The sequence below is a fragment of the Roseicella frigidaeris genome, assembly GCF_003258945.1.
In the GTDB taxonomy this organism is placed as follows: Bacteria; Pseudomonadota; Alphaproteobacteria; order Acetobacterales; family Acetobacteraceae; genus Paracraurococcus; species Paracraurococcus frigidaeris.
In genome coordinates, this window is the sequence record NZ_QLIX01000001.1 from 443,802 (window position 1) to 554,272 (window position 110,471).

Consider the following 110,471-nt stretch of genomic DNA (forward strand, 5'->3'; position numbering starts at 1 on the left):
CGCCCACCGTCGCCACCTGCTGCTGGGTGGCGCCGCCCTCCTTGCCGCGCCCCTGGCCGCGTCGCGCCGCGTCTTCGCCCAGGCCGCCGCGCCGGCGGCGCCGACCGGGCCCTTTTCCCTGCCGCCGCTGCCCTATGCGCTGGAGGCGAACGAGGCGGCGATCGACGCGCGGACCATGCAGATCCATCACGACCTGCACCATGCGGCCTATGTGAACAACCTCAACGCCGCGGTGAAGGACCACAGCGCGCTGCACGCCATGCCGATCGAGGCGCTGCTGGCGAAGCTGCCGGAGCTGCCCGAGGGCATCCGCACCGCCGTGCGCAACAACGGCGGCGGCCATGCCAACCACACCATGTTCTGGGGCATCATGGGCGGGAAGGGCGGCCAGCCGACCGGCGAGCTGCTGCAGGCCATCACCCGCGACCTCGGCGGCTGGGATGCCTTCCGCGGCGCCTTCGAGCGGGCGGCGAACACGCAATTCGGCTCGGGCTGGGCCTTCGTCACCGTGACGCGGGAGGGCAAGCTCGCCCTGGTGCAGAAGCCGAACCAGGACACGCCGCTGATGGAGGGCGGCCGCGTGCTGCTCGGCAACGATGTCTGGGAGCACGCCTACTATCTCCGCTACCAGAACCGCCGGCCGGAATACACGCGGGCCTGGTGGAACGTGGTGAACTGGGATGCGGTGGCGCAGCGCTACGCCGCGGCGAAGGACGGGACGCTGAAGGTGTAGCGGCAGGCGGTCCGGCTCGCCGGGGAACCGGCCCGCCGGGGAACCGGCCTGGGGGGCGGCGGGTTGAGGCCGCTTCCCCCTTCCTGGAGACGATGTTCCCCCATGCCGCAGATCCGGCTGAAGCCGCTGTCGCAGCAGACCATCGTCATCACCGGCGCCAGCTCCGGCATCGGCCTGGCCACGGCCAGGCGGGCCGCCCGGGCCGGCGCCCGCGTCTTCCTCGTCTCCCGCAACGAGGAAGCCTTGCGGCGGATCGTCGAGGCGTTGCGCGGCCATGGCGCGCAGGCGGATTTCGCCGTGGCCGATGTCGGCGACCGCGCGGCGCTGGAGGCGGCGGCGGAGAAGGCCCGGCAGGTCTTCGGCGGCTTCGATTCCTGGGTGAACGACGCCGGGACCTCGATCTATGGCGAGATCGAGAAGACGCCGCTCGAGGACCAGCGCCGGTTGTTCGACACGAATTACTGGGGCGTGGTGCATGGCTCGCTCATCGCGGCGAAGGCGCTGCGCCGGCACGGGGGCGCGCTGGTGAATGTCGGCAGCGTGCTGTCCGACCGCGCCGTGCTGCTGCAGGGCACCTACAGCGCCAGCAAGCATGCGGTGCGGGCCTTCACCGAGGCGCTGCGCATGGAGCTGGAGCGCGACGGCGCGCCGATCAGCGTGACCCTGATCAAGCCCTCGGGCATCGAGACGGCCTTCCAGGAGCATGCGCGCAACCTGCTGCCCACGCCCGGCATCCGCGTGCCGCCGCCGGCCTATGCGCCGGAGCTGGTGGCCCGCGCCATCCTGCATGCCTGCGAGCACCGCAAGCGGGAGATCGTGGTCGGCTTCGGCGGCCACGCCATCGCGCTGATGGGCAGCCTGTTCCCGCGCGCGACCGATCTGGTGATGGAGGCGGTGGGCTATCCCGCGCAGGTCAGCGGCAAGGCGCCGCGGCCGGCGCGGGCCGACAACCTGTATGCGCCGCGCGAGGACGGGACCGAGAGGAGCCTGACGCGGCCCGTCGCGCCGGTGCGCGAGACCAGCCTGTTTCTGGAGGCGCAGCTCAACCCGGGGCTGACCGCGGCGGTGCTGGCCGGCCTCGGCGCCCTGGCGATCAGCGTGGGCCTGGCCCGCCGCGCCGGGCCGCGGCGGCTGCCGCGTCCCCACCCGCGGCGCCCCGGCCGCGTCTGACCGGCGGCTTGCGGCGGGTGGTGGCTGCGGGCAGGGTCGGGCGGCCGGCCCATCCCGGCCACCATGCGGAGGACTCCATGCCAGCCACGCCGGGCTTCGCCCATCCCGAGGCCATCGTCTCGACCGAATGGCTCGCCGCGCATCTGCGCGATCCCGCGCTCCGCATCTTCGATTGCACCACCTACCTGCACTACGAGACCGGCACCGGCCGGCCCTATCGGGTGGAGGCGGGCCGTGCGGATTACGAGGCGGCGCATATCCCCGGCTCGGCCTTCCTCGACCTGCAGGGCGAGCTCTCCGACACGGCGAGCCCCTTCAACTTCACCATGCCGGCGCCCGAGGACCTCGCCGCCCGCTTCGCCGCCCGCGGCATCGGCGAGGGCCGGCGCGTCATCCTCTACGCCCGCAAGAGCCCGCAATGGGCGACGCGGGTCTGGTGGATGCTGCGCGCCATCGGCTTCGACGACGCGGCGATCCTCGATGGCGGCTTCGATGCCTGGAGCGCTGAGGGGCGGCCGACCGAGGCCGGCGAGAGCCGCTACGAGCCGGCCCGCCTGACGGCGCGGCCACGGCCGGGCCTCTTCGTCGGCAAGGAGGCGGTGAAGGCGGCGATCGGCGATGCCGGCGCCTGCACCATCAACGCCCTCGCCCCCGACCTGCATCGTGGCGAGAATGACCGCTACGGCCGGCCGGGCCGCATCCCGGGCAGCGTCAACGTGCCGGTCAGCGCGCTGCTCAAGCCGGGGCGGCTGACCCTGAAGCCGCCGGCCGAGGTCGCCGAGCGCTTCGCCGCGGTGGGCGCCGATCCGGGGAAGCGCATCCTGCTCTATTGCGGCGGCGGCATCGCGGCGACGCTCGATGCCTTCCTGCTGCACCAGCTCGGCTACCGCGACATCGCGGTCTACGACGCCTCGATGAGCGAATGGGCGAAGGATCCCTCCCTGCCGATCGAGCAGGGCTGACCGCGCATCGCCGGCCGGCGATGCGCTCACGTAGGCAACCCTCGTACCGGCCTGCAAGATCCTGACGTGCAGCCGGCCGAGCGCCCGAACGGGCGCCGGCGCATTCGCGGCAACGGACCGGTCACGGAGACCGGTCCGTTGCCGTCAGAACAGCAGCCCCTTCTTCAGCAGGCCGTGCACGCCCTTCTCGCCGTTCACCGTCTGCGTCACGTGGAAATCGACGGCGAGGCTGCAAAGCTGGTAGGCATCGGCCGCCGAGAGATTGGCGCGGGCGGTGATGAAGGCGATCATCTCGCGCAGCGCCTGCTTCATGGCGAGGTCGAGATCCTCGTGCATGCCCATGCTGATGTAATGCGTCGCGGTCTCGGCGCGCGGGTATTTCAGCAACGGGTCGCGGGCGCCGCCGCCCTTCTCCAGGCCGAGGCGGAAATGCCCGGTCAGGCACATCTCGAGCGCGTTGATGCAGACCTCGCCATCGCCCTGCACGCCATGCCCGTCGCCGGCCGAGAAATTCGCCCCCGGCACGAAGACTGGCAGGAACAGCGTGGCGCCGGCGCCGATCTCCTTGTTGTCGAGGTTGCCGCCATGCGCCCGCGGCTCCTTGGTGCTGATCGTGCCCCATTCCGGCGGCGGCGCCACGCCCATGACCCCGAAGAAAGGCGAGAGCGGCAGGGTGATGCCGGGGCCGACCGGCACCTTGCAGGTCATCGCCTCCCGGTCGACCGGGATGTGCAGCACCCGGGCATAGGGGAAATCCTCGGGCAGCGTGCCGACCAGAGGCCGGAAGCCGCAGAAGCCCCAATCGGCGCCGAGGTCGATCCGCTCGATATCGACGCGCAGCGCGTCGCCCGGCTCGGCGCCCTTCACCGCCACCGGCCCGGTGAGGATATGCGGCCCGAGCCGCGGCACGCCGCCGGCATGGATGGCGGCCAGCCGCTCCGGCACCGCCAGGCCGCTGCCGGGCGGCGGCATCACCTCCTTCGCGCCGGAGACGCATTCCAGGATGACGAGATCGCCCGGATCGACCTCCTGCACCGGGGCGAAGGCGGCGTCGAAGGCGCCCCAGCGGACATTGGCGATGGTCGGCTCGATGCGATGCGTCGCGGGCATGCGGCTCCCCCGGTTCGGAAGCCTGCATGGAGGCAAGATGCCGGCGGGATGGCAAGGGGGCCGAGGGCGCGCCGGATGATAGCTTGCAAATCATTAGATGGCATGCCATCTAATTGGCATGCACCGCGCCACCGTGGATGAATGGTCCGAACTCGGGCCGAGGCTGATGGCCGTCGCCCAGTCCTGGCGGCGCGTCATCGCCCAGGCGTTGTCGGAGGAAGGCCTGTCGGATGCCTCGGCCCTGCCGCTCGCCCTCCTGCTGCGGCAGGGGGATGGCATCCGCCAGGGCGAGCTCGCCGAAGGCCTCGGGGTGGACGGCACCTCGGTGGTGCGCATCCTCGACAATCTGGAGCGCGAGGGGCTGGTCCGCCGGCAGGAGGACAGCCGCGACCGCCGCGCCAAGCTGGTCTTCCTCACCGAGGACGGGCGCCGGCTGGCCCGCCGCACCCTGGCGATGTTCGCGCATCTGCGGCGCGAGCTGCTGGCCGAGGCGCGGCCCGCCGATCTCGAGGCGACGATGCGGGTGCTGGAGGTCCTGACCCGCGCCCTGGCGGCGCGGCCCGAGCGGCGGCGGGGCGGATGAGCGCCGCGCCCGGCCCCAGCCTCGCCGATGTCGTCTTCTCGCTGAAGACCTTCGCGGCGGCGATGCTCGCCTATTGGATCGCGCTGTATTTCGACCTGTCGCGGCCCTTCTGGGCGGTCGGCACGGTCTACATCATCGCCCATCCGCTGGCGGGGGCGATCACCTCGAAGGCCGTCTACCGGCTGCTCGGCACCCTGATCGGCGGCGTCATGACCGTCCTTCTGGTGCCGAACCTGGTGAACGCGCCGGAATGGCTGACGCTCGCCATCGCCCTCTGGGTCGGGCTCTGCGTCTTCGTCAGCCTGCTCGACCGGACGCCGCGCGGCTATGTCTTCCTGCTCGGCGGCTACACCGTGCTGCTCGCCGGCCTGCCGCTGGTCAACAGCCCCGAGGCCGCCTTCGACACCGCGGTGGCGCGGGTGGAGGAGATCGGGCTCGGCATCCTCTGCGGCGCCCTGGTCAGCCGCACCATCCTGCCGCGGCATGCCGGGCCGGTGCTGCTCGCCCGCGTCGATGCCTGGCTCGGCCATGCCGCGCGGCTGGCCGGGGATGCGCTGCTCGGCGAGGCCCGGCCCGGGGATGCGCAGCGGGAGCGGCGGCGCCTGGCGGCGGATGCGGTCGATATGCGCGCCTTCACCACCCATGTCGGCTACGACACCTCCCGCCACCAGGCGCGGACGGACCTGCTGCACGGGCTGCAGGAGCGCATGATCCTGCTGCTGCCGCTGGTCTCGGCGATCGAGGACCATGTCGCCGGCCTGCGCCGGGCGGGCGCCCTGGCGGCGCCGGCGGCCGCCGCGCTGCGGGAGGTCGCGGCCTGGATGGCGGCCGATGGCGCGACCGCGGCGGCGCGGGTGCGGCTGCTGGAGCGGATCGCGGCGCTGGAGGCGACGGCGCCGCCGGGCTGGGAGGGGCTGCTGCTGCGCAACCTGGCGCTGCGGCTGCGCGAGCTGGTCGCCCTGTGGCGGGACTGCCGGGCCCTGCGCGCCGATCTGGCGACGGGCGCGGCGCGGCGGGCGCGCACGCGGCGGCTGCTGGCCGCGGGCGGCGGCGCCGACCGGCATCTCGACTACGGCATGGCGGCGCTCTCCGGCCTCGGGGCGACGCTGGCGATCCTGCTCGGCAGCGTCTTCTGGATCGCCACCGGCTGGGCGGACGGGGTGACGGTGCCGCAGATCGCCGGCGTCTTCTGCTGCCTGCTGGCGGCGATGGACGACCCGGTGCCGGCGATGCGCCAGTTCATGCTCTTCGTCCTGGCGGCGGCGGCCATCGCCTTCGCCTACCAGTTCGCGGTCTTCCCGATGCTCGACGGCTTCCTGCCGCTGGCCGCCGCCCTCGGGCTGACGCTGATCCCGGCCGGCATCCTGCTGGCCACGCCCGCCCGCTACCTCATCGGCATGGGCCTCTGCGTCAACATCCCCTTCATGCTGACCCTGCAATCGCGGCTCAGCCTCGATGCGGCGGGCTTCCTGAACGCCAACATCGCCCTGGTGCTGGCCATCGCGCTGGCGATGCTCACCTCCGCCCTGGTGCGCTCGGTGGGCGCCGAGGCGAGCGCGCGCCGGCTGCTGCATCGCGGCTGGGCGCGCATCGCCGCGGCGGCGGCGCGGCCGCGGCCGGGCGATCCGGGCCGGATCCAGCGCCAGCTCATCGACACGCTCGGCCTGCTGGCGCCGCGGCTCGCGGCCCTCGGCGCGGGCTCGCAGGCGATGGCCGGCGACCTGCTGCGCGATCTCCGGGTCGGGCTCGACATCGCGGCGCTGAAGGCGGTGCAGCCGGCGCTCCCCGGCCCGGCCGCGGCGCGGCTGGCGGCGCTGCTGGCCCGGCTCGGCGCCTATTACCGCGACGGCAAGGCGACGGCCGACGCCGGCCTGGCCGAGCTGGTGGCCGGCATTGATGCCTGCCTCGCCCTCACCGCCGCCCTGCCCGGCCCGGCCGCGCTCGGCGCCGGCATCGCCCTGGCCGGACTGCGGCAGGCACTCGATCCCGGCGCGCCGGCGCCCCGCCCCGTCGCAGCCCTCGCGGAGAAACACGCGGCATGATGCAGGACATCAACATCTACGGCGTCTTCGTGCCCGCCTTCGGCCTGCTGGCGCTGGCGGCCTGCCTGGTGCAGGCCGCGCTGCGGCGGCTGCTGACCGCCATCGGCTTCTACCGCTTCGTCTGGCATCCGCCGCTGTTCAACCTGGCGCTCTACACCTGCCTGCTCGGCACCGCGGTGGCGCTGATTCCGGTGATGCCGCGATGACGAAGCCATTGGCCGCCCATGCCGGCCGCATCCTGCTGACCGTCGCCATGCTCGCCTGCGCGCTGCTGCTCGGCCACCATATGTGGGACTACTACATGAACGCGCCCTGGACCCGGGACGGGCGGGTGCGGGCCGAGATCGTGCGCATCGCCCCCGATGTCTCCGGCCTGGTCAGCGAGGTGCTGGTCGAGGACAACCAGCGGGTCCGGCCCGGGGAGGTGCTGTTCCGGATCGACCCCCGGCGCTTCGAGCTGGCGCTGCGCCAGGCCGAGGCCGATGTCGCAGACGGCGCCGCCGCGCTGGAGATGGCGGTGCGCGACCGCGAGCGCGCCCGCCAGCTCATCAACGTCGCGGTCAGCCAGCAGGCGCGGGAACGGGCGGAGACCGCGGTGACGCGGGCGGAGGCGGCGCATGACCGCGCCCGCACCGCGCTCGATGTGGCGCGGCTCAACCTGGAACGCGCCGCGGTGCGGGCGCCGGTCGGCGGCAAGATCACCAATTTCCACCTGCGCCGCGGCGACTACGTCGCGGCCGGGGCGGCGGTGACGGCGCTGGTCGACGAGGCCAGCTTCTACGTCCTCGGCTATTTCGAGGAGAACAAGCTCGACCGCATCCATCCCGGCGATCCGGCGCGCGTCCGGATCATGGGCGATGCCGGCACGCTGGACGGCCATGTCGCCGGCATCGCCGGCGGCATCGAGGATCGGGAGCGCTCGGACAGCACGAGCCTGCTCGCCAATGTCACGCCGACCTTCAGCTGGGTGCGCCTGGCGCAGCGCGTGCCGGTGCGCATCGCGCTGGCCGGCGGCGAGGCCGACGGGCGGCTGATCGCCGGGCGGACCGCGAGCGTCGAGATCCTCGCCCCCGCCCGGCGGCAGGAGGCGGCCAACCGGCAGCCCTGACGCCGCCGGGCCCGGCGATGCCCTACAGCCAGCCCTTGCGCTTGAAGTAGACGATCGGCAGCACGGCGGAGCCGATCATCAGCAGGACCACCAGCGGATAGCCGAACTCCCAGTGCAGCTCCGGCATGGCATCGAAATTCATGCCGTAGATGCTGGCGATCAGCGTCGGCGGCATCAGCGCGACGCTCGCCACGGTGAAGGTCTTGATGATCGCGTTCTGCTCGACATTGATGATGCCGAGCACCGCATCCAGCAGGAAATTGGCCTTGCTGTTCAGGAAATTCGCATGCTCGACCAGGGAGCGCACGTCGCGCACCAGGGTCTTGATCAGGCCCTGGTTCTCCTTGCGCACCGTGGTCGCCTTCTCGGCCGTCAGGAAGGTCAGGATGCGCGAGAGGCCGAGCAGCGTCTCGCTGGCGCGGGTGGTGACCTCGCCGACCTGGCCGAGCGTGATCAGCGCGTCCTTCAGGTCCGCATCCTTCATCGACGCCTTCACCGTCGCCCGGGCGGAGCGGAAGGCGGCCTGGCTGGCGCGGTCCATATCGGCGGCGATGCGCTCCAGGATATCGGCCAGCCGGTCGACGATCTGCTCGAAGAGATGCAGCATCACCCCGTCCGGCGAGTTCAGCAGCGCCACCGGGGTGCGGTGGCAGCGGGCAGCGAAGACCGCGACCGCCCGCGGCGTGGCGTAGCGCACCGTGATCAGGGCGCTGTTGGCCAGCACGAAGGTGATGGCGGTCGAGCCCATCTCCCCGCCCTCGATGCCATAGAGGAAGGGGGCGGTCAGGAAGAGGGCATCGTCCTCCCGGTAGAGACGGGAGGAGCTCTCGATCTCCTGCATCTCCTCGCGGGTCGGGATCTCGAGGCGCAGCGCCTCCTGGACCTGCCGCTCCTCCTCGGGTGTCGGGGTCAGCAGGTCGATCCAGACCGCCCGGCGGAGCGCCTCCGGTTCCTGCGGACCTTCGCGCACCAGGAGATGGCCGTTCTCGACGGTATAGGTGGTCAGCATCCGGCGGTCCCCCGGGTCGGAACGGTGGCCCGCTTCTAGCCGCAGCGGCTGGGCAAGTCACCCCTGGCCCGGGGCTTGCTGACCCTCGGCCGACAGGCCCCCGGTCGAGAGGTGCAACCCATGCTGCGACGTCTCCTGCCGCTTTTGGGGGCAGTCCTTTGCCTTGCGCTCGCCCATCCCGGACGCGCCGGCGCGGAGGCTTGGCCGGCCCGGCCGATCCGCATCGTCGTGGTCTTCCCGCCCGGCGGTGCCTCCGACATCGCCGCCCGGATCCTGGCCGAGGCGATGGGCCCCAAGCTCGGCCAGCGCCTGGTCGTCGACAACCGGCCCGGAGCCGGTGGCACGCTGGCGGCGCTGCATGTCGCGCAGCAGCCCGCCGATGGCTACACGCTCCTGCTGAGCAACACGGCGCCGATCGTCACCTCGCCGCCGCTCTACAGCAAGCCGGGCTACGACCCGCAGGCCTCCTTCACGCATATCGCCTATATCGGCGCGACGCCGATGGTGGTAGTCAGCACCCTCTCGGTCCCGGCGCAGGATCTCAGGGGGCTGATGGCCTGGCTGCGGGCGCAGCCCGCGCCGGTGACCTACGGCACCTCGGGCGCCGGCTCGGTGGGGCATGTGGTGGGCACGATGTTTGCCCAGCAGACCGGAATTCCGCTGAACCACGCCCCCTATCGCGGCTCGCAGCCGATGCAGGCGGATCTGCTGGGCGGGTCGATCCTGCTGTCCTTCGACACCCTGCCGGAGAATGTCGAGAATATCCGCGCCGGGCGGCTGCGGGCCTATGCCGTGACCGCGCCGATGCGGGCCCCGAGCGTGCCGGAGGTGCCGACGGTGGGCGAGGCGGGGCTGCCCGGCCTGCTGGCGCAGAACTGGCTCGGCCTCTCCGCGCCGGCGCATCTGCCGGCGCCGGTCGCGGAGCGCCTGCATGCCGAGCTGGCGGCGGCGCTGCAGCAGCCGGGCGTGCGCGACCGGCTGGCGGGCGTGGGCATCATCCCGGGCGAGATGAGCCAGGCCGCCTTCACCCGCTTCGTCGGCGAGCAAATCGACACCGTGGGCGGCATGGTCAAGGCCATGGGCATCCGCAACGATTGAGTCGCAACGATGGAGCCGCGGCGCATCCCGGCGCCGCCGGACAGAGGGGGATCCATGGAGGAGGACGGCTTCCTGCGCCGCGCCATCGCCCTGTCGGCCGAGGCGGCGGCGAGGCCGGGCAGCGAACCCTTCGGCGCCGTGGTGGTGCGGGACGGGCAGGTGGTGGGGGAGGGGTTCAACCGCTCGCGCGATCGGCTCGACCCCACCTCGCATGGCGAGACCGAGGCGATCCGCGACGCCTGCCGCCGGCTCGGCACGCTCGACCTCTCCGGTTGCGTGCTCTTCTCCTCCTGCGAGCCCTGCGCGCTCTGCGTCGCCGCCATGGAGATCGCGGGCATCGCGCGCGTCGTCTACGCCGCCTCGCTGGCCGACAGCGCCCGGGTCCTGGCCCGGGTGCCGGCCGGGCTGCGGCGCGGCGGCGATGTCGCGGCGCTGCGGCGCGAGGCCGGGGCCCCGATCGGCCAGGGCCGCATGCCGGCGCGGCGGGCGCTGGTCGCCGAGGCGGTCGCGGTGCTGGAGGCCTGGGCCGCCGCGCCGGCTTGATCCTGGCTTGATCCTGGCCGGGGCGGGTGCTGTCCTGCCGCGCAGGGAGGGCCAGCGAATGCAGACGCGCCAGGTGCAGACGGGGCCCGGCCTCGTCTTCGATGTCTCGGTCGCCGGCGATCCGGCCGCGCCCCTGGTGCTGCTGCTGCACGGCTTCGCCGTCTCCCGCCACCTCTACGATGCGCAGCTTCCGGCGCTGGCCGCGGCCGGGTATTTCGCTGCCGCCCCCAACCAGCGCGGCTATTCCCCGGACGCGCGGCCCGATCCGGCGGATGTGGCACGGTACGATATCGAGCTGCTGATCCAGGACGCGCTCGACCTCGCCTCCGCCCTGGGCGGGGAGGGGCGGCGCTTCCATCTCGTCGGGCATGACTGGGGCGGCAGCCTCGCCTGGGAGATCGCGGCGCATTGGCCGGAGCGGCTGGCCTCGCTCACCATGCTCTCCCGCCCGCATCCCGGCGCCTTCGCCCGGGCGCTGGCCGAGGATCCGGAGCAGCCGCAGCGCTCCCGCCACCACAAGGCCTTCCTCGAGCCGGATGCGGTGCCGAAGCTGCTGGCCGAGGACTGCGCCTGGCTGCGGCGGCGGCATGCCGCCCAGGGCATCCCGCCGGCGCAGACGGCGAAGCATCTCTCGGTGCTGGGCAGCGAGCCGGCGATGGCGGCGGCCCTCGCCTGGTACCGGGCGCGCGGCACGGTGCACCGGCCGATCCCGAAGATCCGGGTGCCGACCCTCTTCCTCTGGGGCGATGCCGACGACACGGTGGGCCGCATGGCGGCCGCGGGCACGGGCGATTTCATCGAGGCGCCCTACCGCTTCGAGATCCTGCCGGGCGTCGGCCACTATGCGCCGGACCAGGTGCCGGAGCGGGTGAACGCGCTGCTGCTCGAGCATCTGCGGGCGCATCCGGCCTGAGCGGCCGGCCGAGGGGCGCCGCCGGGATCAGGCCGTCCCGAACCGGTCCCGCAGCCGCAGCAGCAGGATCAGGCCGATCTGCCGCACCGCCTCGGCCCGCTCGGCGGCGGCATCCTGGCCGAGCCGGCGCTCGAAGGCCGCCAGGATCTCCGCCGCGCCGCACCCGCGCACCGCCATGATGAAGGGAAAGCCGAAGCGCGCCCGATAGGCGGCGTTCAGCGCCAGGAAGCGCGCCTGGGCCGCGGCGTCCAGGGCATCGAGCCCGGCCGAGCCCTGCTCCCGCGCGCTGTCCTCCGTCACCGCGCCGCGCGCGAGCAGGGCGCCGGCGAGGTCGGGATGGCCATTGAGGAAGCCGGTCAGCGCCTCGCCCCGCAGCGCCCGCAGCACCGCGAGGAAATCGGCATGCAGCGTCTCGGCCGAGCGGCAATCCGGGCCGCGCGCCCAGATCGCCTCGGCGAGATCGGGGCGGTTCTCGAAGACGCTGGCGAAGCGGCCGAGGAAATCCGCCCGCGTCACGCCGCGGGCAGCCCAAAGCGTCGGGCGACGCCGGGGAAGTCGCTCTCCGCCGGATGCCGGCCGGAGGCGACGGTCCCATCCGCCGCGCGCACGAGCTGGCAGACCTGCATCCCCGCCGCCGCGGCGGCATCGAGCTCCTCGGCGACATCGGAGAGGAAGAGGATCGCCGCCGGCGCCAGGCCGAGCGCCGCGGCGATCGCGGCATAGCTTGTGGCCTCCCGCTTGCCGCCCATGGCGGTATCGAAGAAGCCGGCGAAGAGCGGCAGCAGGTCGCCCGCCTCGCTATGGCCGAAGAGGTCGCGCTGCGCCTCCACCGAGCCGGAGGAATAGACCGCGAGCCGCAGCCCCGCCGCCCAGGCCCGCAGGCAGGGCGCGACATCGGGCCAGAGATGGCCCCGCAGCCGGCCATCGGCATAGCCCTGGTGCCAGATCAGCCCCTGGAGCGCCTTCAGCGGCGTCACCTTGGCATCCGCCGCCATCCAGCCGCGCAGCGCCGCCACCGGGTCCTGGCCCGGCGCGGCGGCGCGGACCGCCGCCAGGATCTCCCGCACCGCCGGCGTCTCGCCCTCCGCGGCGAGGAACTCCTCCAGCGCCGCCGCCGCGAAGGGGAAAAGCCGGTCCTTCACGAAGGCGATGCTGGTGGTCGTCCCCTCGATATCGGTGAGGATGGCGGCAGGCCGCGGCATCTCAGGCGGCGACCGGGAAGCGCCCGGCGATGTCGCTGCCGGTGAAATGCGCCACCCAGCCCGACTGGTCGGTGAAGACGCGCAGCGCGGTGAAGCGCGGCGCCTCGCCGGCATCGAACCAGTGGCGGGTGTTGGCGGGCACGCTGATCAGGTCGCCCTGCACGCAATGCGCGTCCCAGACCTTGCCGTCGACATGCATGACGAAGTCGCCGCTGCCGCGGACGAAGAAGCGCACCTCATCCTCGGTATGGATGTGCTCGGAGAGGAATTTCTGCCGCATCGCCGCCGCTTGCGGATGGTCCGGCGTCAGGCTGACGACATCGGTGCTGCCCGCGCCCGTCTCGCCCATGAGCTTGTCGAGATAGGGGCGGTAGGCCTCCAGCACCTGCTCGTTGCTGGCCTCCTCGGGCACCGCCACGCCCTCCCACCGCTCGAAGCGCACGCCGATGGCGCCGAGCGCCCGGGCGATCTCGGCGGCGTCCTCGGTCCGCAGCAGCTCGCGGCCGGTCCCGGCCTCCCATACCGTCAATCGGCTCATCTCAGCGTCTCCTTGTCTCCATCTCGCAGGCGAGCATGAACTCCAGCGCCTCCAGCCGCATCAGCGCGGCCGGCATATCGGCGCCCCATACATAGATCCCGTGGCCGCGGATCAGGTAGCCAGGCGGGATCTCCGCCATGGCGGCCCAACGGTCTTCGACCACGGATTGCAAATGCGGGATGTCCTGCGCGTTGTCGAAGATCGGCAGCGTCACCGCCGCCGCATGCGTCGGCAGGCCGGGAAAGGCCTTCAGCAGCTCATAGCCCTCGAGCCGGATGGCCTCCGTCCCGGCCCGGGAAAGGACGGTGACGGGCACCGAATGCCCGTGCAGCACCGCTCCGGCATCGGGGAAGCGGCGATAGATGCCGCAATGCAACCCGGTTTCCGCGGAAGGCCGGTCGCCCGGGCGCAGCGGGCGCCCGGCAAGATCCACCCGGATCACCCCCTCGGGCTGGAGGAAACCCTTGTGGCCCCCCGATCGGGTGATGGCGAGCGTGCCGTCCGGCAATCGCACGGAGATGTTGCCGGCCGTGGCAGGGACCCATCCGAAATGGTCCAGGCGCCGACCGGCCGCAATGATGGCGGCGGTCGCCGTGGCGAAGGCATCGTCCGACATCGGCTTTCCGGAGAGGAATAGGGGCGCCGCGCCGCGCAGGCAGGCGCCCTGGGGGCCGGCCGTCCCCGCGTTGCTGGCCGTCCGGGGGACGCCGGCAACCCGGGGCAGCCGGCCGCGGCCGCCTCAGGCGGCGGGACGGCTCGTCGTGGTCGTGGTGTGGGTGGCGTCGGCCGACTGCGCCGGGCCGCCGATGCTGCCTGCCGGCTTGCCCGCCGGCGGCGCGCTCTCGGCCAGCGAGGCGTCGGGCTCGTCCTCCTTCATGTTCTTCTTGAAGGACTTGATGCCCGTGGCGAGGTCGCCCATCAGCGTGCTGATCTTGCCGCTGCCGAAGAGCAGCAGGACGACCAGCAGCACGATGAGCCAGTGCCAGATGCTGAAGGAACCCATGTGACGCCCCGATGACCCTGTCTGTTGTCGCACCCCGCGCCGCCCGGTCCGGCAACGAGGGGCGGCCCTGCCTGGCCCATGCCCATGGGACGCGGCCTTTCCGCGACCCGTCCCGGCATTGCCGCGGACACTAGTGCGCCGCCCCTGGCGGCGCAAACACGCAGATGGTTCGGGGCGCCCCGCCAGACAACCGGGGATGGCCCTTCGGGCGGGGAAGGGCCAGGAACGTGCAGGGGAATGGTTATCCGCCGGCTTTCGCCCGCTGATGCCGATGCCCGAGGCCGGCCGCCGCGCCGGCGCCGAGGCTGAGGGTCAGGCCTCCGCCTTGATGCCGAGGCGCTGGATCAGCCCGCTCCAGCGGGCGGTCTCCGCCGCGACGAAGCGGCCTGCCTCCTCCGGGCCGCTGGCCACCACCTCGAAGCCGCCCGCCTCCAGCACCTGCCGGGCCTGCGGCGCGGCGAGCGCCGTCCCGGCCTCGCGGGCCAGCCGGGCCACGCGCCCGGCCGGGGTCGAGGTGGGGGCGATGAGCGCGTTCCAGGCATAGCTCGCGGCATCCGCCATGCCGCTCTCGGCCAGGGTCGGGATCTCCGGCGCCTGCGGGATGCGCCGCTCGGCGGTGACGGCGAGGGCGCGCACCCGGCCCTCCCGGATCTGCGGCAGGATGCCGGCTGAGACCAGGATCATCGCCTCGATCCGTCCCGCCACCAGATCGAGGGTTGCCTGCGGGAAGCCGCGATACGGGACATGCACCATGTCGAGTCCGGCGCGCGCCATCAGGTCGGCCATGGCGAGGTGGCCGCCGGAGCCCGCCCCGACCGAGCCGAAGGACAGCCGGCCGGGATGGGCCCGGACATGGGCGATGAAGCCGGCGAGGTCGGTGGCCGGGACGGCGGGGTGCACGACCAGCAATTGCGCCGCGCGGACCAGCAGGGAGACGATGGCGAGGTCGCGGGCCGGATCATAGGGCAGGTCCGGATAGAGCGCCTTCGCAGTGCTGAGCGGGCCGTTGATGGAGAGGCCGATGACATGCCCGTCGGTCGCCTTGGCAACGAGGTCGGTGCCGATATTGCCGCCCGCCCCAACCCGGTTCTCCACCACGAAGGGTTGGCCGAAGGCCTGCGCGTAATGGGTGGCGACCGCCCGGCCGGTGATGTCCGGCGTCGAGCCAGCCGGGAAGGGCAGGATGAAGCGCACCGGCCGCTCCGGCCAGTCGGGCTCGGCCGCGGACGGCCCGGCCAGCAGCAGGGCCGGGGCGGCGAGGAGGTGGCGGCGGGCAGGGATCATGGCAGCATCCTCGGGCGGCCCCGGCGGCCGCCTGCGCGGCCTCTCATCGCCGGAGCCGGCCGCCGCGGCAAGCCGTCGCCGTGCCGTCCGGCGCACCGGGCATCAGGGCTTCGCGGCGGGCGGCTCGGCGCCGGCGGGCGGCGCGTCGGCGGGCGGCGCATCGGCGGGCGGGGCGCTCGCCGGCGGCGGCGCCGGCTCGGGCGGCGGCTTCGGCAACGCCTCGCCGGCCGGCCTGGCGGGCGGCTCCGGCGCATGGGCCGGAGCCTCGGGCCGGGCCTCCGGCGCGAGGCCCGGGGTCGCCGGCAGCAGCACCACCGTCACGCTGCGCTCCTCGGGCACCGCGCCGCGGGCGAAGGCGGCGCGGCGGGCCTCGGCGCGGATGCGGTCCGGGGCGATCCCGAGCTTGGCGAGCGCCGCCGCCACCTGGCCGGCGCGCCTGGCGGCGAGCTGGATGCCGCTCTGGGCGCCGCCCTCCTGCGGGCCGGCATGGCCGAGGACGCAGATGGCCCGCTCCGGCTCGCGCTTCGCCCGGTCGGCGGCGGCGGCGAGGTTGGTGCGGGCCGTCTCGCCGGGCGCGGCCGCGCCACGGGCGAAGGGGATGGCGAAGACATCGTCCTCGAGCTGGTCGGCACCGACGCAGTTGAAGGAGCGTGACTGGGCGAGGGCCGTGCCGGGAAGCAGGGCCGCCAGCAGGAGGAGGGCCGGGAGCATCAGGCGGCGGCCAGCAGGCCGGCCTCGCGCATCCGTGCCAGCAGGGAGGGGGCGTCCACCTGGGGATGGGCGGCGCGCAGCTCCGGCTCGGCGATGTCCGGCCGCGCCAGGATCCAGCCCGCGGCCTCCGCCTCGGGCGGCGCCAGGGGCAGGGTGCCCTGCGAGGTCTTCAGCACCCAGTCCGCGCCGCGCCGCACCGGCTTCGCCCCGGGCGCCAGCACCTTCCAGGCCGGCGCCTCCGCCTCCGCCTCCGGCGCCGGCGTCCCGGCTTCCGCCAGGCCGCGCGCCGCCAGCAGGTCGTTGCCGCCGCGCTGGAAGTGATAGCCGGCGACGAAGCGTTCCAGCGCCGCCAGCACCTTCGGGTCGCGCGCCAGCTCCGTCAGCCGCTGGGCGAGCTGGCCGGCGCGCGTGGTGAGCGCGAAGCGCGCGGCGGCCGAGCCGTCCTGCCGCGGCAGCGGCTTGCGGAACTCGGCGTCGTAGAGGGCGCGCTCGTGCAGGATGTTCAGCAGGTCCATCCCGAGCGGCGCATGCACGCCGAAGGCGACGTGCACCGAGGCCGGCGCCTCGGCCAGCGCGTCGTGGTACCAGCCGCGCGGCAGATAGAGCAGGTCGCCCGTCTTCAGCAGCACCTTCTCCCGCAGCCGGCCCTTCTGCTGCTCGTGCTGCGCCTGGGTCTCGGTGCGGAAGGCGGGGTGCGCGATCGGCCAGTCGGCACGGCCCTCCCAGACATTCCAGGTCTTCTCGCCCTCGACCTGCACCGCCCAGACGTCATGGGTGTCGTAATGCGCCGGGAAGGCTTTGTGGCTCTGCCAGGAGATGTAGACATTGGCCTGCGCCTTGCCGAGCCCGGCCCCCTCCAGCGCGCCGCTGACCGCGGCGAGGCCGGGGGTGAGGCTGTCCACGTCGTTCAGCACCACGCTGGCGCCGCGCCCCACCCAGTCCCGCACCCGTTCGGCGACCGGCTGCTGCACCGGGTCGTTGTCCCGGCTGGTGGCGCGGCTGCAATACTGCTCCGCGGGCACGGGGGTGCCGTCCATGACCAGCTTGAGCGACTGGCCGGACCAGATATGCGTCATGTCGAGCAGCCGGTTGATCTGCCGCCAGGACAGGACGTGGGCGAATTTCATCGCCGCGCCGCGAATGTGCAGTGGCTTGCGGTCGTAATACTCGGCAAAGAACTGCTCGGGCGTCATGGGCGCGAGCAGCGCGGCGAAGGTCATGCTCATGGCGCCCGACACTAGCCGATTCGCGGCCCGCAGGTCATTCCTCATCCGTCAGAGGTCGCCGCCGCCGGGCGGCCCCTGGCCTGGGGGTGCCAGGCAGGAGGCCGGTCTCGCCCGTCAGCAGGGAGGAATGCCGCCATGACGGACCTTGCCCCAGCCGGTGACCCCGCGCGCCAGGAGCTGCTGCGCACCGCCGCGGAGGCGTTGGCGCGGCTGGCGCCCGACCTGCCGCCGCCGGCCCGGCAATTGCTGCACCACCTCTATGCCGGCGTGCCGACGGCCGAGCTGGCCGGCCTGCCGGCCGAGGCGATGGCCGCCGCCGCGGCCAGCCTCTTCGCCCTGGCGCTGGAGCGCACGGCCGGGGCGGCGCGGGTCCGGGTATTGCCGCCCGGGCCCGGCCGCGGGCCGCATGCGGTGGCCGAGATCGTCACCGACGACATGCCCTTCCTGGTCGACAGCGCCCTCGGTGCCCTGGCCCGCAACGGGCGCGTCGTGCGGCAATTGCTGCATCCCGTGCTGAGCGTCCGCCGCGATGCCGCCGGCCGGCTGCTGGCGCTCGACCCGCCGGAGGGCGGCACGGCCGAGAGCATGATGCGCATCGCCCTCGGCGCCATGCCGGCGGCCATGCTGCCGGGCCAGTCGCGCGGTGCCGCGGATGACTGGCCGACGCTCGAGGCGGCGCTGGCGCGGGCCATGGCCGATGTGCGCCAGGCAGTGACGGATTTCCCGGGCATGGCCGCGGCGCTGCAGCAGGCCGAAGGCGAGGTCGCGGCCGCCCCGGCGGGCGCGGAGCCAGGCGGCGTCGCCTTCCTGCGCTGGCTGGCCGAGGACAATTTCGTCCTGCTCGGCCATTGTCGCTACGCCCTCTCGCCCGAGGGCGGGCTCGCGGTCGTCGCCGCCGAGAATCTCGGCCTGCTGCGCGATCCGCGGCTGCCGGTCTTCGACGTGCTGCGCGACCCCGCGCACCTGCCGCCCGTGGTGCTGGCGGCGCTGGCCGAGCCGAACCCGGTCACCGTCGCCAAAGCGAACATGCGCAGCACCGTGCACCGGCCGCAGCATGCCGATGTGGTGGCGACGCGGATCTTCGGCCCGGATGGCCGCGTCACCGGCGGCCGCCTCTTCCTCGGCCTCTTCGCCGCCGCGGCCTACAACCGCAACCCGCGCAGCATCCCGATGCTGGCCGAGAAGGTCGGCCGCATCCTCGCCGCCGCCGGACTCGACCCGGAGGGGCATGACGGCCGGGCGCTGCGCAACATCCTCGACACCTGGCCGCGCGACGAGCTGTTCCAGGCGCCGGAGGCGGCGATCCTGGCGGCCGCGCGGCGTGCCCTCGACCTGCAGGTGCGGCCGCGCCCGGCGCTGGTGCTGCGGCCCGATCCCTTCGGCCGCTTCGTCTCGGCCATCGTCTGGCTGCCGCGCGACACCTTCGACACGCGGCTGCGCGAGCGGGTCGGGGCCATGCTGGCGCGCGCCTTCGACGGGCATCTCAGCGCCTTCTACATCGCGATGGGGGATTCGCCGCTCGCCCGCATCCACTACATCATCGGCACCGAGCCCGGGCGCGCCCCCGCCGTCGATCCCGGGGTGCTCGAGGCGGCGATCGCCGAGGCGGCGCGCAGCTTCCCCGACCGCCTGGCCGAGGCCCTGATCGCCGAGCGCGGCGAGGGCGGCGCCGCCGCGGCGCTGGCGCGCTGGCGGGATGCCTTCCCGGCCGCCTACCGCGAGAGCGCGACCGGCGCCCAGGGCGTCGCCGACCTCGCCCTGGCCGAACGGGCCCTGGCCGAGGCCCGGCCGGCCGCCCAGCTCGGCCGCCCGCCGGGCGCCGAGGGGCTGGTGCTGCGCCTGGCCAATCCGGGCGGTCCGCTGCCGCTCGCCGATGCGCTGCCGCTCTTCGAGAGCCTCGACCTCCGCGCCGTCGAGGAGGTGCCGCACCGCCTCGTCGCGGCGGATGGCGCGACAGTGGTGCTGCATGTCTTCGGCCTGGCGCCGGCCGCACCGGCGGAGCCGGAGCGGTTCCCGGCGCTGCTCGCGGCGCTCGGCGCGCTGCTCGACGGTCGGGCGGAGGCCGATGGCTTCAACCGCCTGGTGCTGCGTGCCGGTCTCGACTGGCGCGAATGCTGGCTGTTGCGGGCGATGTACCGATGGCTGAAGCAGGTCGGCTTCGGCTTCTCGCAGCAGGCGGTGGAGACGGCGCTCGCCGACCAGCCGCGGGCGGCGCGGCTGCTGCTCGACCTCTTCCATGCCCGCTTCGACCCGGGCGCCGGGCGGGACGAGGCGGCGCTGCAGCAGGACTGGGCGGCCTTGCTGGACGCGGTGCAGAACCCCGACGAGGACCGCATCCTCTCCCGCCTGCGCGGCCTGCTCGATGCGGTGCTGCGCACCAACTACCATCTCGACCGGCCCTGGCTGTCGCTGAAGATCGACAGCGCCGCGGCCGGCGAGATGCCGGCGCCGCGCCCCTGGCGGGAGATCTTCGTGCATTCGCCGCGCATGGAGGGGACGCATCTGCGGGCCGGGCCGGTGGCGCGCGGCGGCATCCGCTGGTCCGACCGGCGGGAGGACTTCCGCACCGAGATCCTCGGCCTGATGAAGGCGCAGCGGGTGAAAAACGTCGTCATCGTGCCGACCGGCGCCAAGGGTGGCTTCATCCTCAAGCACCCGCCGCCGGCCTCCGACCGGGAGGCCTTCATGGCCGAGGGCATCGCCTGCTACCGCACCCTGGTGCGCGGCCTGCTGGACATCACCGACAACCTCGCCGAGGGCTGCATCGTGCCGCCGCCGCGGGTGGTCCGGCGCGACGGCGACGATCCCTATCTGGTCGTCGCCGCCGACAAGGGCACTGCGACCTTCTCCGACATCGCCAATGCGCTCTCGGCGGATGACGGCTTCTGGCTGGGGGATGCCTTCGCCTCCGGCGGCTCGGCCGGCTACGACCACAAAGGCATGGGCATCACCGCCCGCGGCGCCTGGGTGATGGTGGCGCGGCATTTCGCCGAGCTCGGCCACGACATCTTCGCCGAGCCCTTCACCTGCGCCGGCATCGGCGACATGTCGGGCGACGTCTTCGGCAACGGGCTGCTGATCAGCCGGAAGACCAGGCTCGTCGCCGCCTTCGATCACCGCCACATCTTCCTCGACCCCGATCCGGACCCCGAGGCCAGCTATGCCGAGCGCGCCCGCCTCTTCGCCCTGCCGCGCTCCTCCTGGGCGGATTACGACCCGGCGCTGATCTCGCCCGGCGGCGGCGTCTTCCCGCGCAACCTGCGGACCATGCCGCTCTCGCCCGAGGCGCGCGCCCTGCTGGGCCTCGCGGCGGAGCGTGCCGAGCCGGCGCTGGTGATGCAGGCGATCCTGCGCGCGCCGGTCGACCTGCTCTATTTCGGCGGTATCGGCACCTATGTGAAGGCGGCGGAGGAGAGCCAGGCGGAGGCCGGCGACCGCGCCAACGACGCCATCCGGGTGAATGGCGGCGCGTTGCGGGCCCGGGTGGTGGGCGAGGGGGCGAACCTGGCCGTGACCCAGGCCGGGCGCGTCGAATACGCCCGGGCCGGGGGGCGGATCGACACCGACGCGCTCGACAACTCGGCCGGCGTTTCGACCAGCGACCATGAGGTCAACATCAAGATCCTGCTCGCCGATGCCGAGCGCGAGGGACGGCTGACGCGGATGCAGCGCGACGCGCTGCTGCGGGAGATGACCGAGGAGGTCGGCCAGCTCGTCCTGCGCGACAATGCCCAGCAGCACCTGGCGGTCAGCCTGGAGGAGCGGGCCGGCGCCGAGGCGCTCCCCGCCCAGGCGCTGCTGATGGACCGGCTGGAAGCGGCCGGGGTGCTGGACCGCGCCGTGGCCGGCCTGCCCGATGCCGCGACGCTGCGCACCCGCATCGCCGCCGGGGAGGCGCTGACCCGGCCGGCCATCTGCGCCCTGCTGCCGCTTGCGAAGCTCTGGCTGACCGAGGCGATCGAGGCGAGCGACCTGCCGGAGGACCCGGTTTTTGCGCCCCTGCTCCTCGCCTATTTCCCGTCGCCGCTGCGCGAGCGTTTCCCCGACCTCATCGCCCGCCACCGGCTGCGGCGGGAGTTGGTGGCGACCGCCATCACCAACGAGGTGGCGAACCGGATCGGCTGTGCCGGGCTGGCGCGGCTCGCGGCGGAGGCCGGGCCGGTCGCGGCGGCGCGCGCCGCCTGGCTGGCCGGCGAGGGCTTCGGCCTGCCGGACGCCGCCGATGCCGCGGATGCCGCCGCCGCGCCGGCCGGGCCGAAGCTCGACCTGCTGCTCGCCCTGCGCCGGCTGCAGGAGGCGGCGGCGCAGAACCTCCTCGGCGGCACCGGGCCCATCGGCCCGGGCCTCGAAGCCCTGCGGGCCGGCCTGGCGGGGCTGATGGCCGGCGCGGCCGCCGGCGATCCCGCGGCCGAGGCCTGGCGGGCCGCCGGCCTGCCCGAGCGGGCGGTGCAACGCGCCGCCCTGGCCGGGCGTCTCGCCGCCGCGCCGATCGTGCTGCAACTCGTGGCCGAGACCGGCGCGCCGGCGGCGCGGGCCGCCGCGGCCTGGGACGAGGTGGGAGCCGCCTTCCGGATCGAGGCGCTGCGCCAGGCCGCGGCAACCGCGCCCGCCCCCGGCGGCTTCGGGCCCCGGGCCCGGGCGGCGCTGCTCGAGGATCTGACCAGGGTCCAGGCGCGGCTGGCCGCGGCGCTGCTGCGCGGCGAGACGCCGGACCCGGCGCCGGTCGCGCATCTGGCGCAGGAGGCGGCGATGGATGGCGACCTGACCGCGATCGGCGTCGCCGTGCGGGCGCTGCGGGGGCTGACCTGACCCCGGCGGGCGAGGCCGCCCCCGGCTCGGCCGGCGCCGTGCTGCCCGACCTGCTCCGGCCCGGCCTGCGCCTGGTCCTGTGTGGCAGCGCGCCCGGCGGGGTCTCGGCCCGGCGCGGCGCCTACTATGCCGGGCCGGGAAACAAGTTCTGGGACGTGCTGCACCGCATCGGGCTCACGCCGCGCCGCTTCGCACCGGAGGAATTTCCGCGCCTCCTCGAACTCGGGATCGGCCTGACGGATCTCTGCACCACGGCCGCCGGCGCCGATGCCGATATCCCGGCTGCCGCCTTCGACGTGGCGGCGCTGACGGCGAAGATGCGGCGCCACCGCCCCGGCCTGCTCGCCTTCGTCGGCAAGGGGCCGACGGCGCGGGTCCTCGGCCGGCGTGCCGTGCCGCTCGGCCCGGTGGCGGGGCCGGCCGCGCTGCCGCCGCTCTTCGTGCTGCCCTCGCCCTCCGGCCGTGCCTGCGGCGCCTGGGATCCCGCGCCCTGGCATGCGCTGGCGGCGCGGCTGCGGGACCTGCCGGCATGACCGGCAAGGCCTGGGCCTGGGCCCTCTATGACTGGGCGAACAGCGCCTTCCCCACCATCATCTCCACCTTCGTCTTCGCCACCTACTTCACCCAGGCCATCGCGCCCGACCCGGCGACCGGCCAGGCGCAATGGGGTTGGATGCAGGCGGCGGCGGGCTTGGCGATCGCGCTGCTCTCGCCGCCGCTCGGCGCGCTCGCCGATGCCGGCGGCCGGCGCCGGCGGATGCTCGCCCTCTGCACCCTGGCGATGGTGATCGCCACCGCCACGCTCTGGTTCGCCCGGCCCGGACGGGACTCGACCCTGCTGGCGCTCCTCGGCGCCGGGGTGGCGACCATCGCCTTCGAGCTCGGCACGGTCTTCTACAACGCCATGCTGCCGCAGGTGGCGCGGCCGGCGGCGATCGGCCGCGTCTCCGGCCTGGCCTGGGGGCTGGGCTATGCCGGCGGCATCGCCTGCCTCGGCCTGGCGCTCGGGCTGCTGGTGCAGCCGAACCCATCCCCGCTCGGCCTCGACCGCGGCACGGCCGAGCATGTCCGGGCGACGGCCCTGCTGACCGCGGGCTGGATCGCGCTCTTCGGCTGGCCGGTCCTGGTCATGCTGCCGGATCCCCCCGGCCCGCGGCCGCCCCTACGCGAGGCGGTGGCGCGCGGGCTGGCCGAGATCGGCGCGCTGCTGCGGCGCCTGTCGCGCCACCCGCAGCTCTCGCGCTTCCTGCTGGCGCGGCTGTTCTACACGGATGGCCTGAACACGCTCTTCGCCTTCGGCGCCATCTATGCCGCCGGCGTCCTCGGCATGGGGATCGAGGAGATCCTCCGCTTCGGCATCGCGCTGAACGTCACGGCCGGGCTCGGCGCGGCGGGATTCGGGCTGGTCGAGGACCGGTTCGGCTCGAAGCGCACCATCATGGTCGCGCTCGCGGCGCTGATCCTGCTCGGCGGCGGCCTCATCCTGGTGCAGGACGGGCGCCTGTTCTGGGGGCTCGCCCTGCTGCTCGGCCTCTTCCTCGGGCCGGCGCAGGCGGCGAGCCGCACGCTGATGGCAAGGCTGGCGCCGCCCGACGAGGTCACGGCGCATTTCGGCCTCTTCGCCCTGAGCGGGCGCATCACCGGCTTCGTCGGCCCCTGGGTGGTGGCGACGGTGACTGCCGCCACCGGCAGCCAGCGCGCGGGGATGGCAATGGTGCTGGGCTTCCTGGTGGCGGGTGCCATCCTGCTCGCCGGCGTGCGGGAGCCGGCGCGCGGCTGAGGGCCGGGGCGGCTACATGCCGCCGTAGAGATAGGGCGGCATCGGCTGGGTGTTGTCGACCACGCCCTTCACCCCCGGGACCTGCTCGGCCAGCACCTTCAGGCCGCGCTTGACCTGATCGGTCGTCGTGAAGCCGTGGAACTCCACGACGCCGTCCCTCACCTCGACCAGGGTGTAGAAGCTGTCGATCCAGGGCTGCTTGCGCATCGCGGCCAGCACGGCCTGGCGGATCCGATCATCCGAGAGCTCGCCGCCACTCTCGGTCTTCGGCGGTGCGACCAGCGCCCGCAGCAGATCGGCGCGGGAGACGATGCCGCGCAGCCGGCCCTCCTCGAGCACCAGCACGCGGCGGATGCCCTTCTCCTCCATCAGATGCGCGATATGGGTCGCCGTGTCGGAGCCGACGACCGAGACGAGCTCGGCGGTCATGATCTCCTCGGCCGTGCTGCCATGGGTCCGCGCATAGCGCTCGGCCTGCTCGCCGGGATCGGAGAAGAGGCTGCGCAGCCAGCCCTGCGGCTGGTCCTCCTGGCCAGCGAGGCGGCGGATGAGGTCGGCCTCGGTCACCACGCCGACCACCTTGCCGGCCTTGTCCACCACCGGCACCGCGGAGATGCCACGCTCGGCGAGCAGGCGGGCCACGGCGATCACGGGCGTCGCCGGCGGCACCGTGACGACATCGGGCGTCATGAGGTCGAGAGCGGTGAGCAGCGTCATGGCATCCTCCTCGGCGGGTTCCCGCAGGCTGCGTCATGCCCGCTGGCGCTGCCTTGCGCCAGCGCAACTCGTGGCATTTGCCGAAGTTCGCGCCAACCATCCTCGCCCGGGCCAGCCTCGCGCCGGCAGCCCTGCGGGAGCGCTCGCATCATTCCGGATGTGGTGCTAACATGCTGGTGATGCGCGCGGTTCCGGCCCTTCTCGCCTGCTCCCTGGTGCTGGCCGGCTGCGGCGACACGCCCTGGAGCAATGCGCCCTGGAGCGATCTGCTGCCGGAGCCTGCCGCCGATTTCGAGGCCGAGCCCTCCGGCGCCACCCTCCGCCTCATCCGGCGCGGCCGGGCCAGCGATGCCGCCCTGGTACAGGAGACCGGCGAGCGCCGGCTCTGGCGGACCGCCGGCAACCAGGTGGTGGAAACCGATGGCGGCCGCATCATCGCCACGGCCGGCTTCCCCGAGATGCTGGCGGCCACCCGCTTCGACGGGCCCGACCCGCTCGCCGAGCCGGCCGCGCTGCTCGCGCATCCGGCCGCGGCCCGGCGCATGGTGGACCTGATGCGCGCGAGCCGCACGCCGGAGGGCATGCGCTTCGGCGTCCAGATCGAATGCCGGCTGCGCGCCGAGCCGACCGAGGACGCCGCCGTGCTGCTGGTGACCGAGCGTTGCCGGGCCGAGGGGGCGGGGCGCTTCACCAACCTCTTCTGGGTCTCGGCCGAGACCGGCGCGGTGCTGCAGACCACGCAATGGGTCGGGCCGGCGGCACCGATGCTGACGATCGAGTTTCCGCTGCCGCAGCCGTGATCCGGCCCAAGGCGCGGTGGCGTCTCATATCAACGGCATGAATGCGTCATTCATGCCGAGCGCCCGAACGGGCGCTGCGCCGAGTGGCGCCAAGGGGACTGCCCATGGGGGCCGTTGATGGGTCGCCAGCAACGGCCGTCCGTATCAGTCCCGCCAGCTCAGCCCGGCCCGCCGCACCCGCCGGATGACCACGGCCAGCCAGAGCAGCTGCACCAGCAGCGCCGGCAGCACGACCAGCGGCTTGCCGTTCGGCGGCAGCCGTAGGAACAGCAGGGCCAGCGCCGCATGGAAGGCGGCGAAGCCCCAATGCGTGGCGGCGACGCGGCGCGTGCCGAGGCCCGCCCGCTGCGCCATCTGGTAGAGATGCGTCCGGTGCGGCGCGCCGACCTTGTCGCCCATGGCGGCCCGCCGCAGCAGGGTGAAGGCGGTGTCGAAGAGCAGGCCGAAGAGCAGCAGCGGCACGATGAGGAAGCTGAGCTGCGTCACGTCGAAGCGGCTCGCCGCGACGGCCAGCACCGCCAGCATGAAGCCGGTGAACTGGCTGCCCACATCGCCCATGAAGATGCGGGCCGGATGCAGGTTGAAGGGCAGGAAGCCGATCAGCCCCGCGGTCAGGAACAGCGCGGCGGCGTAGACGAAGCCGCCGCCCTGCAGCGCGGCGATCGCCGTCAGCGCGGCGCAGGCGATCAGCAGCGTGCCGCCGACCAGCCCGTCCAGCCCATCCATGAAGTTCACCGCGTTCGTGCAGCCGAGGATCCAGAAGATGGTCAGCAGCGCCCCGCCGAGGCCGAGCTCGACCGGACCCACATAGGGGATGGCGAGACGGGTGATGGTCAGCCCGGTGACCACCGCGACCAGGCTGGCGGCAAGCTGCGCGCCGAAGCGCAGCCGGGCGGAGAGGCCGCGCATGTCGTCGACCAGCGCCACGCCGGCGATGGCGAGGGCGGCGAGGATGACGCCGAGGAAGGGGCGTTCGGCGATGCGGGCCTGGTCGGCGACCCGGTAGAGCACCAGCATGCCGGCCATGAAGGCGAGCACCACGCCGACCCCGCCGCCGCGCGGCGTCGGCCGGACATGCGCGCTGCGATGGTTCGGGTGATCGAGGATCGGGAAGGCGATCATCAGCCGCACCGCGGCGGCGGAGAGCAGGGCCAGCCCGCAGGCGAAGACCAGATGCTGGAGGAGGGCGGCTGACGTCATGGCGGGCCGGGGTGTGACGGAAGCCCGGCCGGGCCGCAAGCTCAGCGCAGGAAGCCGAGATAGCTCCGGCCCAGCGCATCCGCCCGCCCGTCCCGGGTCACCTCCCAGAGCGGGTTGTCGACCACCAGCCGCTGGCCGCCGTCGCGGATGACCGGCCGGATCACCGCTCCCGCCCGGGCCGGCGTCTCGGGGCCGAACAGTTGCAGGGGGAAGCGCAGGTAGATGCCCTTGTCGAAGCTGCCCTCCCCGAAGCGGCTGAAGGGGGTGGTGGTGACGGTGGCGAAGGCGCCGACCTCGATGCCGCTGTCGAAGCGGCGGCCGAGCTCGATGGTGCCGCCCCAGTCGCCCGCGAGGTAGCGCCCGGCGCGCAGCACGGCGTAGAGGTTCCAGAGCGGCAGGTCGGCATAGAGCGAGGCATGGCCGGTCGCCACCGTGTAGCCCAGCGCCGCGAAGCGCTGCCGGTACTCCCGCTGCGCCACCCAGGCGAGGTCGAGGCCGACCGCGATCGGCCGGTCCATGGGCCGCCACAGCACCTCGCCCGAGACGCCCTGGTACATCGGCTCCAGCAACCCGCCGGTGAGGCGGGCGAACCAGTCCGGCGCCAGGGTCCAGATGCGCTCGGCATAGAGGGTGGGGATGGAGGTCTTCCCCTCCCGCGCATAGCGGGCGATGTCGCTGCGGACATGCGGCAGCGTGCTGTTCGAGGGCTTGCCGTCGTCGAGATTGCCGAGCAGGGCCTGGGCCAGGCTGCCGGCCAGCGCGAACCCCTCGCCCAGCCCGTAACGGGCGCCGGCCTGCAGCCCGGCCTGCCAGCGGACCGCCTGGCTGGGGTCGCCGAGCTGCAGCGCGAGGCGTGGCTCGATCGCCCAGGACAGGCCCGGCGCGCCCAGCCCGCCCGAGAAGGACTGGTCGGTGGCTGGGTGCAGGCTGGCGGCGGCCAAGACCTCCTCGGCGCTGCCGCGGCCCGTCGCGCCGGCCTCGATCGCCTCCCGCAGCACGACCAGGCGGGCCACCGGCACGCCGGCGCGGTGCCAGAGCACCTCGATCCGCTCCACCTCGGGCGGCAGGCTGGGCTGGATGGCGCGCGCCACGCGGCCGGCCGTCTGGGCCAGGGTCGGGAAGCGGCCGCCCTCCACCGCGATCCGCGCCTGCGTCCCGTCGATCTCCACGCCGAGGGGCCGGAAGCCGGCGGCGCGCAGGGCCGGCGCGATGCCGGAGATGTCGCCCTGGGCCGGGCGTGGCGCGATGGCGGGCGGAGGCGGGCGCGGCGGCTCCGGCGGTCGTGCCGGATCGAGGCGGAGCGAGAGGCGGACCAGCAGGTCCGTGCCATGGACGACATGCACCCCGGCATCGAGCCAGGGATTGGGCTGCCATTGCAGGCCGAAATTGAGGCGTGACCGGGCCTCGCCGCGCAGGTTGTCGGTCCGGGCCGGATAGCCGCCGCGCTCGTCGCGCAGCGCGTCGCCCGACCACTCGATCTTCGCCCGCAGCCCCTCGACCGCGCCATAGGGGGTCGGGATCTCGGGCAGGGACCATTCGAGGCCGCCAAAGAGCGCCACCTCCTCGCCCCGGAACCAGGTTCCATAGGCCGGCGTGCCGCCCTCGCCGACATCGCGCGAGCGGGTCCTGTAGCGGCCGGAGAGGAGGCGGAAGGGGTTGGGGAGGTCGCCACCGGTGCCGAGCCGGCCCCAGCCCATGCCGAGGCTGACATCGACCGGGCCGAAGCGCTTCGAGGCGACGAGGTACTCGCCGCCGTAGAGGCCGGTGCCGATCGCATCCTGCAGCCCGACCGCCAGCGCCGGGCGCCAGGCATTCTCCCGCCAGAGCTGCAGCTTGAGGTCGAAGGCGCGATCATTCGTCATGCCGCGGCCGCGCGTCGCGTCCAGCCGGTCGGTGAGGCGGAAGGTGGTTTCGAGGAAGGGGAGGGCCTGGAAATTGAGGAACCAGAACTGCCGCTGGTGCCGCAGGGCCGCCCCGGCCTCGAGCGTGCCATCCGGGCGGAGGCGGGCATTGCGCATCTCGATCAGCCCGGCGCCGCCGTAGTCGCTGCCCGTGGCTGGCACCTCCTGCGCCGCCGCCGGGGCGCCGCAGGCGAGCAGGAGCGCCAGCGCGGCACGGTCGGGCCGCAGCCTGCCGCATCGCGCGCCGTTCGCCATGCCTATTTCGAGCCGGACCTGACGATCACCGCGAGCGCCGCCGAGGACAAGGCCACCTGCGACAGCACCTGCGTCACGTCGCGCAGGAAGCCCCAGGTCTCGTAGGGCGAGGGGTCCTGCGGCACCACCACGGTGCTGCCGGGCGGGATGGGCGGGCCGCCCGACAGCCAGCCGCCCAGCCCGGCCGGGGCGGACTGGCCATTCGGCAGCACGACGAAGGCGCGGTCGCCATCGGCGAAGCGCTGCTCGCCGCCGGCGGCGCGGACATAGTCGCCGGCCTTCCAGCCGGTGGCGAATTGCAGGCTGCCCGGGTTCAGCACGGCGCCGACCACCGTCACCTCGTTCGGCCGCTTCGGCATCGCCACCAGGTCGCCCGGCTCCATCAGCACGTCGAGATCGGGCCGGCCGGCGAGGATGACGGGGTTCGCCTCCACCACCATCCGCCCGGCCGCGCGCGTCTGCCGCAGCGAGGTCGCCAGGGCCTGGCCCGCCTGGATCGCGCCCGAAAGGTCGGTCGAGCCGCGCATGCCGGCGACCGCCTGGCCGGCGGCGACCTGCATCAGCCCCTGCTCGAGCTCGCGCGCCGTGCGCTGGAATCCCTCCTGCTGGCGTTGCCGCACGCTCTCGCGGCTGAAGACGGCGCCATAGGGATAGGCCTGGGCGGTCAGCCCGCCGGCCCGGGCGATGACCTCCGAGAGGCGCTCGCCGCGGCGGATGTCGTAGACCCCCGGGCGGACGAACTCGCCGACCAGCGTCACCGGACCGGTGTCGCGGTCGCCGAAGCCGCGCGGCAGCCGCACCGCGTCGCGCGGCGAGAGGCGCACGGCGGCGAAATTGCGCGAGCGCAGGTCGATGATCGTGCGCGAGAGGGGCAGCGTCGCGGCCTGCTCGGCCGGCTCGCGCGCCAGCTCCACCGCGGCCAGGTCGGCGGTATCCGTGGCACCGCCCGCCGTCGCCAGCACGGCATCGAGGCCGGTGTCGTCGAGGATCGGGTAGAGGCCGGGCTGCCGGATCTCGCCGGTCAGCAGCACGCTCTGGTCGAGCAGGAAGGGCAGCAGCGTCGGGTAGTCGAGGAAGACCTGCGGGCAGGGCAGCAGGCCGAGATCGGGGAAGCCGGCGGCCCGGGCATGGGCGAAGCGCTGCGGCGAGGATTGCGCCGCGACGGCGAGCTGGACCAGCGCCGCGCAGCCTGTCGGCGCCGGTGGCGTGGCCGCGGGCGGGGCTTGCGGGGCGCCGGGCGGCAGGCTGGCGAGCGGCCCGCCCGGCATGCCGGAGGCGACGGCGAGCGGCTGGCCGGCGATCGGGCCGGCCGCCATGGCCGGCGGCGCGGCGGCGGGCAGCACCGGCTGCGCCGGCTGGGACGCATCCGGGGCGTCGCCGCGGATGGCCTGCTGCACCCCCGGGCTGGCCAGGAAGAGCACATCCGGCAGGCCGAGCAGGATCACCTCGTCGCCCTCGGCGAGCGGCAGGTCGGCCTGGCCTTGCAGCACCCGGCCGAGATCGAAGGTGAGGAAGCGGCGCGTGCGGGTGCGCTGGTCGGTGCGCCAGACCACGCCGAGCCGGGCATAGGGGTCGGCGCGCACCAGCCGCGGATCGGCGAGCAGCCCGCGCAGGGTCTGGGCGCGGCCGCCGGCGGAGCGGAGCACCGGCGCCACCACATGCCCGGCCAGCCGCAGATCCTGGGCGAGAACGTCCGAGCCCGGCTCGACCCGCAGCGAATCCCCCCGCCGCAAGGCGTCGCGGGGGCCGATCTCGCGCAGGCTGCGCCGCCCCTCGGCATCGGTGGTCTGCAGCAGGAAACGGTTGCCGGACGGCCGCAGCGGCTCGCCCGCCAGCCGCAGCACCGTGGCGAGCGGCGCCTGGCCGGTCCCGGCCGGCAGCTCGTAGATGCCCGGCCGCGTCACCTCGCCGCTGATCGCCACCACCCCGCCGAGCGGCGGCACCAGGATGCACTCGCCCTCCTGCAGCCGCAGGTCGGGCGGCGTGCCCTCGCCGGCGATGACCGGATAGAGGTCGATGATCCGGCGGGTGCCGGCGCCCTCGATGCGGATGGCCCGCAGCGAGCCGGTGCGGCGGACGCCGCCGGCGGCGACCAGCGCATCCAGCACCGAGGCCATGGAGGTGAGGGGTTGCAGCCCCGGCCGCGCCACCTCACCGCCGACGAAGATGGCGATCTGCCGCACCTGGCCGATCGAGACGAAGACTTCCGAGCCGCCGAGCTCGCGCAGCGACCGCGCCTCGAGGTCGGCGCGCAGCTCCCGCAGCGTCCGGCCCGCGGCCGGCACCGGGGCGAGGTCGGGCACCAGCAGCATGCCGTCGCGCCCGACGCGAAGGCTGAGCGTCTGGCGGGCCCGGCCGCGGAAGGCGAGCACCACCTCGTCGTCGCGGCCGAGCAGGTAATCCGCCGGCAGGGCGCCGAAGCCGATGCCCATGGGCTGGCCGGCGGGCATGCCGCGCAGGCTGTCATAGCCGAATTGCCGCAGCGGCGCGGCCGGGCAGGGCGCGGCCGGACAGGTCGGGCCGGCGCCGCGGGCGGCGAAGAAGCTCTCCGCCGGGGAGGGCGGCTCGTCGGGCGGCGGCAGGGGGACCGGCGTCGCCGCCATCGCCGGTGGCGCGGAGGGCAGGGGCATGCTCGGTGTCACCGCGCGGCCGGCGCCGGCATCGAGGATGCGTTGCAGGATGTCCTGCTGCGCCGCCTGCGGCAGGCTCGGCAGGGCCAGGCCGCCCGGCAGGGTGGAGGGGAGGGCCGGGGGGGAGAGGAACGTGCCGGGCGTCCCCGTCTGCGCCGCTGCCGGCAGCGCGGACTGGCTCGCCAGCACGGCCGACAGGACCGACCGCAACAGGCCGTGGCGGAAGCGGCGCAGCAGTCTGTTCCCCCTGTTGGACGCGGTTGGCGGATCAATCACATCCGGTTGATGTGGTATTAAATCACCGCTACTCGTAGGTCTAATGGAATGTTGCGGTTTGCTTTCGTCCCGGCTGGATGCCGCCCGCCGTCTCGGTGTGCGGCCAGTGCTGCTGGCCGCCTGGCACCGTGGCCCGGGACGCCGGCTGGCCGCGCGCCGGCTCGCCGACGCGGCGATCCCGGCCGGGACCATCCTGCCGGAGCCGGTGCCGGTCCTGCCGGCGCCGCCGGCAGGACTGTCCGCCACCCACCGGGCGAGGCTGCTCACCCGCGCGGGTGATGCGGCCGCCGGTGACTGGCACGGCCCTTTCCCGGCCGCGCCGCAGGCGCTCACCCTGGACCTGTTCGGCCCCGGCGATATCCGCCCGGTCTGGGAGCGCAATCGCTGGGCGGAATTGCCGCTTCTCGCCCAGGCGGCGCGGCTGGCGCCCGAAGCCGGCCATCTCCCGCGGCTGGAGGCGCTGCTTGGGGACTGGACCCGGCGAAACCCGCCCTTCCGCGGGCCGAATTGGGCCTGCGGCCAGGAAGCGGCGCTGCGGGTGCTGCACCTCGCGCTGAGCCTCGCCCTGCTCGGCCTCGAGCATGCACCGTCCCCGGCATCGCGGACGCTGCTGGCCCTGCATGGGCGCCGCATCGCCGCGACCGGCGCCTATGCCCTGGCGCAGGACAACAACCACACCGTCTCCGAGCCCGCCGGGCTGCTGATCTGCGGGCTGATGCTCGGGGAGGCGGGCTGGACGCGGCATGGCGCGCGGCGCCTGGAGGCGGCGCTTCGCCGCCTCGTCGCGCCAGACGGGGCCTTCGCCCAGTGCTCCTCCGGCTATCACCGCCTGCTGCTGGACGTCCTGGCGGCGACGGAATGGCTGCGCCGGCGCCTGGGCGGGCCGCCGCTCGGTGCCGTCGCCGCGGCCCGCGCCGCGGCGGCGACGGAATGGCTGCGTCGGGTGGTGGACCCGGCGAGCGGCGCCATGCCGCAACTCGGGCACCAGGACGGCTCCGCCTTCGCCGACCTTGCCCTTGCCGGGGTGGCGGATGCGCGGCCGAGCCTGGAACGGGCGGCGCGGCTGTTCTGCAACGGCTCCGCGGGCTTCGCCGGGGAGCCGGGCTGCGCCTGGCTCGACCTCGCCGACCAACCGGCCCTCGCCCCCCCGCCCGCGCGCTGGGTGGCGGAAGGGCTGCGGGGGTGGCGGGCCGGCGAGACGCGCTGCCTGCTGCGCACCGGGCCGCTGCGCTTTCGTCCGGGCCAGGCCGACCTGCTCCACTGCGAGCTCTGGGTCGGCTCGCTGCCGCTGCTGCGCGACGGCGGCACCGGCGCCTACAACCCGCCGCCGGAGGCGGGCTGGTGGCACGCCCATTTCACCGGCACCGCAGCGCACAACACCATCGCCTTCGACGGCGAGGACCAGATGCCGCGGCTGTCCCGCTTCCTCTTCTCGCATTGGCCGCGCATGGGCCTGCTGCCGGAGGGCGCCTGGCTGCGGGACCGGCGGGGGCGCCGCCATGCCCGCCGCATCCGGGTGGAGGGGCGTTGCTGGGTGGTGGAGGACGCTCTGGAGGGGCGTTTCCACGAGGCGGTGCTGCGCTGGCGGCTGGCGCCCGGCGCCTGGCGGCTGCGCCCGGACGGCGCCGAGGACGCCCGGGCGCGGCTCACGGTCACGGCGGATGTGCCGCTGCGCTGCACGCTGGAACCCGGCTGGGAGAGCCCGGGCTATGGCCAGGTGCGGCGCGTGCCCGTGCTGACGGCGCGGGTCGGGCCGCGGGCGCGCAGCCTGACGACGCGAATCGAGCCGCTCTAGATTCAACCTTGAATCGTTTGCAATTTGCTTACAACATTTTGTGAGGATCGTCGTCGGCACGAGGCTCGGGCACCGCCATGGCACTGGACCTGCTCCTGCGGGGAGTTTGGCAACGCCGCCGTCAGGCCGTGCTGGCCGCCCTCCTGCTCTTCGCCCTGTTGGTGGCCGCCCTCTGGCAGATGCCCCAGCGCTACGTGGCCCAGGCCATCGTCGCGCCGGCCGAGACGACGAGCATCGCCACCTCGACGCTGCTCTCGCCGATGCCGTTGCTCGGCGGCGGCCTTCTCGACGACCGGCCGAGCGGCAATTTCGCTGTCTACCTCGATGCCCTGCGCTCGCCCGAGGCGGCTGCGATGCTCGCCCGCGACACCGGGTTGCTGCAGCATCTCGACGGGTTGCGCACCGCCTGGCCGCTCGGGCCGCTCCGCCGGGCCCTCGGCCTGCGGATCGAGGCGGACCTCGATGACGTCCAGGCCTGGCTCGAGCAGAATTTCGCCGCCACCCAGAACATCGCGACCGTCACCTTCACGCTGACCCTGGCGCATCGCGACCGCGCGGCAGCGCTCGATGCCCTGCAGCGCCTGCACGCCCTGGCGGAAGCCAAGGTGCGGGAGGATCTCGGCGCGCTCGCCCGGCGCCGCATCGCGGCGATCGAGGCGAGGCTCGCCGCCGAGGGCGATCTCTATCTGCGCAACGCGCTCTACGACCTGCTGGGCCAGCAGCAGCGGAGCGCCCTGGTGGTCGCGGCGGACGAGGCGGTGGCGGCGCGGATCGTCTCCGCCCCGATGGTGGAGCTGCGCCCCTCCCTGCCGAACCGGACGCTGCTGGTCCTGCTCTTTGCCCTGCTCGCCCCGATGGTGTCGCTGACCGGCATCCTGGCCCTGGTCCTGCTGCGGCCCGACCGTTCGGGGCCGCGCGGGCTCGGCCAGGCGATGCCCGCCGTGGGGGCGGAATGAGCCCTCCGACAACGGCCTGGCCCAGGCATGTCGCGGCCGGCAGCGGGCTGCTGGCGGCGGCGCTGCAATTCGCCGGGGCGTTGAAGTCGCTGCCGGGCCTGGCCGCGCTGCCGGTCGATCTGACCCTGCTCGTGGCGCTGCCGCTGCTGCCGGCCCTCGCCCTCCTGCTCCTCGCCCGGCGCTGGGAGATGCGGCCGATCCTGGCGGCGCCGCTGCTGGCGGCCAGCCTGCTGCTGCTCTGGCTCACCTTGGCCGGCGGCTGGAGCAGCTCGCGCCTCGTGCTCGCCGAGAAGCTGCCGCAACTCGTCCTGCTGGGGCCGGCGATGCTGCTGGCCGGGCTGCTGGTCGGCGCCGATGCGGCCAGCCTCCGGCGCTTCTGTTCCGCCGTCGTGGTCATCGGCCTGCTCATCGGGGCCGCGACCGCCTGGGGCGTGATGAACGGGACGGTGATCCTCGGCGGCGCGCTCGGCCAGGATCCGCAGAAGCTGCGGGTGCAGTACCAGCTGGCCGGCCTCGCCATCGCCTGCGCCGCCGGGCTGGCGGCGCTGCGGGTGATGGAGGCGCGCGGGCCCGGGCGCGTCGGCTGGGTGGCGATCCTGCTGCTGCTCGGCCTGGCGGTGCTGGTGCCCGGCGGGAGGGCGGCGCTGCTCGGCCTGCTGCTCGGCGCGGCCGGGGCGCCGGCGCTGCTGCTCTGCCTCTCCGGCCGCTGGATCGTGGCGCTGGGCTGGCTCGGCCTGATCGCCGGCCTCGGCCTCGGCGGCCTCGCCGCCCTGCTGGCCCTGCCGGGCGTCGATCTCGGCCTGCGGACGCTCGAACGCCTCTTCGGCGACCCCGCCACGGCCACCCCGGCGCGGCTGATCCTCTGGGGGGAGGCCTTGCGCTGGGCGGCCGAGGCAGCCCCCTGGGGGCTTGGCACGGGCGGCTTCACCCTGGCCGCCGGCACAGGGGACGACCGCAGCCTGCATCCCCACAACCACGCGCTCGAAGCGCTGGTCGAGGGCGGCCTGCCGGGGCTCCTGCTCTGGCTGCTCGCCTTCGGCGGCGCGGTGGCGCTGGCGATCGGCCTGGCCTGGCGGGTGGCGCCCGGGCGCGCGGCACGCGTGGCGGCGCTGACCCTGCCGGTCGCGCTGACCGCCATGGTCTCGACCGATCTCGGCAACCGGATGGTCTGGTTCGGGCTCGGCCTGCTGCTGTCGCTCGGCATGGAGGCGCGGCCGATCCCGCCCATGGCGACGGAGGGACCGCATGTATGAGCGCTGGGGCAAGCGCGGCTGCGACATCCTGGGCGCGAGCCTGCTGCTGCTGGCCGCCGCGCCGCTGCTGGCTGTCGCGGCGCTCGGCGTGTTCCTCGTGCTGGGACGGCCGGTGCTGTTCCGGCAATGGCGTGCCGGCCGGGATGGGCAGCGGTTCCTGCTGCTGAAGCTCCGCAGCCTGCGCGACGGCCCGGGCGAGGATGCGGCACGGCTCGGCCGCTTCGGCCGGGCCCTGCGGGCCAGCGCGATCGACGAGCTGCCGCAGCTCCTGAACGTGCTGCGCGGCGAGATGAGCCTGGTGGGGCCGCGCCCCCTGCTGCCGGAATATGCGGCGCTCTACACACCGGCCGAGGCGGAGCGGCTGCGCGTCCGGCCCGGCCTGTGCGGGCTGGCGCAGGCGGCGGGGCGGAATGCCGTGCCCTGGACGACGCGGCTTGCCCTCGATGTGCGCTATGCCCGGGCGACGCCGCGGCTGCGCCGCGACCTGGTGATCATGCTGCGCTGCCTCTGGCTGCTGTTGCGGGGCATCGGCGTCGCCGCGCCGGGCCATGCCACCATGCCGGGCCTGCAGGAACGGCCTGTGGCGGGCGCCGGCGCCGGACGGGCGCGCTGAGGTAGGGCGCGGTCCGACAGTATCGACGAGTTGGGTAAGACAATAGTCGATCAATCACATAGAACCCGTTGCTCACAGGCCGTGTCAGCAGACATGCCAGGTGGCAACAACCCCTTCGACGAGCCCAGGACTGTTTCATGAGGGCGATCCCGGATTTGCCGGGATCTGCATCCTGGGGTTGGAGAGCCTCGGGGGATTGAAGTAACTATTAGTTGTATTTCATGCTTAAGAAATTTGAGTTTTCGACAGGCCTCCCGGGAAGCGCGGTCTGCTTTGCAGGGACCGGCCAATGCCTTCGGCGCCGGCCCCGAGGGCTCGAGGCCCTACCATCGGGAACGGGAGACGAACGCGGCGCGCCGGCGGGCTCAGGCCGCGGCCTCCGAATCAATCGCTTAATCCGAGTCGCGCGAACGAATCGCTGACACCCTGCCGCGGCCAGCCGGCGACGGCGAAATACCAGCCCTGGTAGGATGCCCGGGGCCGGCACCGCTAACGCGTTCGCGCTCTGGTCTGATCTCGGGGTGCCGACGCGTCGAGTCGCGCAGGCGGGTGGGGGCCGCTGCGCCGGCCGCCCCGTCCCCAACCTCCGCGGGATGACACAGGGAGAAGAGGATCAGAAATCGCTGACGCGGCCCTTCCGCTCCCAATCGCCGTAGCGGGTCGGCTCCGGTCCAGCGGGCCCACCGATCTCCTTCATCCGGAGCGGCGGATCGGTGGGCGGATCGCCGGCCGGGGGCTGGTCCGGATCGCCAGGGATCGGCGCTTCCGGCCCCGGCGGGTCCTCGACCGGCGGTTCCGGCAGGTCCGGGCTCGGCGGCGGCGGGGGGATGGGCGGCACCGGCTGCGGCGGCAGATCCGGGGAGATCGGCACCTGCGCCCGCAGGGCTGCGACGGGCTGGGGGCGGGGGGCGGCGGCTACGGCCGCCTCTTGTCGGGATTCGGTCATGTCCACCATGTGGGAGTGCGGGGCAGGGTCCTGCCACCCCCGGCGCCCCGGGGAAAGGCAGCGCGGCACCGGAAAGGGAAGGGACATGCAAGGCTATCTGCGCACCGCGATGCTGCTCGCCGCCCTGACGGCGCTGTTCATCGGCATCGGCTACCTGCTCGGCGGCAACCAGGGCATGGTCCTCGCCTTCCTCCTCGCCTGCGGCACCAATGCCTGGGCCTGGTGGAACAGCGACCGCGTGGTCCTCTCCATGTACAACGCCCAGCCGATCACCCCGGCCGAGGCGCCGCGCCTCTTCGCCATGGTGCAGGGGCTGGCGCAGCGGGCCGGGCTGCCCATGCCGGCGCTCTACGTGATCCATGAGGACCAGCCCAACGCCTTCGCCACCGGCCGCAACCCGCAGAATGCCGCCGTCGCGGTGAATACCGGCCTGCTCGACCTGATGAACGAGCAGGAGGTGGCCGGGGTGGTCGCGCACGAGCTGGCGCATATCAAGCACCGCGACACGCTGATCATGACCCTCACCGCGACGCTCGCCGGGGCGATCGGCATGCTGGCGCAATTCGGCTTCCTCTTTCGCGGCAACAGCCAGGACGGGCACCGCAACCCCTTCGGCCCGATCGGCGCCATGGTGCTGCTGATCGTCGGGCCGCTCGCCGCCATGCTGGTGCAGATGGCGATCAGCCGCTCCCGCGAATACGAGGCCGACCGGCTGGGCGCCGAGATCGCCGGCGATCCGCGCTGGCTGGCCGGCGGGCTGCAGAAGCTGGAGCAGTTCAAGCAGGGCCGCGTCAACCAGGCCGCCGAGGCGCATCCGGCGAGCGCCCATATGTTCATCGTCAACCCGCTCTCGGGCCTGCGCATGGACAGTCTCTTCACCACCCATCCGCCGACCGAGGAGCGCATCCGCCGGCTGCTGGCCATGGCGCCGCCGGCGCCGCCCGCCATGGCACGCCGCGCCGCGCCGCCGGCGGCGGTCTATCCGCCCAACTCGCCCTGGGGCGAGGGGCGGCGCAATCCTTGGGGGTGAGGCCGCGGCAGCGTCAGGCGTTGATCCCGGCGATGTTCTCCGGCCGCGCCGGGATCTCGCCGCGCTCCACCCGCTTCACCACCGCCGTCAGCGCCGCATTGGCCGGGGCGGCCAGCCCCGCCTTGGCGCCCTCGGCGACCACATACCCGTTGATCTGGTCGATCTCGGTCTGCCGGCCCTTCAGCATGTCCTGACCCATGGAGGGACGTTGCAAAGCGCTGCGCTGGCCGGCGGCGAGGGTCGCCAGCAGCACCCCATCGGCCTGCTCAAGCGCCGCCGCGTCGCCCGCCCCGGCGCGGGCGAGACCCTCCGGCGCGATCTTCTGGATCGGCTCCAGCGCATAGCCGAGCGCCTGGCCGATGCGCACCGCCTCGGCGCCGAGCCGGATCGAGAAACGCCGGATCCGGTCGTCGCGGTCGCAGTCGTTGCCCGAAAGGCCGGAGGCGGCGCTGACCCCGTTGCGCATGACGTTGACGCAGAGCTTCGACCAGCGCTCGCCCCAGAGATTGGTGGTTGCCTGCACGCTGTCGATCTCGGCGATCATGGCGCGGATCCGCTCGACGCGCGCGGTGATGCGGCCATGCGGCTCGCCCACCGCATAGACGACGCGCTGGGTGCCGCCGAGCGGCACGGTGCGGCGGATCTCGCCCGGCGCGTGCAACTCGCCGGAATAGGTGCCGGCGATCACCCCGACCGTGCGGCCCCAGCCGACCACCGAGGCGATGGCCGGCTCGTTGATGCAGTTCTGCAGGCTGGCGACGAAGCCGCCGGGGGCCAGATGCGGCGCGATCAGATGCGTTGCCCAGACCGTGTCGTAGGATTTCACCGAGACGAAGGCGATGTCGACCGGAGACTGCTTCGAGAGGGACTGCACGTCGCTCAGATGCAAGGCGGGCACCGGCACGGTGACGTTCTGCGAGTCCTCGAGCCCGGTCAGCCGCAGCCCCTGGCTGCGGATCGCCTCGACATGCGCCGGCCAGGCATCGATCAGCGTGACGTCATGGCCAAGCCGGGCGAGGTGCCCGCCGAGATAGCCGCCGACCGCGCCGGCCCCGACGATGGCGATTCTCGGACGCATGGTCTTTTTTCCTCCCAGGTCGCGGCGAGGCTACGCGCGCCGGCCGGGAGCGGGAAGCGTCAGGCCAGGAAGACCGGCCGCGCGCCCGCCTCGAAGGGGATGCCGGCCTGGCGCAGCGAGGCGGCGAGGGCCGCCTCCGGCATGCGGGCATGCCGCACCAGCAGCTGCAGGTAGAGCCCGACGAAGCGCGGCCCATGCCCCTCATTCAGCCCATCCGCCGTGCTGGTCATGGCATGCGCCAGCTCATGCAGCAGGATCCAGCTCGGCAGCACCGGCGGCGCCTCGATGGCCAGCCGCGTGGCCCGTGCGACCGTCATCCGCGCCTGTGGCGGCAAGGGGCGCAGGCGCGGCGGCCAGCGCAACCCCTCGGCCGCCCAGACATGGTCGATCAGCGCCTGAAGCCGGGCATAGGGCACGCGGGAGGCGTCGCGCGGCGCCACCTCGCGGTCCTCCCAGGCATAGAGGCGGCGCGCCGCGGCGTCCCCGCGGCTCATCGCCGCGGCAGCCGCCCCGCGGCGGGCCCGGCGCCGAGCGGCCGCTCCAGCCCGACCCGGCCGCCGGCCGCCTGGCCCCGGCCATAGGCGCCGCGGTCGCGCACCGTCGCGGTCGAGTAGACCGTCTTCAGCCGCACCCCGAGCGTGCGGAATCCCTCCTCCACCTTCTTCTCCTTGGCCAGCACTAGGGCGGTGGAGGCGCTCGCCATGGCCGGGGCAGCGGCGGCGCGGCGGCGCTCGGCCGCCGCCTCGCGCTCGGCGGTCAACGCCTCCAGCCGCTGCCCCAGCCGGTCGGCGAAGCCGTAGCGGAAGCTGCGCAGCCGGGTCTGCGGCGTGGCGCGGCTGCGCTGCCAGTCGGGGCTGGCGCGATAGCGCGTCTCCTCGAAGGCGAGGGCGCTGTCGGCGACGCGCAGCAGGTATTCCGCCATCTGCACGTCGGGCTCCAGCCCGAAGAGCACGAAATCGGCGCGCCCCTCGGTCCAGCCGCGGCATTCGCAGAAGCGCAGCAGGGGCGGGTAGAGCCAGCGCAGCGCCAGGCGCTGCGGACCGGCGATGGTGACGCGGCGCTGCTGGCAGGCCTCCTCGCGCAGCGCCACCTCCGACATGGAGAGGCCATAGACCTCCAGCAGCTCGCCCACCTTGGCGGCGGCGGCCAGCGCCTCGGCCTCGGAGCAGCCGCGCTCCACGGTGCGGGCGGAGAGGGCGCGGATGCGCGCCTTCACCCGGGCGAGCTCGGTCTGCTGGTCCATGGCAGGCTACCTGCCGGGGCGGCGGGCGGCGGGTCAAGCTCGGCCATCCGGGCCGGTTGTGGCCAGGCCGCCCCGGCCCCTCGTCCGGCGGTCAAGGCTCCACCCGGGCCGCAGCCCGTTTATGCAGGTCCGCGGATCATGGGGCAGGGCCCTGCCGAATGGCGCGATCCAGGCTCTTCGGCGATTCCACCCCAGGCGATCACGCTCTAGGCTCGGTTGCCGAGGAAGGGGAGACACCCATGGCCCGCTACGGCTTCGACCACGTCCATCTGCGCAGCCCCGATCTGGAGGCGACCGCGACCTGGTTCCAGGAGGTGCTCGGCGCCGAGGTGGTGCGGCGGGCGGCCGGCGAGGCGCCGCGCATCGACCTGCTGCTCGGCGGCCTCAACCTCTTCATCTCGCAATCCGACACCCGCGTCGCCGCGCCGCCGGTCTCGCCCTATAACGGCATCGACCATTTCGGCCTGGCCGTCGAGGATCTGGACGCGGCCGTGGCGGAGCTGAAGGCCAAGGGCGTCGAGTTCACGATCGAGCCGCGGCAGGCCCGGCCGGGCGTGCGCATCTGCTTCATCCGCGGCCCGCAGGACATCACCATCGAGCTGCTGGAGCGCAAGCCGGCCTGACGCCGGCCAGGACGGGAGGACAAGCCATGCACATCGTCCAGATCAACTACCGCCGGCCCGACATGCCGAAGGCGGAGTGGGAGGCGCGCTACACCGATGAGCGCGCCAGGCCCTTCCTCGAAGTCCCGGGATTGCTGTGGAAGATCTGGCTGGACGGGGATGCGGAGCGCCTCGCCGGCGGCATCTACCTCTTCGCCGACCGCGCCAGCGCCGAGGCCTATGCCAGCGGGCCGATCGTCGCGCGGATGCGCAATAACCCGGACCTGTCCGAGGTGTCGGTCCGGGTCTTCGCGGTGCGCCGCCGGATGAGCGAGATCACCCGCGCGCCGATCGATTTCGACCGCCTGGCGGCCGAATAAACAGGAGCGGCGCGAGGCCGCTCCCCACAGGAGGCCGCCCTGCCCGGACGGGCGGGGCGGGGCCGGTCACTCCGCGGCGATGCGCACCGGCGGCAGCTTGGCGCGCACCAGCGCCTCGTAGAGCGCGACATGCTCCTCCGCCATGCGGCGGGCGGTGAAGCGCCGCTCGAACTCGGCCCGGATGGCGGAGCGCGACAGCTCCGGCAGCCTGCCGACCGCCGCCACCGCGGCATCCGCGTCCTCGACGATGAAGCCGGTCAGGCCGTCCTGCATCACCTCCGGCACCGAGCCGTGGTTGTAGGCGATGACAGGCGTGCCGCAGGCCATGGCCTCGATCATCACCAGGCCGAAAGGCTCCGGCCAGTCGATCGGGAAGAGCAGGGCCTGGGCGTTGGACAGGAACTCGGCCTTCTGATGGTCGCCGATCTCGCCGATATACTCGACATGCGGCAGGGCCAGCAGCGGCTCGATCTTTTGTTCGAAGTAATCGCGGTCGGCGCGATCCACCTTCGCCGCGATCTTCAGCTTCATCCCGGCCCGGCCGGCGATCTCGATCGCGCGGTCCACCCGCTTCTCGGGCGAGATGCGGCCGAGGAAGGCGAGGTAGGAGGGCTTCGCCCCCGGCGTCGGCTGGAACAGGTCGCGCGGCAGGCCGTGATGAATGGTCCGCGCCCAATTCGCCCAGGCCATGGGCCGGCGCTGGCTGTCGGAGATCGAGATCAGCGGCACGTCGTTGTGCAGCTCGTAATGCCCCCAGATTTCCTTCAGGTCCAGCCGGCCATGCAACGTCGTCACATGCGGCACCGGCTGGCGGGTGAAGAGCGAGAAGGGCATGTAGTCGAGGTGGAAGTGCAGGACGTCGAACTCATGGGCGCGCCGCAGCACCCGCTCGAGCATCAGGAAGACCGGCGCATTCGGGTCGCCGATGCTCTTGTCGAGGCGGAGCGCCTGCTGCGACATCGGCGCCAGCGTCGCCGCCGTGACCGAATCCCCGCTGGCGAAGAGGGTGACGTCATGGCCGAGCGCGACGAGCTCCTCCGTCAGGTAGGAGACAACGCGCTCCGTGCCACCATACAGCTTCGGCGGCACAGCTTCGGCCAGAGGCGCAATTTGCGCGATTCTCATCGTGTGAATTTCTCCCGAGCGGCGAGGGCTGCCGCATGCGACGGCGTATCCGGGGCATCGTCTGCCTGAACGCTAAGAAGCGGGAAAATCCGACGACAAAAAGGCGCGGGCTGGCGGCTTCTTGGCAGGCAGGGCTGTTCACGATGTTGTGGTCGATAAACCGGCGAACGGCGCTACCTGGAAGGGTTCTCCCGGCCAGTCATCAACCATTGCGGGCAATGTGCAGCACGACGGCGTAGTGACAGGCGGCGGCCGCGAGGACGAGGCCGTGCCAGATCGCGGTGTGGAACCGCAGCCGCGTGGCCAGATGCACCCGCACGCCGAGGCTGTAGAGGGCGCCGCCGCACAGCAGGAGAAGCAGATCCCGCGGCGGCAGGGATTGCAGCAACGGCCCCATCGCCAGCAGGCCGACCCAGCCGAGCAGCAGGTAGAGCAGGATTGCCGCCCGCTCGATCCGGGCCGGCGCCAGCAGCTTCAGCGCCGCGCCGGTGAGCGCCCCGGTCCAGACCGTGGCGAAGAGCGCCCAGCCCCAGCCGCCACCGATCGCCAGGAGCGCGACCGGCGTATAGGTGCCGGCGATCATCAGGAAGATGGCGGCGTGGTCGAGGCGCTGCAGGATCCGCCGCCACTGTCCCGGGCGGGCGAGGTTGTAGAGCGCCGAGCAGCCGAGCATCGCCAGCAGGCCGCCGGCATAGAGGCCGAGGGCCGCCGCCGGCCGGCCGCCATCGGCCGCCGTCAGGGCGAGGCCGAGACAGGCCAGGCCCCCGGCCAGCAGCCCGACGACATGCACCGCCGCATCCGCGGCATACTCCGCCCGGCTGGCGAAGGCGGCAGGGGGGGCGGCGGGCGGCGGGGCCATGACCCTGACCTGGGGTTGCCCGGCCGCCATGCAACGCCAGCGGCGATCAGACGACGGAGAGCCCGCTCCCCCGCACCGGCCCGTGCCCCCGCCGGCGATCGCGCCCCTGGCGGCCTCAGTCCGGCTTGATGCCGGCGGCGCGGATGATCGGCTCCCACTTGGCGGTTTCCGATTGCAGCCACTGCGTCGCGCTGGCCGGCGTGCTGTCGGTGCGCACCTGCAGCGCCAGCTCGCCCAGCCGCTGCTGCACATCGGGCTTGCCGAGGACGCGGTTGAAGGTGGCGTTGATGGCCGCCTGGATCGGCTCCGGCGTGCCTGTCGGCACCATGATCATGTGCCAGGTATAGGCTTCGTAATTCGGCAGCCCGCCCTCGGCGAAGGTCGGCACCTCCGGCAGTTGCGGGATGCGCTTCGGCGAGCTGACGGCAAGGCCCCGGACGTCGCCGCGCTGGACATAGGGCAGGGTGTTGTTCGCCACGTCGAGCATCATCGAGGTGGTGCCGGCGAGCAGGTCGGGCATGGCGGCGGCGGAGCCGCGATAGGGCACGTGGTTCACCTTCAGCCCGCCGGCCTCGCGCAGGAACAGCTCGGCCGAGAGATGCAGGGCCGAGCCGTTGCCGGCGCTGCCGTAGTCGTACTTGCCGGGATTGGCGCGGTAGAGGGCGATCAGCTCCTGCAGCGATTTCGCCGGCAGGTCCTTGTTCACCATCAGCACCATCGGGATCACCCCGACCAGCACGACCGGCTGCAGATCGGCCATCGGGTCGAAGGGCAGGCGGGCGAACATGGCCCGCAGCGCCGAATGCGCGACGGTGGTGTAGAGCACCGTGTTGCCGTCCTTGGCCGATTTCGCCACCGCGTCGGTGCCGACGACGACGCCGGCGCCGGTCCGGTTCTCGACCACCGGGCGCTGCGGCAGCTCCTTGCCCAGCTCCTCGGCCAGCAGCCGAGCCGGAATGTCGGTGGGGCCGCCGGCTGCGAAGGGCACCACGATGCGCAGCGGTTGGCTCGGCCAACCGGCGGCGGACTGGGCCCGCAGCGGGGCGAGGGGGGCAGCGATGCTGGCGAGGCTGGCGCCGAGCAGGGTACGGCGATGCATGGTCATTCTCCGGCAGCGATCTTGTCGGGCATCGATGGCATGGCCCGATACCCTTGCCACCCGATGTATGCCTCGGCCAATGCAACGTCGAGCCGGCACGCCGGAGGCCGGGCCCCATGGCGCTGTCCCTTGGCAAGTCCTCCATGCCGCGTCCCTTGCGGCGCGGGGCTTGCAGCGCGGGGCTTGCACCCATTGGCGGCGGGGCGGAAACAACCGGCGTGATCCCCATCAGGGCCCTGCGAGGCCAGGACGCCGAGGACAGCGGCATGCCGGAAACCCCGGAAGGAATTCTCGCCCGCCTCGCGGCGCTTGGCATCGAGACCCGCACCGTGCGGCATCCGCCGCTCTTCACCGTGGCGGAAAGCCAGGCGCTGCGCGGCAGCCTGCCGGGCGGGCATTGCAAGAACCTCTTCCTGCGGCCGGCGAAAGCCGCGCCGGGGCCGCACCTGCTCATCGTGCTGGAGGAGGACCGCAAGGTCTCGGTGAACGCGCTGGGGCGCGCCGCCGGCCTCGGCCGGGTGGAGATGGCGCCGGCCGAGGCGCTGCGGGCGCTGCTCGGGGTGGAGCCGGGCGCGGTGACCTCGCTCGGCATGGTGAATGCGCCGCCAGGGCAGGTGCGCATCCTGCTGGATGCCGATTTCCTGCGGAAGCACGAATGGGTGCATGTCCACCCCCTGGTGAACACCATGACCACCGCCATCCGGCCGGCGGATCTGCTGCGCTTCCTCGAATCCCTGGGCCACCGGCCGGAATTGCTGGCTGTCCCGGTGGCGGCCGGATAGGGCGGCCTCACCTTGCCCGGGGCTCGGCGACTCCGCCCCGGCCTGTTCTTCCGGCACATGCTCCCCGGTGTCCGGCGCCTGCACCGGGTGCAAGCCTTTGGGGGCAAGTCTTTGGCCCCGCTTCCTCCCGGCCCGCGCGGGGCCATCCGGCCGGGCCGCCGCGGCGCGGCAACCGGGCGGGGATGCATGTCCCACCCCGGCCGGGCCTGCTATGCCCTGGCCAGGTGCCTCCGGCGCGCGACCGGCGCCGCCGGATGGCTGATCCCCATTGTCCCCGCGGCCGGCGGGGGCATCTAAGACCGCAAGACCGAGGAATTGCCGCCATGGACGTCATCTTCGACCCGAACCGCCAGGGGCCCGGTGCGGCCGCCGCAGGCGGTGGCGCCGATCCGATCAAGGACGGCGACCAGAAGACCTTCATGCAGGATGTCGTCAACGCCAGCCGGGAGGTTCCGGTGCTGGTGGATTTCTGGGCGACCTGGTGCGGACCCTGCAAGACGCTGACCCCAACGCTCGAGAAGGTGGTGCGGGCGGCGGGGGGCCGGGTGCGGCTGGTCAAGATCGATATCGACCAGAACCGCTCCCTGGTGCAGCAGCTCACCCAGCTTGGCCTGCCGCTGCAGAGCGTGCCGACCGTCGCCGCCTTCTGGCAGGGTCAGATCCTCGACCTCTTCCAGGGCGCCCTGCCCGAGGGCGAGGTGAAGAAATTCGTCGAGGGCCTGCTGAAGGCCGCCGGCGGCCAGATGCCGACCGCCGATCTGCTGGCCGAGGCGAAGCTCGCCGCCGAGGAGGGCGACCACCAGGGGGCGTTGCAGCTCTTCGGCGCCCTGGCGCAGCAGGAGCCGGAGAATGCCGAGGCCTATGCCGGCGTCGCCCGCGCCCTGATGGCGCTCGGCGAGGAGGAGCAGGCGTTGCAGGTCCTGGCCGGCGTCCCGGCCAAGCTCCGTGACCAGGCCGAGATCGTCTCGGTCCGCAGCGCGCTCGAGCTTGCGGCGGAGGGTCGCAAGGCCCGCAGCAAGCTGGCGGAATTCGAGCAGCGCCTGGCTGCCGACCCGAACGACCATGCCGCGCGCATCGACCTCGCGGTGGCGCTGAACGCGGCCGGCGACCGGGCGGGGGCGGTCGCGGCGCTGATCGAGGCGATCCGCCGCGACCAGGGCTGGAACGAGGAGGCGGCGCGCAAGCAGCTGCTGAAATTCTTCGAGGCCTGGGGATTCGACGATCCGGCGACGCTGGCCGGGCGGCGCAAGCTCTCCTCGCTGCTGTTCCGGTAGACCCGGCACGGTGGCCGCCTTCCACCCGAGCCTGGCGGAGCTGCCGTCGGAGATCGCGGTCTTCCCGCTGCCCGGCGCGCTGCTGCTCCCGGGCGGCCGCCTGCCGCTGAACATCTTCGAGCCGCGCTACCTGGCGATGACGCTCGACAGCCTGGCCGAGGGCCGGGTGTTCGGCATGATCCAGCCCGAGCCCGGCGTGCCGCCCGGCGCGACCGGGCCGGGGCTGTACCGCATCGGCTGCCTCGGCCGGCTGTCCTCCTTCGCCGAGACCGATGACGGGCGGCTGCTGATCACCCTGATCGGGGTGGTCCGCTTCCGGGTGGCCGCCGAGCTGCCGATGCGTCGGGGGTACAGGCGGGTGCGGGCGGATTATGCCGGCTTCGAGGGGGATCTGGACCTCGGCCCGCGGCCGGCCGGCGTCGATCGCGCGGCGCTGCTCGGGGCCCTGCGTCCCTTCTTCCGGGCCCGCGGCATCGAGGCCAATTGGGAGGCGATCGAGCAGACCTCCGATTCCCTGCTGGTCCTCACCCTCGCCATGGTCTGTCCCTTCGAGGTGCGCGAGAAGCAAGCGCTGCTCGAGGCGGCCTCGCCGGAGGACCGGGCGGCCATGCTGGTCGCCCTGCTGCAGATGGGCGCGCATCCCGAGCCGGATCCGGGCAACCGGCCGGCCGATCGCCGGCCGAGCTGAGGCGGGCATCGGCGCGCGCGCAGGCCGCGGGAAGGCGGGCGGCGAGCCGGCGCGACCGGATGATGCGCCGGGGCTGCACCGCGCGCCGCCGCGGCCCTAGAATGCCCGCATGAGCGACATGCAAGCCCCCACCCCCCCGACGCCCGGCGGCGAGGTCGATCCCGCCCTGCTGGAGATCCTGGTCTGCCCCGTCACCAAGGGGCCGCTGCGCTACGACCGGAGCCGGGGCGAGCTGATCAGCGACCAGGCGCGGCTGGCCTATCCGATCCGGGACGGCATCCCGATCATGCTGCCCGACGAGGCGCGGCCGCTGGACGCCTGATGCCGCAGCCTACCGAGATCCGGCTCCGGCGCGCCGAGCGCGTGCTGGAGGTCGCCTTCGACGACGGCAGCCGCTTCGCGCTGCCGGCCGAGTATCTGCGGGTGGAAAGCCCCTCTGCGGAGGTGCAGGGACACGCGCCGGGTCAGAAGGTGACGCTCGCCGGCCGGCGGGAGGTCGGCATCCTGCGGCTGGAGCCGGTCGGCCATTACGCGATCCGCCTCGTCTTCGACGACCTGCACGACAGCGGCATCTATTCCTGGGACTATCTCCACCAGCTCGGCCGCGAGCAGGCCACGCGCTGGGAGGCCTACGAGGCCGCGCTGGCGGCCAAGGGCCTCAGCCGCGATCCGCCGCGCCGCCGGGGCTGACGCCTCTTCCCCGCCCGCACCGGCGCGGTCCATGCTCCGTTTCCCAGGTTTCGGGGCCGGCGACGGCGGCCCGCCGCGGCCGGAGAGGTCCCATGCCAGGCTTGCCCATCCTCCTTCTCGCCGCTGCCCTGCTGCTCGCCGCCTGCGACAACCAGCCGCCCAGCCGCAGCCTCGGCTCGACGCCGATCGGCACCGATGCCAGCACCGGCCGGCCCTCGCTCAGCCAGGCCGGCGCCGGCCCGGGCGGCATCAACCTGGACTATCGCACCGGCGGCGATCCGAATTTCCCGGCCGGCCGATCCGCCGGGTCGCGCGGCATCCGCTGAGCCGCCGGCAGCCCGGCATGCGAGACGGTGCTTGATGCGGCGACGCGAAGCGGCATTTCTCTTCGCAGTATGCTCCCCTCCCTCTTCGACCGCCGCCCGCGCATCGCGCATGTCCGCCTGCAGGGCGCCATCACCCCGCGACCGGGCTTCGGCGGCGGCATCAGCCTGGCGACGACTGGCCCGGTGCTCGACCGGGCCTTCGGCCTGAAGCGGCTCTCGGCCGTCTTCCTCTCGATCAACTCGCCGGGCGGCTCGGCCGTGCAATCGAGCCTCGTCGCGGCGCGGATCCGGCGCCTCGCCGAGGAGAAGAAGCTGCCGGTGATCGCCTGCGTCGAGGACGCGGCGGCCTCCGGTGGCTACTGGATCGCCTGTGCGGCGGATGAGATCGTCGCCGACCCGGCCTCCATCCTCGGCTCCATCGGCGTCATCGCCGCCGGATTCGGCTTCCAGGACGCGATGGAGCGGCTCGGGGTGGAGCGGCGCCTGCGCACGGCCGGGACGGAGAAGAGCTTCTGGGACCCGTTCCGGCCGGAACGCCCCGAGGATGCGGCGCGGCTGGAAACGCTCCTGGAGGATCTGCACGGCGAGTTCGCGGCCTGGGTGAGCAGCCGCCGCGGCAGCCGGCTGCAGGCGCCGCCGGAGCAACTCTTCACCGGCCGCTTCTGGCCTGGCCGGAAGGCCGTGGAACTCGGCCTGGCGGATCGGCTGGGGGATGCGGCGGGGGAGGCGCGGCGGCGCTTCGGCGAGAAGGCACGCCTGATCCCGGTGGCCGGGCCGCGGCCCCCGCTGCTGCGCCGGCTGCTGCCCGGGCTGTCCGCCGGCGCGGTGCTGGAGGCGCTCGAGGAGCGCGCGGCCTGGGCGCGGCTGGGGCTGTAGGACGCCCCGCACCACCGCTTCGCGGCTTGGGGGGGGCGCAGCCTGCCGCAGCGGGGCAGCGCTTCGCCGCGTCAGCCCCCGACCTGCCGGATCCAGTCGGGCAGGTTGTAATAGGTCGTCACCCGGCGGATCCGCCCATCCGCCACCTCGAGGAAGGCGCCGGCCGGCAGGCTGTAGCGCTGGCCCGTCGCCTCGGGCAGGCCGGAATCGGTGGCAAGATAGGCGCCCTCGACCGTGAACTCCGCCGCCGCGCGCCGGCCGGTGGCGTCCACCATGACGGCGAGGTCGCGAATCGACTCCCGATAGCAACGATCCATCTTGGCCAGGAAGGCGCGGAAGGCCGGCTTGCCCGTCTCGCGCGGGCCCTGGTTCACGTCATGGACAACGTCATCGGCGAGCAGGGCCAGCATGGCCTCCCGGTCGCCGCCGTCGAAGGCCGCATAATAGGCGCGAATCAGGCGTTCGGTCTCGGTCACGGCGCTCTCCTTTCAGTGAGCAGGACTTGGCCGGGCGCAAGGCTCCCGGCGGCCACCCACTATGTTCGGGCGCGCCGACATGGCAAAAGCCGCGGCATGCAGACCGCCGTCACCGCCGCGCCTGCCGGCGGCGCCCCCGCCCGCACCAGGCCGCCCAGCTTCCAGGAGCTGATCCTGCGGCTGCACGCCTATTGGTCGGCCCAGGGATGCGTCATCCTGCAGCCCTATGACATGGAGGTCGGCGCCGGCACCTTCCATCCGGCGACCACGCTGCGGGCCCTCGGCCCCAAGCCCTGGAAGGCGGCCTATGTGCAGCCGAGCCGCCGGCCGGCCGATGGGCGGTATGGCGAGAACCCCAACCGGCTGCAGCACTATTATCAGTACCAGGTGATCCTGAAGCCCTCGCCGGCCGATCCGCAGAGCATGCTGATCGGCAGCTACCGGGCGATCGGCCTCGACCCGCATGTGCACGACATCCGCTTCGTCGAGGATGACTGGGAGAGCCCGACCCTCGGCGCCTGGGGCCTTGGCTGGGAGGTCTGGTGCGACGGGATGGAGGTGACGCAGTTCACCTATTTCCAGCAGGTCGGCGGCATCCCCTGCCAGGTGCCGAGCTGCGAGCTCACCTACGGGCTGGAGCGGCTGGCGATGTACATCCAGGGCGTCGAGAACGTCTACGACCTGGATTTCAACGGCCAGGGCGTCAGCTATGGCGAGGTGTTCCACCGCGCCGAGGTCGAGTTCAGCGCACACAATTTCGAGTATGCCGATACCGCGAAGTTATTCCGGCATTTCCAGGACGCCGAGGAGGAATGCGTGGCGCTGCTCAGGCACGGCCTGGCCCTGCCGGCCTATGACCAGTGCATCAAGGCGAGCCACCGCTTCAACCTGCTCGATGCCCGGGGCGCCATCAGCGTCACCGAGCGCGCGGCCTATATCGGCCGGGTGCGCGCCCTGGCGAAAGGCTGTTGCGAGGCCTGGCTGGCCGGTGGCGGCTGAGGGGGCACGATGCGGCCATGCGGCTTTCCGGCCCGGCACCGTGCCCTTTGGCGGCAGGCATGCCATGCTGGCCGCCTCGCCCGACCCCACCCCTCCGGCGCAGCTTGCCTCGCCGGGGCGACGCGATGCCCGGACCGCTATGACCCGAACCGCCATGAAGGCCGCACCGACGCCCCATGCCTGAACTCCTGATCGAACTCTTTTCCGAGGAGATTCCGGCGCGCATGCAGGCCCGTGCGGCCGAGGATCTCTGCGCCCTGCTGCAGAAATCCCTCGCGCCGCTGATGACCGCCGCGCCGCGCCCGCTCTTCGGGCCGCGCCGCATCGCGGCCTGCGGCGCCATGGCGGCCCGTGCCGAGACGCCGGGCAAGGAGGAGCGCGGCCCGCGCCTGGGTGCGCCCGATGCGGCGGTCGAGGGCTTCCTGCGCAAGCACGGCGCCACGCGCGAGGCGCTGGAGCAGGAGGGCCAGTTCTGGGTGCTGCGCAAGCCCGGCCAGGTGATCGAGGCGGCGGCGCTGATCGCCGAGCGGCTGCCGCCGCTGCTGCGCGGCTTCCCCTGGCCGAAGAGCATGCGTTGGGGCACCAGCGACTTCGCCTGGGTGCGGCCGCTGCAGCGCATCCTCTGCATCCTGGATGGCCGGCCGGTGCCCTTCGCCCTCGCCCATGGCGAGGATGCGGTGCATGGCCTCCTCGCCGCCGGGCTGACCGAGGGGCACCGCGTGCTGGCCGGCACCGAACCCTTCGCGGTTTCGAGCCTCGCCGCCTACACCGCCGGGCTGCGGGAGCGCTTCGTCATCGCCGAGGCCGGCGAGCGCGAGCGGATCATCGCCGAGGGCATCGAACGCCTCGCCGCCGCCGAGGGGCTGGAGGTGGTGCCGGATCGCGGGCTGCTGGCCGAGGTGGCGGGCCTCGTCGAATGGCCGGTGCCGCTGCTCGGGCGCATCGACGACGCCTTCATGGACCTGCCGCCCGAGCTGATGCGCACCACCATGCGGGTGAACCAGCGCTACTTCGCCCTGCGCCATCCGGATGGCCGGGCCGCGCCGCGCTTCGCCATCGTCAGCAACATCATCCCCGGGGATGGCGGCGCGGCGATCGTCGCCGGCAATGAGCGGGTGCTGCGGGCGCGGCTCTCCGATGCCCGCTTCTTCTGGGATCTCGACCGTAAGCAGAAGCTGGAGAGCTTCCTGCCGAAGCTCGATGCCGTGGTGTTCCACGCCAAGCTCGGCACCCAGGGCGAGCGGGTGCGGCGGCTGGAGCGGCTGGCCGGGCTGATCGCGCCGGCGGTCGGCGCCGATCCGGCGCTGGCGGGCCGGGCGGCGCGGCTGGCCAAGGCCGACCTCGCCAGCGGCATGGTGGGCGAATTCCCCGAATTGCAGGGGGTGATGGGCCGCTACTACGCCCTTGCCGGCGGCGAGGACCCGCGCGTCGCCGAGGCGATCGGCGCGCATTACCGACCGCTCGGCCCCGGCGATGCGGTGCCTGCCGAGCCCGTGGCGGTGGCGGTGACGCTGGCCGACAAGCTGGACCAGCTCGCCGGCTTTTTTGCCGTCGGAGAGAGGCCGACTGGTTCCGGCGATCCGTTTGCACTCCGTCGCGCGGCGCTTGGTGTGATTCGGATTATTCGGGAGAATGGGCTGCGGCTGCGCTTGTTACAGCTCCTCGACAAAGCGGTAGCACCTATCCTTGAAACTCTGGCTCTGGCTGAGACCGAAAAGGCCCGAGAAACGCTAGAAGAGGCTCGCAAGCGCGGCTTGATCGGCGGGTCCATGCTGACAGTAATTCCGGGATCTCCATCGATCAGTCGTGGCACGAGTAGCGAGACATATTTAGCGAAAGCTTGGGATATCTTCGACTTCCTCGCCGAGCGACTCCGCGTCCAGCTCCGTGCCGAGGGCGCCCGGCACGACATCGTCGCCGCCGTCTTCGGCGCCGCGCCGGATGACGACCTGGTCCGCCTGCTCGCCCGCTCCGACGCGCTCGCCCGCATGCTGGCGACGCCGGACGGCGCCAACCTGCTGGCCGCCTACAAGCGCGCCGCCAACATCCTGCGGATCGAGAACCGCAAGGATGGGCCGCATGACGGGCCGGTGGAGGCCGTCCGGCTGGTGGCCGGGCCGGAGAAGGCCCTGGCCGCCGCCGTCGCGACGACGCGCGAGGCCGTCGCCGCCGCCCTGGCCGCCGAGGACTTCCTCGGCGCCATGGAGCATCTCGCCACCCTCCGCGCCCCGGTCGATGCCTTCTTCGACGGGGTCGTGGTGAACGATGCGGACCCGGAACTCCGCCGGAACCGCCTGCGTTTGCTGCACTCGCTCTGCGCCGCCATGGATGCGGTCGCGGATGTCTCAAAAATCGAAGGTTGACATTGGCCCGGTGTGGTAACGCGCCGTTCATAGATTCCTGTGCCGAACGGCGGCCATCCGGATCGCAAGGGGAACAGTGCCGATGAGCAAGTGGGTTTACAGCTTCGGCGCCGGCCATAACGAGGGCAAGGCCGAGATGCGCAACCTGCTGGGCGGTAAGGGCGCGAACCTGGCCGAGATGGCCAGCATCGGCCTGCCCGTCCCGCCCGGCTTCACCATCACCACCGAGGTCTGCACCTACTACTACGACCACGGCAAGCAGTACCCGCCGGAGCTGAAGGACCAGGTCGGCACCGCCCTCAAGCGGGTGGAGGAGGCGGTCGGCGCCCGCTTCGGCGACGACCGGACGCCGCTGCTCGTCTCCGTGCGCTCCGGCGCCCGGGTCTCCATGCCGGGCATGATGGACACCGTCCTCAATCTCGGCCTGAACGACCAGACGGTGGAGGGGCTCACCGCCGCCTCCGGCGATCCGCGCTTCGCCTGGGACAGCTACCGCCGCTTCATCCAGATGTATGGCAGCGTGGTGCTCGGCATCGACCATCACCGCTTTGAGGAGATCATCGAGCATGTGAAGCTCGACCGCGGGGTGGTCGAGGACACGCAGCTCACCGCCCAGGACTGGCACCGGGTGGTGGACGGCTACAAGGAGATGGTGGCCGAGGTGAAGGGCGAGCCCTTCCCGCAGGACCCAACGGCGCAGCTCTGGGGCGCCATCGGCGCCGTCTTCGGCTCCTGGATGAACCCGCGCGCCAACACCTATCGCCGCCTGCACGACATCCCGGCCGACTGGGGCACGGCGGTGAATGTCCAGGCCATGGTCTTCGGCAATATGGGCGAGGATTGCGCGACCGGCGTCTGCTTCACCCGCGACCCCTCGACCGGCGAGAACATCTTCTACGGCGAGTACCTGATCAACGCCCAGGGCGAGGATGTCGTCGCCGGCATCCGCACGCCGCAGCCGATGTCGGAGGCCCGCGCCAAGCCGGACGAGCGGAGCATGGAGAAGGCCATGCCCGACGCCTACAAGGAGCTCGTCCAGGTCCGTGCGACGCTCGAGAAGCACTACACGGACATGCAGGACATCGAGTTCACCGTGCAGCAGAACAAGCTGTACATGCTGCAGACGCGCAACGGCAAACGCACCGCCGCCGCCAGCCTGAAGATCGCCGTCGACATGGCGCGCGAGGGGCTGATCGACCAGGCGGAGGCGATCAAGCGCGTCAACCCGGCGGCGCTCGACCAGCTCCTGCACCCGACGCTCGACCCGAAGGCGCCGCGCAAGCTGCTTTCCAAGGGCCTGCCCGCCTCCCCGGGCGCGGCCTGCGGCGCGGTGGTGTTCTCGGCCGACGAGGCCGAGGTGCGGGCGCAGAAGGGCGAGAGCGTCATCCTCGTGCGCATCGAGACCAGCCCCGAGGACATCCACGGCATGCATGCCGCCAAGGGCATCCTCACCACCCGTGGCGGCATGACCAGCCATGCCGCGGTGGTCGCCCGCGGCATGGGCCGGCCCTGCGTCGCCGGCGCCGGCGGCGTCACGGTGGATTACGGCGCGCAGGCGCTGCAGGCCGGCGGCCAGGTGGTGCGCGCCGGCGAGACCATCACCCTCGACGGCGCGACGGGCGAGATCTTCATCGGCAGCGTGCCGATGGTCGAGCCGCAGCTCTCGGGCGATTTCGCCACGCTGATGGAATGGGCGGACGGGGTGCGGCGCCTCAAGGTGCGCACCAATGCCGAGACGCCGCTCGATGCCGATACGGCGCGCAAATTCGGCGCCGAGGGCATCGGCCTCTGCCGCACCGAGCACATGTTCTTCGACCCCGAGCGCATCGGCGCGGTGCGGCAGATGATCATGTCCGAGACCGAGAGCGGCCGCCGCGAGGCGCTCTCCCGGCTGCTGCCCTTCCAGCGGCAGGATTTCACCGAGCTGTTCCGCATCATGGCCGGGCTGCCGGTGACGATCCGCCTGCTCGACCCGCCGCTGCACGAATTCCTGCCGCATGGCGAGGCGGAGATCGCCGAGGTGGCGACCTCCCTCGGCGCCGATGTGGCGGCGATGCAGCGCCGGGCGCAGGAGCTCTCGGAGGCCAACCCGATGCTCGGGCATCGCGGCTGCCGTCTCGGCATCTCCTATCCGGAGATCTACGAGATGCAGGCCCGCGCCATCTTCGAGGCGGCCGTCGCCATCGCCAAGGAGACCGGCAAGGCGCCGGTGCCCGAGATCATGATCCCGCTCGTCGCCACGCGCCGCGAGCTGGAGATCACCCGGGCGCAGGTCGACAAGGTGGCGCAGGAGGTCTTCGCCGAGAGCGGCCACCATGTCGAATACCTGGTCGGCACCATGATCGAGCTGCCGCGCGCCGCGCTGGTCGCCGACCGGATCGCCGAGGTGGGCGATTTCTTCAGCTTCGGCACCAACGACCTCACCCAGACCACCTTCGGCCTGTCGCGCGACGACGCCGGCAAGTTCCTGCCGCTCTATGTCGAGAAGGGCATCCTGCCGAAGGACCCCTTCGTCTCCATCGACCCGGACGGCGTCGGCGCGCTGGTGAAGATCGCCCGCGAGAAGGGGCGTTCGGTGAAGCCCGACCTCAAGCTCGGCATCTGCGGCGAGCATGGCGGCGACCCGGCCTCGATCCAGTTCTGCGAGGAGGCGGGGCTGGATTACGTCTCCTGCTCGCCCTACCGCGTGCCCGTCGCGCGGCTGGCGGCGGCGCAGGCGGCGCTCTCGGGCGGCGGCGACCGCACCGCCTGATCCGGGCGGCGCGCCACCGCTGCCTTCTTGCCTGTGAGCCTTGAGGGCGGCCCGGACGCCGGCGCGTCCGGGCTGCCTTCCGGTCCGGGCGGCGTCGGCCCGTTCCGGCAGGAGGGCGCAACTGCCCCGCCACGCCCCCCGTTCTCTCCGTCGAAGGACGGGAGATCGTCATGGCACGGCAGGACAGCCCATTTCCGCAGCAGCACCAGGACCGGCAGCCGGGCCAGGAAGCGGCCATGCGACCGCAGCCGCAGGACCGCATGGAGCACTGGACGGCGAGCGGCAAGCTGCAGGGGCGGACCGCCCTCGTCACCGGCGGCGATAGCGGCATCGGCCGCGCCGTCGCCATCGGCTTCGCCAAGGAGGGGGCCGATGTGGCGATCCTCTATCTCGACGAGCACGAGGATGCCGAGGAGACCAAGCGGCATGTCGAGGCGGCCGGGCGGCGTTGCGTGCTGCTCGCCGGCGATGTCGGGGATGCCGGCTTCGCCCGCCGGGCGGTGGACCAGGCGGCCGAGGCCCTCGGCGGCCATATCGACATCCTCGTCAACAACGCCGCCGAGCAGCATGTCTGCGAGGATTTCGCCGAGATCGAGGAGGCCCAGGTGGAGCGGACTTTCCGCACCAACATCCTCGGCATGTTCTGGGTGACGCGCGCCACGCTGCGGCACATGCCGACCGGCGGGGCGATCATCAACACCACCTCCGTCACCGCCTTCCGCGGCAGCCCGCAACTGATCGACTATGCCAGCACCAAAGGCGCGATCCTCGGCTTCACCCGCAGCCTCGCCGAAGCCCTGTTCGAACAGCGGAAGATCCGGGTGAACGCGGTGGCCCCAGGACCGATCTGGACCCCGTTGATCCCGGCGAGCTTCGACGAGGAGCGCACCGCGAAGCATGGCCAGGGCGCGCCGATGCAACGCGCCGGGCAGCCGGACGAGGTGGCGCCGAGCTACATCTTCCTCGCCAGCGAGGCCGACAGCAGCTATTTCAACGGCCAGACCCTGCATCCGAACGGCGGCTCGGTGGTCAATGCCTGACCGGCGCTGAGCCCCACCTCTGCGGCCCCGGCAGGAAGGGCAGCGCCAGCACCCAGAGCGCGGCCGGGAAGATCACCATGCACCGCGCCATCCAGACCGCGTGCAGCGCGCTGTGGTTCAGGAAGACCAGGTACCAGGCGACCAGCAGCAGCGCCGCGCCCAACGCCGGGCCGGCGCGCGCCGCCTCGCGCCGGAGAGCCGGGATGGCGAGGAGCGCGAGCCCGATCAGGCTGCCGCGGATCAGCAGGCGCCCCGCCTGCCCGGAGCCGAAGCCCATCTGCCAGTAATAGCCCTGCAGGCGGAAGAGCAGGAAGCGCAGGCGGAACAGCGGCGTCTCGTCGATGCGGTGCAGGTCGAAGCCGGCCATCGGCGACCAGGCGTGAGGAGCTGCGCCGGCACCTCCGGGACGATCGGCCCGAAGAGCCGATGGCCGAAGGCCTCGGCATCGGCCGGTTGCAGCGCATCGGGGAAGGCCAGGGCGGCGATCCCGGCTTTCAGCGCGAAGGGCAGCGCCGCCCCGGCGAGGAAGGCACCGAGGCTGCGCAGCGCGCCGCCCGGCCGCTCGGCCAGGGCCGCGGCCAGCAGCACCAGCCCGGCGCCGAGCGGCAGCCCGCCGGTGAGGAATTCGAACAGCGCGACGCCGCCGCCGAAGGCCCCGAGCAGCCAGGCCGGCGCCGCGCCCTCGCGTCCGGGGCAGAGCCACAGGGCCCAGAGGAAAAGCGCCAGCACCAGGTCGGACAGCGCATGGCTCACCCAGAAGCCGAGGGCCGGCAGGCCATAGCTGGTCAGCAGGAGCAGGCCGAGGCCGGCGAAGCCCGCATCGCGTCGCCAGCGCGCATCGTCGTGCCGCCGCCGCCGCAGGCTGCGCCAGCCGGCGAGGAGGACAAGGCCGGCCAGGGCGCCGTTCAGCGTGAGGAAGACCGCATCCTGCAGCCCGACCGGCCCGAGGACCGGCAGCAGCAGGGCAACCGCGACCCGCTGCCCATGCAGGTAGCGGTGATAGCGCTTGGCCGGTTGCCGCTCCGCGCCGGGGGCCAGCAGTTCGGCCAGCCGCAGGCAGGGTCCCGCCGTCTCGCCGCCGGCCGGATCCGCCATGGCCAGGGGGAGCAGCGGGGACAGCGCGAGATTGGGCGAGAAGGCCTCTCGCGCCCGGCCTTCCTCATGCGGCAGGACGAGCATGGCGAAGACCAGGCAGTCATTGCCGTACCAGCGCTGGATCCGCACCACGCCGAGCGGCAGGCCGTGGCTTTCATAAAGGACGCCGCTGCCGGCCAGCGGCCGCAGCAGGGCCAGCGCCCGCTCGGGCGGCAGCCCGGCCGCCTGCCAGGAGAGACCCGCGAAGAGCAGGGAGAGCAGCAGGCTCATCGCGAGCGCGGCAGCCAGGGACCGGGTCCAGGCCCGGAGCGTCGGGGTGATGGCGGGCACGCGCCAGGCTAGAGCGGAGTCCTCCGAGCCGAAACGCCCGGCAGGCCCGCCAGGGCGATCAGCCGGCCGCGGCGGGGGCCGGCAGGGCCATCCAGGTCGGGATGCGGGGCTCCAGCCGCGCCTCGCCGCAGTGCAACGGGCGACCATCCAGCGCCTCGAGCCGCAGCTGCGCGATGCCCTGCCCGTCGCGGCCGGACCGCATCTCGCCGAGCTCGGCCCCGCCCGAGGTCACCGGCGTGCCGGGGGGCGGCAAGGGGCCGGTCACCGCCACCGGCACCAGCCGGCGCTTCAGCAGCCCGCGATAGCGGGTGCGGGCGGTCAGCTCCTGGCCCATGTAGCAACCCTTGCTCCAGGAGATGCCGTGCAGCTCGTCGAAGCCGGCCTCCAGCAGGACGGTCTGCTCGGGCACCAGGTCGCGGCTGCCCTCCGGCAGGCCGAGCGCCAGGCGGTGGCGGTCCCAATCCTCCGGCGTCGCCTCGGCGCCCGGCAGCAAGCCGGGGGCAAGGGCCCGCCAGCCCGCCTCGGCCAGGCGGGGATCGGGCGCGGCGACCACCCCCGGGCCCATCGGCAGGGGGGCGCCATTCCAGCCGGCATGCACCACGAAGGCGTCGGAGGCGTCCCGCACCGCCACCCGGGAGCGCAACCGGAAGCGGGAGAGCTTCTGCGCCAGCATCGGCGCCTGGGCGCGCTCGCAGTCGAGCAGCAGCCGGTCCTCGGCGGCGAGGAGGAAGAAATCGGCGAGCCACTTGCCCTGCGGCGAGAGCAGGGCGGCGAAGACGGCGGTGCCCGGGACGGCCCCGGCCACATCGTTGGAGACGAGGCCCTGGAGGAAGGCGAGGCGGTCCTCGCCCGCCACCTCCACCACGCCTCGTCCGGGAAGGGCTGCGATCGGCATGCGGAAAAGGTGGGCCGGCGGATGCGCCACTGCAACCTGCGGCGCTGCCTCGGGCCGCACCGGGCAAATTCGCCCGGCAGCCGAGGGTCGGGGCGGCTCCGGGGAGGCGCCGCTCCGGCCGGGACGTGCTACAGCCCCGACGCCGTGCGAATTCTCTTCATCTCCTCCACCCGGATCGGTGACGCCGTTCTCTCGACCGGGCTGCTGGACCACCTGATCCGGACCTATCCGCAGGCCAAGCTGGTGGTGGCCTGCGGGCCGGTGGCCGAGGGCGTCTTTGCCCGCATGCCGAACCGGGCCTGGACGATCGTGCTCGCCAAGCGCCGCTACCGCCTGCACTGGCTGGAGCTCTGGCGGGCGGTGGCGGGCCAGCGCTGGGATATCGTCGTCGATCTGCGCGGCTCGGCCTTCGCCTGGATGGTGCGGGCGCGCCGGCGCTACGTGCTGCGCGGTGGCCGCCAGCCGGGCCATCGGCTGGCGCATCTCGGCGCCCTGCTGGGGCTCGATCCACCGCCCCTGCCGGTCGCCTGGTACAATGCCGCCGACCGGGCGCGGGCGGCGGCGCTGCTGCCGGGCGAGGGGGTCTGGATCGCCCTCGGCCCGACCGCCAATTGGGACCGCAAGGTCTGGCCGGCGGAGCGCTTCGTCGCCCTCTACCGGGCGCTGACGGCACCGGGCGCCCCGCTGGCGGGCGCGCGGGCCGCTATCCTCGGCGGCCCGGGCCCGCAGGAGCGCGCCATGGCGGCGCCGGTGCTGGCGGCGCTCGGCGAGCGGGCGGTCGATCTGGTCGGCACGCTCTCCCTGCCCGAGGTGGCGGCGGTGCTGGCGCGTTGCGCCCTCTTCGTCGGCAATGACAGCGGGCTGATGCATCTCTCGGCCGCCACGGGCACGCCGACCCTTGGCCTCTTCGGCCCCTCCCGCGTCGAGGAATACGCCCCGGCCGGCCGGCACGTGGCGACCGCCGTGGCGCCGGACAGCCCGGGCCTCGACAGCATGCCGGGCCTGACGCTGGCGGCGGCGCTCGCCGCCGCCGAGCGGCTGCTGGCAGCGCAGGTGCCGGCATGAGCGCCCTGGAGGCGTCGGCCGCGGCGCCGGCGGCCATGCCCCAGGCCGGGCCGCGCGTCTCCGCCCTGGTGGTCGCCCGCAACGAGGCGGCGCGGCTGCCGGCCTGCCTGGCGAGCCTGCGGCCGGCCGATGAGATCGTCGTGGTGCTCGACCGCAGCACCGATGCCAGCGCCGACATCGCCCGCGCCGAGGGCGCGCGGCTGCTGGAGGGGGGATGGGAGCTGGAGGGCGAGCGGCGCAATGCCGGCATCGCGGCCTGCAGCGGCGACTGGATCCTCGAGGTCGATGCCGACGAGCGGGTGCCGCCCGCGCTCTGGGCCGATATCCGCGCCCTCACCGCCCGCTCGGCGCATGGCTTCCACCGCGTGCGGATCGACAATTACGTCGGCGAGCGGCTGATCCTGCATGGCTGGGGCGGCAGCTTCGGCACCACCCTCAAGCCCATCCTGTTCCGCAAGGGCGCCAAGCATTGGCGCGGGCAGCGGGTGCATCCCGGCCTCGACTGGATCGGGACCGAGGGCGAGCGCCTCACCGCCCATGGCATCCGGCACGAGGTGGACCGCGACATCTCCGACATGCTGCGCCGGCTCGACCGCTACTCCTCGGCCAAGGCGGCCGACCTGCTGGCGAGCGGGAGGATCGGCTCCCTGCCGGACAATGTCCGACGCTGCCTGTCGCGCATCTTCCTCTGCTATGTCCGGCGCCGCGGCTACCGGGAAGGCGGCTGGGGCCTGCTGATCGCGCTCTGCGCCGGGCTTTTCCCGCTGCTCTCGCATCTCAAGGCGCGGCTGGAGCCGGAGCGGCACCGCCCGGCACCCCCCTGATGCACATCGTCATGGCGACGGACGGGCCCCGCCTCGGCCCCCTCGACCTGCGGGAACGCCCGGTCGGCGGCGTCGAGACCGCCTTCGCCTTGCTGGCCGAGGCCTTCCGCCGGCGCGGTCATGCGCTGGAGCTGCGGGCCGGCACGGAGCCCGAGGCCTGCCGCGGCGGCCTCGCCTGGTCGCCGCTCGATCGGGGGCGGCATGGGGCGCCGGCGGCGCTGGTCATCGCCAACCGCTCGCCGCGCCTCTTCCGGTGGCTGCCGCGCGGCCGGCGGGTGCTCTGGCTGCACAACCCGGCCGGCTATCTGCGCAAGCTGCGCAACCTCCTGCCCCTGCTCGCTCTTCGGCCGCGGCTGGTGACGCTCGGTCCCAGCCATGCCGCGAGCCTCGGCCCCTGGCTGCCCTTCCGCCCGGTGCAGATCCCGCTCGCCCTGGCGCCGCCCTTCGATGCCGGGGCGGCGCCGCGGCCGCCCGGACCGCCCATTGCCATCTTCGCCTCCAACCCGCAGCGCGGCCTCGACTGGCTGCTCGATCTCTGGACGGCGCGCATCCGGCCCCGGGTGCCGGACGCGGAGTTGCACCTCTACACCGGTGCCGCCACCTATGGCGGCGATGCACGCCTCGCCGCCCGTGCGGCACCGGTGCTGGCGCGCGCCGCCACGCTGGCGGAGGCTGGCGTGCGGATCTTCGACCCCCTCCCGCGCCCCGCCTTGGCGGCGCGCTTCCGCGAGGCCCGCCTCATGCTCTACCGCGGCGATACCGGCGAGACCTTCTGCCTGGCCCTGGCCGAGGCGCAGGCGCTGGGGCTGCCGGCGGTCGTCACGCCGCTCGGCGCCGTCGCGGAGCGCATCGCCGATGGCGAGACCGGCGTGGTGGCGCGGGACGCCACCGGCTTCGCCGCGGCCGCCATCCGCCTGCTGCGCGACGACGCCGCCTGGACGGCGATGCACCGCGCCGCCCTGGCCCGCGGCCCCGGCCCCTCCTGGGACGAGGTCGCCGCCCGCTTCGAGGCGCTGGCATGAGCCTCGACCTGCCTGTCCTTGCCCCGGCCCCGCCTGCGGCCGACCGGCCGCTGCGGGTCGCGCATGTGATGGCGGGCGCGCCCATGGGCGGGGCCGAGGCCTTCTACGAACGCCTGACGGTGGCGCAGCACGCCGCCGGCGAGGCGGTGCTGGCGGTGATCCGGCGGGAGGCGGGCCGCGCCGCCCGGCTCCGGGCCGGCGGGATCGAGCCACAGGAATTGGCGTTCGGCGGCTATTTCGACCTGCGGACCGGGCCGCGGCTGCGCGACCTGCTGGCGGGCTTCGGGCCGGAGGTGGTGGTGTCCTGGGCGAACCGCGCCAGCCGCTTCGCCGGCCGCGTCAAGCGCGGCGGCGCGCCCTGGACCCTGGTCGGGCGGCTCGGCGGCTATTACGACCTGAAATACTATCGCCATTGCGACCATCTGGTCGGCAATACCCGCGATCTCCGCGACTGGATCATCCGCCAGGGCTGGCCGCCGGAGCGGGCGCATGTCGTGCCGAATTTCGCGCATGACTTCGCCGGCCTCGCCCCGGCCGAGCTGCCGGCGCCCCCCGGCATGCCGCGGCTGCTGGCGCTCGGCCGGCTGCACACGAACAAGGGCTTCGACGTGCTGCTGCGGGCCATGGCGCTGCTGCCGGGCGTGCATCTCTCCCTCGCCGGGGAGGGGCCCGAGCGGCCGGCGCTGGAGCGGCTGGCGGGCGAGCTCGGCCTCGCCGACCGCATCGCCTTCCTCGGCTGGCGCCAGGACACCGGCGCGCTGCTTGCCGCCTGCGACCTCTTCGTCTGCCCCTCGCGGCACGAGCCGCTCGGCAATGTGGTGCTGGAGGCCTGGTCGGCGGCGCGGCCGGTCGTCGCCGCCGCGGCGCAGGGGCCGGTGGAGCTGATCCGCGAGGGCGAGACGGGGCTGCTCGTCCCGAAGGAGGAGCCGGCGCCGCTCGCCGCCGCCATCGCCGGGCTGCTGGCCGATCCAACGCGGGCCGCGCGCCTCGCTGCGGCCGGACGCGCGGAATTCGAGCGGGCGCATGCCGAGGCGCCGGTGCTGGCGCGCTGGCATGAATTCCTCCGCGCGGTCGCCCCGACCGGGACCCTCGGGGGGCTGGGCTGATGTGCGGCCTGGCGGGCCTGGCGCTGCGGCAGGGGCTGACGCCCGACGGCGCGACGCTGGACGCGCTGACGCGGGCGCTGGCGCATCGCGGCCCGGACGGCGCCGGGCACCATGTGGTCGGCCCCGTGGCGCTGGCGCATACGCGGCTCGCCATCATCGATCTCGTCACCGGCGACCAGCCGCTCTTCGCCGGGCCGGCGGCGCTGGTCGGCAATGGCGAGGTCTACAATTACCGCGAGCTGCGCGAGGCCAACCAGCTCCGCTGCACCACCGGCAGCGATTGCGAGCCGCCGCTGCATCTCTGGCGCCGCGACGGCATCGGCTTCGCCGACCGGCTGCGCGGCATGTATGCCATCGCGCTGGCCGACCGCGCCACGCGGCAGGTGGTGCTGGCGCGCGACCCCTTCGGCATCAAGCCGCTCTATACCGCCGAGGTGCCGGGCGGCATCGCCTTCGCCTCGGAGCCGCAGGCGCTGATCGCCGCCGGGCTGGTGCAGCCGCGGGTGCGGCCGGCGGCGCGGGCCGAGCTGCTGCAGCTGCAATTCACCACGGGCGCGGAGACGATCTTCGAGGGGATCTCCCGTATCCTGCCCGGCGAGACGGTGGTGATCGCCGATGGCGCGGTCGCCGAGCGGCGGCAGCGCCAGGCGCTGCCGGAGGGGGGGCCGGAGAGCATCACCGGCGAGGCGGCGCTGGCGCGGCTCGACATGGCGCTCGAGGAGAGCGTGGCGCTGCACCAGCGCAGCGACGTGCCCTATGGCATGTTCCTCTCGGGCGGCATCGACAGCGCGGCGGTGCTGGCGATGATGGCGCGGCTGAACGCCAAGGGGGGAACCTCCCCGGTGCTCGCCTTCACCGCCGGCTTCGACGTGCCGGGGGCGGCCGACGAGCGCGCGCAGGCGGCGGCGCTGGCGCAGGCGGCGGGGGCGCGGCACGTCACCGTCGCGGTCACCGAGCCGGAGGTCTGGCGCCACCTGCCGGAGATCGTCGCCGCCATGGACGACCCGGCCGCCGATTACGCCATCATCCCCACCTGGTTCCTGGCGCGCCGGGCGCGCCAGGAGGTGAAGGTGGTGCTCTCCGGCGAGGGGGGCGACGAGCTCTTCGGCGGCTATGGCCGCTACCGCGCCGCCATGAAGCCCTGGTGGCTGGGCGGCAAGGCGCCGCGCGCCCATGGCTGCTTCGACCGCGTCGATGTGCTGCGCGCGGCGCCGACCGGCTGGCGCGACGGCATCGGCGCGGCGGAGGCGGCGGCGGCGCTGCCCGGCCGCAGCCGGTTGCAGGCGGCGCAGGCGTTGGACGTGGCGGACTGGCTGCCGAACGATCTCCTCATCAAGCTCGACCGCTGCCTGATGGCGCATGGCGTCGAGGGGCGGACGCCGCTGCTCGACACCGGCATCGCCGCCGCCGCCTTCCGCCTGCCGGATGCGCTGAAGGTGCAGGGCCATACCGGCAAATGGCTGCTGCGGCAGTGGCTGGCCAGGCATCTGCCGGCGGCCGAGCCCTTCAAGCCGAAGCAAGGCTTCACCGTGCCGGTCGGCGCCTGGATCGAGCGGGTGGGGGACCGGTTGGGGCCGCTGGTGGCGGCGCAGCCCGGCGTCGCCGAGATCGCCCGGCCGGACCGCGTAGCCTCGCTCTTCCGCCATGCCGGCGGCGAGAAGCATCGCGGCTTCGCCGCCTGGCATCTGTTGTTCTACGCGCTCTGGCACCGCCGCCACATCGAGGGGCGGCGGCCGGAGGGCGATGTGTTCGAGGTGCTTGCGGCGCGCTGAGGGCTGCGCCCGGCACGGTCAGGGCGCCGGCGGGGCGGGGAGCCAGAGGTACGAGATGGTTCGCCCGGCGGTCGGACGTCCCCAAGCTCTCTATCTCCTCCGCGATCTCCCGCACGTCCAGGCCGTTGGGGCGAAGCTGCTCCGGCCAGGCGCGCAACCGGGCGGCCTGGTCCTGGGTCCAGGCATACCAATCGCGGTCGTGGAGGCCGGCATCGTCGGGCATGGCGAGGCGGAGTATAGGTGCTGCCGCACCCGGCCCCGAGGAGGATCCCCGCCCCATGACCAGCTACGATCTCATCCTGCGCGGCGGCGCCTGCGTGCTGCCCTGGGGCGTCGAGACCACGGATGTCGGCGTGCGGGAGGGGCGGATCGCGGCCCTCGGCGACCTGCGCCTGGACAAGGCCGCGAACGAGGTGGATTGCCGCGGCCTGCACGTGCTGCCCGGGCTGATCGACGCGCATGTGCATCTGCGCGATCCGGGCGACCCGGCGGTGGAGGACCTCTCGCACGGCACCAAGGGAGCGCTGCTCGGCGGCCTCACCGCCGTCTTCGACATGCCGAACACCGCGCCGAGCATCACCGACCGCGAGCGGCTGGACTGGAAGCGCGGCTATCTCGAAGGCCGGGCCTGGGTCGATGTCGGTCTCTATGTCGGCGCCAGCAAGAAGAACATCGCGGAGCTCGCCGCGCTCGAGCTGCAGCCGAATGTCTGCGCGGTGAAGGTCTTCGCCGGCAGCAGCACCGGCGACCTGCTGGTGGAGGACGACGCCTCCCTGGAGGCTGTCATGCGCAGCGGCCGGCGGCGCATCTGCTACCATTCGGAGGACGAGTACCGGCTGCAGGAGCGCAAGCCGCAATTCACCTCCGGCATGCCGCACCGCAACCACATGGTCTGGCGCGACGTGGAATGCGCCTTCCTTGGCACGCGGCGGCTGATGGCGTTGGCGCGGCGCACCGGCCGCCCGGCGCATATCCTGCACGTCAGCACCGCCGAGGAGCTGGACTACCTCAAGGAGTTCCGCGACGTCGCGACGGTCGAGGTGCTGCTGAACCACCTCACCCAGACCGACGAGGCCTATGACCGGCTCGGCGGCTATGCGGTGATGAACCCGCCGATCCGCGACGAGCGGCACCTGCGGGCCGCCTGGGCGGCGGTCGCCGACGGCACGGTGGATGTGGTCGGCTCCGACCACGCGCCGCACAGCCGCGCGGCGAAGGAGCGGCCCTGGCCGGATTGCGCGGCGGGGCTGACCGGCGTGCAGACCATCGTGCCGCTGATGCTCGACCATGTCAGCGCCGGGCGGCTCTCCCTCTCCCGCCTCGCCGACCTGATGTGCGCCGGGCCGGCGCGGGTCTATGGCGTGACCGGCAAGGGGCGGCTCGCCGCCGGCTACGACGCCGATTTCACCCTCGTCGACATGAAGAAGCAGCGGGTGATCGAGGAGAGCTGGATCGTCTCGCCCTGCGGCTGGACGCCCTTCGCCGGGCATCGCTGCACCGGCTGGCCGGTGATGGCGATCCTGCGCGGCGCGGTGGCGATGCGCGAGGACGAGGTGATCGGCGCGCCGCGCGGCCAGGGCGTCGCCTTCCAGGAGGCGCGCGGCGGCTGAGCCGCGCGGGCCCACCCGGCCACGGCAGCGTGTTCGCGATGCCCGGCGCAGGGCGGAGCATCCCATGGCATGCTGTCATCGGCCTTGCGGAGGCGCTGGCGGGCCGGGATGGCGTTTGTCCGTGCCGCACCGCATGGTTCGGCCTGGCCGGGGGCGGCAGGATGGCCTCTCCATCCGCCGAGACGAGGGAGGAAGGACAACAGATGAGCGGACGCTACACGGGCGCCTGTTTCTGCGGCGCCGTCGAGATCGAGGCGAGCGGCGCCCCCAATGCCATGGGCTATTGCCATTGCCGGTCCTGCCGGTCCTGGTCCGGCGGCCCGGTGAACGCCTTCACCCTCTGGCCGCCCGAGGCGGTGAAGGTGACGAAGGGCGAGGAGCACATCGCCACCTTCGCCAAGACCGAGATGAGCCACCGGCAGTACTGCAAGCTCTGCGGCGGCCATCTGATGGCGCGGCACCCGCCGCTCAACATGGTGGACGTGTTCTCGGCCACCCTCCCGGACCTGCCCTTCGAGCCGGGGGTGCATGTCAATTACGGCGAGACGGTGCTGCGCATGAAGGACGGCCTGCCGAAGCTGAAGGACTTCCCGGCCGAGTTCGGCGGCTCGGGGGAGATGGTGCCGGAATAGAGCCGGGGCGCCCCCGCCGCCCTGCCGCGGCGGGGGCGCCGCGCCGCCGGATCGCGGCCCGGCGCCCGTCCCGCCGCGATCCGCTGCCGCTCGCCATTCGGGGGGCAGGGTCCCGCTCCCGGGCGTTCGCGCCGGTCCGCGATCCGCTCTAGATTGCGGGCATGCAGCTCATCGGCCTCGCCGGCTGGAGCGGGGCCGGCAAGACCACGCTCCTCACCCGGCTGATCCCCTGCCTCGGCCGCCGGGGCGTCGCCGTCTCCACCCTCAAGCACGCGCATCATCGCTTCGATGTCGATACGCCGGGCAAGGATTCCTGGGCGCACCGGCAGGCCGGGGCGCGGCAGGTGCTGGTCGCCTCGGCGACCCGCTGGGCGCTGATGACGGAGAATCGGGAGGGGCCGGAGCCGGATCTCCGCTTCCTCCTCTCGCGCCTCTCGCCGGTCGACCTCGTCATCATCGAGGGCTTCAAGCGCGACACCCATCCGAAGATCGAGGTCCACCGGGCGGCCAACGGCAAGCCCTGGCTGCATCCGGAGGACCCCCAGATCGCGGCCGTCGCCAGCGACGTGCCGCCGCCGGGCGATCTGCCCTGGGTCCCCCTGGACGATGTGGAGGCGGCTGCCGATCTGGTGCAGCGATTCGCCGCGGATGCCGCGGCCTGGAGGGACTAGGGCGCGGTGGCGCAACTCTCGGATGATTGCTTCACCTTCGCCGGCCCGCTGCTCTCGGTGGAGGCGGCGCAGGCGCTGATCGCCGAACGGGTGCCGCCGCTGGGCGGCGAGGAGAGGGTGGCGTTGTCCGCCGCCCTTGGCCGGGTGTTGGCGCGCGAGCTGCGGGCGGCGCTGCCGCTGCCGCCCTTCGGCAACAGCGCGGTCGATGGCTATGCCCTTCGGCACGCTGATCTGGGTGCGGGGCCGACGGCGCTGCGCCTGGCCGGGCGGGTGGCCGCCGGGCAGGAGCCCCGGCCGCTGCCGCCCGGCGCCGCCGCCCGCATCTTCACCGGCGCGCCCCTGCCGCCGGGCGCCGATACCGTGCTGATGCAGGAGGATGCGGCGCTGCGCCCGGCCGCGGGCGAGGTGCTGATCCCGCCCGGGCTGCGGCCCGGCGCCAATGTCCGGCCGGCGGGCGAGGATGTCCGGCAGGGGGCGGTGGCCTTGCCCGCCGGGCGCCGGCTGCGGGCGCCGGAGATCGGGCTGGCGGCGGCGCTCGGTTGCGCCAGCCTGGCCGTCACGCCGCGGCTCCGGGTCGGGGTCTTCTCCACCGGCGACGAGCTGGCGGTGCCCGGCCAGGCGCTCGGCCCGGCCCAGGCCTATGACAGCAACCGCTTCACCCTGCTCGCCCTGCTGGCCGGCCTGCCGGTGGAGGCGGTCGATCTCGGCATCCTGCCGGACCGGGCGGCGGAGAGCGCCGCGGCGTTGCGCGCCGCCTCGGCCAGCCATGACCTGCTGCTGACCTCGGGCGGCGTCTCGGTCGGCGAGGAGGACCATATGCGCGCCGCCATCGAGCAGGATGGGCGGCTGGTCTTCTGGCGCCTGGCGGTGAAGCCGGGGCGGCCGGCGGCGCTCGGCGTCGTCGGGGGCACCCCGGTGCTCGGCCTGCCGGGCAACCCGGTGGCGGCGGTGGTCGCCTTCCTGCACCTGGCGCGGCCGCTGGTGCTGCGCCTTGCCGGGGCGGCGCCGGAGCCCCTGCCGCGCTTCAGCGCCGAGGCGGGGTTCGCCGCCCGCAAGAAGCCGGGGCGGCGGGAGTATCTCCGGGTGCGGTTGCGGCCGGCGGGCCTGCTGCCGGTCGCCGAGCGCATCGAGCAGGAGGGCGCGGCGCTGCTCTCCTCCCTGGCGGCAAGCGACGCCTTCGCCGAGCTGCCGGAGGCGCTGGGGGAGGTCCGGCCCGGCGACACCGTGCAGGTGCTGCCCTTCGCGGCCCTGTTCTGAGCGCGGCGCCCCGCGCTACGGTCCGGCGAAGCGGGCGAAGTCGCGCGCCAGGGTCTCGTAGATCGCCCGCTTGAACCCGACCGCGAGCGAGGGCAGCTCGGCCAGCCTCGCCCAACGCCAGGCGTCGAATTCCGGATGCGGGTCGAGATCGAGGCGGATCTCGTCATCCGTGCCGAGGAAGCGCAGCGCGAACCACCGCTGGGTCTGGCCACGGAAGCGCCCGCCCAGCGCCTTGCCGAGCAGCTCCGGCGGCAGGTCGTAGTTCAGCCAGTTCGGATGCTCGGCCAGGATCTCGGCCTTGCCGGTGCCGATCTCCTCGGCCAGCTCGCGGAAGATCGCCACCGCCGGGTCCTCGCCGGCATCGATGCCGCCCTGCGGCAATTGCCAGCCGCCCGGGGCGCCCTCGGCATTCGGCAGGTCGGCGCGGCGCGCCACCAGCACCCGGCCATCCTGGTTGAACAGCACGGCGCCGACGCAGCGGCGATAAGGCAGGTCCCTATAGGGTAGGTCCATGGGCGGGCTCCGAAGCGCAGGCCCGCTGGGCCACGGTCCAGCGCGTTGCTCGATCGCGTGATTCACGCCTTCGGCGAGTCCGCCCCAGGCGATCACGCTCTATAGGGCGGATCGCGTCCGGGCGTCAGGGCGCGCGCGCCGGGTCCTGCTCCGGCCGCCGCAGCATGGCCGTCACCGGCGCCAGCACCAGGCCGCGGCCCTCGATGCCGCCGGCCCAGGCGGCGATGCGGTCGACCAGCACCGGCGAGGCCTCCCCGGCATAGCCGAGGGCCGAGCCACCCTCGCGCGCCAGGGCCTCGAGCCGCGCCAGCTTGCGCTCGATCTCGCTGCGGGTCGCCGGCTCGTCCACCACCAGGTCCACGCCGCGGCCCCAGGCGCGGGCCGGCGCCCGCACCGCGCCCGGCCGTGGATCGATGTAGAGCAGGCCGCGGCCGGTCAGGTTCGCCTGCAAGGTGCCGAGCGAGTCGGTGAGCTGGGCGAAGCGCTCGCCGCGCATCGGGCCGAGGGCGCCGACCGCGCCCACATAGCCGGTGAAACGCGAGAGCACCCAGAGCAGCCGGTCGCCGTTCTCGGCCGCCGAGAGGCCGGTCAGCAGGGCGCGGTCACCGGGATTGTTCATCGGATAGCCGCTCGGCTCCAGCGGCAGGGCGACCAGCACCTCCATGCCCTTGGCCCGGGCCTGGTCGAGCAGCAACTCGACCCGCGGCGCATAGGGGCTGAAGGCGAGGGCGACGGCACCGGGCAGGCGCCGGATCGCCTCCTCCGAGACCGCCGCGTTCAGGCCGAGGCCGCCGACGATGAGGCCGACCTTCGGCCGGGTGTCCTGCCGGTCGAAGCCGCGGCCATAGGCCCGGATCGAGGAGCGTCCCTCCGGCCCGACCCGCGGCAGGCGGCCATAGGGGCCGTTCTCCAGCAGGGCGGGATCGGCGGCGGGGATCGGCCGGCCCGGCACCGGGCCGCGGCTGGCGGCGTCGAGCACCGGCTCCGGGCCCGCCGCCCGCGCCGCCGCGGCCTGCGGCGCCTCCGGCGTGGCCGGCGCCTCGGAGGCCGCGGCGGGGGCGTGGCCGGGCAGGGGCCCGAGCCAGGCGAGCATGCCGACTCCCCCGACGAGCAACCCCAACACGACCGCCCAGAACAGGCCCAGGCCCCGCCAGCCCGCCAGCGCCTGCCGCAGCGCCAGCCTGGCCCTCGGCCATTCCTCCTGGCGGAGGCGGCGGAGGGCCGCCTGCGCCCGCTCCATCACCCGCTTGCGGTCCACTGGCTGGCGTCCGGCGCGGCCTCAGCGTGCGGCGCGGCGGGAGGTCTGCTGGGCCGCGGCCAGGTTGCGCAGGAGCTGGGTCGCCTGCTGCAACTGGAAATCGGTCTCCGGCTTGGTGGGATCGAAGGCCGGCGCACCCTCGGGCGGCAGGCGGGTGACCTTCTCCACCACCCCGGCGGGCAGTTCGAGCTTCGGGATGGCGGCGCCGGCGGGCTGCTGCACGCCGCCCTCGTTGCGAAGCGCCTTGCGCAGATCCGCCTCGCGCTCGCGCGGGATGCCGGCCGTCGCCTGCTCGCGCTGCGCCAGCACCTCGATATCCGGCTCGATGCCCGTGGCCTGGATCGAGCGGCCGGAGGGCGTGTAGTAGCGCGCGGTGGTTAGGCGGATGGCGCCGTTGCCCGGGATGGGCATGACGGTCTGCACGCTGCCCTTGCCGAAGCTCTTGACGCCGAGCACCACCGCGCGGCGGTGGTCCTGCAGCGCGCCGGCGACGATCTCGGAGGCGGAGGCGGAGCCGCTGTTGATCAGCACGACGACCGGCAGGTCCTGCGCGATGTCGCCCGGCTTGGCGTTCCAGCGCTGCGCATCCTCCGGCCGGCGGGCGCGGGTGGAGACGATCTCGCCCTTGTCGAGGAACTCGTCGGAGACCTGCACCGCCTGGTCGAGCAGCCCGCCCGGGTTGTTGCGCAGGTCGAGCACCAGCCCCTTCAGCCCGTTCGGCGCCTGCTGGCGCAGCGTCTGCAGGGCGCGGCGCAGGTTCACGTCGGTCTGCTCGTTGAAGGAGGTCAGGCGGATATAGGCGACGTCGTTGCCTTCGAGGCGGGAGCGGACCACCTGCGGCCGGATCACCTCCCGCGTCAGGGACAACTCGATCGGCCGGTCGTTGCCCTCGCGCCGGATCGTGATCTTGATCGGCGTGCCGCGCTCGCCGCGCATCTGCTCGACCGCCTCCTGCAGGGTCAGGCCCTGCACGGAATTGCCGTTGAGATGCGTGATCAGGTCGCCCGACTTGACGCCGGCGCGGAAGGCCGGGGTTTCGTCGATCGGCGAGATGACCTTGATGTAGCCGTTCTCCTGCGTCACCTCGATGCCGAGGCCGCCGAACTCGCCGCGCGTCTGCACCTGCATGTCGCGGTAGGAGCGCTGGTTCAGGTAGGAGCTGTGCGGGTCGAGCCCGGTCAGCATGCCGTTGATGGCGTTTTCGACCGCCTCGCGGTCGTTGATCGGTTCGACATACTCGGCCCGGACGCGCTCGAAGACGTCGCCGAAGAGATTGAGCAGGCGGTAGGTGTCCGCCCGCCCGCCATCCTGCGCCATGGCCGCCACCATGGGCCCGACCACGACCCCGGCCGCGAAGGCCCCCGCCACCGCCGCCACCGTCCGAACCCTGCGCTTCATGTGGCCAACCTATGTCCTTGCGTTCCGGCCCGGTGGGCCCCTGCCACGTGTTCCAGCCTAGACTGCCCTAGCCGACGATCCTTGCCACCTCATCCCTTGGCGGCGAACCAATTCCGGGGGTCGATGGGCTGCCCTTTGCGGCGCAGCTCAAGATAGAGGGGCACCCGGCCGCCACCCTCCCCGGGGTTGGCGCCGTCCCCCAGCCGCCCGACCGGCTCTCCGGCCAGCACGCGCTGCCCCGGGGAGATGTCCAGCCGGTCGAGCCCGGCCAGGACGAAATGGTAGCCGTCCCCGCAATCCACAATCAACAACAGCCCATAGCTGCGAAAGGCGGAGCCGAAAACCACCTTGCCGCTGCAGGGGCTGACCACCCGCGCGCCGGGAAGGGCGGCAAGCGTCATGCCGCGGGCCCGGTCGCCCTCGCCACCGGCGCCGAACTCCCGGCTCACCTGGCCGGCGACGGGCATTGGCCTGGCGCTCCGGCTGGCCGGGGGCGGCGCGACGACGCGCGCGGCGGCCTCCTGCGCCCGTGCCCGGGCCGCCGCCTCCCGGGCCGCGGCCTCGCGGGCCACGTCGCGTGCCCGCGCCGCGGCCGCGGCCCGCGCCTCGGCCGCCTGCCGGGCCCGGGCCAGCGCCGCCTCGCGCGCCTTCTCCGCTGCCGCCTGGCGCGCCTCCTCCCGCTGCAGCCGGGCCAGGGCGTCCTCCAGGCTGCCGGCGCGGGCGGCGCTGTCCTGCGCCCGCCGGGCGGCCTCCTCCTCGGCCGTGCGGGCGGTGCTGCGCCGTCGCCGGGCCTCCTCCAGCTCCGCCTCCAGCGCCGCCGCCGCCTCCCGGGCCTCGAGGCCGGCGGCCCGCAGCGCCTCCGCCTCGGCCCGGGCCGCCTCCGCTCGGCGGGTGGCCTCGGCCGCGCTGGCCCGCAAGGCGGCCGCCTCCTGGCTCAACCCGCGCGAGACGCCCTGCAGGACCAGCAGGCCGCGCAGCGCGTCCTCCGGCGGCCCGGGAATGGCGAGCAGGGATTCCGCTGGCCAGAGGGCGAGGCGCAGCATGACCGGCAGGGCCGGCGCCAGCGCCGCGGCCCGCTGCTCGAGCTGCGACCGGGCCGCGGTGGAGGCCGCGGCGGCGGCGCGGGCGCGCGCCTCGACCTCGGCCAGGCGCTGCTCGGCGGCCTGGACGCGGCGGGCGGAGTCCACCCGGCGCTCCGCCAGCCGCCGCTCCTCGGCCGCGGCCGCGGCGGCGGCGCGGGCGGCGGCCTCGGCGGCCTCCTGCTCGGCGGCGGCGGTGCGCTGCGCCGCCTGCACCGATTGCGGCGTCGGCGGGGGAGGGGAGGGCTGGGCCAAGGCTGGCAGGGCCAAGCTTGGCAAGGTCAGGGCTGGGAGGGCGAGCAGGAGGCCGAGGCCGGCCCGCCGGCCGGGGCGCGGGAGCAGGCCGGCCAAACCGGCGGGGCGGGCGACGGCGGCGAGGCGGTGCGTCCAGCGCCACGGGCCGCGGCCGGACCCGGCCAGGCGGCGGTCCCGGCCGCGTCCGGCCGGCGCTCGGGGCGTCGGCCGGACGGTCGTCACCGCCGGATCATGCGAGCAGCGACCGGCCGGTCATCGCCTCGGGCTGCGGCAGCCCCATGAGGTGCAGCAGCGTCGGCGCCACATCGGCCAGCCTTCCCTCGCGCAGCGTCGCACCGGCGGGCGCGCCCGTCACGAAGACCGGCACCGGGTTGGTGGTATGGGCGGTGTGCGGCCCGCCGGTGGCGGGATCCTTCATCAGCTCGCAATTGCCGTGATCGGCGGTGACCAGCAGCGCGCCGCCCTGGGCCTTCACCGCCGCGGCGATGCGGCCGAGCCCGGCATCCACCGTCTCCACCGCCTTGATCGCGGCCGGCAGGCTGCCGGTATGGCCGACCATGTCGGGATTGGCGAAGTTCAGCACGATCAGGTCGTACTTGCCGGACTCGATCGCCGCGACCGCCTTCCCGGTCAGCTCGGGCGCCGACATCTCCGGCTGCAGGTCGTAGGTCGCCACCTTGGGGGAGGGGACCATGATGCGGTCCTCGCCGGGATAGGGCTTCTCCTCGCCGCCATTCAGGAAGTAGGTGACGTGCGGATACTTCTCCGTCTCCGCCATGCGGAGCTGGGTGCGGCCGGCGCGGGCGACCACCTCGCCCAGGATGTCGTGCAGCCGTTCCGGCGGGAAGAGGGTGCCGAGGAAGGCGGCGAGCTCGGTCGAATACTCCGTCATCCCGGCGGCGGCGGCGAAGCGGACCACGCGCTCGCGCGCGAACCCGTCGAAACCCGGGTCGAGCAGGGCGGTCAGGATCTCCCGCACCCGGTCGGCGCGGAAGTTGAAGCAGAGCACGCCGTCGCCATCCTGCATGCCCTGGTAGTCGCCGATGGCGGTGGCGGGGACGAACTCGTCGGTGATGTCCTTCGCATGCGCCGCCTCGACCGCGGCGACCGGATCGGGCGCCTTGGCGCCCTTGGCCGAGACCATGACGTCATAGGCCTGGGAAACCCGCTCCCAGCGGTGGTCGCGGTCCATGGCGTAGTAGCGGCCGGTGACGGTGGCGACGCCGATGCCGGGCAGTCCCTCGATATCGGCGAGGAGGCGGCGGAGATAGTCGGGCCCGGCCCGGGGCGGCGTGTCGCGGCCATCGGTGAAGCAGTGGATCGCCACCTTCACCCCGGCCGCCGCCAGCGCCTTCGCCAGCGCCGCGGCATGGGCCTGGTGGCTGTGCACGCCGCCGGGCGAGACCAGGCCCATCAGGTGGCAGGTGCCGCCCGTGGCCTTGAGCGTGTCGATCAGCGCGGTCAGCGCCGGCAAGCGGGCGATCGAGCCGTCCTTCACCGCGGCATCGATCCGCGGCAGTTCCTGCATCACCACGCGGCCGGCGCCGAGATTGAGGTGCCCGACCTCGGAATTGCCCATCTGCCCGTCCGGCAGCCCGACATCATGCCCGGAGGTGTGCAGGAAGGCGTGCGGCCCGGCCTGCCAGAGCGCGTCGAAATGCGGCGTGCGGGCCTGGCGGACGGCATTGTCCGCCGGATCCTCGCGCCAGCCCCAGCCGTCCAGGATCATCAGCATGACGGGGCGCGGATGCGGCATGAGAGGGCTCCTCGACTGGCATGGCCATACTGCGGGGGTCAGATGGGGGCAAGCCGGCGCCGGAACCACCCCGGTGCCCGGCCGTTGGCCCCGGGACCGCGCCCCATCACACGAGGAATGCCGCCATGCCGGAGACCCGCAGCGATGCCGAGGCCAAGCGCAAGGTCTGGGCGATGATCAAGGACATCGCGGTCGCCATGATGGTGACCCAGGACGGCGAGGGCCGCTTCCGCGCCCGGCCGATGCGCGCCGCCAACAGGGAGTTCGACGGCGTGCTCTGGTTCTTCGCCGCGGCCGATGGGAATGTCAGCAGCGAGGCGGCGCAGGACGAGCGCGTGCTGCTTGCCTATGCCGATCCGGATTCGCAGAATTACGTCTCGGTCTACGGCAAGGCCCGCACGCTGCGCGACCCGGAGCGGCAGAAGCAGCTCTGGGCCGAGCCGATGCGCGTCTGGTTCCCGGGCGGCGCCGAGGATCCGCGCATCACCCTCATCCGGGTCGAGTGCGAGGGCGCCGAGTACTGGGATTCGCCCTCCAGCACCCTCGTCCATGCCTATCGCTACCTGAAGGCCGTGACCACCGGGGAGCCGCCGAATCCCGGCAGCAACGACAAGGTGGACTTCACCAAGCAAGCCGGCTGAGCCGGCGGGGGCGGCGCCTGGTCCGGGCGCCGCCCGCCTTGCACGGCCTCAGCGCGTCGGCGTCGGCGGGTTGGTGCTGTAGTCGTAGAAGCCCTTGCCGGATTTCCGGCCGAGCCAGCCCGCCTCGACATATTTCGCCAGCAGGGGGCAGGGCCGGTACTTCGGGTCGCCCAGCCCCTCATGCAGCACCTTGAGCACGCTGTAGAGCGTGTCGAGGCCAACGAAGTCGGAGAGCTCGAGCGGCCCCATCGGATGGTTGGCGCCGAGCTTCATGCCGGCATCGATGGCGCGGACATCGCCGACGCCCTCCATCAGCGCGAAGATCGCCTCGTTCAGCATCGGGCAGAGGATGCGGTTGACGACGAAGGCCGGGTAGTCGGCCGCCGCCACCACCGTCTTGCCCATCCGCTCGGCCAGCGTCGTCACCGTGGCGACGGTCGCGTCCTCGGTCGCCAGGCCGCGGATCACCTCGACCAGCTTCATCATCGGCACCGGGTTGAAGAAGTGCATGCCGACGAAGCGCCCCGGCCGGTCGGTCGCGGCGCCAAGGCGGGTGATGGGGATGGAGGAGGTGTTGGAGGCGAGCACTGCCTCGGGCTTCAGCTGCGGGCAGAGCGTGCCGAAGATCTTCTTCTTGATTTCCTCGTTCTCGGTCGCCGCCTCGATCACCAGGTCGCACTCGGCGAAGAGCTTGTAGTCGGTGCCGGCGGCGATCCGCCCCAGCGCCTCGCCCTTCGCCCCGGCCGGGATGCTGCCCTTCGATTCCTGGCGGTCCAGATTCTTGCCGATGGTGGCGAGCGCCTTGTCGAGCGCCGCCTGGTTGATGTCGACCAGCACCACCGGAACGCCCGACAGGGCCGCGACATGGGCGATACCGTTGCCCATCAGGCCGGCGCCGATGACGCCGAGCTTCTTCACATCCGCCATGATCTGCACCTCACGCAATGACAGGAGCCGCAAGGAAGGGGGGCGACGAAAAAAGGGCCGCCGGACGCTGCTGGCGTCGGGCGGCCCCCGGATCGGCGCGAGCGCCTACTTCTTGCCGAGCTCGGCCTCGAACTCCGGCATCAGCTTGAACAGGTCGCCGACCAGGCCGTAATCGGCCACCTGGAAGATCGGCGCCTCCTCGTCCTTGTTGATGGCGACGATGACCTTGCTGTCCTTCATGCCGGCCAGGTGCTGGATGGCGCCCGAGATGCCGACCGCGATGTAGAGGTCGGGGGCGACGATCTTGCCGGTCTGGCCGACCTGGTGGTCGTTCGGCGCATAGCCGGCATCGACCGCGGCGCGGGAGGCGCCGACCGCGGCGCCGAGCTTGTCGGCGACGCTCTCGATGATGTGGAAATTCTCCGCCGAGCCCATGGCGCGGCCGCCGGAGACGACGATGCGCGCCGCCGTCAGCTCCGGCCGCTCGCTCTTGACGATCTCGGCGCCGAGGAACTGCGACAGGCCGGGATCGTCCGCCGCCGGCGCCGCCTCGATCGGGGCGCTGCCGCCCTCGGCCGGGACGGGGTCGAAGCTGGCGGCGCGGACGGTGATGACCTTCTTCGGATCGGCCGACTTCACCGTCGCCAGGGCGTTCCCGGCATAGATGGGACGGACGAAGGTATCGGCATCCACCACGCCGGCGATGTCGGAGATCACTTGCACGTCGAGCAGCGCGGCGGCGCGCGGCATCACGTTCTTGCCCGCGGCCGAGGCCGGGGCCAGCAGGTGCGAGTAGTTGGGCGCGAGCGCGACCAGCAGCGCCGCGATCGGCTCCGCCAGCCCATGCGCATACTGCTCGGCCTCGGACTGCAGCACCTTGGCGACGCCCGGCAGCTTGGCCGCCGCCTCGGCGGCCGCCTTCGGGCCGAGCACCAGGGCATGCACCTCGCCGAGCTTCTCCGCCGCGGCCACCGTGCTGCGCGTCGGCTGCGTCACGGCCGCGCCGTCGTGGTCGACCAGAACCAGCACCGCCATGATCAGATCACCTTCGCTTCGTTGCGCAGCTTCTCGACCAGCTCCTGCACGGAGCCGACCTTCTTGCCGGCCTGGCGCTTCGGCGGCTCCTCCACCTTCACCACGGAGAGGCGCGGCGTGACGTCGACGCCGAGATCGCCCGGCTTGACCGTCTCGATCGGCTTCTTGCGCGCCTTCATGATGTTCGGCAGCGAGGCGTAGCGCGGCTCGTTCAGCCGCAGGTCGGTGGTGACGATCGCCGGCAGCTTGAGCTGCAGGGTCTCGAGCCCGCCATCCACCTCGCGGGTGATCTTCAGCCCGCCATCGGCCGGCTCGATCTTCGAGATGTAGGTGCCCTGCGGCCAGCCGAGCAGCGCCGCCAGCATCTGGCCGGTGGCGTTCATGTCGTCGTCGATCGCCTGCTTGCCGAGGATGACGAGCTGCGGCTGCTCCTTCTCGACCACCGCCTTCAGCAGCTTGGCCACCGCGAGCGGCTCCAGCACGCCGTCGTGCTCGATCAGGATGCCGCGGTCGGCGCCCATGGCGAGCGCGGTGCGGATCTGCTCCTGGCAGGCCGCAGGCCCGGCGGAGACGGCGACGATCTCGGTCGCCACGCCTTTCTCCTTCAGGCGCACCGCTTCCTCGACCGCGATCTCGTCGAAGGGGTTCATCGACATCTTGACGTTCGCGGTCTCGACGCCCGTGCCATCCGCCTTGACGCGGACCTTCACGTTGTAGTCGACCACCCGCTTGACCGGGACGAGGAGCTTCATCGCCTCTGCCGTTTCCTAAGCGTTGTTGAGTGTCTCCCCGCGGCCCGCCGGCAGGCCGCAGGCTGGTCTCCCTGCGCATGGCGCAGCAGCGCCCGAGGGACGGTCACCCGCCCCGCGCAAACCCGCGGCAAAATAGGGCGGGCTGCCGCGCCGTGTCAAAACGCCGGTTGCCCGCCGGTCCCGCCTGCCCCTGGCGCCCCGGCCCGGGCCGGCAGGGGATCAGTGCCGGGAGACGAGCAGCAGCAGGGCGAAGAGGGCGAGCGTGATGCCCTGCAGGATCACCCGCCAGCGCATCAGCATGTTGGACCGGCTCGCATTCCCGTCCGTCCGGGTGAGGCCGAGCATCCCGGCCAGCATCACCCCGAGGGTGGCCAGCATGCCGATGCCGGTGAGGATGGTGAGGAGCGTCTTCATGGGTGTCATCTAAAAGGGCGGCCGGAAAGCGCAATGCCGGGTCGCCGCCAGGCCCATCCCCTGCTCGCGGCGCTTGACCGGCGGGCCCGCCATGCGGTTGCTGGCGGCGCCCATGACCCCATTCCGCATCCTCCGCTCCGGCTTCTGGAGTCTCCTTCTCCTCCTCGCGCTGGCGGGGCCCGTCCGGGCCCAGCCACCGGCGGCCGCCCCCGGCCTCAGCCAGGCCGATCTCGACCGCGTCACGGCGCTGCTGCGCGACCAGGCCCGGCGACAGGAATTCCTGCGCACGCTCGAGGCCCTCGCGGCGGCGAGCCGGGCGGCGCCGCATGTCGCCGCCCCGGGGAGCGCCGCCCCAGGGAGTGCCGCCCAGCCGGGGCCAGCGCCGGCGGGCGAGGGCGGGACGGCAGGGCCGGCCGCCGCGGCCGCCGGCACCGGCGCGGCCGCCGCGCCTGCCGGCCAGGCGGCGCAGGAGGCACTGATCGCCCCGAACACGCTCGGGGCGCAGCTCATCTCCGGCCTGTCCGGCCGCATCGGCGCCCTGTCGGACAGCCTCCTCGCCGGCATCCGTTCGATCGCCGACCTGCCGGCGCTGTGGAGCGCGGCGGTCGGCATGGTGCAGGATCCCGTCTCGCAGACGCGGCTGATGGACGCCGCCTGGAAGCTGCTGCTGCTGGCGGCGATCGGGCTGGCCGCGGAAGGGCTGGTGGTCCGCGCCGTCACCCCGGCCCGTCGCTGGCTGGATGCCGCGGCGCCGCGGGCGCAGGGCACGCCCTGGACCTGGCTGAAGCGGGTGCCGCTGGTGCTGGGGCGGCTGCTGCTCGACCTGCTGCCGATCGCGGGATTCGGCCTCGCCGTCTATGGCCTTTTCGGCCTGGTCTATCCCCTGCCGACCACGCGCCTGGTCGGGCTGATGATGGCGAATGCCTACATGGCGGCGCGGGTCGCCTTCGCCTTCGCCCGCATGCTGCTGTCGCCGGCCTCCAACCAGCTGCGCCTCGTCCCCTGCTCGGACGCCACCGCCATGGCCGGGGTCAGCGGCCTGCGGCGGCTGATGCTGATCGGCGTCGGCGGCTACACCCTGGCCGAGGCGGGGTTGCTGCTCGGCCTGCCCTGGGCCGCCTATGACGCCGTGCTCAACCTCACCCTGCTGGTGATCTCCCTGCTGCTGGCGCGGATCGTGCTGCGGCACCGCGAGGTGGTGGCGGCCTGGCTGCGGGCCAGCCCGCTGGCGCCGGGCGAGGAGGCGACGGGCACGCGCCGGATGCTGCGCGGCGCGCGCGACCGGCTGGCGGAGATCTGGCACGTCATCGTCATCCTCTGGCTGGTCGCCTCCTGGGTGGTCTGGGCGCTAGCGCTCGAGAACGGCTTCCACCGGCTGCTGACCGGCACGCTGCGGACGCTGCTCGTCCTCGGCCTGGCGAAGGCGCTGGACGAGGCCATCGGCTGGGCGATGGACCGCGTGCTGCATCCCGGGCCGGAGATGGCGCGGCGCTTCCCCGGGCTGGCGGCGCGGGCGGCGCAGTACGTCCCCCTGCTGAAGGGGATCGTCTCCGCGCTGATCGGCGCCGGCACCCTCATCCTGCTGCTCGAGACCTGGGGGTTCCGCAGCCTCGAATGGTTCGAGGAGGGCACGCTGGGCCGCCGGCTGACCGGCACGCTGCTCTCCATCGCCGCGACGCTGGCCCTGGCGCTGGTGGTGTGGGAGGTGGCGAATTCCGCCATCCAGCGGCGGCTGACGCGGCTCTCGCGCGACAGCCAGGCGGCGCGCAGCGCCCGGGTGCGGACCCTGCTGCCGATGCTGCGCACGGTGCTCGGCGTGGTGATCCTGGTCTTCGCGGTGCTGAACGCCCTGGCGCAGCTCGGCGTCAACGTCGCGCCGCTGCTGGCCGGCGCCGGCGTCGTCGGCCTCGCCATCGGCTTCGGCTCGCAGACCCTGGTGCGGGACGTCATCACCGGCGTCTTCCTGCTGCTCGAGGATGCGGTCGCGGTCGGCGACACGGTACAGCTCGGCGGGCTGACCGGCGTGGTGGAGCATCTCTCGATCCGCTCCATCCGGTTGCGGGCGACGGATGGCAGCGTCCACATCGTGCCCTTCAGCGCGGTGACGACGGTGACCAACATGACCCGCGACTTCGCCTTCGCGGTGCTGGACGTCACGGTCGCCTATTCCGAGGACACCGACCGGGTGGTGCAGGCGCTGCGCGACATCGGCCAGGAGATCCGCGCCGAGGCGAAGTGGAAGGCCCTCATCCGCGACGACATCGATGTCTGGGGCGTCGACAAGCTGGCCGATTCCGGGGTGACGATCCGCGCCCGGGTGAAGACCGAGCCGGCGGCGCGCTGGCCGGTGGCGCGGGAGTTCAACCGCCGCATCAAGCAGCATTTCGAGGAGCTCGGGATCCAGATCCCCCGCCCGCAGCCGATGGTGCTGGTCGAGCGGCCGCCGGAGCCGCGGCCGCCCGGCCCCGACCTGGCGCAGGCGGCGCAGTAGAGCGGGATCGCCGAAAAGCGTGCATCCCGCCGATGCGACACTGTCCTGGGCCAGGGTCCGTGAACCCGTGTGAACGGATCATGGCCCAGGACGGCGGCCGGCGCCCTCAGCCGAGCCCGGCGAGGCGCAGCAGCCAGAGCGCGCCGACGCCGGCGAGGATGGAGAGCACCAGCCGGCCGAAGCGGGCCTGCACCAGCAGCACCGCCGCGCCCGCGGCGATGGCCGGCCAGCCCAGGCCCGCCAGGGCAGGCGCGAGGAAGGCGACGAAGATGCAGCCCGGCAGGTGCTGCAGCATGGCCTGCACGAAGGGCGGCGGCCGGATGACGCGCAGGATCGCGTAGCCGCCGGCGCGGCAGAGATAGCTCGCCAGCGCCATGCCGAGGATGGCCGCCAGCACGTCGGGGCGGAGCGTCATGCGCGGCGCCGCCGATCCTGCCAGGCGCCGAGCGCGGCGCCGGCGAAGGCGCCCGCCAGCACCGGCCAGGGCGCCCCCAGCCCGCTGCCCTGGACCAGCAGGGCGGTGCCGCCGGCGGCGATCCAGGGCTGCAGGTCGCCGCGGCCACGCCAGAGCTGCACCAGCAGGGCGAGCACCGCGGCGGAGGAGGCGAAGAAGATCGGATGCCCGGCCGGCAGGCGCAGCGCCGCGCCGAAGACATGGCCGAGCGCGACCATCGCCATCCAGTTCAGCCACATGCCGAAGGCGGCGCCGAGCAGGAAGCCGGCATCGCGCCGCCCGGCCCGCATATCCGCGATGGCGAGGGCGAAGGCGTTGTCCACCAGCAGCGCCAGCGTGCCCCAGAGCCGGAGGCCGCGGGTGTGGTCCAGCAGCGGGGCGAGCGCCGCGCCCATCGGCGCCAGGCGGAGGTTGATCACCAGGCAGGCAAGGCTGGCGGCGAGGATCGGCGCCGGGTCGGACCAGAGCTGCAGGGCGACGAGCTGGGCGGTGCCGGCGAAGACCAGGCCACTCATCAGCAGCGTCTCGAGCAGCGAGAGGCCGACGCCATCCGCCGTCATCCCGACCACCAGGCCGAAGGGCGAGAGGCCGAGGGTGATGGCGAGGGCCGCCTTCAGCCCGCGTACCACCCCGCTCCGCGTGAAGCCGCCGCGCTCGTCCAAGCCCCGATCCTCCGACGGCGCCGCCGCCCCTCAGGCCCTGAGCACCGCCCCCGTCGCCTTGGCCACCGCCGCCACGATGCGGTCCGCCACCGCCTCGATCTGCCCATCGGTCAGCGTCGCCTCGCGCGGCTGCAGCGTCACCTGGATGGCGAGGCTCGCCTTGCCCTCCGGCAGCTTCTCCCCGGCATAGCGGTCGAAGACCGCGACCTCGGCGACGAGTTGCCGGTCGGCGCCGCGGGCCGCCCGCAGCACCTGCTCGGCGGTGACGCCGGCATCGACCAGGAAGGCGAAGTCGCGCCGCACGGGCTGGAAGGCGGGCAGGTCCGGCGCCCCCTTCTTCCGCCGCTTGGGCTCGGGGATGGCGTCGAGGAAGACCTCAAAGCCGACCGCCGGCCCGGCCAGGTCGAGCGCCGCGCGGATCCGCGGATGGATCTCGCCGAACCGCGCCAGCACCGTCTTCGGCCCCTGCCGCAGCACGCCGCTGCGGCCGGGATGGTAGAAGCCGGGCGCATCGGCGGTGACCGTCACGGCGGCCATCGGCAGGCCGAGCGCGGCCAGCAGGGCGAGCGCATCGCCCTTGGCGTCCATGGCATCGACCGGGCGCGACGGCTCCGCCCAGTGCCGCGGCGTGTGGCCGGCGCGCAGCCCGGCGATGACCTGGCGCTGCCCCTCGGGCGAGGGGTCGAGATAGCTCGCCCCCAGCTCGGAGAGCGCCACATCCGGGAAGCCGCGCGCGGCGTTGCGCCCGGCGGCGAGCAGCAGGCTGGCGAGCGGCGTCGGCCGCATCTGGTCGAGATCGGCGGCGATCGGGTTCTCCAGATGCAGCGCCTCCGGCGTCTCGCCGAACAGCGCCGCCACCCGCTGGTCGAGGAAGCCGAAGCTGACGCAATCGAGCATGCCGCGCGCCGCCAGCACCCGCCGGGCCAGGCCGGCGCGCGCCTGCTGCGGCGTCAGCGCCGGTGGCGGCACCAGGCCGGCGACGGGCAGGGAGACCGGCGGGATGGTGTCGAGGCCGCGGATGCGCAGCACCTCCTCCACCAGATCCGCCTCCGGCTCCACCACCGCGCAGCCCTCGGCCGCGGCGCGGGCCCGGTCGGCCGGCAGCGTCGCCGCCTGGTCGAGCACCGTCTCCACACTGCCGGCCTGGGCGATGTCGTTGCGCCAGGAGGGCACGGCGACCGTCACCTGACTCGCGTCGCGCTGCTGCACGGCGAAGCCGAGACGCTCCAGGATCGCCACCGCCGCATCGGCCGGCACCTCGGCGCCGCCGAGCCCGGCCAGCCGCTCGAAGCGGAGCGTCGCGCTGCGCTGCCAGGCGGGCGGCGTGCCGGCGGCCGCCACCTCGCTCGCCTCGCCGCCGCAGAGCTCGAGCATCAGCGCGGTGGCGAGGTCGAGGGCGAGCGGCGGCAGGGCCGGGTCGACGCCGCGCTCGAACCGCGCCCGGGCATCGGTGCGGATGTCGTGCCGGCGGCCGGAGAGGGCGATGCGCACCGGGTCGAAGAGGGCGCATTCGATGAAGCACTCGGTGGTGCCCTCGTCGCAGCCGGAAGGCTCGCCGCCGATGATGCCGCCGAGCGCCTCCGGCCCCGCGGCATCGGCGATGATGCCGTCCTCCGGAGTCAGCGCATAGGTCTTGCCGTTCAGCGCCGCCAGGCTCTCGCCCTCGCGCGCCATGCGCATGGTCAGCACCCCGCCCTGCACCTTGGCCACGTCGAAGACGTGCAGCGGCCGGCCGAGGCCGTAGGTGAAGAGGTTGGTCACGTCGACCAGGGCGTTGATCGGCCGCAACCCGATGGCGACCAGCCAGTCCTGCAGCCATTTCGGGCTGGGGCCGTTGCGCAAGCCCCGGATGCCGCGGCCGAGGACATGGTCGCAGGCGCGCGGATCGGCGATCTCCCAGCGCAGCGGCGCCGGATAGGCGGGCACGATCTTCGGCTCGGGCAGCGGCTTCAGGGTGCCGAGCCCGGCCGCTGCCAGGTCGCGGGCGATGCCGCGGATGGCAAGCGCATCGCCGCGATTCGGCGTGACGCTGATCTCCACCACCGGGTCGTCCAGCCCGGCCCAGGCGACGTAGCTCGCGCCGAGCGGCGCCTCGGCCGGCAGGTCGAGGATGCCGCTATGGTCGTCGCCAAGGCCCATCTCGCGCGCCGAGAGCATCATCGCCTCGGACGTCACGCCGCGGATCTCGCCCTGCTTCAGGGTGATGCCGGTGCCGGGTATGAAGGCGCCGGGCAGGGCCAGCACGCCCTTCATCCCGGCCCGCGCATTCGGCGCGCCGCAGACGACGGAAAGCAGCCGGCCATCGCCGGGATCGACCTTCAGCGCCCGCAGCCGGTCGGCATTCGGGTGCTGCGCGGCCTCGACCACATGCGCGATGCGGAAGCCGGCCAGCGCCGCGCCGCGATCCTCCACCCCCTCGACCTCGAGGCCGATGCGGTTGAGCGTCGCGGTGATCTCGGCGAGCGTGGCCGTGGTGTCGAGGTGCCGGCGCAGCCAGGAGAGCGGGAATTTCATCTCACACGCCCTCCGCCAGGGAGGGGGGCGAGAGCGGGTCGGCCGCGTAGTGGCGCAGCCAGCGCACATCGCTTTCGTAGAAGGGGCGGAGGTCGGGCATGCCGTGCTTCAGCATGGTGATGCGCTCGATCCCCATGCCGAAGGCGAAGCCCTGCCATTCCCGCGGGTCGATGCCGCAATTGGCCAGCACGCGCGGATGCACCATGCCGCTGCCGAGGATCTCCAGCCAGTCCGTGCCCTTGCCGAGCTCGCCGGACTTCCGGTCCCAGCCGATATCCACCTCCATCGAGGGCTCGGTGAAGGGGAAGTAGGAGGCGCGGAAGCGCACCGGCAGATCGGCGATGCCGAAGAAGGCGCGCAGGAAATCGATCAGGCAGCCCTTGAGGTGGCCGAGGGTGATGCCGCGGTCGATCACCAGCCCCTCCACCTGGTGGAACATCGGGCTGTGCGTCGCATCGTGGTCGGCGCGCCAGGTGCGGCCGGGGACGATGACGCGGATCGGCGGCTCCTGCGCCACCATGGTGCGGATCTGCACCGGTGAGGTGTGGGTGCGCAGCACCGGCCGGCGGGCATTCGCGCCGGGCAGGGCGGGCAGGTAGAACGTGTCGTGGTCCTGCCGCGCCGGATGGTGCTCGGGGATGTTGAGGGCGCCGAAATTATGCCAGTCGCTCTCGATATCCGGCCCCTCGGCGACCGAGAAGCCCTGGGCGCCGAAGAGGGCGACCAGCTCCTCGATGGTGCGGCTGATCGGGTGGATGCCGCCTGCCTCGGCGCCGGCCGGCGGGTGCGGCCGCGGCGGCAGGGTGACGTCCAGCCGCTCGGCGGCCAGCCGCGCCTCCAGCGCCGCCGCCTCCAGCGCGCCGCGCCGGGCCTCGATGCGCGCCTCGAGCGCCGTCTTCAGCCGGTTCAGCGCCGCGCCGCGCTCCCGCCGCTGCTCGGCCGGCACCTGGCCGAGGCCCTTCAGCAGCGCGGTCAGGCGGCCGCTCTTGCCCAGCAGGCCGATGCGCACCGCATCCCAGGCGCGCAGGTCGCCGGCCGCGTCCAGCGCCGCCGCCGTCTCGGCCTCCAGGGCGGCGAGGTCGTCGCCCGGCTTGGTCGTCTCGCTCATCTCTCAGCGTCCCGAAATCTGGGGGCGGACCGGCGCGGCAGGGGGCGCCGCCGGCCGCGAACGAAAAAGGCCGCACCCTGCCGGGAGCGGCCCCTCTCTGCGTCGGACTTCCGAAGCGGGAAGCGTCAGGCGGCCGGCTTGGCCGCAGCCAAGGGGGCTGACCGGGCAGCGCGGGCCTTCTCGACCAGCGCCGCAAAGCTCGACGGGTCGTCGAAGGCGATGGCCGCCATCACCTTGCGGTCCAGCTCGATCCCCGCCGCCTTCACGCCGGCGATGAACTGGGAATAGGTCAGCCCGTGCTCGCGCACCGCGGCGTTGATCCGCTGGATCCACAACCCGCGGAAGTCGCGCTTCTTGTTGCGGCGGTCGCGATAGGCGTATTGCAGCGCCTTCTCGACCCGCTGCAGGGCGGGGCGGTAATTGGTCGAGGACCGGCCGACATAGCCCTTGGCGAGTCGGAGGATCTTCTTGTGACGGGCGTGGGCGGTGACGCCGCGCTTCACACGTGCCATGGCGTGCGCTCCTTCTTACCGGACCAGCCCGTAGGGGGCCCATTGCAGGACGGTCAGCCCATCCTGGTGGCGCAGCACCTGGGTACCGGTGTTCTGCCGCTTCACCTTGGAGGAGCGGTTGCGCAGCATGTGCCGCTTCTTGCCCGGGCCAGCCAGCACCTTGCCGGTGGCCGTGGTCTTGAAGCGCTTCTTCACCGAAGACTTCGTCTTCATCTTGGGCATTTCGGACCTCCTGCGGTCGGGGAGGCACCCCGGATCACGGAGACCGGGGCGCGGGGACGCGGCCGGGCATGCCCAGACAGGCACCGGCGCGCGGGGAGGGCGGCGTATAGCCATCGTCGCCGGTCCTGGCAAGCGCCAGGGCGGCCGGGAGGCCCGCGGCTTGCGCGACTACCCGGCAAGACGCCGGCAAGGGCCCGGCCACCGGCTTGTGCGGCCCGGGGCGAGGCAAAGTCGGGGTAAACCCTCTATATGCTGTCGCGGGTCGCAAGGCTTCGGAGGGTGGCGCGTGGCGGATGGAATCCTGATCGGCCGGGGCGAGACGCCCTGCGAACTGCTGCTCTCCCGCGCCAACCGCCATGGCCTGGTCGCCGGCGCCACCGGCACCGGCAAGACCGTGACCCTGCAGGTGATGGCCGAGGGCTTCTCCCGCGCCGGCGTCCCGGTCTTCGCCGCCGACATCAAGGGCGACCTCTCCGGCATCGCCCTGCCCGGCAGGCCCAACCCGAAATTCGAGGCCCGCGCCCATGAGCTGGGCGAGGCGGACTATGCCTATGAGGCCGCCCCGGTGGTATTCTGGGACGTCTTCGGCCAGCAGGGCCATCCGCTGCGGGCGACGGTGGCCGAGATGGGGCCGCTGCTGCTCTCGCGCATGCTGGAGCTGAACGACACCCAGGAGGGCGTGCTCAACATCGCCTTCAAGCTCGCCGATGACGAAGGGCTGCTGCTGCTCGACTTCAAGGACCTGCGGGCGATCCTGGCGCATGTCGCCGACCGGGCGGAGGAGCTGCGCGGCAATTACGGCCAGGTGAGCAAGACCAGCATCGGCACCATCCAGCGCCGGCTGCTGGTGCTGGAGCAGGCGGGCGGCGAGCAGTTCTTCGGCGAGCCGGCGCTCTCGCTGCAGGATCTGATGCTGATCACGCCGGCCGGCCGCGGCTCGGTGAACATCCTCGCCGCCGACAAGCTGGTGCAGAGCCCGCGGCTCTACGCCACCTTCCTGCTCTGGCTGCTCAGCGAGCTGTTCGAGGAGCTGCCGGAGGTCGGCGACCTCGACAAGCCGAAGCTCGTCTTCTTCTTCGACGAGGCGCATCTGCTGTTCCGCGACGCGCCGCGGGCGCTGGTCGAGAAGGTGGAGCAGGTGGTGCGGCTGATCCGCTCCAAGGGGGTGGGCATCTATTTCGTCACCCAGAACCCGCTCGACCTGCCGGGGACGGTGCTCGGCCAGCTCGGCAACCGGGTGCAGCATGCGCTGCGCGCCTTCACCCCCGCCGAGCAGAAGGCGGTGCGCGCCGCGGCCGAGACCTTCCGGCCGAATCCCCGCCTGAACACGGAGGAGGTGATCACCCATCTGGCGGTGGGGGAGGCGCTGGTCTCCACCCTGCAGGCGGATGGCACGCCCTCGATCGTCGAGCGGGCGCGGGTGGTGCCGCCGCGCGGCCGCATCGGGCCGGTGACGCCGGAGGAACGGGCGGCGCTGCTGCAGAAGAGCCCGCTGGCCGGGCATTACGACACCGCGGTGGACCGCGACAGCGCCTATGAGCATCTGGTCGGCCGCGCCACCGGCCAGCCCGCTTCCGGCCCGCAGGAGGCCGCGCCGGCCGGCCCGGCGCCGGTGCGCGAGGACAATCCCTGGGGCGGCGTGGTGCTGCCGCGGCGGCCAGGCTCGGGGCCGGCGGCGGCGCCCGGCCCCTGGTCCGGCCCCTGGTCGGGCCCGGCGCCGCAGGCCCCGCCCGCCCCGCCGTCCGCCCCGGCCGGTGGCGGCTGGGGCGAGGTGATCGGCCAAGTGCTGACGGGCGGCGGCGGCCGGCGGCAGAGCCCGCTGGAGGCGATGACCAAATCCGTCGCCCGCAGCGTCGGCAGCTCGGTCGGGCGGCAGATCAGCAATGCCGTGCTGCGCGGCGTGCTCGGCTCCATCCTGAAGCGCTGAGCGGCCGCGTCGCTACAGGTCGAGATGCGTGGCGGGGTCGGAGAAGAGGAAGCCGGCCAGCCGCGAATCCGCGCCCGGCGCGCCGAAGAGCAGCGCCCCGACCGGCAGGCCGGTGGCCGTGTCGAAGCCGGCGCGCAGCGTCGCCACCGGCCCGCCCAGCGCCGTGGTCGGGATGACGAAGGCGGGGTCGCCGGTGGTGCCGTCGGCGGGCGCCACATCGGGCGCCGCCGGCAGCAGCAGCAGCTCCTCCGGGCCGAAGCTGGCCCAGAAGCGGCGACGGATGATGGCGAGCCGGTGCAGCGCGCCGAGATACGCCGCCTCCGGGATGGCGAGCCCCGCCTCGATATCGGCGGCGAGTCGCGGCGCCAGGCGCTCCCGCGGCAGCCGGGCATGGGTGCGGCCCAGCTCGGCGAGCAGGACGGTGCGATGGGTAGCGAGGATCTCCTCGAACCCGACCGGCGTGCTGGCGCAGCGGATCGCCAGCCCCGCCACCGCCAAGCGCTCGGCCAGGGCGGCGATGCCGGCGGCGGTGCCGGGCGCGGTCCGGCGGACGACCAGCGGGTCCTCCAGCACCACCAGCCGCGGCGGCGGCCCCAGGGGGCCGATGCGCAGATGGTCGGCGGCATAGGCGCCGGCGAGGCAGGCGGCATCCTGCGCCGAGGCCCCGAAGGCGCCGACCGTGTCGAAGCTCGGCGCCAGCGGCACCACCCCGGCGCTGCCGATGGCCAGGGTCGAGGGCTTGAAGGCGCCGGTGCCGGTATAGGCCGCCGGCCGGTTCACGCTGCCCGCCGTCTGGGTGCCCAGCGCCAGCGGCACCGTGCCCGCGGCGATGGCGGCGCCGGAGCCGGCGGAGGAGCCGCCGGGCGTGCGGGCGAGGTCCCAGGGATTGCGCGTCGGCGGCCGGGATTCGTAATAGGCGTATTCGGTGGTGTGCAGCTTGCCCAGGATGATGGCGCCCGCCGCCCGGAGATGCGCCACCACGGTCGCATCCGCCGTCGCCGGGGCGATGCCGTCGCGCGCGGCGCTGTTGGCCCGGGTCGGCAGGCCGGCGACATCGATCACGTCCTTCACCCCGACCGGGATGCCGTGCAGCGGGCCGCGCATCGTGCCGCCGGCGCGCTCGGCATCCAGCGCCCGGGCCGTGGCGAGCGAGGCCTCCGGCAGCACCTGCACCCAGGCCCGCACCGCGCCGTCCACCGCCGCGATGCGGTCGAGGCAGCGACGGACCAGCGCCTCGGCGGTCAGCGTGCCGGCGGCCATGGCGGCGGCGAGGTCGCGGACCCGGCCAGGGTCCTGGATGAGGCTGCTGCTCATGCGTGGTCCTTCCGCAGACCGAGCCGATGCAAAGGCATCGCCGCATCGGATGGCAAGACTGGAGCCAGCCGCCGCCTCCGCCCGCCGACGATCGCCCCGGATCCGTGCCGGAGGCGTTGCAATCCGCATGCCGGCACGGCCGCGGCGGCCGTCCCCGCCCCCGTCCCCGCCCCGCGCCGCCCTCCCATGCGCCGGCGCGTCTTGGATTGGCCGGCCGACCACGGCATATCTGCGCCCGCCATGGTCCCCTTCCGGAAGATGCACGGCCTGGGCAACGACTTCGTCGTCCTCGATGCCCGCCAGGCCCCGCTGCCCATCACCCCCGCCCGTGCCGCGGCCATCGCGGACCGGCGCTTCGGCGTGGGCTGCGACCAGCTCATCCTGCTGGAGCCGGGGGGCGAGGGCGCGGATGTCGTCATGCGCATCCGCAACCCGGATGGCTCGGAGGCCGGGGCCTGCGGCAATGCCACGCGCTGCGTCGCCGCCCTGGTGGCGGGAGAGACGGCGCGCGGCCAGGTGGTGGTGCGGACCATCGCCGGCGACCTGCCGGTGGAGCGGCTGCCAGGGGAGGCATGCGATCTCTGGCGCGCCGATATGGGCGCGCCGCGGCTCGGCTGGCAGGAGGTGCCGCTGGCCGCGGCGATGGACACGCTGCACCTGCCGCTCGCGGCCGGCGGCGTCGCCGACCCGGCCGCCTGCTCCACGGGCAACCCGCACGCCACCTTCTTCGTCCCCGCGCTCGATGCGCTGGAGCTGGCCGCCATCGGCCCGGCGCTGGAGCATGACCCGATCTTCCCCGAGCGCGCCAATATCGGCTTCGCCCAGGTGCTGGACCGCGCGCATCTGCGCCTCGCGGTCTGGGAGCGCGGGGCCGGGCTGACGCTGGCCTGCGGCTCCGGCGCCTGCGCCGCCCTGGTGAATGCGGCGCGGCGGGGCCTGACCGGCCGCGCCGCCACCGTCTCCCTGCCCGGCGGCGACCTGCGGATCGAATGGCGGGAGGACGGGCATGTGCTGATGACCGGCCCGGCCGCCACCGCCTTCACCGGCACGCTCGACCTCGAGGCCTATCCGCGGTGAGCGTCGAGATCCTCACCTTCGGCTGCCGGCTCAACACCTACGAGTCCGAGGCGATGCGGGCGCTGGCCACCGAGGCCGGGCATGCCGGGACCATCGTAGTCAACACCTGCGCCGTCACCGCCGAGGCGGAGCGGCAGGCGCGCCAGGCGATCCGCCGGGCGGCGCGCGACAATCCCGGGGCGCGCATCGTCGTCACCGGCTGCGCCGCGCAGATCGCGCCCGAGCGCTGGGCCGGCCTGCCCGGCGTCGCCCGGGTGATCGGCAATGCCGACAAGCTGAAGCCGGAGAGCTGGGCGCTCGGCGCGCCGCCGGCGCCGGTCAGCGACATCATGGCGGCGACCGAGACGGCGGCGCATCTGGTGACCGAGTTCGCCGGCCGCGCCCGCGCCTTCGTGCAGGTGCAGCAGGGCTGCGACCATCGCTGCACCTTCTGCGTCATCCCCTTCGGCCGCGGCCCCTCCCGCTCCGTGCCCATCGGCGCCATCGTCGAGCAGGTGCGGGCGCTGGTGGCGCATGGCTATCGCGAGGTGGTGCTGACCGGCGTCGACATCACCTCCTATGGCCCGGACCTGCCCGGCGCGCCGAGCCTCGGCCAGATGGTGCGCCGGCTGCTCGCCCTGGTGCCGGAGCTGCCGCGGCTGCGCCTCTCCTCGCTCGACCCGGTGGAGGTGGATGCCGATCTCTGGCGGCTGATCGAGACCGAGCCGCGGCTGCTGCCGCATCTGCACCTCTCGCTGCAGCATGGGGCCGACCTGATCCTGAAGCGGATGAAGCGCCGGCACCTGCGGGCGGATGCGCTCGCCTTCGCCCGGCGGGCGCGGGCGCTGCGGCCGGACATGGCCTTTGGCGCCGACCTGATCGCCGGCTTCCCGACCGAGACGGAGGCGCAATTCCGCGCCACCCTCGATCTGGTCGAGGCGATGGAACTGAGCTTCCTGCACGTCTTTCCCTATTCCGAGCGGCCGGGCACGCCGGCGGCGCGCATGCCGCAACTGCCTGTGCCGCTGCGCAAGGAGCGGGCGGCGCGGCTGCGCGAGGCGGGCCGGCAGGCCGCGGCGCGCTTCTATGCCGCGCGGCTCGGCGCGGCGCGGCTGGGGGAGGAGGAGCAGGTGCTGTTCGAGCGCGAGGACCGCGGCCACACGGCGCATTTCGCCCCCCTGCGCCTGATCGGCGGCGGCGCCGCCCCGGGCGAGCTGCGCCGGGTGCGGGTGACCGGCACGGCGCCGGACGGCCTGCTGGCCAGGGCGGCCTGAGCCATGGCGCTGCGCGACTGGATCACCCGGCTGCGGGGCCGGGGCGAGACGCCGCCGGCCGAGACGCCGGCCGAGCCCCCCCCCGCCGCGGCACCCGATCTCGCGCCGCCTGTCGAGACGCCCGCCGCCGCGCCCGTTCCGCCGCCGCCTCCGGCCCCGGTCCCGGCGGCGCCCGACCTCGCGCCGCCACTGCCGGCGCCTCTCCCCGAGCCCGGGTGGTCCGCACCGCCCGAGCGGCCGGGCCAGGACCGCGGGCCGGACGCGCCCCTCGCCGCGCCGACCGAGACGACCGCACCGCCGCCGCCCCCTGCCGCGGATGCCGATCTCGCGCCGCCGCCGGCCCTGGAACCCGCCAAGCCGGCGCCCGCCATCCCGGCGCCCGAACCGGTTCCGCCCCTGGTCGCCGCGCCGCAGGCGCCGCCGCCCGCGCCCATCCCTGCTCCGGCCGAGGAGCCGGCTGCCGGCGGCCGCCAGGGTTGGTTCTCCCGCCTCAAGGCCGGCCTCTCCCGCTCCACCGCCAAGCTCACCGAGAGCGTCACCACCCTCTTCCGCAAGCGCCGCCTCGACGACGAGGCGCTGGAGGAGCTGGAGGAGACGCTGATCACCGCCGATCTCGGCGTCGCCGCCTCCCGCCGCATCGTCGAGGGCTTCCGCAAGACCCGCTTCGGCAAGGAAGTGACGGATGAGGAGGTGAAGACGGCGCTGGCCGAGGCGATCGCCGAGATCCTCGGCCCCGTCGCCCGGCCGATGCCGATCGACCCCGCGCATGCGCCGCATGTGGTGCTGGTGGTCGGCGTGAACGGCACCGGCAAGACCACCACCATCGCCAAGCTCGGCCAGCAATACCGCGAGCAGGGCTTGGCCTGCGCCTTCGTCGCCGGCGACACCTTCCGCGCCGCGGCGGTGGAGCAGTTGCAGATCTGGGGCGACCGCACCGGCTGCCGGGTGCATGTGCCGACCAAGGAGGGGGCGGATGCCGCCGGCCTCGCCTTCGACGCGCTGAAGGCGGCCAAGGCGGATGGCACGGAGGTGCTGCTGGTCGACACCGCCGGGCGGCTGCACAACAAATCCGCCCTGATGGAGGAGCTGCGGAAGATCGTCCGCGTCATCCGCCGGGTGGACGAGACCGCGCCGCATTCCGTGCTGCTGGTGCTGGATGCGACCACCGGCCAGAACGCCATCCAGCAGGCCAAGGTGTTCAAGGAGATGGTCTCGGTCAGCGGCCTCGCCGTGACCAAGCTGGACGGCTCGGCCAAGGGCGGCGTGGTGGTGGCGCTGGCGCAGGAATTCGGCCTGCCGGTGCATTTCGTCGGCGTCGGCGAGAAGGCGGCCGACCTGCGGCCCTTCGCGGCGCGCGACTTCGCCCGGGGGCTGATGGGGCTGGACTGAGCGGGCGGGCGGCGTAGGGTCGCGGCGCAGAAGGATGTTCAGGGGCGGGGCCGATCCGGGCCCGCCCGGAGGAGACCCGCCATGGCCCAGCCCGCAATCAGCCGCTTCCCCGTCCCGCGCCTCGCAGACATGCCCGAGGATATCCGCGCGCGCATCGAAAAGGTGCAGGAGAAGTCGGGCTTCATCCCGAACGTCTTCCTGATGCTCGCCTACCGGCCGGAGGAATTCCGCGCCTTCATGGCCTATCACGACACGCTCATGGACAAGCCCGGCGGCCTTTCCAAGGCCGAGCGGGAGATGATCGTGGTCGCCGTCTCCTCCCACAACCAGTGCCAGTACTGTGTCGTCGCGCATGGCGCGATCCTCCGCATCCGCGCCAAGAACCCGCTGATCGCCGACCAGATCGCCGCCAATTTCCGCAAGGCCGACATCACGCCGAAGCAGCGGGCGATGCTAGAATTCGCCCTCAAGGTCACGCAGCGCGCCAACGAGGTGGAGGAGGCCGACAGCGCCGCGCTGCGCGACCACGGCTTCACCGATGACGACATCTGGGACATCGCCGCCATCGCCGCCTTCTTCGGCATGTCCAACCGCATGGCCAACGTCACCTCGCTGCGGCCGAATGACGAGTTCTACGCCCTGGGCCGGGGCTGAGCCGGATGCCGGAGATCCGCTGGGAGCGCATGACCGGGCCGGAGCTGAAGGCGCTCGCGGCCCGGGAGGCGCTGGCGGTGCTGCCCATCGGCAGCCTCGAGCAGCATGGGCCGCACCTGCCGGTCTGGACCGACAGCCTCTGCGCGCATGAGATCGCGCTGCGCGGCGCCGCGGCGGCCGGCATCCCGGTCGCCGTGCTGCCGCCGATGTGGATGGGGCTGTCGGAGCATCACCTGCCCTTCGGCGGCACCATCACCCTCGACCACGCCACCTTCCATGCGGTGCTGCGCTGCGTGGTGCGGTCGCTGCTCGCGGATGGCTTCCGCAAGCTGCTGATCGTCAACGGCCATGGCGGCAATATCGACCCGTTGGCGGTGAGCGCGCGGGAGCTGGCGGTGGAGTTCGGCATCCCGGTCGTCGTCACCACCTGGCCGAACCTGGCGCCGAAGGAGATCGCGGCGCAGCTCGCCACCCAGCCGGGCATCCAGCATGCCTGCGAGGGGGAGACCAGCCTCTGGCTCGCCCTCGACGCGGCGCAGGTGCGGCGGGAGAAGTTGGCCGAGACGATCTCCAACCCGCCGCCCAACCCGCCGCCCGGGATGGTGCGCTTCTGGTCCTTCGAGGAACGCGCGCCCCGCACCGGCGTCCGCGGCGACCCGCGCGCCGCGACGGCCGAGAAGGGCGAGGCGATCCTCGCCGCGGTGACGGCGGCGCTGGCGGCGGCGATGCGCGATCCGGCGCTGTGGAGCACGCCCGACGATGTCTGGGCGCCGGGCCGGGCGCAGCGCTGAGGCGCCGGGCGACCTCCCTCAGTAGGAGAACGGCACGTTCAGCCGGGCCCCGGGCGCCGGCTTGAACAGCTTGTCCTCCAGCACCTCGCGCTCTCCCTGATCCACCGCGCCGCGGCCGGGGAGCGGACGGTTGATGATGCTGGGGTCGATCCGGGCCCGGTCCGGCTGGATGGTGCGCGGCGCCTCCTTGCTGCGGTCGGGGACGGGCGCGATGGTGGAGTTCAACGGCGCTCCGGATTTCTGCGTCAGCGGGATGGAGGGCTGCTTGCGCAGCTCGAGCGGCGGCGGCTTGCCGGCCCCGCGCTGGGCCTGGGCGGGCCCGGCGGCCAGGCCCAGCAGCAGCAGGCCGAGCAGGGCGCACCGGCGCCTCACAGCGCGCTGCCCCCCGGCTGCGGCGCGGGGCGCGGCAGGGGGTGGGTGCCGCGCGGATCCTCCGGCGGGTTGGTGGCCGGCGCCGCGAGCGGCTGGTCCCGCATGGCGCGCCAGCGCTGCAGCGCCCAATGGACCGAGGGAAAGGCGATCTCCGGCCAGGGGATCTCCTCCCAGCGGAAGAAGCGCACCTCCAGGCTTTCGGGCCCCGGCTCGATGCCGGGCTCGGCCAGGCCGGCGCGGAAGATCACCTGCACCTGGCCGATCCGGGCGATCGAGTAGACGGCGAGCACGCCCTCCAGCGCGATGCGGGCCCGCGCCTCCTCCCAGGCCTCGCGCCGCGCGCCCTCCTCCACCGTCTCGGCCATTTCCATGTAGCCGGCGGGCAAGGTCCAGTAGCCGCGGCGCGGCTCGATGGCGCGGCGGCAGAGCAGGATGCGGCCCTGCTCGGCGACGACGCTGCCCACCACGATCTTCGGGTTCTCGTAGGCGACGAACCCGCAATCCGGGCAGGTCAGCCGTTCCCGGTCATCACCGGGCGGGACGGTGCGGACGAAATCGGGCATGGCACGACGATGCGCGGCGGGCCGCCGCGGCGCAAGGGCGGCCGCGCCGCGACCAGCATCGCGCCCGGGACCGTGAGCGTCGCCGTTGCATCCTGCCAGCCCGGCTCCGGGCGCTGCCCCCTGCGGCCGGCCGCGTCAGACCCGCAGATCGAGCAGCGAGCCGCGCGGCAGGACCTGGACGGGCTTGCTCGGGACGCTCTCGAGGCTGCGCTGCGCCGCGGCGGCCTCGCCCTGGCCCCGGACCGGCGCGGTGGGCGCGATCCCGCGGACCTGCTGCACCTCCCCGGCCCGCCCGACCGAGGGGGTGAAGGCACTGAAGGACTGGCTGGCGATCATGCGCAGGATGGTAGCGCCCAATTCCGAATCGACGGTGAAGGCCACCCTGCGGCCGGGCCGGGCCCGGCGGTTGAGGGAGAGGAGACCGGCGATGCGCATGGGCCGAGCCTGCGCATCGCCCTCTTCACCGTCCAGTAACCAATGATTGGGTTACCGGAATGGGATCATGCCTCCAACGCGGCGACGCCCGGCAGGGTCTTGCCCTCCAGCCATTCCAGGAAGGCGCCGCCCGCGGCCGAGACATAGGTGAGGCGATCGGCGACGCCGGCATGCTTCAAGGCCGCCACGGTGTCGCCGCCGCCGGCGATGGATTTCAGCCCCGCCGACTGGGTCAGCGCCGCGACCGACTGGGCGATGGCGACCGTCGCCGTGTCGAAGGGCGGTACCTCGAAGGCGCCGACCGGGCCGTTCCAGACCAGGGTGGAGGCCTGGCGGAGCCGCCCCTCGATAGCCGCCACCGTGTCCGGTCCGACATCGAGCGCCATCATCTCGGCCGGCACGGCATCGATGCCGACCGTGCGGGTCGGGACGTTGGCGGCGAAGCTGCCGGCGACGACGAGATCGACCGGCAGCAGGATCTCGCAGCCATTGCCCTTCGCCTCGGCCAGGATCTGCCGGGCGGTGTCGTGCATCTCGGCTTCCTGCAGCGACTTGCCGACGCCATGGCCCTGGGCGGCGAGGAAGGTGTTGGCCATGGCGCCGCCGATGACCAGGACATTCACCTTCTTCGTCAGGTTGCCCAGCAGGTCGAGCTTGGTGCTGACCTTGGCGCCGCCGACGATGGCCACCACCGGCCGCGCCGGGTTGCCGAGCGCCGCATCCAGCGCCTCCAGCTCGGCCTGCATCAGCCGCCCGGCATAGGCAGGCAGCAGCCGCGCCACGCCCTCGGTCGAGGCATGCGCCCGGTGGGCGGCCGAGAAGGCGTCGTTCACATAGGCATCGGCGAGCGTCGCCAGGCCCTTGGCGAGCTCGGGGTCGTTCTTTTCCTCGCCGGCATGGAAGCGGGTGTTCTCGAGCAGGATCACCTGGCCGTCCTGCATCGCGGCCGCCGCCGCCTCGGCCGCCGGGCCGATGCAGTCATCGACGAAGCCGACCGGCTTGCCGAGCGCCTCGCCGAGGGCCTCGGCCATCGGCTTGAGCGACATCTCGGGCACCCGCTTGCCCTTCGGACGGTCGAAATGGCTGCAGACGATGACGCGTCCGCCCTTCTCCGCCAGCTCGCGGATGGTCGGCGTCAGCCGCTCGATGCGGGTGCGGTCGGTGATGCGGCCGTCCTTGGTCGGGACGTTCAGGTCGGCGCGGAGCAGGATGCGCTTGCCGCGGGGGTCGAGCGCATCGAGGGTGCGGAACTTGGCCATGGCGGGTCCTTCGGGCGGGGTGCCTGAAGGGAAGCCGCGCCGGGGAGCGCGAGCCCGCCCGGCGGCACCGGCATCGGGCGGCGGCGCGGGTCGCCCTGCCGGCGAGCCGCGCCGCAACGTGGCGGGAGGATGCCCCGGAGCGCCGGGGCGGTCGGGCAGGGCCGGCGGCCCCGCCCGGTCAGCGGCGGCTCAGAGCTTGCCGAAGAGCGCCATGGTGTCGCTCATGCGGTTTGAGAAGCCCCACTCGTTGTCGTACCAGGACAGCACGCGCACCAGCGCGCCATCGACCACCTGGGTCTGGCTGGCATCGAAGGTGCTGCTGTGCGGGTCGTGGTTGAAGTCGACGCTGACCAGCGGCGCGGTGTTGTAGCCGAGGATGCCCTTCAGCTCGCCCTCGGCGGCGGCCTTCATCGCCGCGTTCACCGCCTCCTTCGTCACGCCTTCCTTCTTCGGCACGAAGTCGAGCGAGACGAGGGAGACGTTCGGCGTCGGGATGCGGATGGCGGTGCCGTCCAGCTTGCCCTTCAGCTCCGGCAGGACGAGGCCGACCGCCTTGGCCGCGCCGGTGCTGGTCGGGATGGCCGAGACCGCGGCGGCGCGCGCCCGGTGCAGGTCCTTGTGCAGCGTGTCGACCGTGTTCTGGTCGCCGGTATAGGCGTGGATGGTCACCATGTAGCCGCGCAGGATGCCGAAATTGTCGTGCAGCACCTTGGCGACCGGGGCCAGGCAGTTGGTGGTGCAGGAGGCGTTGGAGATGACCGTCATGTCCTTGGTGAGGGTCTTCTCGTTCACGCCGTAGACGATGGTCGCGTCGGCATTCTCGCCGGGGGCCGAGATCACCACCTTGCGGGCGCCGGCCTGCAGCAGGGCCGAGGCCTTCTCCTTGCTGGTGAAGATGCCGGTGCACTCGGCGGCGACGTCGATGCCCTTGAAGGGCACCTTGGTCGGGTCGCGCTCGGCGCTCACCGTGATCGGGGCGTAGCTGCGGCCATTGGCCTTGATGTGCAGCGTGTTGCCCTCGACCCCGATCTCGCCGGGGAAGCGGCCATGCACGCTGTCGTAGCGCAGCAGATGCGCATTGGCCTCGACCGAGCCGAGGTCGTTGATGGCGACGATCTCGACATCGTCCCGCCCGCTCTCGATGGCGGCGCGCAGCACCAGGCGTCCGATGCGCCCGAATCCGTTGATGGCGACCTTCACGGCCATGATTCGTCGTCCTTCTTCCGGTCTGTCTCTTTATAGCCTATCGGCCGAGGCGTTTCTTCACCGCATTGGCGACCGCCTCCGGCGTGATGCCGAAATGGCGGAACAGGTCCTCGGCCGGCGCCGAGGCGCCGAAGCCATGCATGCCGATGAACAGCCCCTCCGGCCCCAGCCAGCGGTCCCAGCCGAAGGGGATCGCCGCCTCGATGCCGACGCGCAACGCCTCGCCCAGCACCTGCGCCTGGTAGCTGGCGTCCTGGGCGGCGAAGAGTTCCCAGGAGGGCAGGGAGACGACCGCGACGGGGAGCCCCTCGGCCTCCAGCGCCGCCCGGGCGGCGAGCGCCGTGCCCACCTCCGAGCCGGTGGCGATCAGCGTGGCGCGGCGCGGGCCGGAGGCCTCCTCGACGACGTAACCGCCCTTGGCGCAACGATTCTCGCCGGCATCGCTGCGGAAGGCGGCGAGGTTCTGCCGCGACAGCGCCAGCACCGTCGGCCCATCCGCCCGCTTCACCGCCAGCTCCCAGCACTCCGCCGTCTCCATGGCGTCGCCGGGGCGGAAGACCACGAGGTTCGGGATGGCGCGCAGGCTGGCCAGGGTCTCGACCGGCTGGTGCGTCGGCCCATCCTCGCCGAGGCCGATGCTGTCATGCGTCAGCACATGGATCACCCGCTGGCGCATCAGCGCGGCGAGGCGGATGGCCGGGCGCATGTAGTCGGCGAAGACCAGGAAGGTGCCGGCATAGGGGATGATGCCGCCATGCAGGGCCATGCCGTTCATGGCCGCGGCCATGCCGTGCTCCCGCACGCCGTAATGCACATAGCGCCCGGCGAAATTCCCCCGGGCGATGGAGGGCACGCCCTTCACATTGGTGTTGTTCGAGCCGGTGAGATCGGCCGAGCCGCCGATCATCTCCGGCACCGCCGGCACCAGCGCCTCCAGCGCCTTCTGCGAGGCGACGCGGGTCGCCAGCTTTGGCATGCCGGCCACATAGGCCTGCCGCAGCTCGGCCAGCCTCTCATGCCAGGCCTCGGGCAGGCGGCCGGCGATGGCGCGCTCGAACTCGGCCTGGGCCGGGTGCTTGGCCAGGCGCTTCAGCCAGGCGCGGCGGGTGCCGGCGCCGCGGCGCCCGGCCTCCTCCCAGCGGGCGCGGATGCCATCCGGCACCTCGAAGGGCGGGTGGTTCCAGCCGAGCGCGCTCTTCGCCGCCGCCGCCTCGTTCGGGCCGAGCGGGCTGCCATGGCTGCCGGCGGTGCCGGCCTTGGTCGGCGCCGAGAAGCCGATGATGGTGCGGCAGGCGAGCAGCACCGGCCGGCGGCTGCGCATCGCCCAGGCGAGCGCCGCCTCCACCGCCGCCGCGTCGTGCCCGTCGACGCGCCGCACCGCCCAGCCATAGGCCTGGAAGCGCTTCAGCGTGTCGTCGGTGAAGGAGAGGTCGGTGCCGCCATCGATGGTGATGCTGTTGTCGTCGTAGAGGACGCAGAGCTTCTCGAGCTGCAGATGGCCCGCGAGGGAGGCCGCCTCGTGGCTGATCCCCTCCTGCATGCAGCCATCGCCGGCGATCACCCAGGTGCGGTGGTCGACCAGCGACTTGCCGAAGCGGGCCGCCAGGATGCGCTCGGCGAGCGCCATGCCGACGGCGTTGGCGAGGCCCTGGCCGAGCGGCCCGGTCGTCGTCTCGATGCCCGGATGCTCGCCATATTCCGGATGCCCGGCGGCCGGCGAGTGGAGCTGGCGGAAGCGCTGCAGCTCCTCGATGCCCATGCCGGCATGGCCGGTCAGGTGCAGCAGGGCATAGAGCAGCATCGAGCCATGGCCGGCCGAGAGGACGAAACGGTCCCGGTCGGGCCAGCGCGGGTCGGAGGCGTCGAATTTCAGGAAGCGGGTGAAGAGGACGGTCGCCACATCCGCCATGCCCATCGGCATGCCGGGATGGCCGGACTTCGCCTTCTCGACCGCATCGATCGCCAGGGCCCGGATCGCATCCGCCATCCGCCGCTCCTCCGTGGCCGGCCGGGCCAGGATCGCGGCCTGGGCCTCGAGGGCGGGGTTGGGGGCGTCGGGGCTCGGGGCAAGGCTGGCCAAGGCGAGGGTCTCCGGAACGCCCGGCCCTATACGGCGACGGGCGGGAGCGGGCAACCGCGCCCCCCGCCTCGCGGCGGCTTTCCGGCCGCCGCCGGTCAGATCATCGCCATCCCGCCATTCACGTGCAGGGTCTGGCCGGTCACCCAGCCCGCCTCGGCGCTGGCGAGGTAGACCACCGCGCCGGCGATGTCCTCCGGCGCGCCCATGCGCGCCGCCGGGATGCGCTCCAGCAGCTTGCCGCGCGCCGCCTCGGGCAGGGCGTCGGTCATCGCCGTCTTCACGAAGCCCGGGGCGACGACGTTCACCGTCACGCCGCGCGTCGCCACCTCCTGCGCCAGCGACTTGCTCATGCCGATCAGCCCGGCCTTGGCCGCGGCGTAATTCGCCTGGCCGGCATTGCCGGTGACGCCGACGATGGAGGCGATGGAGACGATGCGGCCGAAGCGCCGCTTCATCATGCCGCGCAGCGCCGCCCGGGCTAGGCGGAAGGGGGCGGTCAGGTCGACCTCCAGCACCGCGGCCCAGTCGGCATCGCCCATGCGCAGCGCCAGCATGTCGCGGGTGAAGCCGGCATTGTTCACCAGGATGTCGAGCCCGCCGAGCCCGGCCTCCACCTGCTCGACCAGCGCCGCCGGCGCCGCCGCCTCGGCAAGGTCGGCCGGCGCCACCAGCACCCGCTCGCCGAGCTCGGCGGCCAGCGCCTCCAGCTCCGCCGCGCGGCGGCCGGTCAGCGCCACCCGGGCGCCCTGGGCGTGCAGCGCCCGGGCCGTCGCGGCGCCGATGCCGCCCGTCGCGCCGGTGACCAGCGCGACCTTGCCATCCAGCCTGAACATGGCGCGGGCTCCTCAGAGGGTCTTCAGGAAGGCTTCGATCTCGCCTGGCGTGCCGAGCGCCGCCGCGCTCGCCCCGGGGGCGTTGCGCTTCATCAGCCCGGTCAGCACGCGGCCGGCGCCGAGCTCGGCGAAGCGGTCGCAGCCCATGCCGGCCATGGCCGCGACGCATTCGCGCCAGCGCACCGTGCCGGTCACCTGCCGGACCAGCAGATCGCGGATCTCGGCCGGGTCGGTCGCCTTGGCGGCCGAGACATTGGCGATGACGGGCACGACGGGGGCGGCGACCGCGGCCCGCTCCAGCGCCTCGCCCATCGCCCCGGCCGCCGGGGCCATCAGCGAGCAATGGAAGGGCGCCGAGACCGGCAGCGGCATGGCGCGCTTGATGCCGGCGCCGGGCGCGGCGGCGACGGCACGGTCGATCGCGCCCTTGTGGCCGGAGATCACCACCTGGCCGCCGCCGTTGTCGTTGGCGATCTCCGCCACCTCGGCCTGGCCGGTCTCCGGGTCGGTCCGGGCGCCGGCGCAGAGGGCCTCGGCCTGCTCGAGCTCGGCGCCGAGCAACGCCGCCATGGCGCCGAGGCCGGCGGGCGTCGCCCGCTGCATCGCCTCGCCGCGCAGCCGCAGCAGCCGGGCGGCGGTGGTGAGGTCGAAGGCGCGGGCGGCGGTGAGCGCGCTGTACTCGCCGAGCGAATGGCCGGCGACCAGGGCGACGCGGGTCGGCAGGTCGAAGCCGCCCTCCTTCTCCAGCACCCGCAGCACGGCGATGGAATGCGCCATCAGCGCCGGCTGGGCATTGGCGGTGAGGGTCAGCTCCTCCGCCGGGCCCTCGAACATCAGGCGCGAGAGGGACTGCTTCAGCGCCTCGTCCACCTCCTGGAAGACCTCGCGGGCGATCGGGAAGGCAGCGGCGAGATCCCGGCCCATGCCGGGAGCCTGGCTCCCCTGGCCGGGGAAGACGAAGGCGAGGGCCATGGTGGGTTCTTCCTTGGTGCGTGACCGGGGGTGCGTGACCGGGGTCGGCGTGGCCGGGCGATGGGCGCGCGGGGTAACGGTCGGTCATCCGACTGTCAACGTTCCGCCATGTCCGTGCCGGTCTTCGCCCGGATCTTCGCCGCCCGGATCTTCACTGTCCGGATCTTCACCGCCCGGAAGGGGATGCCGGGGCAGGCTGCCGCCGGCAGGACGGAGCGGGCCATGGCGGAGGCGACGGGCGGCATCGCGGCGGCGGGGGAGATGCCCGTCCTCATCCCCGCCTTCAACAACCCGACCTATGTCGAGGGCATGGTCGGCCAGCTCCTGCGCTTCCCCGGGCTGCGGCCGGTGGTGCTGGACAATGGCTCCACCTTCCCGCCGGCGCTCGCGCTCTACCGGCGCTGGGCGGCGGAGGGGCTGGCACCGGGGCGGGTGCTGGTCGTGTTGCTCGGGCAGAATCTGGGGCCGCGGGCGGTCTGGCAGGATGCGGGCTTCCTCCGCAGCCTGCCGCGGCATTTCTGCCTGACCGACCCGGATCTCGCCTTGAATCCGCGATTGCCGGCGGATTTCGCGGCCCAGCTCGCCCGGGTCGCGGCGGCGTTCCGGTGCGGCAAGGTGGGCTTCGCCCTCAGCCTCGCCGACCGCCCTCTGATGGTGCAGACCGCCTTCCGCCACGCCGATGGCTGGAAGCGGATCTGGGAGTCGGAAGCCCCGCACTGGCAGGAGCGGCTGACCCTGCCGGGCTTCGCCGAGCCGCTCTACCGCGCCGAGATCGACACCATCTTCGCCCTCTACGACCAGGCCCATTTCGATCCGGCCCAGCCCTTCCGCGGCATCCGCGTCGGCGGCCGCTTCACCGCCCGGCACCTGCCCTGGTACCGCGAGACCGGCCTGCCGCCGGAGGAGGAGGCCTTCTACCGCCAGGCCACGGAGTATTCCTATTACATGGGCGACCGCCCGGCCCGGCAGCTCCGCGGCCTCTTCGCCCGGCAGGACGCCATGGCCGCCGGCCGCGCGCCCGCCGGCGCCGAGCCTTAGGACGTCCCATGCGTCCCCTTCTGCCCAAGTCGCGCGACAGGATAAGGGGCAGCGACCGTTCTGATGGGCGCCTTTAACCGCGGCTTCACCCTCCCGGCCCCAGCCTGGGACGCCAGCCAGGATGGGGCCAGGATGCAGGATGTTGTCCCGGGATGCAGGCCGCCACGCCTCGCCGTGCTGCAATTGCGCGGGCTGGACCACTTCCTGCCCGACCTCCTGGCCGGCCTCGCCGCCACGGGCGCGGTGGAGGTGCGGGTCTTCACCGTCACCGGGCCCGGGGTGCTGGCCGAGGCCCTGCACTGGGCGGACGACCCGACACGCGACGCGCTGTGGTTCGAGTTCTGCTGGCCGCCTTTCCCGGAGCTGATCGCCCGCACCGAGTTCGGCGGCCGGCGGGTCGTCGTGCGGGTGCACCGCATCGAAGCCTATGAGGCGCCGCATGTCGCGCAATGCCCCTGGCCGAAGGTGGACGACCTCGTCACGGTCAGCGAGGACATGGCCCGCATCGTGCTGCAGGCGGCGCCCCTGCTGGAGCGCACCACGCGGCTGCACGTGATCCATAACGGGCTCGACCTCGCCCGCTTCGTGCCGCCGGCGGCGCCGGCCGATCCCTTCCGCATCGGCTGGTGCGGCAGCATGATCGCCCGCAAGAACCCGACCCTGGCACTCGAGGTGCTGGCCCGGCTGCTGGAGGAGGATGCGCGCTGGCGGCTGCACATCGCCGCCGCGCCGGGCGAACGGCTGGTGGAGGAGGCGCTGCTGCGGCTGGTGCCCCGCATGGGCCTCGGCGGCGCCGTCCGCTTCGACGGCACGCTGCCGGCCGCCGCCATGCCCGACTGGCATGCCCGCAACGCGGTGCTGCTCTCGACCAGCCTGCACGAGAGCTTCGGCTATGCCATCGCCGAGGCCGCCGCCGCCGGCTGCGACCTCGCCGTGCTGGACCATCGCGGCGCCGAGGAGTTCTGGCCCGAGGCGGTGCGCTTCGGGACGGTCGAGGAGGCCGTGCGGCTGATCTGCGCCGCCCGGCCGCATCGATGGCGGGGCCTGATCGAGGCGCGGCATGGCCTGGACCGCCAGGTGGCCGCGGTGCTGGCCCTGCTCGCCGATCGCAGGCCGCCGGCGCCGCGGGAGCGGCTGGTGCCGATCGCGCATGGCGCCTGGCGCGGCGTCTTCCCGCTGCGCGAGCCGGCCGACCACATCCAGCATGCCCTGCTCTCGACCGGCGCCTTCTACGAGGCGCCGATGCTGGAGGATCTTCGGCGACGGCTGCCGCCGGGGGCGCTCTTCGTCGATATCGGCGCCAATATCGGCAACCACAGCCTCTTCGCCGCCGGGGTCTGCGGCGCCCGGGTGCTCGCCTTCGAGCCGGCGCCGGCGCTCGCCGCGCATTGCCGGGCGACGCTGGCGGCAAACGGCCTCGAGGGGCGGCTGACCCTGCGGCCCGAGGGGGTGGGGGCGGCACCGGGATGGGCGCAGCTCTGCCCTGGCCCCGGGCACAATGCCGGGCGGACGCGCCTGGCAGCCGGGGTCGGAGCCGGGGCCGCCGGGGCCGGGACGGTGCCGGTGGTGCGGCTCGACGACGTTTTGGAGGAAGCGCCAGCGGTGATCAAGCTGGATGTCGAGGGGATGGAGGCGGCGGTGCTGTCAGGCGCGCATGGCGTCCTCACCCGCCACCGCCCCGCCCTCTATGTCGAGACGCTGACCGAGGCGGAGTTCGGCGCGGTCGAGGCGATCCTGCGTCCGCTCGGCTATCGCGCCGAGGCCTGCTTCAACCGCGACCCGACCTGGCTGTTCCTGCCGCGATGACGGGGGAGGGGCGCCTTGCCCGGCCCCGCGCCCCATGCAGGGCGGCGAAGCGCGGCCCCGTGCAGGGCGCGGGCCCGCCGCGGCGGGCCGTGTGTTAGAGCATCTTCACCCGTTCGAGTGGACACACCCGAACGGGTGAAGATGCTTTGAAAACAGAAGGCTGGAGCCTTTGCCGTGAAGGCGGGTGAACGGACAAGGCTCTGGCCTGGGGCAGGAGGTGACGACGCATGCCACAGGCTCTCATCATCGGTGCCGGGGATGGACTCTCGGCCTCGCTCGCCCGGCTGCTGGCGCGCGAGGGCTATGCGATCGCCCTCGCGGCCCGGAACACGGCGAAGCTCGCCGAGCTGGCCGCCGCGACCGGCGCCACCGCCCATGCCTGCGATGCCGCCGATCCGGCGCAGGTCGCCCGCCTGTTCGAGAGTGCCGGCGAGGCGGAGGTGGTGGTGTACAATCCGAGCTACCGCACCCGCGGCCCGCTGGCCGGGCTCGATCCGGCGGAGGTGCAGAAAAGCCTGCAGGTCTGCGCGTTCGGCGGCTTCCTCGCGGTGCGCGAGGCGGCGCGGCGTATGGTGCCGCGCGGGCGTGGGACGATCCTGCTGACCGGCGCCTCGGCCGGGGTGAAGGGCTATCCCGAGAGCGCCGCCTTCGCCATGGGCAAATTCGCCCTGCGCGGCCTGGCACAGTCGGCGGCGCGCGAGCTGCACCCGAAGGGCGTCCATGTCGGGCATGTGGTCATCGATGGCGGCATCCGCAGCGCCCGGCGGCCGGAGACGGGGGAGGATTCCCTGCTCGACCCGGATGCGATCGCCGAGACCTACCTGCAGCTGATTCGCCAGCCTCGCAGCGCCTGGAGCTGGGAGATCGAAGTCCGGCCCTGGGTCGAGCGCTTCTAGCTCACGCGGCTTTGACCGTCCTGGACCGGCGGCGCGGTGCCGGCCGAGGGCGGAACGCCAAGTAGAAAATGCGGCTCCATGGCAAATCCGGGTTGGCGAATTCCATGAGTTTCGAGGGCCTTGGTGACTGTCGACCGGCAACAGAAACGACTTCCAGCTTGCCGCGTTAGCACGTCACTTGTATGTGTCCTGTGGAAGATCACAATTACCGGAGCCGCTCATGCGCGCTACGCCTCTGGCCGTCGAGACCGAGACCGAGTCCGCTGACCACTCCGCCCTGCGGCTGATGCTGTCCTATGTGGAGGCCGAATGCCTGCGCATGGGCGCGACGGACGCGGCCCGGCATGCGGCGCTCGCGGCCTCCCTCATGCCGGAGCAGCCGCGGCATGCCGCGGGAGAGGTCAAGCCCGAGACGCATGCGCGCCGGCCCCGGGGCGCCAGGCTGCATTAGGGCGGTCCCCGACCGGGCGGACCCACCTGATCGGGTGAAGCGGCCCTGAAAACGACACCAGCCGTTGTTTTCCGTGGCCTGCTGGTCCGCAGGCCCGTGGGTGAACCCACGCCCTCGCGGGAAGGACACCCGTGGCAGCGCCGCCCGCCCATGCCCCGGCCCGGACGCCCGTCCGGTCTCGCCCCTCAGCGCCGGCCGCGACGCAGCAGGAACAGGGCCTGTTCGCCGAAGAGATTGGCCAGCCGCGGCGAGCGGGTCCAGGGCGCCTTCAGCCCGCGATCGTCCACCGCCAGCCAGCGCACCACCTCGTAGCCCTCGAGCCGGCAGAGATCGAAGAAGTCCCGGATGGTGCAGGGGTGGATGTTCGGCGTCTCGTACCACTCCCGGTGCCAGGTCTCGGTCACCGGCATCCGGCCCTTGCTGAGCAACTGCCAGCGCAACAGCCAATGGCCGAAATTCGGGAAGGAGACGATGGCGTGCCGGCCGATGCGCAGCATCTGCCGCAGCACCTCGCGCGGCCGCTCCACCGCCTGCAGGGTGCGCGAGAGCACGACATAGTCGAAGGCGCCATCCGGATAGAAGGCGAGGTCGTGATCGGCATCGCCCTGGATCACGGCGAGGCCCGCCGCCACCGCCTGCGTCGCCTGCGCCATGTCGATCTCGATCCCCCGCGCATCCGCCCCCTTCTCGGCGGAGAGATGCGCGAGCAGCGTGCCGTCGCCGCAGCCGATATCGAGCACCGTCGCGCCCGGCGGCACCATCTCCGCGATCAGGCGGAGGTCGAGCCGCATGTTCTTGGCGACATAGGTGATCTCGCCGCCGCGCGGCGCGGGCCGTCCGCCGGGGCGGTCGCCATCGTGGCGATGGTCGGTCGGGGCCTCGGGCATGCTCACACCCCCAGCCGGTCGGCGCAGCCGGCGAGGAAGCCGCCGAGCGCGCGGTGGAAATCGGGCTCGTCCAGCAGGAAGGCGTCGTGCCCCTTGTCCGAGGTGATCTCGACGAAGGAGACATTGGCCGCGGCGGCGTTCAGCGCCCGCACGATGGCGCGGCTCTCGGCCGTCGGGAACAGCCAGTCGCTGCTGAAGGAGGCGACGAAGAAGCGGGTCGGCGTGCCGCGGAAGGCGGCGGCGAGGTCGCCCCCACGCTCCGCCGCCAGGTCGAAGTAGTCCATCGCCCGGGTGATGGTCAGGTAGGAATTGGCGTCGAAGCGGCGGACGAAGGTGCTGCCCTGGTGGCGCAGGTAGCTCTCCACCTCGAAGACATCCTCGAGGAAGGTGAGGGCGCCGCGCGGGTTGGTGTCGCCGCGCAGGCGGCGGCCGAATTTCCGCGTCAGCGCCTGCTCCGAGAGATAGGTGATGTGCGCCACCATGCGGGCGACCGAGAGCCCCTGGGCCGGCACCCCTCCCGCCTCCCAGTAGCGGCCGCCTTGCCAGGCCGGGTCGGCATGGATGGCGGCGCGGCCGACCTCGTGGAAGGCGATGTTCTGGGCGCTGTGATAGGCGGCGGTGGCGATGGGGGCGGCGGCGAAGACCGTCTCCGGGAAGGTCGCCGCCCATTCCAGCGCCTGCATGCCCCCCATGGAGCCGCCGACCACGGCCAGCAGGCGGGCGATGCCGAGATGCTCGACCAGCCGCTTCTGGGCGCGGACCATGTCGCGGATGGTGATGTTGGGGAAATCCGTGCCCCAGGGCCGGCCGAGCCCGCGCCCGGCGGCATCCGTCATCTCCTCCTGCGGCCCGGTGCTGCCCATGCAGCCGCCGAGGACATTGGCGCAGATCAGGAAGTAGCGGTCGGTGTCGAGCGGCTTGCCGGGGCCGACGACGCTCTCCCACCAGCCGGGCTTGCCGGTCAGCGGGTGCGGCTCGGCCACGTACTGGTCGCCGGTCAGCGCATGGCAGACCAGCACGGCGTTGCTGCGCGCCGCGTTCAGCCGGCCATAGGTGCGGTAGGCCACCGCCAGCGGCGCGATCGCCATGCCGCAATCGAGCGCCAGGCCGTCGGCGAAGACGGCGCGCTGGTGATCGACCTGCGGGAAGGGGGCGACGGGGGCTGACATGCGGGCGGCGTCCTCGGGCTGGCCTGCATAGAGCAGAACGCCCGCCGCCGGAACCGCCGCCGCGCGATCGGCCTGGCGATCGACTTGGCGTTGCGGCCGGTGGCGTCTAAGAACGCCCCTGAAACCGCAGCGCCGCCGCGCGGGGACCGGGACCGCCCGCCGCTCCGGCTGCCGCGCCCCCGCCGCGGCGGGGGCGGGCGGCGACAGGATGCGGCCGGCGCTGCACAATGCGGGCGCCCCGAGACAGGGACGCCCCGAAGCAGGGCGGAAAGATACCGTAGGATGACCGCAGCCGCCGATTCCGTGCCCCTCCCGCCCGAGGCCGCGCTCGCGGCCCTGCGGGACGAGATCGACCGGCTGGACCAGCAGATCCTCGGCCTGCTGCGCCGCCGCTACGAGGTGGTCGCCACGCTCGCCGGCAGCCGCATCAAGAGCGGCAGCGGGCCGCTGCGCCCGGGGCGGGAGGCGATGATCCTGCGCCGGCTGCTGGCCGAGAGCGCTGGCGGCGTGCCGCCCGGGGCGGTGGTGCGGATCTGGCACGAGATCATCAGCGCCAGCAGCGCCCTGCAGGGCGGCTACACCGTCGCCCTGCCGGCGCGCGACGAGGCCGGGCTGCTGCTGGCCCGCGACCATTTCGGCGGCGCCATCGCGCTCCGCCCGCTGCCGAGCCCGGCCGCCGCCCTCTCGGCCCTCTCCAGCGGCGAGGCGCAGGTGGCGATCCTGCCCCTGCCGGAGGAGGGCGAGCCGCCCGAGCGCGCCTGGTGGACGGCGCTGGCGGCGCCGCGGCTGCAAGTGGCGGCGCGGCTGCCTTTCTGGCGGCCCGCCGGCTATGCCGGGCCGGAGGCGCTGGCGGTGATGCCGGGCGCGCCGGACCCGAGCGGGGCGGACCGCTCCCTGCTGCGGCTCGAGACCGCGGCGGCGGCCGGGCGGGCCAGCCTGCTCGCCGCCCTCGAGGCCGCCGGCCTGCCGGCGCTCGGCCTG

105 protein-coding genes and 1 pseudogene (2 of these 106 cut by a window edge) are annotated in these 110,471 nt (G+C 73.4%); 54 read left to right on the plus strand and 52 right to left on the minus strand.

Features of this window, described 5'->3' with window-relative positions; translation table 11 throughout:
* From DOO78_RS02045 to DOO78_RS02055, 3 genes are all read left to right on the plus strand, one after another.
* Positions 1–733, plus strand: the 3' portion of a protein-coding gene (locus DOO78_RS02045; RefSeq protein ID WP_111468049.1) for a superoxide dismutase. 11 nt of this gene lie to the left of the window's left edge; 733 of the gene's 744 nt are visible here — the last part of the coding sequence; its start codon lies beyond the left edge, outside the window; its stop codon occupies positions 731–733.
* A 102-nt stretch (positions 734–835) separates the two neighbouring features.
* Positions 836–1,903, plus strand: a complete 1,068-nt coding sequence (locus tag DOO78_RS02050; RefSeq protein WP_111468050.1) for an SDR family oxidoreductase — start codon at positions 836–838, stop codon at positions 1,901–1,903.
* A gap of 77 nt (positions 1,904–1,980) precedes the next feature.
* Positions 1,981–2,865: a sulfurtransferase gene (locus tag DOO78_RS02055; RefSeq protein WP_111468051.1), complete on the plus strand. Its 885-nt coding sequence runs from the start codon at positions 1,981–1,983 to the stop codon at positions 2,863–2,865.
* 144 nt (positions 2,866–3,009) lie between these two features.
* Here the strand turns inward: DOO78_RS02055 and DOO78_RS02060 are convergent, their stop codons facing one another.
* Complete coding sequence (locus DOO78_RS02060) at positions 3,010–3,975, minus strand: acetamidase/formamidase family protein (protein WP_111468052.1); 966 nt, start codon at positions 3,973–3,975, stop codon at positions 3,010–3,012.
* Between the two features lie 118 nt (positions 3,976–4,093).
* Between DOO78_RS02060 and DOO78_RS02065 the strand changes: the two genes are divergently transcribed.
* Genes DOO78_RS02065 through DOO78_RS02080 form a run of 4 tightly spaced genes read left to right on the plus strand, consistent with a single transcriptional unit; the run spans position 4,094 to position 7,708 of the window.
* Positions 4,094–4,558, plus strand: a complete 465-nt coding sequence (locus DOO78_RS02065; RefSeq protein ID WP_165838675.1) for a MarR family winged helix-turn-helix transcriptional regulator — start codon at positions 4,094–4,096, stop codon at positions 4,556–4,558.
* Positions 4,555–6,600, plus strand: a complete 2,046-nt coding sequence (locus tag DOO78_RS02070; RefSeq protein WP_111468054.1) for an FUSC family protein — start codon at positions 4,555–4,557, stop codon at positions 6,598–6,600. Before DOO78_RS02065 ends, DOO78_RS02070 begins: the two co-directional genes overlap by 4 nt.
* Complete coding sequence (locus tag DOO78_RS02075) at positions 6,597–6,806, plus strand: DUF1656 domain-containing protein (RefSeq protein WP_111468055.1); 210 nt, start codon at positions 6,597–6,599, stop codon at positions 6,804–6,806. Before DOO78_RS02070 ends, DOO78_RS02075 begins: the two co-directional genes overlap by 4 nt.
* Positions 6,803–7,708 carry an efflux RND transporter periplasmic adaptor subunit gene (locus tag DOO78_RS02080; RefSeq protein ID WP_111468056.1) on the plus strand — a complete coding sequence of 302 codons (906 nt, stop codon included), beginning with the start codon at positions 6,803–6,805 and terminating at the stop codon, positions 7,706–7,708. Before DOO78_RS02075 ends, DOO78_RS02080 begins: the two co-directional genes overlap by 4 nt.
* A gap of 22 nt (positions 7,709–7,730) precedes the next feature.
* Here the strand turns inward: DOO78_RS02080 and corA are convergent, their stop codons facing one another.
* Positions 7,731–8,717, minus strand: a complete 987-nt coding sequence (gene corA / locus DOO78_RS02085) for a magnesium/cobalt transporter CorA (RefSeq protein ID WP_111468057.1) — start codon at positions 8,715–8,717, stop codon at positions 7,731–7,733.
* A 120-nt stretch (positions 8,718–8,837) separates the two neighbouring features.
* Here corA and DOO78_RS02090 point away from each other — a divergent pair, with 120 nt between their 5' ends.
* From DOO78_RS02090 to DOO78_RS02100, 3 genes are read left to right on the plus strand one after another with little or no spacing between them, the layout of a single operon-like run.
* On the plus strand, positions 8,838–9,815 hold the full coding sequence (locus DOO78_RS02090; protein ID WP_111468058.1) for a Bug family tripartite tricarboxylate transporter substrate binding protein: 978 nt from the start codon (positions 8,838–8,840) through the stop codon (positions 9,813–9,815).
* Positions 9,816–9,869: 54 nt separating this feature from the next.
* Positions 9,870–10,358 (plus strand): nucleoside deaminase, encoded by a 489-nt coding sequence (locus DOO78_RS02095; RefSeq protein WP_111468059.1) that lies wholly within the window; start codon positions 9,870–9,872, stop codon positions 10,356–10,358.
* Positions 10,359–10,416: 58 nt separating this feature from the next.
* Entirely contained in the window at positions 10,417–11,271 is an 855-nt protein-coding gene (locus tag DOO78_RS02100; RefSeq protein ID WP_165838676.1) for an alpha/beta fold hydrolase, read from the plus strand.
* Between the two features lie 27 nt (positions 11,272–11,298).
* On the opposite strand, the gene uraD is transcribed toward DOO78_RS02100, so the two are convergent.
* The 8 genes from uraD to DOO78_RS02140 all read right to left on the minus strand — a co-directional run bounded on the left by uraD (position 11,299) and on the right by DOO78_RS02140 (position 17,235).
* A complete protein-coding gene (gene uraD, locus DOO78_RS02105; protein WP_111468061.1) occupies positions 11,299–11,787 on the minus strand; it encodes a 2-oxo-4-hydroxy-4-carboxy-5-ureidoimidazoline decarboxylase in 489 nt (162 codons plus the stop codon).
* Entirely contained in the window at positions 11,784–12,473 is a 690-nt protein-coding gene (gene mtnC / locus DOO78_RS02110; protein WP_111468062.1) for an acireductone synthase, read from the minus strand. The genes uraD and mtnC overlap by 4 nt, the downstream gene beginning before the upstream one ends.
* A gap of 1 nt (position 12,474) precedes the next feature.
* Positions 12,475–13,011, minus strand: coding sequence for a 1,2-dihydroxy-3-keto-5-methylthiopentene dioxygenase (locus DOO78_RS02115; RefSeq protein ID WP_111468063.1), 537 nt, complete (start codon positions 13,009–13,011; stop codon positions 12,475–12,477).
* Position 13,012: 1 nt separating this feature from the next.
* Positions 13,013–13,627 carry a methylthioribulose 1-phosphate dehydratase gene (locus DOO78_RS02120; protein ID WP_111468064.1) on the minus strand — a complete coding sequence of 205 codons (615 nt, stop codon included), beginning with the start codon at positions 13,625–13,627 and terminating at the stop codon, positions 13,013–13,015.
* A 123-nt stretch (positions 13,628–13,750) separates the two neighbouring features.
* A complete protein-coding gene (locus DOO78_RS02125) occupies positions 13,751–14,014 on the minus strand; it encodes a twin-arginine translocase TatA/TatE family subunit (protein ID WP_111468065.1) in 264 nt (87 codons plus the stop codon).
* 312 nt (positions 14,015–14,326) lie between these two features.
* Entirely contained in the window at positions 14,327–15,298 is a 972-nt protein-coding gene (locus tag DOO78_RS02130; RefSeq protein ID WP_111468066.1) for a Bug family tripartite tricarboxylate transporter substrate binding protein, read from the minus strand.
* Positions 15,299–15,400: 102 nt separating this feature from the next.
* Positions 15,401–16,009 (minus strand): OmpA family protein, encoded by a 609-nt coding sequence (locus tag DOO78_RS02135; protein WP_111468067.1) that lies wholly within the window; start codon positions 16,007–16,009, stop codon positions 15,401–15,403.
* The gene (locus DOO78_RS02140; RefSeq protein ID WP_111468231.1) at positions 16,009–17,235 is read right to left on the minus strand and encodes a cupin domain-containing protein; all 1,227 of its coding nucleotides are present in this window, start codon (positions 17,233–17,235) and stop codon (positions 16,009–16,011) included. Before DOO78_RS02140 ends, DOO78_RS02135 begins: the two co-directional genes overlap by 1 nt.
* Before the next feature lie 135 nt (positions 17,236–17,370).
* On the opposite strand from DOO78_RS02140, the gene DOO78_RS02145 reads away from it, so the two are divergent.
* From DOO78_RS02145 to DOO78_RS02155, 3 genes are read left to right on the plus strand one after another with little or no spacing between them, the layout of a single operon-like run.
* Positions 17,371–22,044 carry an NAD-glutamate dehydrogenase gene (locus DOO78_RS02145; protein ID WP_111468068.1) on the plus strand — a complete coding sequence of 1,558 codons (4,674 nt, stop codon included), beginning with the start codon at positions 17,371–17,373 and terminating at the stop codon, positions 22,042–22,044.
* A gap of 38 nt (positions 22,045–22,082) precedes the next feature.
* On the plus strand, positions 22,083–22,577 hold the full coding sequence (locus tag DOO78_RS02150) for a mismatch-specific DNA-glycosylase (protein ID WP_111468069.1): 495 nt from the start codon (positions 22,083–22,085) through the stop codon (positions 22,575–22,577).
* Entirely contained in the window at positions 22,574–23,824 is a 1,251-nt protein-coding gene (locus DOO78_RS02155; protein ID WP_111468070.1) for an MFS transporter, read from the plus strand. The genes DOO78_RS02150 and DOO78_RS02155 overlap by 4 nt, the downstream gene beginning before the upstream one ends.
* Positions 23,825–23,836: 12 nt before the next feature.
* Here the strand turns inward: DOO78_RS02155 and DOO78_RS02160 are convergent, their stop codons facing one another.
* Positions 23,837–24,541, minus strand: coding sequence for a CBS domain-containing protein (locus tag DOO78_RS02160; protein WP_243634303.1), 705 nt, complete (start codon positions 24,539–24,541; stop codon positions 23,837–23,839).
* A 179-nt stretch (positions 24,542–24,720) separates the two neighbouring features.
* On the opposite strand from DOO78_RS02160, the gene DOO78_RS02165 reads away from it, so the two are divergent.
* On the plus strand, positions 24,721–25,341 hold the full coding sequence (locus DOO78_RS02165; protein ID WP_243634304.1) for a YjbF family lipoprotein: 621 nt from the start codon (positions 24,721–24,723) through the stop codon (positions 25,339–25,341).
* Positions 25,342–25,485: 144 nt separating this feature from the next.
* Here the strand turns inward: DOO78_RS02165 and DOO78_RS02170 are convergent, their stop codons facing one another.
* From DOO78_RS02170 to DOO78_RS02180, 3 genes are read right to left on the minus strand one after another with little or no spacing between them, the layout of a single operon-like run.
* Positions 25,486–26,541: a glycosyltransferase family 4 protein gene (locus DOO78_RS02170; protein WP_111468072.1), complete on the minus strand. Its 1,056-nt coding sequence runs from the start codon at positions 26,539–26,541 to the stop codon at positions 25,486–25,488.
* A 41-nt stretch (positions 26,542–26,582) separates the two neighbouring features.
* Positions 26,583–28,697, minus strand: coding sequence for a YjbH domain-containing protein (locus tag DOO78_RS02175; protein ID WP_111468073.1), 2,115 nt, complete (start codon positions 28,695–28,697; stop codon positions 26,583–26,585).
* A 2-nt stretch (positions 28,698–28,699) separates the two neighbouring features.
* On the minus strand, positions 28,700–31,537 hold the full coding sequence (locus DOO78_RS02180) for an SLBB domain-containing protein (RefSeq protein ID WP_243634305.1): 2,838 nt from the start codon (positions 31,535–31,537) through the stop codon (positions 28,700–28,702).
* Positions 31,538–31,700: 163 nt separating this feature from the next.
* Between DOO78_RS02180 and DOO78_RS02185 the strand changes: the two genes are divergently transcribed.
* The 4 genes from DOO78_RS02185 to DOO78_RS02200 all read left to right on the plus strand — a co-directional run bounded on the left by DOO78_RS02185 (position 31,701) and on the right by DOO78_RS02200 (position 36,220).
* Positions 31,701–33,398, plus strand: coding sequence for a heparinase II/III domain-containing protein (locus DOO78_RS02185; protein ID WP_243634306.1), 1,698 nt, complete (start codon positions 31,701–31,703; stop codon positions 33,396–33,398).
* 128 nt (positions 33,399–33,526) lie between these two features.
* Positions 33,527–34,354 (plus strand): hypothetical protein, encoded by an 828-nt coding sequence (locus DOO78_RS02190; protein WP_111468075.1) that lies wholly within the window; start codon positions 33,527–33,529, stop codon positions 34,352–34,354.
* On the plus strand, positions 34,351–35,607 hold the full coding sequence (locus tag DOO78_RS02195; protein WP_111468076.1) for an O-antigen ligase family protein: 1,257 nt from the start codon (positions 34,351–34,353) through the stop codon (positions 35,605–35,607). The genes DOO78_RS02190 and DOO78_RS02195 overlap by 4 nt, the downstream gene beginning before the upstream one ends.
* Positions 35,600–36,220, plus strand: a complete 621-nt coding sequence (locus tag DOO78_RS02200) for a sugar transferase (RefSeq protein ID WP_111468077.1) — start codon at positions 35,600–35,602, stop codon at positions 36,218–36,220. The genes DOO78_RS02195 and DOO78_RS02200 overlap by 8 nt, the downstream gene beginning before the upstream one ends.
* A gap of 613 nt (positions 36,221–36,833) precedes the next feature.
* Here the strand turns inward: DOO78_RS02200 and DOO78_RS28560 are convergent.
* Positions 36,834–37,091 (minus strand): succinate dehydrogenase assembly factor 4, encoded by a 258-nt coding sequence (locus tag DOO78_RS28560; RefSeq protein WP_408887554.1) that lies wholly within the window; start codon positions 37,089–37,091, stop codon positions 36,834–36,836.
* A gap of 160 nt (positions 37,092–37,251) precedes the next feature.
* On the opposite strand from DOO78_RS28560, the gene htpX reads away from it, so the two are divergent.
* The gene (gene htpX, locus DOO78_RS02210) at positions 37,252–38,196 is read left to right on the plus strand and encodes a zinc metalloprotease HtpX (protein ID WP_111468078.1); all 945 of its coding nucleotides are present in this window, start codon (positions 37,252–37,254) and stop codon (positions 38,194–38,196) included.
* Positions 38,197–38,209: 13 nt separating this feature from the next.
* Here htpX and DOO78_RS02215 read toward each other — a convergent pair whose 3' ends face one another.
* From DOO78_RS02215 to DOO78_RS02225, 3 genes are read right to left on the minus strand one after another with little or no spacing between them, the layout of a single operon-like run.
* Entirely contained in the window at positions 38,210–39,274 is a 1,065-nt protein-coding gene (locus DOO78_RS02215; protein WP_111468079.1) for a ketopantoate reductase family protein, read from the minus strand.
* 59 nt (positions 39,275–39,333) lie between these two features.
* Positions 39,334–39,768, minus strand: coding sequence for a SprT family zinc-dependent metalloprotease (locus tag DOO78_RS02220; protein WP_111468080.1), 435 nt, complete (start codon positions 39,766–39,768; stop codon positions 39,334–39,336).
* Positions 39,765–40,517, minus strand: a complete 753-nt coding sequence (locus tag DOO78_RS02225; RefSeq protein WP_111468081.1) for a DUF7168 domain-containing protein — start codon at positions 40,515–40,517, stop codon at positions 39,765–39,767. The genes DOO78_RS02220 and DOO78_RS02225 overlap by 4 nt, the downstream gene beginning before the upstream one ends.
* Before the next feature lie 239 nt (positions 40,518–40,756).
* On the opposite strand from DOO78_RS02225, the gene DOO78_RS02230 reads away from it, so the two are divergent.
* Positions 40,757–41,140: a VOC family protein gene (locus tag DOO78_RS02230; RefSeq protein ID WP_111468082.1), complete on the plus strand. Its 384-nt coding sequence runs from the start codon at positions 40,757–40,759 to the stop codon at positions 41,138–41,140.
* A 26-nt stretch (positions 41,141–41,166) separates the two neighbouring features.
* Positions 41,167–41,499, plus strand: a complete 333-nt coding sequence (locus tag DOO78_RS02235; RefSeq protein WP_111468083.1) for a YdhR family protein — start codon at positions 41,167–41,169, stop codon at positions 41,497–41,499.
* Between the two features lie 66 nt (positions 41,500–41,565).
* Here DOO78_RS02235 and DOO78_RS02240 read toward each other — a convergent pair whose 3' ends face one another.
* From DOO78_RS02240 to DOO78_RS02250, 3 genes are all read right to left on the minus strand, one after another.
* Positions 41,566–42,624, minus strand: a complete 1,059-nt coding sequence (locus DOO78_RS02240) for a glycosyltransferase family 4 protein (RefSeq protein ID WP_111468084.1) — start codon at positions 42,622–42,624, stop codon at positions 41,566–41,568.
* A 202-nt stretch (positions 42,625–42,826) separates the two neighbouring features.
* A complete protein-coding gene (gene trhA / locus DOO78_RS02245) occupies positions 42,827–43,483 on the minus strand; it encodes a PAQR family membrane homeostasis protein TrhA (protein WP_111468085.1) in 657 nt (218 codons plus the stop codon).
* Positions 43,484–43,598: 115 nt separating this feature from the next.
* Positions 43,599–44,582, minus strand: a complete 984-nt coding sequence (locus tag DOO78_RS02250; protein WP_111468086.1) for a Bug family tripartite tricarboxylate transporter substrate binding protein — start codon at positions 44,580–44,582, stop codon at positions 43,599–43,601.
* Between the two features lie 266 nt (positions 44,583–44,848).
* On the opposite strand from DOO78_RS02250, the gene DOO78_RS02255 reads away from it, so the two are divergent.
* The 7 genes from DOO78_RS02255 to DOO78_RS02285 all read left to right on the plus strand — a co-directional run bounded on the left by DOO78_RS02255 (position 44,849) and on the right by DOO78_RS02285 (position 49,218).
* Entirely contained in the window at positions 44,849–45,364 is a 516-nt protein-coding gene (locus DOO78_RS02255) for a prolyl-tRNA synthetase associated domain-containing protein (protein ID WP_111468235.1), read from the plus strand.
* A gap of 323 nt (positions 45,365–45,687) precedes the next feature.
* Positions 45,688–46,638 (plus strand): thioredoxin family protein, encoded by a 951-nt coding sequence (locus DOO78_RS02260; RefSeq protein WP_111468087.1) that lies wholly within the window; start codon positions 45,688–45,690, stop codon positions 46,636–46,638.
* A gap of 10 nt (positions 46,639–46,648) precedes the next feature.
* Positions 46,649–47,326 (plus strand): LON peptidase substrate-binding domain-containing protein, encoded by a 678-nt coding sequence (locus tag DOO78_RS02265; RefSeq protein WP_111468088.1) that lies wholly within the window; start codon positions 46,649–46,651, stop codon positions 47,324–47,326.
* Between the two features lie 118 nt (positions 47,327–47,444).
* A complete protein-coding gene (locus tag DOO78_RS02270; RefSeq protein ID WP_111468236.1) occupies positions 47,445–47,648 on the plus strand; it encodes a Trm112 family protein in 204 nt (67 codons plus the stop codon).
* Positions 47,648–48,016, plus strand: coding sequence for a gamma-butyrobetaine hydroxylase-like domain-containing protein (locus tag DOO78_RS02275; protein ID WP_111468089.1), 369 nt, complete (start codon positions 47,648–47,650; stop codon positions 48,014–48,016). The genes DOO78_RS02270 and DOO78_RS02275 overlap by 1 nt, the downstream gene beginning before the upstream one ends.
* A gap of 92 nt (positions 48,017–48,108) precedes the next feature.
* Positions 48,109–48,342, plus strand: coding sequence for a hypothetical protein (locus DOO78_RS02280; protein ID WP_111468090.1), 234 nt, complete (start codon positions 48,109–48,111; stop codon positions 48,340–48,342).
* A gap of 69 nt (positions 48,343–48,411) precedes the next feature.
* Positions 48,412–49,218: a S49 family peptidase gene (locus DOO78_RS02285; protein WP_111468091.1), complete on the plus strand. Its 807-nt coding sequence runs from the start codon at positions 48,412–48,414 to the stop codon at positions 49,216–49,218.
* A 71-nt stretch (positions 49,219–49,289) separates the two neighbouring features.
* Here the strand turns inward: DOO78_RS02285 and DOO78_RS02290 are convergent, their stop codons facing one another.
* Positions 49,290–49,694, minus strand: a complete 405-nt coding sequence (locus tag DOO78_RS02290) for a ketosteroid isomerase-related protein (protein ID WP_111468092.1) — start codon at positions 49,692–49,694, stop codon at positions 49,290–49,292.
* 96 nt (positions 49,695–49,790) lie between these two features.
* Between DOO78_RS02290 and DOO78_RS02295 the strand changes: the two genes are divergently transcribed.
* From DOO78_RS02295 to DOO78_RS02310, 4 genes are all read left to right on the plus strand, one after another.
* Complete coding sequence (locus DOO78_RS02295) at positions 49,791–50,693, plus strand: glycine--tRNA ligase subunit alpha (RefSeq protein WP_111468093.1); 903 nt, start codon at positions 49,791–49,793, stop codon at positions 50,691–50,693.
* 176 nt (positions 50,694–50,869) lie between these two features.
* Complete coding sequence (gene glyS, locus DOO78_RS02300; protein WP_111468094.1) at positions 50,870–53,056, plus strand: glycine--tRNA ligase subunit beta; 2,187 nt, start codon at positions 50,870–50,872, stop codon at positions 53,054–53,056.
* 82 nt (positions 53,057–53,138) lie between these two features.
* Positions 53,139–55,808, plus strand: a complete 2,670-nt coding sequence (gene ppdK / locus DOO78_RS02305; protein WP_111468095.1) for a pyruvate, phosphate dikinase — start codon at positions 53,139–53,141, stop codon at positions 55,806–55,808.
* A 236-nt stretch (positions 55,809–56,044) separates the two neighbouring features.
* Positions 56,045–56,848, plus strand: a complete 804-nt coding sequence (locus DOO78_RS02310) for an SDR family oxidoreductase (protein WP_243634307.1) — start codon at positions 56,045–56,047, stop codon at positions 56,846–56,848.
* Between the two features lie 240 nt (positions 56,849–57,088).
* On the opposite strand, the gene DOO78_RS02320 is transcribed toward DOO78_RS02310, so the two are convergent.
* Complete coding sequence (locus tag DOO78_RS02320) at positions 57,089–58,273, minus strand: hypothetical protein (protein ID WP_111468098.1); 1,185 nt, start codon at positions 58,271–58,273, stop codon at positions 57,089–57,091.
* 58 nt (positions 58,274–58,331) lie between these two features.
* Entirely contained in the window at positions 58,332–59,168 is an 837-nt protein-coding gene (gene ygfZ, locus DOO78_RS02325) for a CAF17-like 4Fe-4S cluster assembly/insertion protein YgfZ (protein ID WP_111468237.1), read from the minus strand.
* Positions 59,169–59,312: 144 nt separating this feature from the next.
* Between ygfZ and DOO78_RS02330 the strand changes: the two genes are divergently transcribed.
* Genes DOO78_RS02330 through asnB form a run of 5 tightly spaced genes read left to right on the plus strand, consistent with a single transcriptional unit; the run spans position 59,313 to position 64,957 of the window.
* The gene (locus DOO78_RS02330; RefSeq protein ID WP_111468099.1) at positions 59,313–60,233 is read left to right on the plus strand and encodes a glycosyltransferase family 9 protein; all 921 of its coding nucleotides are present in this window, start codon (positions 59,313–59,315) and stop codon (positions 60,231–60,233) included.
* Positions 60,230–61,057, plus strand: coding sequence for a glycosyltransferase family 2 protein (locus tag DOO78_RS02335; protein ID WP_243634308.1), 828 nt, complete (start codon positions 60,230–60,232; stop codon positions 61,055–61,057). Before DOO78_RS02330 ends, DOO78_RS02335 begins: the two co-directional genes overlap by 4 nt.
* Positions 61,058–61,068: 11 nt before the next feature.
* Complete coding sequence (locus DOO78_RS02340; protein WP_128079983.1) at positions 61,069–62,079, plus strand: glycosyltransferase; 1,011 nt, start codon at positions 61,069–61,071, stop codon at positions 62,077–62,079.
* The gene (locus DOO78_RS02345; protein WP_243634309.1) at positions 62,076–63,185 is read left to right on the plus strand and encodes a glycosyltransferase; all 1,110 of its coding nucleotides are present in this window, start codon (positions 62,076–62,078) and stop codon (positions 63,183–63,185) included. Before DOO78_RS02340 ends, DOO78_RS02345 begins: the two co-directional genes overlap by 4 nt.
* Complete coding sequence (asnB, locus tag DOO78_RS02350) at positions 63,185–64,957, plus strand: asparagine synthase (glutamine-hydrolyzing) (protein WP_111468101.1); 1,773 nt, start codon at positions 63,185–63,187, stop codon at positions 64,955–64,957. The genes DOO78_RS02345 and asnB overlap by 1 nt, the downstream gene beginning before the upstream one ends.
* Before the next feature lie 73 nt (positions 64,958–65,030).
* Here asnB and DOO78_RS28565 read toward each other — a convergent pair.
* Positions 65,031–65,237: pseudogene (locus DOO78_RS28565) on the minus strand (DUF29 family protein); the annotation flags it as partial.
* Here DOO78_RS28565 and DOO78_RS02360 point away from each other — a divergent pair.
* The 4 genes from DOO78_RS02360 to DOO78_RS02375 all read left to right on the plus strand — a co-directional run bounded on the left by DOO78_RS02360 (position 65,236) and on the right by DOO78_RS02375 (position 69,127).
* Positions 65,236–66,567, plus strand: coding sequence for a dihydroorotase (locus tag DOO78_RS02360; RefSeq protein ID WP_111468103.1), 1,332 nt, complete (start codon positions 65,236–65,238; stop codon positions 66,565–66,567). The pseudogene DOO78_RS28565 and the gene DOO78_RS02360 sit on opposite strands and share 2 nt — an antisense overlap.
* Before the next feature lie 203 nt (positions 66,568–66,770).
* Positions 66,771–67,199, plus strand: coding sequence for a GFA family protein (locus DOO78_RS02365; protein WP_111468104.1), 429 nt, complete (start codon positions 66,771–66,773; stop codon positions 67,197–67,199).
* Positions 67,200–67,360: 161 nt separating this feature from the next.
* Positions 67,361–67,870, plus strand: a complete 510-nt coding sequence (gene mobB, locus DOO78_RS02370; protein WP_111468105.1) for a molybdopterin-guanine dinucleotide biosynthesis protein B — start codon at positions 67,361–67,363, stop codon at positions 67,868–67,870.
* Positions 67,871–67,876: 6 nt separating this feature from the next.
* Positions 67,877–69,127 (plus strand): molybdopterin molybdotransferase MoeA, encoded by a 1,251-nt coding sequence (locus tag DOO78_RS02375; RefSeq protein WP_111468106.1) that lies wholly within the window; start codon positions 67,877–67,879, stop codon positions 69,125–69,127.
* 15 nt (positions 69,128–69,142) lie between these two features.
* On the opposite strand, the gene DOO78_RS02380 is transcribed toward DOO78_RS02375, so the two are convergent.
* From DOO78_RS02380 to gpmI, 5 genes are all read right to left on the minus strand, one after another.
* Complete coding sequence (locus DOO78_RS02380; protein ID WP_111468107.1) at positions 69,143–69,640, minus strand: RNA pyrophosphohydrolase; 498 nt, start codon at positions 69,638–69,640, stop codon at positions 69,143–69,145.
* Between the two features lie 124 nt (positions 69,641–69,764).
* Positions 69,765–70,898: a divergent polysaccharide deacetylase family protein gene (locus DOO78_RS02385; protein ID WP_128079984.1), complete on the minus strand. Its 1,134-nt coding sequence runs from the start codon at positions 70,896–70,898 to the stop codon at positions 69,765–69,767.
* Between the two features lie 21 nt (positions 70,899–70,919).
* Complete coding sequence (locus tag DOO78_RS02390) at positions 70,920–72,296, minus strand: S41 family peptidase (protein ID WP_111468109.1); 1,377 nt, start codon at positions 72,294–72,296, stop codon at positions 70,920–70,922.
* 89 nt (positions 72,297–72,385) lie between these two features.
* Positions 72,386–73,645: a murein hydrolase activator EnvC family protein gene (locus tag DOO78_RS02395; protein WP_128079985.1), complete on the minus strand. Its 1,260-nt coding sequence runs from the start codon at positions 73,643–73,645 to the stop codon at positions 72,386–72,388.
* Positions 73,646–73,859: 214 nt separating this feature from the next.
* Positions 73,860–75,386: a 2,3-bisphosphoglycerate-independent phosphoglycerate mutase gene (gpmI, locus tag DOO78_RS02400; protein WP_111468111.1), complete on the minus strand. Its 1,527-nt coding sequence runs from the start codon at positions 75,384–75,386 to the stop codon at positions 73,860–73,862.
* Positions 75,387–75,511: 125 nt separating this feature from the next.
* Between gpmI and DOO78_RS02405 the strand changes: the two genes are divergently transcribed.
* A complete protein-coding gene (locus tag DOO78_RS02405) occupies positions 75,512–76,027 on the plus strand; it encodes a pyridoxamine 5'-phosphate oxidase family protein (RefSeq protein WP_111468112.1) in 516 nt (171 codons plus the stop codon).
* A gap of 48 nt (positions 76,028–76,075) precedes the next feature.
* Here the strand turns inward: DOO78_RS02405 and DOO78_RS02410 are convergent, their stop codons facing one another.
* The 4 genes from DOO78_RS02410 to DOO78_RS02425 all read right to left on the minus strand — a co-directional run bounded on the left by DOO78_RS02410 (position 76,076) and on the right by DOO78_RS02425 (position 79,155).
* Entirely contained in the window at positions 76,076–76,954 is an 879-nt protein-coding gene (locus DOO78_RS02410; RefSeq protein WP_111468113.1) for a 3-hydroxybutyryl-CoA dehydrogenase, read from the minus strand.
* 105 nt (positions 76,955–77,059) lie between these two features.
* Positions 77,060–77,989, minus strand: coding sequence for an electron transfer flavoprotein subunit alpha/FixB family protein (locus DOO78_RS02415; protein WP_111468114.1), 930 nt, complete (start codon positions 77,987–77,989; stop codon positions 77,060–77,062).
* 2 nt (positions 77,990–77,991) lie between these two features.
* Positions 77,992–78,741 (minus strand): electron transfer flavoprotein subunit beta/FixA family protein, encoded by a 750-nt coding sequence (locus DOO78_RS02420; RefSeq protein WP_111468115.1) that lies wholly within the window; start codon positions 78,739–78,741, stop codon positions 77,992–77,994.
* A 219-nt stretch (positions 78,742–78,960) separates the two neighbouring features.
* Positions 78,961–79,155: an HIG1 domain-containing protein gene (locus DOO78_RS02425; protein ID WP_111468116.1), complete on the minus strand. Its 195-nt coding sequence runs from the start codon at positions 79,153–79,155 to the stop codon at positions 78,961–78,963.
* A 112-nt stretch (positions 79,156–79,267) separates the two neighbouring features.
* On the opposite strand from DOO78_RS02425, the gene DOO78_RS02430 reads away from it, so the two are divergent.
* The gene (locus DOO78_RS02430) at positions 79,268–81,646 is read left to right on the plus strand and encodes a mechanosensitive ion channel family protein (protein ID WP_128079986.1); all 2,379 of its coding nucleotides are present in this window, start codon (positions 79,268–79,270) and stop codon (positions 81,644–81,646) included.
* A 106-nt stretch (positions 81,647–81,752) separates the two neighbouring features.
* Here DOO78_RS02430 and DOO78_RS02435 read toward each other — a convergent pair whose 3' ends face one another.
* From DOO78_RS02435 to rpmI, 6 genes are all read right to left on the minus strand, one after another.
* A complete protein-coding gene (locus tag DOO78_RS02435; protein WP_111468118.1) occupies positions 81,753–82,061 on the minus strand; it encodes an AzlD family protein in 309 nt (102 codons plus the stop codon).
* Positions 82,058–82,762: an AzlC family ABC transporter permease gene (locus tag DOO78_RS02440; RefSeq protein WP_243634310.1), complete on the minus strand. Its 705-nt coding sequence runs from the start codon at positions 82,760–82,762 to the stop codon at positions 82,058–82,060. The genes DOO78_RS02435 and DOO78_RS02440 overlap by 4 nt, the downstream gene beginning before the upstream one ends.
* A gap of 30 nt (positions 82,763–82,792) precedes the next feature.
* Complete coding sequence (pheT, locus tag DOO78_RS02445) at positions 82,793–85,276, minus strand: phenylalanine--tRNA ligase subunit beta (RefSeq protein WP_111468119.1); 2,484 nt, start codon at positions 85,274–85,276, stop codon at positions 82,793–82,795.
* A 1-nt stretch (position 85,277) separates the two neighbouring features.
* Entirely contained in the window at positions 85,278–86,384 is a 1,107-nt protein-coding gene (gene pheS / locus DOO78_RS02450; RefSeq protein WP_111468120.1) for a phenylalanine--tRNA ligase subunit alpha, read from the minus strand.
* Positions 86,385–86,509: 125 nt separating this feature from the next.
* Positions 86,510–86,896: a 50S ribosomal protein L20 gene (rplT, locus tag DOO78_RS02455; protein WP_111468121.1), complete on the minus strand. Its 387-nt coding sequence runs from the start codon at positions 86,894–86,896 to the stop codon at positions 86,510–86,512.
* Positions 86,897–86,911: 15 nt separating this feature from the next.
* On the minus strand, positions 86,912–87,118 hold the full coding sequence (rpmI, locus tag DOO78_RS02460; RefSeq protein ID WP_111468122.1) for a 50S ribosomal protein L35: 207 nt from the start codon (positions 87,116–87,118) through the stop codon (positions 86,912–86,914).
* Positions 87,119–87,404: 286 nt separating this feature from the next.
* Between rpmI and DOO78_RS02465 the strand changes: the two genes are divergently transcribed.
* Entirely contained in the window at positions 87,405–89,045 is a 1,641-nt protein-coding gene (locus DOO78_RS02465) for a helicase HerA-like domain-containing protein (protein WP_111468123.1), read from the plus strand.
* Between the two features lie 12 nt (positions 89,046–89,057).
* Here DOO78_RS02465 and DOO78_RS02470 read toward each other — a convergent pair whose 3' ends face one another.
* Positions 89,058–90,359: an amidase gene (locus DOO78_RS02470; RefSeq protein ID WP_165838677.1), complete on the minus strand. Its 1,302-nt coding sequence runs from the start codon at positions 90,357–90,359 to the stop codon at positions 89,058–89,060.
* A 240-nt stretch (positions 90,360–90,599) separates the two neighbouring features.
* Between DOO78_RS02470 and dapF the strand changes: the two genes are divergently transcribed.
* The 5 genes from dapF to DOO78_RS02495 all read left to right on the plus strand — a co-directional run bounded on the left by dapF (position 90,600) and on the right by DOO78_RS02495 (position 95,523).
* On the plus strand, positions 90,600–91,436 hold the full coding sequence (gene dapF / locus DOO78_RS02475; protein WP_111468125.1) for a diaminopimelate epimerase: 837 nt from the start codon (positions 90,600–90,602) through the stop codon (positions 91,434–91,436).
* Entirely contained in the window at positions 91,433–92,689 is a 1,257-nt protein-coding gene (mtaB, locus tag DOO78_RS02480) for a tRNA (N(6)-L-threonylcarbamoyladenosine(37)-C(2))-methylthiotransferase MtaB (RefSeq protein ID WP_279387763.1), read from the plus strand. The genes dapF and mtaB overlap by 4 nt, the downstream gene beginning before the upstream one ends.
* Positions 92,690–93,121: 432 nt before the next feature.
* Positions 93,122–94,078: a signal recognition particle-docking protein FtsY gene (ftsY, locus tag DOO78_RS02485; RefSeq protein WP_456308947.1), complete on the plus strand. Its 957-nt coding sequence runs from the start codon at positions 93,122–93,124 to the stop codon at positions 94,076–94,078.
* A gap of 81 nt (positions 94,079–94,159) precedes the next feature.
* Positions 94,160–94,732 carry a peroxidase-related enzyme gene (locus tag DOO78_RS02490; RefSeq protein WP_111468128.1) on the plus strand — a complete coding sequence of 191 codons (573 nt, stop codon included), beginning with the start codon at positions 94,160–94,162 and terminating at the stop codon, positions 94,730–94,732.
* Positions 94,733–94,737: 5 nt separating this feature from the next.
* Complete coding sequence (locus DOO78_RS02495; RefSeq protein ID WP_111468129.1) at positions 94,738–95,523, plus strand: creatininase family protein; 786 nt, start codon at positions 94,738–94,740, stop codon at positions 95,521–95,523.
* Between the two features lie 18 nt (positions 95,524–95,541).
* Here the strand turns inward: DOO78_RS02495 and DOO78_RS02500 are convergent, their stop codons facing one another.
* From DOO78_RS02500 to DOO78_RS28360, 9 genes are all read right to left on the minus strand, one after another.
* Positions 95,542–95,895 (minus strand): hypothetical protein, encoded by a 354-nt coding sequence (locus tag DOO78_RS02500; protein WP_111468130.1) that lies wholly within the window; start codon positions 95,893–95,895, stop codon positions 95,542–95,544.
* Entirely contained in the window at positions 95,892–96,458 is a 567-nt protein-coding gene (locus DOO78_RS02505) for an NUDIX hydrolase (protein ID WP_111468131.1), read from the minus strand. The genes DOO78_RS02500 and DOO78_RS02505 overlap by 4 nt, the downstream gene beginning before the upstream one ends.
* 135 nt (positions 96,459–96,593) lie before the next feature.
* Positions 96,594–96,893 carry a hypothetical protein gene (locus DOO78_RS02510; RefSeq protein ID WP_111468132.1) on the minus strand — a complete coding sequence of 100 codons (300 nt, stop codon included), beginning with the start codon at positions 96,891–96,893 and terminating at the stop codon, positions 96,594–96,596.
* A 65-nt stretch (positions 96,894–96,958) separates the two neighbouring features.
* A complete protein-coding gene (locus DOO78_RS02515) occupies positions 96,959–98,152 on the minus strand; it encodes a phosphoglycerate kinase (protein ID WP_111468133.1) in 1,194 nt (397 codons plus the stop codon).
* Between the two features lie 189 nt (positions 98,153–98,341).
* The gene (gene gap / locus DOO78_RS02520) at positions 98,342–99,358 is read right to left on the minus strand and encodes a type I glyceraldehyde-3-phosphate dehydrogenase (RefSeq protein WP_111468134.1); all 1,017 of its coding nucleotides are present in this window, start codon (positions 99,356–99,358) and stop codon (positions 98,342–98,344) included.
* A gap of 37 nt (positions 99,359–99,395) precedes the next feature.
* Complete coding sequence (tkt, locus tag DOO78_RS02525; RefSeq protein ID WP_111468135.1) at positions 99,396–101,438, minus strand: transketolase; 2,043 nt, start codon at positions 101,436–101,438, stop codon at positions 99,396–99,398.
* Between the two features lie 95 nt (positions 101,439–101,533).
* Complete coding sequence (fabG, locus tag DOO78_RS02530) at positions 101,534–102,271, minus strand: 3-oxoacyl-[acyl-carrier-protein] reductase (RefSeq protein ID WP_111468136.1); 738 nt, start codon at positions 102,269–102,271, stop codon at positions 101,534–101,536.
* Between the two features lie 12 nt (positions 102,272–102,283).
* Positions 102,284–103,243: an ACP S-malonyltransferase gene (fabD, locus tag DOO78_RS02535; RefSeq protein ID WP_111468137.1), complete on the minus strand. Its 960-nt coding sequence runs from the start codon at positions 103,241–103,243 to the stop codon at positions 102,284–102,286.
* Positions 103,244–103,338: 95 nt separating this feature from the next.
* Positions 103,339–103,467: a hypothetical protein gene (locus DOO78_RS28360; RefSeq protein WP_279387764.1), complete on the minus strand. Its 129-nt coding sequence runs from the start codon at positions 103,465–103,467 to the stop codon at positions 103,339–103,341.
* On the opposite strand from DOO78_RS28360, the gene DOO78_RS02540 reads away from it, so the two are divergent.
* From DOO78_RS02540 to DOO78_RS02555, 4 genes are all read left to right on the plus strand, one after another.
* The gene (locus DOO78_RS02540; protein WP_111468138.1) at positions 103,466–104,281 is read left to right on the plus strand and encodes a glycosyltransferase family protein; all 816 of its coding nucleotides are present in this window, start codon (positions 103,466–103,468) and stop codon (positions 104,279–104,281) included. The two genes, DOO78_RS28360 and DOO78_RS02540, sit on opposite strands and share 2 nt — an antisense overlap.
* A 132-nt stretch (positions 104,282–104,413) precedes the next feature.
* Complete coding sequence (locus DOO78_RS02545) at positions 104,414–106,087, plus strand: FkbM family methyltransferase (RefSeq protein ID WP_165838678.1); 1,674 nt, start codon at positions 104,414–104,416, stop codon at positions 106,085–106,087.
* A 227-nt stretch (positions 106,088–106,314) separates the two neighbouring features.
* The gene (locus DOO78_RS02550; RefSeq protein WP_111468140.1) at positions 106,315–106,983 is read left to right on the plus strand and encodes an SDR family NAD(P)-dependent oxidoreductase; all 669 of its coding nucleotides are present in this window, start codon (positions 106,315–106,317) and stop codon (positions 106,981–106,983) included.
* 220 nt (positions 106,984–107,203) lie between these two features.
* Positions 107,204–107,434, plus strand: a complete 231-nt coding sequence (locus DOO78_RS02555) for a hypothetical protein (RefSeq protein WP_111468141.1) — start codon at positions 107,204–107,206, stop codon at positions 107,432–107,434.
* 185 nt (positions 107,435–107,619) lie between these two features.
* Here DOO78_RS02555 and metW read toward each other — a convergent pair whose 3' ends face one another.
* The gene (gene metW / locus DOO78_RS02560) at positions 107,620–108,225 is read right to left on the minus strand and encodes a methionine biosynthesis protein MetW (protein WP_111468241.1); all 606 of its coding nucleotides are present in this window, start codon (positions 108,223–108,225) and stop codon (positions 107,620–107,622) included.
* Between the two features lie 98 nt (positions 108,226–108,323).
* Entirely contained in the window at positions 108,324–109,490 is a 1,167-nt protein-coding gene (metX, locus tag DOO78_RS02565; RefSeq protein ID WP_111468142.1) for a homoserine O-acetyltransferase MetX, read from the minus strand.
* Positions 109,491–109,793: 303 nt separating this feature from the next.
* On the opposite strand from metX, the gene DOO78_RS02570 reads away from it, so the two are divergent.
* On the plus strand, positions 109,794–110,471 hold the 5' portion of the coding sequence (locus tag DOO78_RS02570) for a chorismate mutase (RefSeq protein WP_165838679.1). The gene runs 150 nt beyond the window's last position; the window shows 678 of its 828 coding nt (coding positions 1–678); the start codon lies at positions 109,794–109,796; its stop codon lies off the right edge, out of view.

Excerpts from the sequence above, each read along its gene's own strand:
- gap (WP_111468134.1), bottom strand. The coding sequence starts at position 99,358 with ATGGCCGTGAAGGTCGCCATCAACGGATTCGGGCGCATCGGACGCCTG.
- DOO78_RS02230 (WP_111468082.1), top strand. The coding sequence starts at position 40,757 with ATGGCCCGCTACGGCTTCGACCACGTCCATCTGCGCAGCCCCGATCTG.
- DOO78_RS02065 (WP_165838675.1), top strand. The coding sequence starts at position 4,094 with ATGCACCGCGCCACCGTGGATGAATGGTCCGAACTCGGGCCGAGGCTG.
- DOO78_RS02390 (WP_111468109.1), bottom strand. The coding sequence starts at position 72,296 with ATGAAGCGCAGGGTTCGGACGGTGGCGGCGGTGGCGGGGGCCTTCGCG.
- DOO78_RS02160 (WP_243634303.1), bottom strand. The coding sequence starts at position 24,541 with ATGACGCTGCTCACCGCTCTCGACCTCATGACGCCCGATGTCGTCACG.
- DOO78_RS02490 (WP_111468128.1), top strand. The coding sequence starts at position 94,160 with ATGGCCCAGCCCGCAATCAGCCGCTTCCCCGTCCCGCGCCTCGCAGAC.
- DOO78_RS02115 (WP_111468063.1), bottom strand. The coding sequence starts at position 13,011 with ATGAGCCGATTGACGGTATGGGAGGCCGGGACCGGCCGCGAGCTGCTG.
- DOO78_RS02050 (WP_111468050.1), top strand. The coding sequence starts at position 836 with ATGCCGCAGATCCGGCTGAAGCCGCTGTCGCAGCAGACCATCGTCATC.
- DOO78_RS02285 (WP_111468091.1), top strand. The coding sequence starts at position 48,412 with ATGCTCCCCTCCCTCTTCGACCGCCGCCCGCGCATCGCGCATGTCCGC.
- DOO78_RS02430 (WP_128079986.1), top strand. The coding sequence starts at position 79,268 with ATGACCCCATTCCGCATCCTCCGCTCCGGCTTCTGGAGTCTCCTTCTC.
- DOO78_RS02555 (WP_111468141.1), top strand. The coding sequence starts at position 107,204 with ATGCGCGCTACGCCTCTGGCCGTCGAGACCGAGACCGAGTCCGCTGAC.
- DOO78_RS02250 (WP_111468086.1), bottom strand. The coding sequence starts at position 44,582 with ATGCATCGCCGTACCCTGCTCGGCGCCAGCCTCGCCAGCATCGCTGCC.
- DOO78_RS02435 (WP_111468118.1), bottom strand. The coding sequence starts at position 82,061 with ATGACGCTCCGCCCCGACGTGCTGGCGGCCATCCTCGGCATGGCGCTG.
- DOO78_RS02130 (WP_111468066.1), bottom strand. The coding sequence starts at position 15,298 with ATGATCCCTGCCCGCCGCCACCTCCTCGCCGCCCCGGCCCTGCTGCTG.
- gpmI (WP_111468111.1), bottom strand. The coding sequence starts at position 75,386 with ATGCCGCATCCGCGCCCCGTCATGCTGATGATCCTGGACGGCTGGGGC.
- pheS (WP_111468120.1), bottom strand. The coding sequence starts at position 86,384 with ATGAGCGAGACGACCAAGCCGGGCGACGACCTCGCCGCCCTGGAGGCC.
- DOO78_RS02100 (WP_165838676.1), top strand. The coding sequence starts at position 10,417 with ATGCAGACGCGCCAGGTGCAGACGGGGCCCGGCCTCGTCTTCGATGTC.
- DOO78_RS02495 (WP_111468129.1), top strand. The coding sequence starts at position 94,738 with ATGCCGGAGATCCGCTGGGAGCGCATGACCGGGCCGGAGCTGAAGGCG.
- mtnC (WP_111468062.1), bottom strand. The coding sequence starts at position 12,473 with ATGCCGCGGCCTGCCGCCATCCTCACCGATATCGAGGGGACGACCACC.
- DOO78_RS28360 (WP_279387764.1), bottom strand. The coding sequence starts at position 103,467 with ATGGCCCGCTCCGTCCTGCCGGCGGCAGCCTGCCCCGGCATCCCCTTC.
- DOO78_RS02405 (WP_111468112.1), top strand. The coding sequence starts at position 75,512 with ATGCCGGAGACCCGCAGCGATGCCGAGGCCAAGCGCAAGGTCTGGGCG.
- glyS (WP_111468094.1), top strand. The coding sequence starts at position 50,870 with ATGCCTGAACTCCTGATCGAACTCTTTTCCGAGGAGATTCCGGCGCGC.
- DOO78_RS02140 (WP_111468231.1), bottom strand. The coding sequence starts at position 17,235 with ATGAGCATGACCTTCGCCGCGCTGCTCGCGCCCATGACGCCCGAGCAG.
- DOO78_RS02275 (WP_111468089.1), top strand. The coding sequence starts at position 47,648 with ATGCCGCAGCCTACCGAGATCCGGCTCCGGCGCGCCGAGCGCGTGCTG.
- DOO78_RS02540 (WP_111468138.1), top strand. The coding sequence starts at position 103,466 with ATGGCGGAGGCGACGGGCGGCATCGCGGCGGCGGGGGAGATGCCCGTC.
- DOO78_RS02135 (WP_111468067.1), bottom strand. The coding sequence starts at position 16,009 with ATGCTCCCGGCCCTCCTCCTGCTGGCGGCCCTGCTTCCCGGCACGGCC.
- DOO78_RS02270 (WP_111468236.1), top strand. The coding sequence starts at position 47,445 with ATGCAAGCCCCCACCCCCCCGACGCCCGGCGGCGAGGTCGATCCCGCC.
- ppdK (WP_111468095.1), top strand. The coding sequence starts at position 53,139 with ATGAGCAAGTGGGTTTACAGCTTCGGCGCCGGCCATAACGAGGGCAAG.
- DOO78_RS02310 (WP_243634307.1), top strand. The coding sequence starts at position 56,045 with ATGCGACCGCAGCCGCAGGACCGCATGGAGCACTGGACGGCGAGCGGC.
- DOO78_RS02095 (WP_111468059.1), top strand. The coding sequence starts at position 9,870 with ATGGAGGAGGACGGCTTCCTGCGCCGCGCCATCGCCCTGTCGGCCGAG.
- DOO78_RS02260 (WP_111468087.1), top strand. The coding sequence starts at position 45,688 with ATGGACGTCATCTTCGACCCGAACCGCCAGGGGCCCGGTGCGGCCGCC.
- DOO78_RS02055 (WP_111468051.1), top strand. The coding sequence starts at position 1,981 with ATGCCAGCCACGCCGGGCTTCGCCCATCCCGAGGCCATCGTCTCGACC.
- DOO78_RS02470 (WP_165838677.1), bottom strand. The coding sequence starts at position 90,359 with ATGAGCAGCAGCCTCATCCAGGACCCTGGCCGGGTCCGCGACCTCGCC.
- DOO78_RS02195 (WP_111468076.1), top strand. The coding sequence starts at position 34,351 with ATGAGCCCTCCGACAACGGCCTGGCCCAGGCATGTCGCGGCCGGCAGC.
- DOO78_RS02425 (WP_111468116.1), bottom strand. The coding sequence starts at position 79,155 with ATGAAGACGCTCCTCACCATCCTCACCGGCATCGGCATGCTGGCCACC.
- DOO78_RS02070 (WP_111468054.1), top strand. The coding sequence starts at position 4,555 with ATGAGCGCCGCGCCCGGCCCCAGCCTCGCCGATGTCGTCTTCTCGCTG.
- DOO78_RS02170 (WP_111468072.1), bottom strand. The coding sequence starts at position 26,541 with ATGACGTCAGCCGCCCTCCTCCAGCATCTGGTCTTCGCCTGCGGGCTG.
- rplT (WP_111468121.1), bottom strand. The coding sequence starts at position 86,896 with ATGGCACGTGTGAAGCGCGGCGTCACCGCCCACGCCCGTCACAAGAAG.
- dapF (WP_111468125.1), top strand. The coding sequence starts at position 90,600 with ATGGTCCCCTTCCGGAAGATGCACGGCCTGGGCAACGACTTCGTCGTC.
- DOO78_RS02345 (WP_243634309.1), top strand. The coding sequence starts at position 62,076 with ATGAGCCTCGACCTGCCTGTCCTTGCCCCGGCCCCGCCTGCGGCCGAC.
- DOO78_RS02125 (WP_111468065.1), bottom strand. The coding sequence starts at position 14,014 with ATGGGTTCCTTCAGCATCTGGCACTGGCTCATCGTGCTGCTGGTCGTC.
- metW (WP_111468241.1), bottom strand. The coding sequence starts at position 108,225 with ATGCGGCTCGACCTCCGCCTGATCGCGGAGATGGTGCCGCCGGGCGCG.
- fabG (WP_111468136.1), bottom strand. The coding sequence starts at position 102,271 with ATGTTCAGGCTGGATGGCAAGGTCGCGCTGGTCACCGGCGCGACGGGC.
- DOO78_RS02335 (WP_243634308.1), top strand. The coding sequence starts at position 60,230 with ATGAGCGCCCTGGAGGCGTCGGCCGCGGCGCCGGCGGCCATGCCCCAG.
- DOO78_RS02120 (WP_111468064.1), bottom strand. The coding sequence starts at position 13,627 with ATGTCGGACGATGCCTTCGCCACGGCGACCGCCGCCATCATTGCGGCC.
- DOO78_RS02175 (WP_111468073.1), bottom strand. The coding sequence starts at position 28,697 with ATGGCGAACGGCGCGCGATGCGGCAGGCTGCGGCCCGACCGTGCCGCG.
- DOO78_RS02360 (WP_111468103.1), top strand. The coding sequence starts at position 65,236 with ATGACCAGCTACGATCTCATCCTGCGCGGCGGCGCCTGCGTGCTGCCC.
- DOO78_RS02060 (WP_111468052.1), bottom strand. The coding sequence starts at position 3,975 with ATGCCCGCGACGCATCGCATCGAGCCGACCATCGCCAATGTCCGCTGG.
- htpX (WP_111468078.1), top strand. The coding sequence starts at position 37,252 with ATGCAAGGCTATCTGCGCACCGCGATGCTGCTCGCCGCCCTGACGGCG.
- metX (WP_111468142.1), bottom strand. The coding sequence starts at position 109,490 with ATGTCAGCCCCCGTCGCCCCCTTCCCGCAGGTCGATCACCAGCGCGCC.
- DOO78_RS02215 (WP_111468079.1), bottom strand. The coding sequence starts at position 39,274 with ATGCGTCCGAGAATCGCCATCGTCGGGGCCGGCGCGGTCGGCGGCTAT.
- DOO78_RS02090 (WP_111468058.1), top strand. The coding sequence starts at position 8,838 with ATGCTGCGACGTCTCCTGCCGCTTTTGGGGGCAGTCCTTTGCCTTGCG.
- DOO78_RS02080 (WP_111468056.1), top strand. The coding sequence starts at position 6,803 with ATGACGAAGCCATTGGCCGCCCATGCCGGCCGCATCCTGCTGACCGTC.
- DOO78_RS02410 (WP_111468113.1), bottom strand. The coding sequence starts at position 76,954 with ATGGCGGATGTGAAGAAGCTCGGCGTCATCGGCGCCGGCCTGATGGGC.
- DOO78_RS02365 (WP_111468104.1), top strand. The coding sequence starts at position 66,771 with ATGAGCGGACGCTACACGGGCGCCTGTTTCTGCGGCGCCGTCGAGATC.
- asnB (WP_111468101.1), top strand. The coding sequence starts at position 63,185 with ATGTGCGGCCTGGCGGGCCTGGCGCTGCGGCAGGGGCTGACGCCCGAC.
- DOO78_RS02165 (WP_243634304.1), top strand. The coding sequence starts at position 24,721 with ATGCGCGCGGTTCCGGCCCTTCTCGCCTGCTCCCTGGTGCTGGCCGGC.
- DOO78_RS02415 (WP_111468114.1), bottom strand. The coding sequence starts at position 77,989 with ATGGCGGTGCTGGTTCTGGTCGACCACGACGGCGCGGCCGTGACGCAG.
- DOO78_RS02280 (WP_111468090.1), top strand. The coding sequence starts at position 48,109 with ATGCCAGGCTTGCCCATCCTCCTTCTCGCCGCTGCCCTGCTGCTCGCC.
- trhA (WP_111468085.1), bottom strand. The coding sequence starts at position 43,483 with ATGGCCCCGCCGCCCGCCGCCCCCCCTGCCGCCTTCGCCAGCCGGGCG.
- DOO78_RS02225 (WP_111468081.1), bottom strand. The coding sequence starts at position 40,517 with ATGGACCAGCAGACCGAGCTCGCCCGGGTGAAGGCGCGCATCCGCGCC.
- DOO78_RS02155 (WP_111468070.1), top strand. The coding sequence starts at position 22,574 with ATGACCGGCAAGGCCTGGGCCTGGGCCCTCTATGACTGGGCGAACAGC.
- DOO78_RS02240 (WP_111468084.1), bottom strand. The coding sequence starts at position 42,624 with ATGAGAATCGCGCAAATTGCGCCTCTGGCCGAAGCTGTGCCGCCGAAG.
- DOO78_RS02145 (WP_111468068.1), top strand. The coding sequence starts at position 17,371 with ATGACGGACCTTGCCCCAGCCGGTGACCCCGCGCGCCAGGAGCTGCTG.
- DOO78_RS02200 (WP_111468077.1), top strand. The coding sequence starts at position 35,600 with ATGTATGAGCGCTGGGGCAAGCGCGGCTGCGACATCCTGGGCGCGAGC.
- DOO78_RS02220 (WP_111468080.1), bottom strand. The coding sequence starts at position 39,768 with ATGAGCCGCGGGGACGCCGCGGCGCGCCGCCTCTATGCCTGGGAGGAC.
- pheT (WP_111468119.1), bottom strand. The coding sequence starts at position 85,276 with ATGAAATTCCCGCTCTCCTGGCTGCGCCGGCACCTCGACACCACGGCC.
- DOO78_RS02510 (WP_111468132.1), bottom strand. The coding sequence starts at position 96,893 with ATGCGCATCGCCGGTCTCCTCTCCCTCAACCGCCGGGCCCGGCCCGGC.
- DOO78_RS02075 (WP_111468055.1), top strand. The coding sequence starts at position 6,597 with ATGATGCAGGACATCAACATCTACGGCGTCTTCGTGCCCGCCTTCGGC.
- DOO78_RS02380 (WP_111468107.1), bottom strand. The coding sequence starts at position 69,640 with ATGGACCTACCCTATAGGGACCTGCCTTATCGCCGCTGCGTCGGCGCC.
- fabD (WP_111468137.1), bottom strand. The coding sequence starts at position 103,243 with ATGGCCCTCGCCTTCGTCTTCCCCGGCCAGGGGAGCCAGGCTCCCGGC.
- DOO78_RS02295 (WP_111468093.1), top strand. The coding sequence starts at position 49,791 with ATGCAGACCGCCGTCACCGCCGCGCCTGCCGGCGGCGCCCCCGCCCGC.
- corA (WP_111468057.1), bottom strand. The coding sequence starts at position 8,717 with ATGCTGACCACCTATACCGTCGAGAACGGCCATCTCCTGGTGCGCGAA.
- DOO78_RS02420 (WP_111468115.1), bottom strand. The coding sequence starts at position 78,741 with ATGAAGCTCCTCGTCCCGGTCAAGCGGGTGGTCGACTACAACGTGAAG.
- DOO78_RS02235 (WP_111468083.1), top strand. The coding sequence starts at position 41,167 with ATGCACATCGTCCAGATCAACTACCGCCGGCCCGACATGCCGAAGGCG.
- DOO78_RS02340 (WP_128079983.1), top strand. The coding sequence starts at position 61,069 with ATGGCGACGGACGGGCCCCGCCTCGGCCCCCTCGACCTGCGGGAACGC.
- ygfZ (WP_111468237.1), bottom strand. The coding sequence starts at position 59,168 with ATGCCGATCGCAGCCCTTCCCGGACGAGGCGTGGTGGAGGTGGCGGGC.
- DOO78_RS02515 (WP_111468133.1), bottom strand. The coding sequence starts at position 98,152 with ATGGCCAAGTTCCGCACCCTCGATGCGCTCGACCCCCGCGGCAAGCGC.
- DOO78_RS02505 (WP_111468131.1), bottom strand. The coding sequence starts at position 96,458 with ATGCCCGATTTCGTCCGCACCGTCCCGCCCGGTGATGACCGGGAACGG.
- DOO78_RS02545 (WP_165838678.1), top strand. The coding sequence starts at position 104,414 with ATGCAGGATGTTGTCCCGGGATGCAGGCCGCCACGCCTCGCCGTGCTG.
- DOO78_RS02255 (WP_111468235.1), top strand. The coding sequence starts at position 44,849 with ATGCCGGAAACCCCGGAAGGAATTCTCGCCCGCCTCGCGGCGCTTGGC.
- rpmI (WP_111468122.1), bottom strand. The coding sequence starts at position 87,118 with ATGCCCAAGATGAAGACGAAGTCTTCGGTGAAGAAGCGCTTCAAGACC.
- DOO78_RS02550 (WP_111468140.1), top strand. The coding sequence starts at position 106,315 with ATGCCACAGGCTCTCATCATCGGTGCCGGGGATGGACTCTCGGCCTCG.
- mobB (WP_111468105.1), top strand. The coding sequence starts at position 67,361 with ATGCAGCTCATCGGCCTCGCCGGCTGGAGCGGGGCCGGCAAGACCACG.